The organism is Streptomyces sp. NPDC051243 (assembly GCF_044455405.1).
Lineage (GTDB): Bacteria > Actinomycetota > Actinomycetes > Streptomycetales > Streptomycetaceae > Streptomyces.
Map to the genome: position 1 here is coordinate 465,452 of NZ_JBITES010000004.1, position 114,194 is coordinate 579,645.

Annotated in this window: 99 protein-coding genes, 1 tRNA gene and 1 pseudogene (2 of these 101 running past the window's edge); 60 read left to right on the forward strand and 41 right to left on the reverse strand. The window is 70.6% G+C overall.

Going from position 1 to position 114,194, the window contains the following annotated elements; genetic code table 11:
• On the forward strand, positions 1-1,312 hold the 3' portion of the coding sequence (locus tag ACIBAG_RS12735; protein ID WP_399104089.1) for a ricin-type beta-trefoil lectin domain protein. 107 nt of this gene lie to the left of the window's left edge; 1,312 of the gene's 1,419 nt are visible here — the last part of the coding sequence; its start codon lies off the left edge, out of view; it ends in the stop codon at positions 1,310-1,312.
• A gap of 26 nt (positions 1,313-1,338) precedes the next feature.
• On the opposite strand, the gene ACIBAG_RS12740 is transcribed toward ACIBAG_RS12735, so the two are convergent.
• Positions 1,339-2,391, reverse strand: coding sequence for a GAF domain-containing protein (locus tag ACIBAG_RS12740; RefSeq protein WP_399104517.1), 1,053 nt, complete (start codon positions 2,389-2,391; stop codon positions 1,339-1,341).
• Positions 2,373-2,446, reverse strand: a tRNA-Gly gene (locus ACIBAG_RS12745). Before ACIBAG_RS12745 ends, ACIBAG_RS12740 begins: the two co-directional genes overlap by 19 nt.
• A gap of 572 nt (positions 2,447-3,018) precedes the next feature.
• Between ACIBAG_RS12745 and dcd the strand changes: the two genes are divergently transcribed.
• Together dcd and ACIBAG_RS12755 are read left to right on the forward strand one after the other, a co-directional pair.
• On the forward strand, positions 3,019-3,594 hold the full coding sequence (dcd, locus tag ACIBAG_RS12750) for a dCTP deaminase (protein ID WP_399104091.1): 576 nt from the start codon (positions 3,019-3,021) through the stop codon (positions 3,592-3,594).
• Positions 3,595-3,602: 8 nt separating this feature from the next.
• Positions 3,603-4,112, forward strand: a complete 510-nt coding sequence (locus ACIBAG_RS12755) for a phosphoribosyltransferase (RefSeq protein WP_399104093.1) — start codon at positions 3,603-3,605, stop codon at positions 4,110-4,112.
• Positions 4,113-4,303: 191 nt separating this feature from the next.
• On the opposite strand, the gene ACIBAG_RS12760 is transcribed toward ACIBAG_RS12755, so the two are convergent.
• The 7 genes from ACIBAG_RS12760 to ACIBAG_RS12790 all read right to left on the reverse strand — a co-directional run bounded on the left by ACIBAG_RS12760 (position 4,304) and on the right by ACIBAG_RS12790 (position 14,361).
• Positions 4,304-5,341: a Yip1 family protein gene (locus tag ACIBAG_RS12760; RefSeq protein ID WP_399104095.1), complete on the reverse strand. Its 1,038-nt coding sequence runs from the start codon at positions 5,339-5,341 to the stop codon at positions 4,304-4,306.
• Between the two features lie 59 nt (positions 5,342-5,400).
• On the reverse strand, positions 5,401-6,837 hold the full coding sequence (locus tag ACIBAG_RS12765) for an FG-GAP-like repeat-containing protein (protein WP_399104097.1): 1,437 nt from the start codon (positions 6,835-6,837) through the stop codon (positions 5,401-5,403).
• Positions 6,838-6,910: 73 nt separating this feature from the next.
• Positions 6,911-8,344: an FG-GAP-like repeat-containing protein gene (locus tag ACIBAG_RS12770; protein ID WP_399104099.1), complete on the reverse strand. Its 1,434-nt coding sequence runs from the start codon at positions 8,342-8,344 to the stop codon at positions 6,911-6,913.
• Between the two features lie 199 nt (positions 8,345-8,543).
• Entirely contained in the window at positions 8,544-10,028 is a 1,485-nt protein-coding gene (locus ACIBAG_RS12775) for an FG-GAP and VCBS repeat-containing protein (protein ID WP_399104101.1), read from the reverse strand.
• Positions 10,029-10,329: 301 nt separating this feature from the next.
• Positions 10,330-11,670, reverse strand: coding sequence for an FG-GAP and VCBS repeat-containing protein (locus ACIBAG_RS12780; RefSeq protein ID WP_399104103.1), 1,341 nt, complete (start codon positions 11,668-11,670; stop codon positions 10,330-10,332).
• Positions 11,671-11,692: 22 nt separating this feature from the next.
• Positions 11,693-13,081 (reverse strand): FG-GAP repeat protein, encoded by a 1,389-nt coding sequence (locus tag ACIBAG_RS12785; protein ID WP_399104105.1) that lies wholly within the window; start codon positions 13,079-13,081, stop codon positions 11,693-11,695.
• 212 nt (positions 13,082-13,293) lie between these two features.
• On the reverse strand, positions 13,294-14,361 hold the full coding sequence (locus ACIBAG_RS12790; protein WP_399104106.1) for a hypothetical protein: 1,068 nt from the start codon (positions 14,359-14,361) through the stop codon (positions 13,294-13,296).
• 178 nt (positions 14,362-14,539) lie between these two features.
• Between ACIBAG_RS12790 and ACIBAG_RS12795 the strand changes: the two genes are divergently transcribed.
• Complete coding sequence (locus ACIBAG_RS12795) at positions 14,540-15,334, forward strand: SAM-dependent methyltransferase (protein ID WP_399104108.1); 795 nt, start codon at positions 14,540-14,542, stop codon at positions 15,332-15,334.
• A gap of 39 nt (positions 15,335-15,373) precedes the next feature.
• Here the strand turns inward: ACIBAG_RS12795 and ACIBAG_RS12800 are convergent, their stop codons facing one another.
• The gene (locus ACIBAG_RS12800) at positions 15,374-15,817 is read right to left on the reverse strand and encodes a GNAT family N-acetyltransferase (RefSeq protein WP_399104110.1); all 444 of its coding nucleotides are present in this window, start codon (positions 15,815-15,817) and stop codon (positions 15,374-15,376) included.
• Positions 15,818-15,864: 47 nt separating this feature from the next.
• On the opposite strand from ACIBAG_RS12800, the gene ACIBAG_RS12805 reads away from it, so the two are divergent.
• The 3 genes from ACIBAG_RS12805 (at position 15,865) to ACIBAG_RS12815 (ending at position 18,774) form a co-directional block, all read left to right on the forward strand.
• Entirely contained in the window at positions 15,865-16,413 is a 549-nt protein-coding gene (locus ACIBAG_RS12805; RefSeq protein ID WP_399104112.1) for a YciI family protein, read from the forward strand.
• Between the two features lie 76 nt (positions 16,414-16,489).
• Entirely contained in the window at positions 16,490-17,680 is a 1,191-nt protein-coding gene (locus tag ACIBAG_RS12810) for an MFS transporter (protein WP_399104114.1), read from the forward strand.
• A 377-nt stretch (positions 17,681-18,057) separates the two neighbouring features.
• Positions 18,058-18,774 (forward strand): DUF2637 domain-containing protein, encoded by a 717-nt coding sequence (locus ACIBAG_RS12815; RefSeq protein WP_399104116.1) that lies wholly within the window; start codon positions 18,058-18,060, stop codon positions 18,772-18,774.
• Positions 18,775-18,790: 16 nt separating this feature from the next.
• Here ACIBAG_RS12815 and ACIBAG_RS12820 read toward each other — a convergent pair whose 3' ends face one another.
• Together ACIBAG_RS12820 and ACIBAG_RS12825 are read right to left on the reverse strand one after the other, a co-directional pair.
• Positions 18,791-19,081: a zinc-ribbon domain-containing protein gene (locus tag ACIBAG_RS12820; protein WP_399104118.1), complete on the reverse strand. Its 291-nt coding sequence runs from the start codon at positions 19,079-19,081 to the stop codon at positions 18,791-18,793.
• 116 nt (positions 19,082-19,197) lie between these two features.
• A complete protein-coding gene (locus ACIBAG_RS12825) occupies positions 19,198-21,480 on the reverse strand; it encodes a (Fe-S)-binding protein (protein ID WP_399104120.1) in 2,283 nt (760 codons plus the stop codon).
• A 217-nt stretch (positions 21,481-21,697) separates the two neighbouring features.
• On the opposite strand from ACIBAG_RS12825, the gene ACIBAG_RS12830 reads away from it, so the two are divergent.
• From ACIBAG_RS12830 to ACIBAG_RS12850, 5 genes are all read left to right on the forward strand, one after another.
• Positions 21,698-22,765: an MraY family glycosyltransferase gene (locus tag ACIBAG_RS12830; RefSeq protein ID WP_399104122.1), complete on the forward strand. Its 1,068-nt coding sequence runs from the start codon at positions 21,698-21,700 to the stop codon at positions 22,763-22,765.
• Positions 22,766-22,859: 94 nt separating this feature from the next.
• A complete protein-coding gene (dnaK, locus tag ACIBAG_RS12835) occupies positions 22,860-24,707 on the forward strand; it encodes a molecular chaperone DnaK (protein WP_399104124.1) in 1,848 nt (615 codons plus the stop codon).
• Positions 24,704-25,360: a nucleotide exchange factor GrpE gene (grpE, locus tag ACIBAG_RS12840; protein ID WP_399104126.1), complete on the forward strand. Its 657-nt coding sequence runs from the start codon at positions 24,704-24,706 to the stop codon at positions 25,358-25,360. Before dnaK ends, grpE begins: the two co-directional genes overlap by 4 nt.
• Before the next feature lie 36 nt (positions 25,361-25,396).
• The gene (gene dnaJ, locus ACIBAG_RS12845) at positions 25,397-26,575 is read left to right on the forward strand and encodes a molecular chaperone DnaJ (RefSeq protein ID WP_399104128.1); all 1,179 of its coding nucleotides are present in this window, start codon (positions 25,397-25,399) and stop codon (positions 26,573-26,575) included.
• Positions 26,576-26,580: 5 nt separating this feature from the next.
• Entirely contained in the window at positions 26,581-27,027 is a 447-nt protein-coding gene (locus ACIBAG_RS12850) for a heat shock protein transcriptional repressor HspR (RefSeq protein WP_399104130.1), read from the forward strand.
• 81 nt (positions 27,028-27,108) lie between these two features.
• Here the strand turns inward: ACIBAG_RS12850 and ACIBAG_RS12855 are convergent, their stop codons facing one another.
• Positions 27,109-29,109, reverse strand: a complete 2,001-nt coding sequence (locus ACIBAG_RS12855) for a PA14 domain-containing protein (protein WP_399104132.1) — start codon at positions 29,107-29,109, stop codon at positions 27,109-27,111.
• 129 nt (positions 29,110-29,238) lie between these two features.
• Positions 29,239-30,906: a fibronectin type III domain-containing protein gene (locus ACIBAG_RS12860; protein WP_399104134.1), complete on the reverse strand. Its 1,668-nt coding sequence runs from the start codon at positions 30,904-30,906 to the stop codon at positions 29,239-29,241.
• Positions 30,907-31,201: 295 nt separating this feature from the next.
• Here ACIBAG_RS12860 and ACIBAG_RS12865 point away from each other — a divergent pair, with 295 nt between their 5' ends.
• Positions 31,202-32,329, forward strand: coding sequence for a sugar ABC transporter substrate-binding protein (locus ACIBAG_RS12865; protein ID WP_399104136.1), 1,128 nt, complete (start codon positions 31,202-31,204; stop codon positions 32,327-32,329).
• Between the two features lie 121 nt (positions 32,330-32,450).
• On the opposite strand, the gene ACIBAG_RS12870 is transcribed toward ACIBAG_RS12865, so the two are convergent.
• The 3 genes from ACIBAG_RS12870 to ACIBAG_RS12880 are packed head-to-tail and all read right to left on the reverse strand — an operon-like array spanning position 32,451 to position 35,780.
• Positions 32,451-33,305: a transglutaminase N-terminal domain-containing protein gene (locus tag ACIBAG_RS12870; RefSeq protein WP_399104138.1), complete on the reverse strand. Its 855-nt coding sequence runs from the start codon at positions 33,303-33,305 to the stop codon at positions 32,451-32,453.
• 1 nt (position 33,306) lies between these two features.
• Positions 33,307-34,239 (reverse strand): alpha-E domain-containing protein, encoded by a 933-nt coding sequence (locus ACIBAG_RS12875; protein ID WP_399104139.1) that lies wholly within the window; start codon positions 34,237-34,239, stop codon positions 33,307-33,309.
• Positions 34,236-35,780 (reverse strand): circularly permuted type 2 ATP-grasp protein, encoded by a 1,545-nt coding sequence (locus ACIBAG_RS12880; protein WP_399104141.1) that lies wholly within the window; start codon positions 35,778-35,780, stop codon positions 34,236-34,238. Before ACIBAG_RS12880 ends, ACIBAG_RS12875 begins: the two co-directional genes overlap by 4 nt.
• 437 nt (positions 35,781-36,217) lie before the next feature.
• Here ACIBAG_RS12880 and ACIBAG_RS12885 point away from each other — a divergent pair, with 437 nt between their 5' ends.
• Positions 36,218-37,288 carry a LuxR C-terminal-related transcriptional regulator gene (locus tag ACIBAG_RS12885; RefSeq protein ID WP_399104143.1) on the forward strand — a complete coding sequence of 357 codons (1,071 nt, stop codon included), beginning with the start codon at positions 36,218-36,220 and terminating at the stop codon, positions 37,286-37,288.
• Here ACIBAG_RS12885 and ACIBAG_RS12890 read toward each other — a convergent pair.
• Both ACIBAG_RS12890 and ACIBAG_RS12895 read right to left on the reverse strand, forming a co-directional pair.
• Positions 37,224-38,155: pseudogene (locus ACIBAG_RS12890) on the reverse strand (LuxR C-terminal-related transcriptional regulator). The gene ACIBAG_RS12885 and the pseudogene ACIBAG_RS12890 overlap by 65 nt on opposite strands.
• 9 nt (positions 38,156-38,164) lie before the next feature.
• Positions 38,165-39,175, reverse strand: a complete 1,011-nt coding sequence (locus ACIBAG_RS12895) for a helix-turn-helix transcriptional regulator (RefSeq protein WP_399104519.1) — start codon at positions 39,173-39,175, stop codon at positions 38,165-38,167.
• A 318-nt stretch (positions 39,176-39,493) separates the two neighbouring features.
• Between ACIBAG_RS12895 and ACIBAG_RS12900 the strand changes: the two genes are divergently transcribed.
• Positions 39,494-39,829, forward strand: coding sequence for a hypothetical protein (locus ACIBAG_RS12900; protein ID WP_250088631.1), 336 nt, complete (start codon positions 39,494-39,496; stop codon positions 39,827-39,829).
• A gap of 175 nt (positions 39,830-40,004) precedes the next feature.
• Here the strand turns inward: ACIBAG_RS12900 and ACIBAG_RS12905 are convergent, their stop codons facing one another.
• Complete coding sequence (locus ACIBAG_RS12905; protein ID WP_399104145.1) at positions 40,005-40,418, reverse strand: pyridoxamine 5'-phosphate oxidase family protein; 414 nt, start codon at positions 40,416-40,418, stop codon at positions 40,005-40,007.
• A gap of 119 nt (positions 40,419-40,537) precedes the next feature.
• Between ACIBAG_RS12905 and clpB the strand changes: the two genes are divergently transcribed.
• Entirely contained in the window at positions 40,538-43,135 is a 2,598-nt protein-coding gene (gene clpB, locus ACIBAG_RS12910; RefSeq protein WP_399104147.1) for an ATP-dependent chaperone ClpB, read from the forward strand.
• A gap of 102 nt (positions 43,136-43,237) precedes the next feature.
• Here clpB and ACIBAG_RS12915 read toward each other — a convergent pair whose 3' ends face one another.
• Positions 43,238-43,681, reverse strand: a complete 444-nt coding sequence (locus ACIBAG_RS12915) for a hypothetical protein (RefSeq protein WP_399104149.1) — start codon at positions 43,679-43,681, stop codon at positions 43,238-43,240.
• Between the two features lie 193 nt (positions 43,682-43,874).
• On the opposite strand from ACIBAG_RS12915, the gene ACIBAG_RS12920 reads away from it, so the two are divergent.
• Complete coding sequence (locus ACIBAG_RS12920; protein WP_399104151.1) at positions 43,875-44,402, forward strand: YbjN domain-containing protein; 528 nt, start codon at positions 43,875-43,877, stop codon at positions 44,400-44,402.
• A 119-nt stretch (positions 44,403-44,521) separates the two neighbouring features.
• On the opposite strand, the gene ACIBAG_RS12925 is transcribed toward ACIBAG_RS12920, so the two are convergent.
• Positions 44,522-45,751 carry a pyridoxal phosphate-dependent aminotransferase gene (locus ACIBAG_RS12925; protein ID WP_399104153.1) on the reverse strand — a complete coding sequence of 410 codons (1,230 nt, stop codon included), beginning with the start codon at positions 45,749-45,751 and terminating at the stop codon, positions 44,522-44,524.
• 777 nt (positions 45,752-46,528) lie between these two features.
• Between ACIBAG_RS12925 and ACIBAG_RS12930 the strand changes: the two genes are divergently transcribed.
• The 10 genes from ACIBAG_RS12930 to kynU all read left to right on the forward strand — a co-directional run bounded on the left by ACIBAG_RS12930 (position 46,529) and on the right by kynU (position 56,757).
• Positions 46,529-47,104 (forward strand): DUF2617 family protein, encoded by a 576-nt coding sequence (locus ACIBAG_RS12930; protein WP_399104155.1) that lies wholly within the window; start codon positions 46,529-46,531, stop codon positions 47,102-47,104.
• A gap of 81 nt (positions 47,105-47,185) precedes the next feature.
• Positions 47,186-48,829, forward strand: a complete 1,644-nt coding sequence (locus ACIBAG_RS12935) for a polyamine aminopropyltransferase (RefSeq protein WP_399104157.1) — start codon at positions 47,186-47,188, stop codon at positions 48,827-48,829.
• A 121-nt stretch (positions 48,830-48,950) separates the two neighbouring features.
• Positions 48,951-49,922 (forward strand): SRPBCC domain-containing protein, encoded by a 972-nt coding sequence (locus ACIBAG_RS12940; protein ID WP_399104159.1) that lies wholly within the window; start codon positions 48,951-48,953, stop codon positions 49,920-49,922.
• A 42-nt stretch (positions 49,923-49,964) separates the two neighbouring features.
• The gene (locus ACIBAG_RS12945) at positions 49,965-50,762 is read left to right on the forward strand and encodes an aldose 1-epimerase (protein WP_399104161.1); all 798 of its coding nucleotides are present in this window, start codon (positions 49,965-49,967) and stop codon (positions 50,760-50,762) included.
• A gap of 10 nt (positions 50,763-50,772) precedes the next feature.
• A complete protein-coding gene (gene pyrE, locus ACIBAG_RS12950; protein ID WP_399104163.1) occupies positions 50,773-51,321 on the forward strand; it encodes an orotate phosphoribosyltransferase in 549 nt (182 codons plus the stop codon).
• A 150-nt stretch (positions 51,322-51,471) separates the two neighbouring features.
• Positions 51,472-52,494: a class II fructose-bisphosphate aldolase gene (gene fbaA, locus ACIBAG_RS12955; protein WP_399104165.1), complete on the forward strand. Its 1,023-nt coding sequence runs from the start codon at positions 51,472-51,474 to the stop codon at positions 52,492-52,494.
• 61 nt (positions 52,495-52,555) lie between these two features.
• Positions 52,556-54,019 carry an MFS transporter gene (locus tag ACIBAG_RS12960; RefSeq protein ID WP_399104167.1) on the forward strand — a complete coding sequence of 488 codons (1,464 nt, stop codon included), beginning with the start codon at positions 52,556-52,558 and terminating at the stop codon, positions 54,017-54,019.
• Positions 54,020-54,135: 116 nt separating this feature from the next.
• Entirely contained in the window at positions 54,136-54,549 is a 414-nt protein-coding gene (locus ACIBAG_RS12965) for a DUF3151 domain-containing protein (protein ID WP_399104169.1), read from the forward strand.
• Positions 54,550-54,701: 152 nt separating this feature from the next.
• A complete protein-coding gene (locus tag ACIBAG_RS12970; RefSeq protein ID WP_399104171.1) occupies positions 54,702-55,562 on the forward strand; it encodes a tryptophan 2,3-dioxygenase family protein in 861 nt (286 codons plus the stop codon).
• Between the two features lie 10 nt (positions 55,563-55,572).
• On the forward strand, positions 55,573-56,757 hold the full coding sequence (gene kynU, locus ACIBAG_RS12975) for a kynureninase (RefSeq protein WP_399104521.1): 1,185 nt from the start codon (positions 55,573-55,575) through the stop codon (positions 56,755-56,757).
• Positions 56,758-56,836: 79 nt separating this feature from the next.
• Here kynU and ACIBAG_RS12980 read toward each other — a convergent pair whose 3' ends face one another.
• Positions 56,837-57,439 carry a TetR/AcrR family transcriptional regulator gene (locus ACIBAG_RS12980; RefSeq protein ID WP_399104173.1) on the reverse strand — a complete coding sequence of 201 codons (603 nt, stop codon included), beginning with the start codon at positions 57,437-57,439 and terminating at the stop codon, positions 56,837-56,839.
• A gap of 211 nt (positions 57,440-57,650) precedes the next feature.
• On the opposite strand from ACIBAG_RS12980, the gene ACIBAG_RS12985 reads away from it, so the two are divergent.
• The 8 genes from ACIBAG_RS12985 (at position 57,651) to ACIBAG_RS13020 (ending at position 65,838) form a co-directional block, all read left to right on the forward strand.
• Entirely contained in the window at positions 57,651-58,643 is a 993-nt protein-coding gene (locus tag ACIBAG_RS12985) for an alpha/beta hydrolase (protein ID WP_399104175.1), read from the forward strand.
• 151 nt (positions 58,644-58,794) lie between these two features.
• A complete protein-coding gene (locus tag ACIBAG_RS12990) occupies positions 58,795-59,886 on the forward strand; it encodes an alpha/beta hydrolase (protein ID WP_399104177.1) in 1,092 nt (363 codons plus the stop codon).
• Positions 59,879-61,141, forward strand: a complete 1,263-nt coding sequence (locus ACIBAG_RS12995) for an acyltransferase (protein WP_399104179.1) — start codon at positions 59,879-59,881, stop codon at positions 61,139-61,141. The genes ACIBAG_RS12990 and ACIBAG_RS12995 overlap by 8 nt, the downstream gene beginning before the upstream one ends.
• Positions 61,134-62,516 carry a sensor histidine kinase gene (locus ACIBAG_RS13000; RefSeq protein WP_399104181.1) on the forward strand — a complete coding sequence of 461 codons (1,383 nt, stop codon included), beginning with the start codon at positions 61,134-61,136 and terminating at the stop codon, positions 62,514-62,516. The genes ACIBAG_RS12995 and ACIBAG_RS13000 overlap by 8 nt, the downstream gene beginning before the upstream one ends.
• Before the next feature lie 16 nt (positions 62,517-62,532).
• Positions 62,533-63,207 (forward strand): response regulator, encoded by a 675-nt coding sequence (locus tag ACIBAG_RS13005; RefSeq protein WP_399104183.1) that lies wholly within the window; start codon positions 62,533-62,535, stop codon positions 63,205-63,207.
• A 161-nt stretch (positions 63,208-63,368) separates the two neighbouring features.
• Positions 63,369-64,706 (forward strand): sensor histidine kinase, encoded by a 1,338-nt coding sequence (locus ACIBAG_RS13010; protein WP_399104185.1) that lies wholly within the window; start codon positions 63,369-63,371, stop codon positions 64,704-64,706.
• Entirely contained in the window at positions 64,703-65,368 is a 666-nt protein-coding gene (locus tag ACIBAG_RS13015; RefSeq protein WP_399104187.1) for a response regulator, read from the forward strand. The genes ACIBAG_RS13010 and ACIBAG_RS13015 overlap by 4 nt, the downstream gene beginning before the upstream one ends.
• 29 nt (positions 65,369-65,397) lie before the next feature.
• Entirely contained in the window at positions 65,398-65,838 is a 441-nt protein-coding gene (locus ACIBAG_RS13020; protein ID WP_399104189.1) for a VOC family protein, read from the forward strand.
• 73 nt (positions 65,839-65,911) lie between these two features.
• Here the strand turns inward: ACIBAG_RS13020 and ACIBAG_RS13025 are convergent, their stop codons facing one another.
• Positions 65,912-66,478, reverse strand: a complete 567-nt coding sequence (locus ACIBAG_RS13025) for a TetR/AcrR family transcriptional regulator (RefSeq protein ID WP_399104191.1) — start codon at positions 66,476-66,478, stop codon at positions 65,912-65,914.
• A 162-nt stretch (positions 66,479-66,640) separates the two neighbouring features.
• Here ACIBAG_RS13025 and ACIBAG_RS13030 point away from each other — a divergent pair, with 162 nt between their 5' ends.
• The 3 genes from ACIBAG_RS13030 (at position 66,641) to ACIBAG_RS13040 (ending at position 70,594) form a co-directional block, all read left to right on the forward strand.
• Complete coding sequence (locus ACIBAG_RS13030; RefSeq protein WP_399104193.1) at positions 66,641-68,032, forward strand: MFS transporter; 1,392 nt, start codon at positions 66,641-66,643, stop codon at positions 68,030-68,032.
• A gap of 91 nt (positions 68,033-68,123) precedes the next feature.
• Positions 68,124-69,332 (forward strand): FAD-dependent monooxygenase, encoded by a 1,209-nt coding sequence (locus ACIBAG_RS13035; RefSeq protein WP_399104195.1) that lies wholly within the window; start codon positions 68,124-68,126, stop codon positions 69,330-69,332.
• Positions 69,333-69,373: 41 nt separating this feature from the next.
• Positions 69,374-70,594 (forward strand): cytochrome P450, encoded by a 1,221-nt coding sequence (locus ACIBAG_RS13040; RefSeq protein ID WP_399104197.1) that lies wholly within the window; start codon positions 69,374-69,376, stop codon positions 70,592-70,594.
• Positions 70,595-70,616: 22 nt separating this feature from the next.
• Here the strand turns inward: ACIBAG_RS13040 and ACIBAG_RS13045 are convergent, their stop codons facing one another.
• The 4 genes from ACIBAG_RS13045 to ACIBAG_RS13060 form a co-directional block, all read right to left on the reverse strand.
• Complete coding sequence (locus tag ACIBAG_RS13045) at positions 70,617-71,216, reverse strand: hypothetical protein (RefSeq protein WP_399104199.1); 600 nt, start codon at positions 71,214-71,216, stop codon at positions 70,617-70,619.
• A 30-nt stretch (positions 71,217-71,246) separates the two neighbouring features.
• On the reverse strand, positions 71,247-71,831 hold the full coding sequence (locus ACIBAG_RS13050) for a hypothetical protein (RefSeq protein ID WP_399104201.1): 585 nt from the start codon (positions 71,829-71,831) through the stop codon (positions 71,247-71,249).
• Between the two features lie 224 nt (positions 71,832-72,055).
• A complete protein-coding gene (locus ACIBAG_RS13055) occupies positions 72,056-73,660 on the reverse strand; it encodes an ABC transporter permease (protein ID WP_399104203.1) in 1,605 nt (534 codons plus the stop codon).
• Entirely contained in the window at positions 73,657-74,565 is a 909-nt protein-coding gene (locus ACIBAG_RS13060) for an ATP-binding cassette domain-containing protein (protein WP_399104205.1), read from the reverse strand. Before ACIBAG_RS13060 ends, ACIBAG_RS13055 begins: the two co-directional genes overlap by 4 nt.
• Positions 74,566-74,639: 74 nt before the next feature.
• Here ACIBAG_RS13060 and ACIBAG_RS13065 point away from each other — a divergent pair, with 74 nt between their 5' ends.
• A complete protein-coding gene (locus ACIBAG_RS13065; protein ID WP_399104207.1) occupies positions 74,640-75,146 on the forward strand; it encodes a GbsR/MarR family transcriptional regulator in 507 nt (168 codons plus the stop codon).
• 101 nt (positions 75,147-75,247) lie between these two features.
• Positions 75,248-75,844 carry a Uma2 family endonuclease gene (locus ACIBAG_RS13070; protein WP_399104209.1) on the forward strand — a complete coding sequence of 199 codons (597 nt, stop codon included), beginning with the start codon at positions 75,248-75,250 and terminating at the stop codon, positions 75,842-75,844.
• A 1-nt stretch (position 75,845) separates the two neighbouring features.
• Here the strand turns inward: ACIBAG_RS13070 and ACIBAG_RS13075 are convergent, their stop codons facing one another.
• Positions 75,846-76,706, reverse strand: a complete 861-nt coding sequence (locus tag ACIBAG_RS13075) for a diacylglycerol kinase (protein WP_399104211.1) — start codon at positions 76,704-76,706, stop codon at positions 75,846-75,848.
• A gap of 198 nt (positions 76,707-76,904) precedes the next feature.
• Between ACIBAG_RS13075 and ACIBAG_RS13080 the strand changes: the two genes are divergently transcribed.
• Positions 76,905-78,188, forward strand: a complete 1,284-nt coding sequence (locus tag ACIBAG_RS13080; protein WP_399104213.1) for an adenylosuccinate synthase — start codon at positions 76,905-76,907, stop codon at positions 78,186-78,188.
• 44 nt (positions 78,189-78,232) lie between these two features.
• On the opposite strand, the gene ACIBAG_RS13085 is transcribed toward ACIBAG_RS13080, so the two are convergent.
• Both ACIBAG_RS13085 and ACIBAG_RS13090 read right to left on the reverse strand, forming a co-directional pair.
• Positions 78,233-80,092 (reverse strand): protein kinase, encoded by a 1,860-nt coding sequence (locus ACIBAG_RS13085; RefSeq protein WP_399104215.1) that lies wholly within the window; start codon positions 80,090-80,092, stop codon positions 78,233-78,235.
• A gap of 26 nt (positions 80,093-80,118) precedes the next feature.
• Positions 80,119-80,685 (reverse strand): hypothetical protein, encoded by a 567-nt coding sequence (locus tag ACIBAG_RS13090; RefSeq protein ID WP_399104217.1) that lies wholly within the window; start codon positions 80,683-80,685, stop codon positions 80,119-80,121.
• Positions 80,686-80,916: 231 nt separating this feature from the next.
• Here ACIBAG_RS13090 and ACIBAG_RS13095 point away from each other — a divergent pair, with 231 nt between their 5' ends.
• The 4 genes from ACIBAG_RS13095 to ACIBAG_RS13110 all read left to right on the forward strand — a co-directional run bounded on the left by ACIBAG_RS13095 (position 80,917) and on the right by ACIBAG_RS13110 (position 85,601).
• Positions 80,917-81,111, forward strand: a complete 195-nt coding sequence (locus ACIBAG_RS13095; RefSeq protein WP_399104219.1) for a hypothetical protein — start codon at positions 80,917-80,919, stop codon at positions 81,109-81,111.
• On the forward strand, positions 81,108-81,548 hold the full coding sequence (locus ACIBAG_RS13100; protein WP_399104221.1) for a hypothetical protein: 441 nt from the start codon (positions 81,108-81,110) through the stop codon (positions 81,546-81,548). The genes ACIBAG_RS13095 and ACIBAG_RS13100 overlap by 4 nt, the downstream gene beginning before the upstream one ends.
• A gap of 155 nt (positions 81,549-81,703) precedes the next feature.
• Positions 81,704-85,186 carry an NACHT domain-containing protein gene (locus ACIBAG_RS13105; protein WP_399104223.1) on the forward strand — a complete coding sequence of 1,161 codons (3,483 nt, stop codon included), beginning with the start codon at positions 81,704-81,706 and terminating at the stop codon, positions 85,184-85,186.
• A gap of 28 nt (positions 85,187-85,214) precedes the next feature.
• On the forward strand, positions 85,215-85,601 hold the full coding sequence (locus ACIBAG_RS13110) for a hypothetical protein (RefSeq protein ID WP_399104225.1): 387 nt from the start codon (positions 85,215-85,217) through the stop codon (positions 85,599-85,601).
• A 34-nt stretch (positions 85,602-85,635) separates the two neighbouring features.
• On the opposite strand, the gene ACIBAG_RS13115 is transcribed toward ACIBAG_RS13110, so the two are convergent.
• The 4 genes from ACIBAG_RS13115 to ACIBAG_RS13130 all read right to left on the reverse strand — a co-directional run bounded on the left by ACIBAG_RS13115 (position 85,636) and on the right by ACIBAG_RS13130 (position 91,165).
• Positions 85,636-86,286: a hypothetical protein gene (locus tag ACIBAG_RS13115; protein WP_399104227.1), complete on the reverse strand. Its 651-nt coding sequence runs from the start codon at positions 86,284-86,286 to the stop codon at positions 85,636-85,638.
• Between the two features lie 27 nt (positions 86,287-86,313).
• Positions 86,314-88,965 carry a glycosyltransferase gene (locus ACIBAG_RS13120; protein WP_399104229.1) on the reverse strand — a complete coding sequence of 884 codons (2,652 nt, stop codon included), beginning with the start codon at positions 88,963-88,965 and terminating at the stop codon, positions 86,314-86,316.
• A complete protein-coding gene (locus ACIBAG_RS13125) occupies positions 88,962-89,663 on the reverse strand; it encodes a GntR family transcriptional regulator (RefSeq protein ID WP_399104231.1) in 702 nt (233 codons plus the stop codon). Before ACIBAG_RS13125 ends, ACIBAG_RS13120 begins: the two co-directional genes overlap by 4 nt.
• A gap of 146 nt (positions 89,664-89,809) precedes the next feature.
• The gene (locus tag ACIBAG_RS13130) at positions 89,810-91,165 is read right to left on the reverse strand and encodes an aspartate aminotransferase family protein (RefSeq protein WP_399104233.1); all 1,356 of its coding nucleotides are present in this window, start codon (positions 91,163-91,165) and stop codon (positions 89,810-89,812) included.
• 176 nt (positions 91,166-91,341) lie between these two features.
• On the opposite strand from ACIBAG_RS13130, the gene ACIBAG_RS13135 reads away from it, so the two are divergent.
• The 6 genes from ACIBAG_RS13135 to ACIBAG_RS13160 all read left to right on the forward strand — a co-directional run bounded on the left by ACIBAG_RS13135 (position 91,342) and on the right by ACIBAG_RS13160 (position 98,227).
• Positions 91,342-91,944 (forward strand): type 1 glutamine amidotransferase family protein, encoded by a 603-nt coding sequence (locus tag ACIBAG_RS13135; RefSeq protein WP_399104235.1) that lies wholly within the window; start codon positions 91,342-91,344, stop codon positions 91,942-91,944.
• On the forward strand, positions 91,941-92,399 hold the full coding sequence (locus tag ACIBAG_RS13140; RefSeq protein WP_399104237.1) for a MarR family winged helix-turn-helix transcriptional regulator: 459 nt from the start codon (positions 91,941-91,943) through the stop codon (positions 92,397-92,399). Before ACIBAG_RS13135 ends, ACIBAG_RS13140 begins: the two co-directional genes overlap by 4 nt.
• Positions 92,400-92,478: 79 nt before the next feature.
• Positions 92,479-94,392, forward strand: a complete 1,914-nt coding sequence (locus ACIBAG_RS13145) for a serine/threonine-protein kinase (protein WP_399104239.1) — start codon at positions 92,479-92,481, stop codon at positions 94,390-94,392.
• A 56-nt stretch (positions 94,393-94,448) separates the two neighbouring features.
• Complete coding sequence (locus tag ACIBAG_RS13150) at positions 94,449-95,999, forward strand: PstS family phosphate ABC transporter substrate-binding protein (protein ID WP_399104241.1); 1,551 nt, start codon at positions 94,449-94,451, stop codon at positions 95,997-95,999.
• A 137-nt stretch (positions 96,000-96,136) separates the two neighbouring features.
• Positions 96,137-97,507 (forward strand): M28 family metallopeptidase, encoded by a 1,371-nt coding sequence (locus ACIBAG_RS13155; RefSeq protein ID WP_399104243.1) that lies wholly within the window; start codon positions 96,137-96,139, stop codon positions 97,505-97,507.
• 291 nt (positions 97,508-97,798) lie between these two features.
• Positions 97,799-98,227, forward strand: coding sequence for a VOC family protein (locus ACIBAG_RS13160; protein ID WP_399104523.1), 429 nt, complete (start codon positions 97,799-97,801; stop codon positions 98,225-98,227).
• A gap of 75 nt (positions 98,228-98,302) precedes the next feature.
• Here the strand turns inward: ACIBAG_RS13160 and ACIBAG_RS13165 are convergent, their stop codons facing one another.
• Positions 98,303-99,055, reverse strand: coding sequence for an SLATT domain-containing protein (locus ACIBAG_RS13165; protein ID WP_399104245.1), 753 nt, complete (start codon positions 99,053-99,055; stop codon positions 98,303-98,305).
• A gap of 293 nt (positions 99,056-99,348) precedes the next feature.
• Here ACIBAG_RS13165 and ACIBAG_RS13170 point away from each other — a divergent pair, with 293 nt between their 5' ends.
• From ACIBAG_RS13170 to ACIBAG_RS13180, 3 genes are all read left to right on the forward strand, one after another.
• Positions 99,349-99,690 (forward strand): YbaB/EbfC family nucleoid-associated protein, encoded by a 342-nt coding sequence (locus ACIBAG_RS13170; protein WP_399104525.1) that lies wholly within the window; start codon positions 99,349-99,351, stop codon positions 99,688-99,690.
• A gap of 93 nt (positions 99,691-99,783) precedes the next feature.
• Positions 99,784-100,383, forward strand: coding sequence for a recombination mediator RecR (gene recR / locus ACIBAG_RS13175; RefSeq protein ID WP_030053254.1), 600 nt, complete (start codon positions 99,784-99,786; stop codon positions 100,381-100,383).
• Positions 100,376-101,038 (forward strand): DUF5063 domain-containing protein, encoded by a 663-nt coding sequence (locus tag ACIBAG_RS13180; RefSeq protein WP_399104248.1) that lies wholly within the window; start codon positions 100,376-100,378, stop codon positions 101,036-101,038. Before recR ends, ACIBAG_RS13180 begins: the two co-directional genes overlap by 8 nt.
• Here ACIBAG_RS13180 and ACIBAG_RS13185 read toward each other — a convergent pair.
• Positions 100,989-105,596 (reverse strand): hypothetical protein, encoded by a 4,608-nt coding sequence (locus tag ACIBAG_RS13185; RefSeq protein WP_399104250.1) that lies wholly within the window; start codon positions 105,594-105,596, stop codon positions 100,989-100,991. The genes ACIBAG_RS13180 and ACIBAG_RS13185 overlap by 50 nt on opposite strands.
• 518 nt (positions 105,597-106,114) lie before the next feature.
• Here ACIBAG_RS13185 and ACIBAG_RS13190 point away from each other — a divergent pair.
• The 6 genes from ACIBAG_RS13190 to ACIBAG_RS13215 all read left to right on the forward strand — a co-directional run bounded on the left by ACIBAG_RS13190 (position 106,115) and on the right by ACIBAG_RS13215 (position 110,228).
• Positions 106,115-106,870, forward strand: coding sequence for a helix-turn-helix transcriptional regulator (locus ACIBAG_RS13190; protein WP_399104527.1), 756 nt, complete (start codon positions 106,115-106,117; stop codon positions 106,868-106,870).
• On the forward strand, positions 106,863-107,045 hold the full coding sequence (locus ACIBAG_RS13195) for a DUF397 domain-containing protein (protein ID WP_399104252.1): 183 nt from the start codon (positions 106,863-106,865) through the stop codon (positions 107,043-107,045). The genes ACIBAG_RS13190 and ACIBAG_RS13195 overlap by 8 nt, the downstream gene beginning before the upstream one ends.
• 286 nt (positions 107,046-107,331) lie before the next feature.
• Positions 107,332-108,330, forward strand: coding sequence for a hypothetical protein (locus ACIBAG_RS13200; protein WP_399104254.1), 999 nt, complete (start codon positions 107,332-107,334; stop codon positions 108,328-108,330).
• Between the two features lie 50 nt (positions 108,331-108,380).
• Positions 108,381-108,959, forward strand: a complete 579-nt coding sequence (locus tag ACIBAG_RS13205; protein ID WP_399104256.1) for a Uma2 family endonuclease — start codon at positions 108,381-108,383, stop codon at positions 108,957-108,959.
• A 135-nt stretch (positions 108,960-109,094) separates the two neighbouring features.
• Positions 109,095-109,511: an SsgA family sporulation/cell division regulator gene (locus ACIBAG_RS13210; protein ID WP_399104258.1), complete on the forward strand. Its 417-nt coding sequence runs from the start codon at positions 109,095-109,097 to the stop codon at positions 109,509-109,511.
• Between the two features lie 210 nt (positions 109,512-109,721).
• Positions 109,722-110,228 carry an SgcJ/EcaC family oxidoreductase gene (locus tag ACIBAG_RS13215; RefSeq protein WP_399104260.1) on the forward strand — a complete coding sequence of 169 codons (507 nt, stop codon included), beginning with the start codon at positions 109,722-109,724 and terminating at the stop codon, positions 110,226-110,228.
• Here ACIBAG_RS13215 and ACIBAG_RS13220 read toward each other — a convergent pair.
• The 4 genes from ACIBAG_RS13220 to ACIBAG_RS13235 all read right to left on the reverse strand — a co-directional run.
• On the reverse strand, positions 110,194-111,579 hold the full coding sequence (locus tag ACIBAG_RS13220) for a sensor histidine kinase (RefSeq protein WP_399104262.1): 1,386 nt from the start codon (positions 111,577-111,579) through the stop codon (positions 110,194-110,196). The genes ACIBAG_RS13215 and ACIBAG_RS13220 overlap by 35 nt on opposite strands.
• Positions 111,576-112,277, reverse strand: coding sequence for a response regulator transcription factor (locus ACIBAG_RS13225; RefSeq protein WP_399104264.1), 702 nt, complete (start codon positions 112,275-112,277; stop codon positions 111,576-111,578). The genes ACIBAG_RS13220 and ACIBAG_RS13225 overlap by 4 nt, the downstream gene beginning before the upstream one ends.
• Before the next feature lie 91 nt (positions 112,278-112,368).
• The gene (locus ACIBAG_RS13230) at positions 112,369-113,556 is read right to left on the reverse strand and encodes a cytochrome P450 (RefSeq protein WP_399104266.1); all 1,188 of its coding nucleotides are present in this window, start codon (positions 113,554-113,556) and stop codon (positions 112,369-112,371) included.
• Positions 113,546-114,194, reverse strand: the 3' portion of a protein-coding gene (locus tag ACIBAG_RS13235) for a tRNA-dependent cyclodipeptide synthase (protein ID WP_399104268.1). 116 nt of this gene lie beyond the right edge of the window; only the last 649 of its 765 coding nucleotides appear in the window; its start codon lies beyond the right edge, outside the window; it ends in the stop codon at positions 113,546-113,548. Before ACIBAG_RS13235 ends, ACIBAG_RS13230 begins: the two co-directional genes overlap by 11 nt.

Genomic DNA, 114,194 nt, shown 5'->3' on the forward strand with positions numbered 1-114,194 from the left:
GCAGCTCGACAGCGCGGCCGGGCCGACCTTCCCGTGGCGCTGCCATCTGCTCGGCGCCGTCATCGAGACCGCTGAGGAGTGGGACGCCGACGAACGGCGCTTCGACTTGCGGGAGGGCCTGCGCACCGAGGCGGACGGGCAGGAGCCGTCCGCGATGGTCCTGCGGCGCGAGCGGCATCTGCTCCTCCACGGCTTCCAGCAGCTTCCGGAACAACTGCGGTCGTTGCTGTGGCACACCGAAGTCGAGGCGGAGGACCTTGCGGAGGCCGCCTCCCATGCCGGACTGGACCTGGCCACGGCCCGCGCCAAACTTCGCGGTACCCGCGCCCGGTTACGTGCCGTGTGCCGTCAGGCCCACCTCGACTTCGCGCCCGAGGAGGACTGCCGCCGCTACAACCGCCTCATCGACGTCGCCACCGACCGCAGTCAGGTCACGGAGGCCGTGCCGGACCTGCACCACCATCTGACGGAATGCGCGTACTGCCGAGCCGCCACGAACCAGCTCGACCAGACACCGGAGCGCCTGCCCTTGCTGCTCGCCGAAGCGGTGCTGGGCTTCGGCGCGGAGGACTACCTCACCCTCTGCCGAGCCCGACGCTCGTATGCGTCCACGGCGGTGCCCGCATCCCATGCGCCGCCACAAGCCCGGCCCTTGTACACGCCAGTGGCCCGCGCCAGGATGCGCAGGGCTCGACGGGCGGCTCGTCGCCGAGCGGGCTTCCTCTTCGGCGGGATCGTCATCACCTCGGGGGTCCTCATAGGAGCAGTCACCGGAATCCTCCTCAGCGGCTCCCCGACCGGCCCCGGGGCCGATGCCGGGACGGCGGAATCCACCCCCACGCAGGCCACGTCCCCCCAAGCCACCCCCGCCGGCAACCGGCCGACCCCGGTCCTGAACGCCCGCTTGCACAACGTGGCGACCGGTCTGTGCCTCGACATCGGGAACCGTGACGCGGTCGCGGGCGCCACCGCGGTGACCTCCACGTGCGCGCCCGTGGCCACCCAGTTGTGGGACTTGGGCCCGGACGGGCTGCTGCGCAGCCATGCCGACCCGGGCCTGTGCCTGGACTCGGCAAAAGTGTTCGAGCTCGAAATGCGTCCGTGCACCGAGGCCGCCGATGACTGGGCCGCGGACTTCCAGTTCGTCCTGTCGGACGGTGGACAGCTCATCCCGGGCCGGAACAGTCGACTTGCGGTGACGCCGGCCGGCACTCGCCAGGTGGTGGGTGTTCCTGTCGTACTCAGGGAACCGGACGCGTCATTCCCGAGTGGGTTCGAGCGCTGGCTGACTGAAGCGGGCCCCAGGCCGTGAATGAATCAGGCCCATCCCCTCCGTGCTCATACGGGAACCCACGCCTGGACGGTGACTCCGCCGTCCTCATTGCGGCCCGTGCTCAGCCGTCCGCCCACCCGTGCCAGACGCTCGGACATGGCGGCCACGCCCAGCCCCTCACGTGTCCGTCCGGCAGGAGGGAGGCCCACACCGTCGTCGGCAATCTGCACGGTGACCCCCTTGGAGGCGGCGAACACACTGACCACGACGGATCGAGCCCGGGCGTGTTTCTCCACGTTCAACAGTGCTTCCTTCGCCGTGTCGGTGAGCGCTCTGGCATGCGCTGACGGCAGTGGCGGCAGCTCGGTGACGGTGATGAGCCGGGCGACGATGCCGGTACGTTCCTGGAAGGCCCGGCAGTCGCCGCGCAGGGCCACCCCCAGCGCGACCCGGTCCGGCGGAGCATTCAGCGCGTGCAGCGACCCGCGCAGTGCGGCTGCGGCTTCGGCCGCCTGTTGTTCGAGGTCGCTCAGTCGACCGTGGAGCGTGTCCCCCGGGGGCAGTTCGGCGAGGAGACCGCGGATGCCGGCGCCGATGGTGAAGAGCATGGCCCCGACGGTGTCGTGGAGATCGAGGGCCACCCGCCGTCGCTCCTCGTGCACCGCCACCTCGGCAGCATGCCGGGTTCGCTCGGCGACGACCGCCGCGGCCGCCGCTCGTGCACCGGCCTGCTCGAAGAGCTGTGTCGCCCGGTCGTCGTACGACGCCGCGAACCGGTTGGCGCCGTACAACACGCCCAGCAGCCGGTCCCCGTGGACCATGGGTACGGCGATCATGGCGCCGACGTCCTCGGCCTGCACCACGGGGTTGAAATGGTGGGTGATGGTCGCCGCCCGCGTGTAGTCCCTCACCCACAGCGGGCGGCGTTCGACGAGAACCTGCCCGCCCAGTCCACGGCCCGCCGGAATGACAAGTCCATTGACCTTGGGCGAGCGGATGTTGTTCGAGACTCGCCGGGGGTCTCGGTCGTGAAATGACGCCGCCCCAAAATGGACTGGACGACAAACAAACCCCAGGCCGCTGACCTGGGGTTTTTCTCTGGAGCGGGTGACGAGAATCGAACTCGCGCTCTCAGCTTGGGAAGCTGATGTTCTACCATTAAACTACACCCGCGTAAGACACCCGCTTCGGGAAGATCCGGAGGCGGTGTCCGATCGCCTCGTCACTGTACCTCATCTCCGGCCCCGGGCGCTGACGCCTTGGGGCCTGAGTGCGTTTCAGGGGTGCGGTCCGGGTGGGATACGGGTGCGGGGGGCGGGAGTTGGGGCGTACGGTGGAGGGGTGGGAGAGGGTCCGGGCGGGGGCGGAGTGCCGTCTGGAGGGCCGTCCCTTTGATCCCGTAATGTGGCCTCTCGTCGTCAGGCAGGCAGCAGCCTGGCGCGGCTCTTGGGGAAGGGACTCAAAGGACTTGATGGAGCGCACCGTCGTCCGTTGTGCCGATGGGCACGTGTTCAGCACCGCTTCGTTCCCGATGCAGCAGGCCGAGCGCCTCGGCCCCGGCCGGCTCGTCCGGTGTCCCCGGTGTGCCCGGCTCCGCAGTGTGGTGCCGGTGCAGCTGGAGAAGCGGTAGCGGGAGCGACAGCAGTAGCGGCAGTAGTAGCGAGAGCAGTAGCGACAGCAGTAGCAGCGGGCGCGCGGGCGGTCACGATTGTGGTCGTTCCGCGCGCCTTGCGTATCCTCGGGGCGTGCTTCTCTCAGACAAGGACATCCGGGCCGAGATCGACGCCGGGCGGGTACGGATCGATCCCTTTGACGAATCCATGGTGCAGCCGTCGAGCGTCGATGTACGGCTGGACCGGTACTTCCGGGTGTTCGAGAACCACCGGTACCCGCACATCGACCCCTCCATCGAGCAGGCGGATCTCACGCGGCTCGTCGAGCCCGAGGGCGATGAGCCGTTCATCCTGCATCCCGGGGAGTTCGTGCTCGCCTCGACGTACGAGGTCATCACGCTGCCCGATGATCTCGCGTCGCGGCTCGAGGGGAAGTCCTCCCTCGGGCGGCTCGGGCTCGTCACCCACTCCACCGCCGGGTTCATCGACCCGGGGTTCAGCGGGCACGTCACCCTTGAGCTGTCCAACCTCGCCACCCTGCCCATCAAGCTCTGGCCCGGCATGAAGATCGGCCAGCTGTGCTTGTTCCGGCTCTCCTCGCCCGCCGAGTTCCCGTACGGCAGCGAGCGGTACGGATCCCGGTACCAGGGGCAGCGCGGGCCCACCGCCTCCCGGTCCTTCCAGAACTTCCACCGGACCCAGGTGTGAGTGGCGGGATGGCTGACCAGGACACGCAGGTGCGCGAGAACCTCACCTACGAGCGGTTCGGCGCCGCCGTCCGCGAGCTCGCGCAGACCATCGCCGACGACGGCTACGAGCCGGACATCGTGCTCAGCATCGCCCGTGGCGGCGTCTTCGTCGCCGGCGGGCTCGCCTACGCCCTCGACTGCAAAAACCTTCATCTGGTGAACGTCGAGTTCTACACGGGTGTGGGGACGACGCTTGAAATGCCCGTCATGCTCGCCCCCGTCCCCAACGCGATCGACTTCACCGACAAGAAGGTGCTGATCGCCGACGACGTCGCCGACACCGGCAAGACGCTGAAGCTCGTCCACGACTTCTGCCTCGATCATGTCGCCGAGGTGCGGTCCGCCGTGATCTACGAGAAGTCCCACTCCCTCGTGAAGTGCGAGTACGTGTGGAAGCGCACCGATGACTGGATCAACTTCCCGTGGAGTGTCGAACCGCCCGTCGTGAAGCGGGCCGGTCAGGTGCTCGACGCCTGAGAGGCGCAGAGAGGCGCAGAGAGGCGCAGAGACGCGCAGAGAGGCGCAGAGACGCGGACAGAGGTGCACTGAGTCCACTGAGTCCACTGAGTCCACTGAGGTCCACTGCGGTGCGCAGAGGCGGACATACGTGAGAGAGGGCCCCCGGCCGTTGGTGCCGGGGGCCCTCTCATGTTGCGGTTCGGCCGGGATCAGAACGTGCCCAGCTTCACGATCGACAGCAGCGCGACCAGCTGGATCGCGCTCGCGCCCAGCGCCTTCGGCCACGGCAGGTCGTGGGACTTCGAGACCATCAGGGTCAGCAGGGCGCCTGCCGCCACCCACGTCGCCCAGCCCAGCGCCTGGACGAACGTCGCGTCGCCGCCGGCGAACATCGCGAAGATCAGGCGGGGGGCGTCCGTGAGGGACATGATCAGCATGGAGAGGCCGACCGTGGGCTGCCAGGCGCCGTCGCCGCCCAGCTGGCGGGCCAGGGTGTGGGTGACCACGCCCAGGACGAAGGACGACAGGACGATGGCCACGGCCGTGGTCAGGACGATCGGGACCGCGTTGGAGAGGGTCGCGCTGATCGCGTCCTCGCGGGCGGTGTCGAAGCCGAACACGGCCAGGAGACCGTAGAGGAACGTCACGATCAGGGCGGGGCCCCACATCGTGTAGTCCCGCATCTGGAGGAAGGTCTGCGAGGGGGAGAGGACGATTCCCCGGAGCAGCGCCTTCCAGTGCAGGCGGGGGCCGATCGGGCCGGCGGGGGCCGCTCCGGCCTGGTAGGTCTGGCCCTGGCTGTAGGGGTCCTCGCCGACCGAGAACGCCTGGGTGTGGCCCGGGTTGTTCGCCGCGTACGGGTCGGGGGCGCCGCCGCCCGGGCCGTGCGGGTAGTCGCCGTCGCCGAAGTACTCCGGCTCGCCGTGCCCACCGTGGCCGCCCTGCCCGCCGTGCCCTCCGGCGCCGTAACCGGCGTAGCCGCCACCGCCGTTGGGCTGCGGCCAGCCGCCACCGCCGCCGCCCGAGCCGCCGTACGGCTGCTGCGGCGGCGGGGGATAGCCGCCCGACGGTCCCTGGGGCACCTGCTGCCCGTACGGAGGTTGTTGGGGGCGCGTCTGCGGGGTGCCGTTGTTCCGGCTGCCCCGTCCGATCCTGAATCCAGCCACGTCTTCGAACGTACCTGGTCCCGGAGATCCGCGTGCCGGGCCCAGCGGTTCGGGCCCGGCTTTGCGGCCGAGCTGTGACATCCCTTAGGGGGAGGGGCGGGGCCGTTCTCCGTGGTACATCAGGGTCGTGAGGGATGGCGTCAGCGCAGCATGACCTGCCCCAGCCGCAGGTAGCCCGAGGGCAGGCCCACCGCGGCCGGGCCGAAGCTGACCGCCTTCGTGGTGGTCACGCCCGACGCCGCGCCGCGCAGGCTGTAGATCGCGCCCGCCGGGTGGTTCTCGCCGTCGGCGGCGGCGGACAGGTCCGCCCTGCCGTCGCCGTTGAGGTCGGACAGGCGCACCGAGGCGCCGAAGCGGTCGGCGGACTCGGCGGTGCCGGGGACGCCGGCCGTGTTCTGGGTGAAGGACTGGGCGCCGGTGGTGGTCAGGCCGGTGGCCGAGCCGCGCAGCACGGTGACGGCGCCGGCGATCTTGGCGGTGCCGACGTCCTCGTGGAGCGCGCCGACGGCCAGGTCCGCATAGCCGTCGCCGTTGATGTCGGCGATGGACAGGGCGTTGCCGAAGTAGTCGCCTTCCTCGTCCGAGCCGGGGACGCCCGGGGTGTCCTGGGTGATCGTGGCCTGCGGCCGGGTGCGGACGCCGTCCGCGCTGCCGAGGTAGGCGTTGACGGAGCCGCCGATGCTGGTCACGCCGTCGTCGCCGTACGTCGACGTGACCACGTCGGCGTAGCCGTCGCCGTTGAGGTCGCCGACCGCCGCCAGCTCCCAGGCGCCGTTCCGCAGGAACGTCTGGCGGGTGGGGCCCGTGGCGGAGCCCAGGTAGACGAAGGTGCCGTCCTCGTATGTCTCCGCCTCGTTGCCGCTGATGACCAGGTCGTCGATGCCGTCGCCGTTCACGTCGCCGGCGGCGAGGCTCTGGGCGCCGTAGAGGCTGTTGCCGGGCTGGAGGTCGGTGGCGAGCTCGGAGCGCGATGCGGCGCCGGAGGCCTTGGTGAAGCCGCCCTTGTGGATCCAGACGTCGCTGCCGGTGCTGCCGACGGCGAGGTCGGCCCGGCCGTCCCCGCCGAAGTCGCCGACGGCGAGGGACATGCCGTACTCGTCGTGGGCCGAGGGGGCGGGGTCGGGCACGACCTGGCCGCCGGCCAGGCCGCTGCTGCCGCCCCAGACGATCACGACGGCGCCGGCCTCGGCGTTCTCGCCCTTGGCGCCGATCACCAGGTCGGCGTATCCGTCGCGGTTCAGGTCGCCGGAGGTGAGGGAGGTGCCGAAACGGTCGCCCTGCTCGGCTGCGCCGGGGATGCCGGCCGTGTTCTGGGTGATCACGGTGCGGCGGGTGGCGCTGATGCCGTTCGCGGAGCCGTAGTTGACGACGACCGCGCCCGCGTCCGTCTTGCCACCGACCGGTGTGTACGGCGCGGCGCTCGCGAGGTCGCGGTAGCCGTCGCCGTTGAAGTCGTCGGCGTACTTCGCGGGCGCTGCGGCGGCCGGGGCCGCGGTGAGCAGCGGGGCGGCCGTGAGGGCGGCGGCGACGGTGGCCGTGGCGAGCGCCAGGGAGTGGAGGCGGTTGCGCCGGAGCATGTGGGTTCTCCTGGTGGGGGGGGCCGGTGTGTGGGGGTGCGTGGTGTATGGCGCGCGGGGTGGAGCGGGGGTGTCAGCCGGTCAGTACGTCGCCGAAGTACGCGAGGCCCGACGGGCCGCCCAGCGTCGTGCTGCTGAAGGACTTCGCGCCCGTGGCCGTGATGCCGGTGGAGGTGGCGCGCAGGACCCAGACGGAGCCCGCGCCGTCGTTCTCGCCCCGGGCGCCGGAGATCAGCTCCGCGCGGCCGTCCTTATTGGAGTCGGTCAGGAAGACCGAGTGGCCGAAGTAGTCGTACGACTCGGCGGTGCCGGGCACCCCGCTGGTGTCCTGGGAGAACGACTTGGCGCCGCTGCCGGTCAGGCCCGTGGCCGAGCCGCGCAGGACCACGACCGAACCGGCGTCCGTCTTCCCGCTCAGGTCCTCGTTCGCGACGCCGACCGCGATGTCGGCGTAGCCGTCGCCGTTGGTGTCACCGGCCGCGAGGCTCCAGCCGAAGGCGTCGTTCTTCTCCGACGCGCCCGGTACACCCGCCGTGTCCTGGGTGATCCGGACCGGGGTGCGGGTGCTGAGACCGCCCGCGGCGCCGTACGTCACGGTGATCGCGCCGCCGAGGCCGCCGTTCGGCTCGTCCGTGGACTTCTCCATGAAGTTGCCGGTGACGATGTCGCCGTAGCCGTCCTTGTCGACGTCGGCGATGACCGCGTCGTAGCCGCCCGCGACCTTGCTGCCGGCCGTCAGACCGGAGGCCGAGCCCTTGTAGAGGACGCTGCGGGTCCGGTAGCCGTCGGTGATCTCTTCCTGGCCCATGACGAGCAGGTCGCTCCTGCCGTCGCCCGTGACGTCGCCCGCGACGAGCTTGTCGGCGTTGATGCCGGTCTGCTCCATCGTGTCGATGCCGACGAGCTCCGTCGCGGCGCCGGTGCGGGTGAACGGGCCCTTGAAGAGGTTCAGTTCGGGGAACGCGAGGTTCACCGCGGCCAGGTCGGTGTCGCCGTCGCCGTCGAAGTCGCCGGCGGCGACGGACCAGCCGAGCGCGTTGCGGTTCTCGGGGAGCGGCGAGGAGATGTCGGTGGCGGTCTTCAGGCCGGTCGAGCCGCCCCAGATCACCGTCAGCGCGCCGGAGTCGTCGGTCGAGCCGATCTGCTCGCCGGGCACGCCCACGATCAGATCCGTGTAGCCGTCGCCGTCGAGGTCGCCGGTGGTCAGGCGTTCGCCGAAGTGGTCGGACGACTCCGGGACGCCGGGGATGCCGCTGGTGTCCTGGCTGATGATCTGCCGCTTGCTGGTGTCCAGGCCGCTCGCGGTGCCGTAGACGACGCCGACGTAGCCGGCGTTGCTCTTCCCCGCGACCTTGGCGAGGGGCGCGGCGATGGCGACGTCGCGGTAGCCGTCGCCGTTGAAGTCGCCGGCCAGGCCCGAGGGGGCGGCGGAGGCGGTGGTGGCGGGCAGGGCGGACAGCAGGCCCGTGGTGAGGGCGGCGGCGAGGAGGAGGGTGCGCTTGCGCAAGGTCGGTCTCTCCCGGGAGGCGTAGGGGGAGCCGGGCCCGTGGGGACGGGCGGGCCCGGCGGGGTGGGGCGGGCGGCGGTCGGCCGTACGACGACGTCAGTGCCGTACGACGGCATCAGCGGCGTACGACGACATCAGCGCGGTACGACCACGTCAGCGTCGTACGGCCAACCGACCCGCCCGCTGTCTGTCCGTTCGCTCAGTCCGCGAAGACCGCGCCGAACTGCGGGGATCCGGTCGTCGAGACGCCCGAGTCGCTGGGGGCGACGGAGCGGGAGCCGGACGTGGTGATGTTCGTGCCGTTGGAGGGCAGGTAGGTCAGGCCGCCGTTGCCGGCGTTCTCGTACGAGCCGATGACGAGGTCGGCCTTGCCGTCGCCGGTGACGTCGTCGAGCTTGACGTCGGCGCCGAAGAAGTCGCTCTTCTCGTCGTTGCCGGGGACGCCCGGGGTGCTCTGGGCGAAGCCCTGCATGCCGGAGGCGGTGTCGATACCGCTCGCGGAGCCGTACAGGACGGTGACCTGGCCGGTGTCGGTGACGCCGCCGATGTCCTCGGTCGGGGAGGAGACGACCAGGTCCTGGTAGCCGTCGCCGTTGATGTCACCGAGGTCCAGGTCCCAGCCGAAGCCGTCGCCCTTCTCCGAGGTGCCGGGGACGTTGCCGGTGTTCTGGGTGATGCCGGCCGTGGTGGCGGGTCCGGAGGCGGAGCCGTAGGTGATGTTCACCTTGCCGCCGTTGGCGGCGTCCGGGACGGGCGTGCCGTCGCTGGTGGTGCTGTCCCAGCCGGCGCCGCTGACGATGTCGCCGTAGCCGTCGCCGTTGATGTCGCCGACGGCGGTGATGATGCCGGGCTTGAGGGCCTGGGCGGAGGAGCCGCTGAGGCCGCTCGCGGTGCCGGGCACGTAGTAGTTGGTGTTCCAGCCGTAGTCGGTCTGGGTCTCGTACCCGTCGACGATGAGGTCGGTGCGCTTGTCGCCGTTGACGTCGCCGGCGGTGAGGCTCAGCGGGCCGTAGGGGAAGTCGTTGGAGCCGTTGTAGATGGGCGGCTTGATGGTGTATCGGCCGCCGGCGGTGCCCGAGGCGTTGAAGCCGCCCTTGAAGACGTGGATGGTGCTGGAGGAGTTGCCGACGGCCAGGTCGGCCTTGCCGTCGCCGTCGAAGTCGCCGGCGGCGAGGTCCTTGCCCCAGTAGTCGTGCGCGGAGGGCGCCGGGTCCGCGACGGTGACGCCGCTGCCGGTGAGGCCGCTCGCCGAGCCCCACAGGATGGCGACGCCGCCGCCGTTGGTGTCGGTGCCGACCTTCTCCCACGGGGCGGAGACGGCGAGGTCGTCGTATCCGTCGCCGTTGAAGTCGGCGTACGCGGTCTCGGCGCCGAAGCCGTCGCCGGTCTCGGCGGTGCCCGGGGTGCCGGTGGTGTTCTGGCTGATCGTCTTGCGCTTGGCGGACGACACGCCGGTTGCGGTGCCGTACAGGACCACGACCTGACCGGCGCTGTCGCGTCCGCTCACATAGGCGCCGTACGCCGAGGCGGCGATGTCACCGATGCCGTCGCCGTTGAAGTCGGCGACCGGGACGTGCGCGGAGTCGGCGGCGGTCGCGGTCGAGACGGCGACGCTGAGCAGACCGCCCGTCAGCGCGGCCGCGGTGGCCGTCGCGAGGGCGAGTCGCAGGTGGTGCTTGTGCATGCGGGTTCTCCTGCTGCATGCGGGATGCCTGGCGGGGCATCGCAGTCATTGGGGGTGCCGTGGGCCGTCCGTGTTGGCCGGGAGTTGTCCTCGGGTTCACGTGCGGTTGGCGGCGATCAGGAGACTCGCGGTGGGGCGTGAGGGTTGTACGTGAGTTCGGGGAATTCCTGAGGTGCCAGGGGCTATGCGGGCTTGGTGCCCGATTTCGCACCGTACGTACTTGCCGTGGCCGCCTCTGGGGCCGAGCCCGGCACGATGATCACCACCACCGCCACCGGACTCGCCGATTTCATACGTCACCTCAGTCGCTGAACGGCCCGCCCATCTCCGGCAGTTCGGTCAGCACACTGCTCGTGCCGCGCAGCAGCACGCCGACCTCCGCCGCGCCGACGCCCAGGTCGGCCTTGCCGTCGCCCGTCACGTCACGCAGGCGGAGGTCGTTGCCGAAGGACACGTGCGAGTCGGCCGCGCCCATGACCGTCTGCGGGATCCACGAGGACCGCGCACCGCTGAGGCCGCCGGAGCCGCCCCGGAACACGTGGATGCCGCCCTGGTCCTCCATGCCGTTCACGTCCTCGTGCGGCACCCCGACCACCAGGTCCGCGTACCCGTCGCCGTCGGTGTCGCCGGCCGAGACGGCGTAGCCGAAGTCGTCGTTCGCCTCGGGGCTGCCGGAGACGCCGGAGCTGGCCTGGTTGTACGTCATCGAGCCGCTCGGCCCGGAGGACGTGCCGCGCCACACGCTGACGATGCCCTTGCCGCCGTTGTTGTCGGGCAGGCCGACGGCGATGTCGCCGTAGCCGTCCTTGTTGAAGTCGCCGATCGCCGCGGTCCGGGGATCGCTGATGTACGTCTTGGAGGCGCCCGACGTCAGGCCGCCCGAGGCGCCCTTGAGGAACCAGATGCGAGGGGTCGGCTTGTTGTCGATGAACTGCGTGCCGAGCACCACCAGGTCGGTCTTGCCGTCGCCGTTGACCTTGCCTGCCGCGAGGCCGGACGAGTACCAGCCCTGGCCCGCTTTGTCGATCTTGCTGACGCTGCCGGTGGTGCCGGACTTGGTGAACGGGCCGCGGTACAGCCAGGCCTCCTCGCCGCCGATGACCGCGAGGTCGGGTGAGCCGTCGCCGTTGAAGTCGCCGGTGGCCAGGTCGCGGCCGAAGTGGCCCGCGGCGCCGCCCTGCGGGGTGAGGTTGGTGCCGCCGGACAGGCCGGAGCGGGAGCCCCAGACGATGGTGACCGAGCCGCGGTACTCGACGCTGCCGACATGCTCGAAGGGGTTGCCGACGATGAGGTCCGCGTAGCCGTCCTTGTTGAGGTCGGCACTGCTGATCGACTCGCCGAACATGTCGTCCTCTTCACCGGTGCCGGGCACGCCCGGGCTGTCCTGGTGGACCACCTGGGTGCGGGAGGTGTCGAGGCCGCCGGCCTTGCCGTAGACGACGTTGACGGCGCCGCCCTGCCAGCCGTCGGCGCCGGAGATGCCTTGGTAGTAGTGGCCGTACGCCAGGTCCCGGTTGCCGTCGCCGTTGAAGTCGTCGTAGTGCTTGGCGACCGCCGCCGAGGCCGGCGTGCTCAGGGCGAGCGGGGTCAGGCCCGCGGTCAGGAGGGCGGCGGCCAGGACCGCCGAGGTGTGTCTGCGCATGGGGGCTCTTGGGCTCCTTGGGTCAGCCGGCCATGATCATGCCGAGTCGGGGGTCGTCGCCGGTGGAGATGCCGAAGGCGGTCGGGCCGTATGTCGTCGCGCCGGACGTCGTGATGCCCGAGGCCGAGCCCTTCAGGACGGTGACGAGGCCGTCGAAGTCGTTCTCGCCGTTCGCGGCGGTCACAAGGTCGGCCCTGCCGTCCTTGTTCAGGTCGGTGAGCAGGGTGCTCTCACCGAAGAAGTCGTTCATCTCGGCGGAGCCCGGTACACCGGCCGAGTTCTGGGTGAGGGTCACGGCGTCCGCGGTCAGGCCCGTGGCGGTGCCGTAGTGCAGGTGGACGGCTCCGCTGACCGGGGCGTCGGTGGAGTCGTCGGGGTCACCGAGCGACAGGTCCCGGTGGCCGTCGCCGTTGATGTCGCCGACGGACGGGATGCCGGGCCACGGCAGCTGGAGCGTGGAGGTGACGCCGGAGGAGGAGAGGTACGACACCACCGCCGGGCCGTTGCCCGCCAGCGTGCCGCCGGTCGCGGTCTGGGTCCAGCCGGTGACGACGTCGCCGTATGCGTCCTTGTTCAGGTCGGCGATGGCCAGCTGGGTGCCGTACGGGAGGCGCCGCTGCTTGGTCGGGGCCGACGTCGTGCCGAAGTAGAGGTAATTGTGGTCGAGGTCGTTCTCGGCGGAGAGCTTGGTGCGGCCGCCGACGATCAGATCGGCCTTGGCGTCGGTGTCGACCTTGCCGGACACGAGCCGGCGCACGCCCCCGCCGCCGGTCCAGGTCGTCGTGTAGGTGATCTTCGTGCCCGTCGTGCCGGACTTGCTGAAGCCGCCCTTGATGATCCACTGGGTGGTGCCGGTGGCGCCCACCGCGAGGTCGGGCCGTCCGTCGCCGGTGAAGTCGCCGACGGCCAGGGCCTGTCCCCAGCGGTCGTGCTTGGTGGGCGCCGGGTCCTTGACGGTGGTCGCCCCCTTCAGACCGGTCGACGAGCCCCAGACGATCACCACGGCGCCGGCCTGCTCGTCGTCGCCGACCGTCTCGTACGGGGCGCCGACCACCAGGTCGCCGTAGCCGTCCTTGTTGAGGTCGCCCACCGCCACGGCCTCGCCGAAGCCGTCGTAGTCCTCGGCCGTGCCGGGCACACCGGTGGTGTTCTGGCTGACGGACGCGGTACGGCCGACGCCGCTCGACGAGCCGTACACGATGCCGACGGCACCCGCCCACCACATCCCGCCGACCCGGGCCTGGGTGGCCGCGGCGACGGCGTCCTTGTAGCCGTCCCCGTTGAAGTCGGCCGCGTACTGTCCCGTCGCGGCCGTCGCCGGCGTGGCCGCCGTGAAGGTGAGCAGACCGCCCGTCAGCGCGGCGGTGGCCGCCGTCGCGAGGGCGAGGCGCACAGGGTGGTGCTTGTGCATGCGGGGTCTCCTGCTGCATGCGGGGATGCCCGGCGGGCAACCGCAGTCGGTGGGGTGCCGGGCCGCCCGTGTTCGCCGGGAGTTGTCCACGGCTTCACCGGGCGGTCGGCGATCAGGAGACGCTTGGTGGGGCGTAAGGGTTGTACGTGAGTTCGGGACATTCTTGGGGCGCAGCGGCAGGCTGCTTCGGTGCCGGCGCGAGGTCGGCTCAGTCAGTCGCCGCCACCACCTCCACCGCCGCCGTCTCCGCCCCCACCCCCGCTGTCACTTCCCCCGCTGTCGCCGCCGCTCCCGCCCCAGCCGTCTCCGCCGCCACCGGGCTCGTTGTCGGCGCTGCTGTTCCCGAGGTTGCTGAACCAGGGGCGGTCCCACCAGTCGTCGTCGACGGCGAACGGCTCACCCCCGTTGACCGGGCGCCGCTCCGACCGGAACCGCGCCCAGCCGGTCGTGTCCCCGAGCGCGAAGGCGACGGCGAAGGTCTGCGCCATGACGGCATCCAGCGGGTCGGGGCTCTCGTACCGCACCGGGGACAGCGGCAGCAGTACCGCGCCCGGCTCGAGCACCGGCCGGCGCGGGGGCCGCCCCAGCAGGGCGACGGGCCATCCGTTGCGCAGCAGCCGAGAGCTCACCGCGTTCTCCCGCCGCAACACCCAGTGCTGCCCCGGGAGCCGTACCTCGACGCAGCTCGTCGACCTGCGCAGCCTCTTCCAGAGCGCGAGCTCCGCGGTGGCGTCGCCGACCGTCAGCCACAGGCCCTTGGAAGGGTCGGGGGCGTCCCGGCGGAAGCCGTACGGCGCCCGGATCCTTACGACCGGAGCCTGCGGCCCCCAGACGTCCACACGCACCAGGCGCCGGTCCACCGCGACGGCGATCGGCCCGGCGGGTCCCGGCGCGAGCCGCCGGGCGATCCACAGCGGTACGCCCTCGGCCCGGGCCAGCGCTGCCAGGGCCGCCACCTGGTCCGGCCCGCCGCACCGCCATACGGCCAGTTCGCCCAGCCGGTGGGCGAACTCGGCCGCGTGCCGCACCCGCACCAGAGTGGTGGTGCCGGTGACGCGGGTCACCGGAACGACCCCGGTCCCCTGCGCCAGCCAGTGCAGCGGGCGCTCCGACCCGCCGCCTCCCAGCCAGCACCCGCGCTGGAAGGCCTCGGCCATGGCCCCGAGGTTCAGCTCACTCAACGGCATGATCCTGCCGCCGTTGCGCAGCCGGTCCGCGGTCAACTCCACGGTCCGGGCCAGCGGATTCCTCGACCGCTCGCTGTAGAGCACCTGGTTCACGACACCCCCCGCGTTGATGGACCTACAAGGCAGATCGTGCCCGGCCCCCGCGTGGTTCCACGTGAAACGCGTCCCGAACGGATCCCCTACCTCGGACAGACCGCCACGAGCCCCTCCTTCACCGCCGGACACACGGTCTAGGTTATGCGGTGACATCCGGCCAACTCGGGGAGCTTCCATGTCAGTTGAACGCCCGCTGATCAACAGCAACGTGCCGCATTCCGCCCGGATCTGGAACTACTGGCTCGGCGGCAAGGACTGCTACGAGATAGACCGGCAGGTCGGCGACCAGATCGCGGCCGGCAACCCGGCGATCCTCGACATCGCCCTGGCCCAGCGGGCGTTCCTCGTGCGGACGGTCGAGTACCTCGTCCGCGAGGCCGGCATCCGTCAGTTCCTGGACGTCGGAACCGGGCTGCCGACCGCGAACAACACCCACGAGGTCGCCCAGCGCCTCGTCCCCGAGACCCGGATCGTCTACGTCGACCACGACCCGGTCGTCCTCGCCCACGCCGAGGCGCTGCTCACCAGCACCCCCGAAGGCGCCACCGACTACATCGACGCCGACCTGCGCGAGCCCGAGGCCATCCTCGAACAGGCCGCCAAGACCCTGGACTTCACCCAGCCGGTCGCGCTGATCCTGCTGGGCATCACCGCGCACATCACCGACGACACCGTCTACGCCATCGTCGGCCGCCTGATGGACGCCCTGCCCTCCGGCAGCCACCTCGTGCTCTGCGACGACACCGAGGTGCTCAACCCGCGGCAGATGCGGGAGATGATCGAGCAGTGGAACGAGGCGAGCGACAACCCGCGGATCAACCGCAGCCCGGAGGAACTCGCCCGGTTCTTCGAGGGGCTGGAGCTGCTGGAGCCGGGCGTCGTGTCCGTCACTCGGTGGCGCCCCAGCGAGCCGGGTGACGAGGCGCCGGCGGAGGTCGACGACTTCGGGGGCGTGGCGCGCAAGCCGTAAGCAACAGCCGTAAGCAACAGCCGTAAGCAACTGTGGGGCTCAGCCGCGAGGCGCACGCACCATGAACACGTCCACCCGGTCCTCGGCCTCGACGGTGAACCCGTGCCGCTCGTACAGCCGTCGGGCCGGGCTGCCCTGAAGCACGTTCAACCGGACGAGGAGGCCGGCGCGGTCGCACCGCTCCAGCAGCTCGCGCAGCACGCCCGAACCGATACCGCCGCCCTGCAGCCGCGGGGCCAGGTAGAAGTGCTCCAGCCAGTGGGCGTCCCCGTCCGGCCGCAGCGCCACACAGCCGGCGAACGCGCCGCCCACCTCGATCAGCCAGGTGTGCGCCGGCTCGAATCCGTCGCGCAGCCGCTGCCGCACCCGCCGTTCGTCGTACCGTCCGAGCCGTTCCAGATCCGCCCGCAGGACGACCGCGCGCAGCTCGGCCACCGCCTCGACGTCCGACGCCGAGGCGGGCCGTATCTCCCAGTCCGCCATGATCGGCACGCTAGCGGTCCGGGCCGCGCCCGGCTTCACTGAGGGGCATGGAGTTCTTCTGCTACCACCGCGACCGGCCCGGCTCCCTCCCGCTGCGCGAGGAGCTGACGGAGGCGCACTGGTCCTACATGGACGGGTACGCGAAGGAGCTGATCGCCCGCGGCCCGACCTTCGCCGCCGACGGCGAGACGCCCACCGGCAGTGTGCACATCGTCGATCTGCCGGATCCGGCGGCGGCCCGCGCGTTCGCCTTCGACGAGCCCAACTACCAGGCGGGCGCGTACCGGGACGTGCTGCTGCGCCGGTGGCGCAATCTGCTCGGGCGCACCATGTGGGACTTCCCCGGCGGCCGGACCGGCGGCAACCGCTACCTGGTCCTCGGTCTCGGCGCGGGACCGGCCGCCGACCTCGACGTACCGCCCGACCGGGATGAACTGATCGCGTACGGGCCGCTGTTGTCCGACGACGGCGCGACCTGGCTGGGTACGGCGGTGCTGCTCCGGGCCGCCGACGCGGACGTGGCACGGGCCGTGCTGGCCGCGGACCGGTATGCCGACGTCGAGGTCCATGAATGGGAGTTCGGCGGCCGGCGCTGAGGCCTGACCGGCGCCCTCTTCCTGCTGGACGCACCGGGCGGATACATTTTCGGAAACCCGACGAGGAAGGCGCCGTATGACCGCGACGTCGGCACAGCGGGCGGCACCCGCCGCCCGGATGTGGCCTCTGTACGCCGCCGGTTTCACCACCGCCTTCGGGGCCCACGGCATCGCCGCCAACCTCGGTGGGTACTCCGAGGACGCCGTCACCTCACTGCTCGTCCTGGGCGGCCTGCTCGCCCTGTACGACGGGGCCGAGGTGCTGCTCAAGCCGCTGTTCGGGGCGCTCGCCGACCGGATCGGTGCCCGGCCGGTGCTGCTCGGCGGACTTGTCGCGTTCGCGGCCGCGTCCGCCGCCTACGTCGTCGCGGACAGCCCGGGCTGGCTGTGGGCGGCCCGCCTCGGCCAGGGCGCCGCGGCCTCGGCCTTCTCGCCGTCCGCGTCCGCGCTGGTCGCCCGGCTGAACCCGGCCGCGCGTCACGGGCGGGCGTTCGGCAGTTACGGCTTCTGCAAATCCATCGGATACACCCTCGGCCCGCTGCTCGGCGGCGTCCTGGTGTGGGCCGGCGGTCTGCGGCTGCTGTTCACCGTCCTGACGGTGCTCGGCGCGGCCGTAGCGCTCTGGGCCGCCGTCGCCGTCCCGCGCGTACCGCCGCTGCCCAAGCGACGGCAGACGGTCCTCGACCTCGCCCGGCGGCTGGCCGACCCCGCCTTCCTGCGGCCCACGGCGGCCCTGGCCGGCGCGACCGCCGCCCTCTCCGTCGGCGTCGGTTTCCTGCCGGTGTCCGGTGCCGCCGCCGGGCTGGGCACGGTGGCGACCGGCGCCGCGGTGTCGGTGCTGGCGGCCTGTGCGGCCGTCGTCCAGCCGAGGGCCGGGCGGGCGTTGGACGAGGGCCGCCTCACCGTCCGCGGCGGCCTCACCGCCGGGCTGCTGATCGCGGCGGCGGGACTGGCCTGCGCGATGCTGCCCGGCCTGACCGGGGTCCTGCTCGCCGCCGCCCTGATCGGCATCGGCACCGGCCTGATCACCCCGCTCGGCTTCGCCGCGCTGGCCGCCGCCACCCCCGCGGAACGGCTCGGCCGGACGATGGGCTCCGCCGAACTCGGCCGGGAACTCGGCGACGCGGGCGGCCCGCTGCTGGTCGCCGCGGTCGCCTCCGCCGCCACGCTCACCTACGGCTACGCCGCCCTCGCCCTCCTCCTCGCCGTCGGCCCCGTACTCGCCCTCGCGGCCCGGGGGCGGCACACCGCACCCGACAAGATTTAGTCATACATCCGCGATGTCTGCAGAATGCGGCAGCTCGCCGGACATGCATTGTCATTGTTATTCCAGATAATCGCCGCTGACGGATAATCACCGTTGACGGATATTCCCCCGAATGCCAGATGTCCTGGGCTGTCCGGCGCTCGTTAGGTGGGCGTGACTTGGCAGGAGAGACATGCAGGTGAGGGTGGTCCGTTCCGCTCGCGGCAGGCAGCTGATCAGACCACTGGGGAAAGCGTCACGCACTGCTCTGATCTGCTCGAGGACTTCCTGAGAGCCATCAGTCGGATGGAGAGTGAATATCTCCGGGCGTCGATGGAAGGGGAAAGGTTCTAGAAATGAGGACCGACTATGACGCGCTAGACGATCACCCTCATTACATGCAGCAGGTCGACACGCAGCAATTCTGGCAGGTTCCCGATCCGACGATCTCGTCGGAGGCGTGGGACCCGGACGCCGAGCTGGCCCAGATGCTGAACACCACGCACGGCGTGCCGCTGGATCCCGTCGCGCCCCTGCTGGACGACGGCACCCGTCTGCTGGACAGGGACGCCCGTCCGCTCGACCGGGACATTCGGCCGGACCGGGACAGGGACACCCGCCCGCGCCGCCCGGTCAATCGGCGGCGGCCTCAGGCAGGCGCGCACATCCTCGGCGGAAATCCGAGGATCATCACCGTCGCGGTTCTTGTCGCGGCCATCACGGTGTGTGCGGTGACGATGCTGACCTGGTCCATTTCGTATTCGTACGATCAGCTCCGCAGTATCGCGCTCCTCGTCGTCTCGCCGAAACTCGCGGAATGGTGGCCGCTGACGGTGTACGGGCCCTGGCTGTTAGCGGGACTGTCCATCCTGCGGGCCTCCGTTCAGCGCAGAACCGCACGGCGGTCCTGGGCGGTCATGCTGGTCTCCTCCGGCGTGGCCGTGGCCCTGTGCATCGGCCAGTCACCGCATTCCCTGCTCGCGATGGTGGTCGTGGGAATTCCGCCGATCACCGCCCTGATCTGCTTTCGCGAGCTTGTCGGCCAGTTCTCGTCGCGGCCCGGCCCCAAGCACGCGGCCGACCCGGTGAACGGCTCGAAGCAGTCGAAGTCCTGACGGGTCGGCCGGCCGGTCAGGACCGGTAGGGCTGCTGCGGCTGCCCGTGGGACTGCTGACCGCCCTGACCGCCGGCGGCCTGCGCCTGCAACTGCTCCGCCTGCTCCGCGGTGACCTTCTGCTCGGCGCCGCAGAAGGTGCACTGCGTCGCGTACTTCGTGGAGAACGGGAACAGCGGCACGAAGAACAGCGTGAACTTCGTGACGCGCTTCCTGAGCGTGTGTGCGGACGGGTTGCCGCACTGGCCGCACACCAGCGTCAGTATCGCGAGCTGGTAGAGGTAGCCCTTGGTGCCGAAAATGATCACGCCGTAGCTCCTTTCCGATCGGTTCCTGCCTATAGCTGTGGATCGTACGGCTGTGCTCACGTACGACGACGCCCCCTGCCCGACGAGGACAGGGGGCGTCGGCCGTGAAACGGCTGCTACTTCACCGGCTCGGGCTCCGGCTCGCTCTCCGTCTGAGCCGGGTCCTCGGGGTCGACCGGTGTCTTGACCGACTCCAGCAGCAGCTGGGCGACGTCGACGACCTGGATGGACTCCTTGGCCTTGCCGTCGTTCTTCTTGCCGTTCACGGAGTCCGTGAGCATGACCAGGCAGAACGGGCAGGCGGTCGAGATGATGTCGGGGTTGGTCGAGAGGGCCTCGTCGACGCGCTCGTTGTTGATGCGCTTGCCGATCCGCTCCTCCATCCACATCCGCGCACCACCGGCGCCACAGCAGAAGCCGCGCTCCTTGTGGCGGTGCATCTCCTCGTTGCGCAGGCCCGGGACGCCCGCGATGATCTCGCGCGGGGGCGTGTAGATCTTGTTGTGGCGGCCCAGGTAGCACGGGTCGTGGTAGGTGATGATGCCCTCGACCGGCGTCACCGGGATCAGCTTGCCCTCGTCGACGAGGTGCTGCAGCAGCTGGGTGTGGTGGATGACCTCGTAGTCGCCGCCGATCTGCGGGTACTCGTTGCCGAGCGTGTTGAGGCAGTGCGGGCAGGTGGCGACGATCTTCTTGGCCGACTTCGGCTTGCGGGACTCCTCCGTCACCTTGCCGTCGTCGTCCATCTCCTCGCCGAACGCCGTGTTCAGCGCCATGACGTTCTCCATGCCGAGCTCCTGGAACAGGGGCTCGTTGCCGAGGCGGCGGGCGGAGTCGCCGGTGCACTTCTCGTCGCCGCCCATGATCGCGAACTTGACGCCCGCGATGTGCAGCAGCTCGGCGAAGGCCTTCGTGGTCTTCTTGGCGCGGTCCTCCAGGGCGCCCGCGCAGCCGACCCAGTACAGGTACTCGACCTCGGTGAGGTCCTCGATGTCCTTGCCGACGACCGGGACCTCGAAGTCGACCTCCTTGAGCCACTCCAGGCGCTGCTTCTTGGCCAGGCCCCAGGGGTTGCCCTTCTTCTCCAGGTTCTTGAGCATCGTGCCCGCCTCGGACGGGAACGCGGACTCGATCATCACCTGGTAGCGGCGCATGTCGACGATGTGGTCGATGTGCTCGATGTCCACCGGGCACTGCTCGACGCAGGCGCCGCAGGTGGTGCAGGACCACAGCACGTCCGGGTCGATGACGCCGTTCTCCTCGACGGTCCCGATCAGCGGACGCTCGGCCTCCGCGAGAGCCGCGGCCGGGACGTCCTTGAGCTGCTCCTCGGACGCCTTCTCCTCGCCCTCCATCGTCTTGCCGCCGCCGGCCAGCAGGTACGGCGCCTTGGCGTGCGCGTGGTCCCGCAGCGACATGATCAGCAGCTTCGGGGAGAGCGGCTTGCCGGTGTTCCAGGCGGGGCACTGCGACTGGCAGCGGCCGCACTCGGTGCAGGTGGAGAAGTCCAGCAGGCCCTTCCAGGAGAACTGCTCGACCTGGGAGACACCGAAGACGTCGTCGTCACCGGGGTCGGTGAAGTCGATCGGCTTGCCGCCGGAGGTCATCGGCTGGAGGGCGCCGAGAGCCGTCTCACCCGTGGCGTTGCGCTTGAACCAGATGTTCGGGAAGCCGAGGAAGCGGTGCCAGGCCACACCCATGTTGGTGTTGAGCGAGACCGTGATCATCCAGATCATGGTCGTGCTCAGCTTGATCATCGCGAAGAGGTAGACGAGGTTCTGCAGCGTCGCCACGCTCAGGCCCTTGAAGGCCAGGACCAGCGGGTACGACGCGAAGTACGCCGCCTCGAAGTGGTCCACGTGGTGCAGCGCGCCCTCTAGGCCGCGCAGGACGTAGATGGCCAGGCCGATGGTGAAGATGACGTACTCGACGAAGTACGCCTGGCCCATCTTCGAGCCCGCGAACCGCGACTTGCGGCCGGCCCGCGAGGGCAGGCTCAGCAGGCGGATGACCATCAGCGTGACGATGCCGAGGGTGGTCATCGCGGCGATGAACTCGATGTACAGCTCGTACGGCAGGAAGCCGCCGATGACCGGCAGCGTCCAGTCGGCCTGGAAGAGCTGGCCGTACGCGGTGATGATCGTCGGCGGCAGCGTCAGGAAGCCGATGGCCACGAACCAGTGGGCGAAGCCCACGATGCCCCACCGGTTCATCCGGGTGTGGCCGAGGAACTCCCGCACCAGCGTCACACTGCGCGCGTAGGGGTTGTCGGTCCGGCTGCCGGCCGGTACCGGCTGGCCGAGTTTGAAGTACCGGACGAACTGACCGATGGCGCGTGCGAGCAGCGCAACGCCGACCACGGTCAGGACCAGCGACACGATGATCGCGGCGAGTTGCATTTCGGGGCTCCTCGGGCCTGCGAGGGGTTCTTCGAGGGGATCCGTACCGCGAACCCTCGACATTACTAAGCGGTAACTTATGCAGTCCGTCTGAGACTACCCCCATCTTCCGTCGCACTGTAGCCAGGTGCGGGGTGATCTGAGTCGCTGAGGGTTGCCTTAAGATCCGATCGTGTTATTCGTCTCAAAAGGGGTTATACGGCACTAACCTAGCTGCGTGCTGTACGGGATCGCCGCCGCCACCACCGCCCTCCTCCTCGCCGCCTTCCTCTCGGCGCTGTTCCGGCTGCCCGCGCTGCGCCTCGGCATCATCGACCGTCGGCGGCAGCGGCCCCTGCCGCTGCTCGGTGGCACGGCCGTCGTCCTCGCGACCTGCCTGGTCGTGGCCGGCTGGGAGTGGGCGGGGGTCGCCCCGCTGGGTCCCGAGATCAGGCGGTTGCTGATCGCCGCGGGCGCCGTCGCGCTGCTCGGGCTGCTCGCCGACCTGCGCCGGGTGAAAGCGCGGTTCCTGGCGGGCGGCACGGCGGTGGCGGCGGCCTTCGTGGTGCCGTACGGCGAGACGGGGTTCCTGCTGGGGGTGCCGGCCATCGGTCTGATCGTCCTCGTCGCCGTCGGTTTCAAGTCGCTCGACCACGCGGACGGACTGGCCGGGACCGTCGGGGTCGTCACCGCCTTCGGGGTCGGGGTGCTCGCGGCGGCCGAGGTGATGGACGCGCTCGCCGTGCTGCTGAGCGTGCTGGCGGCCGCGCTGACCGGGTTCCTGATGCACAACTGGCCTCCCGCGCGGATCGGGTTCGGGGCGTGCGGGTCCCTGTTCACCGGGTTCGTGCTGGCGGCGTCGGCCGTGATGACCCGGGCCGGACGGGATCCGGTGTCGAGCCTGGGCATCCTCTATTCGCTCACCGCCCTCGCCACCGCCGACGTGCTCCTGGTGGCGCTGTCCCGCCGGCTGGCCGGGCGGCCGCTGCTGCGCGGCGGGGCTCCCGACCATCTCGCCCACCGGCTGCGCCGCCTCGGCCTCACCCCGCAGGGCGTGACGATCCTCCTCGGGGTCGCCGCCTTCGCCGGGGTGCTCGTCGGCGTTCTCGTGCACATGGGATGGCTGGCGGTTTCCGGGCTGTACTGGGTGGCGGCGACCGCCCTCATCGCCGTACTCGGACTTCTGCGGATCAAGGTCTACGGGCCTCGCCGTCAACCCTATTTTCCCGTGGGGGAACCCTTTCGAACGTCCACGCACGCCACGTCTACGCAGGTCAGAGCCCAGTTGCGTGTAAGGAACGGATAAGAGTTGAGTGGGGTCGACTCAGCTCTGTTGACCGGGTGGCAGGCGTCATGCACACTTGAGTCCGTTCCACTCAAGTCAGCTGGAGGAATCAACCATGGCACGTGCGGTCGGCATCGACCTGGGCACGACTAACTCCGTCGTCAGCGTTCTGGAGGGCGGCGAGCCCACCGTCATCACCAACGCCGAGGGCGCCAGGACCACGCCGTCCGTCGTCGCCTTCGCCAAGAACGGCGAGGTGCTGGTCGGCGAGGTGGCCAAGCGCCAGGCGGTCACCAACGTGGACCGGACCATCCGCTCCGTGAAGCGCCACATGGGCACGGACTGGAAGATCGAGCTCGACGGGAAGCCCTTCAACCCGCAGCAGATCTCCGCGTTCATCCTCCAGAAGCTGAAGCGGGACGCCGAGGCCTACCTGGGCGAGAAGGTGACCGACGCGGTCATCACCGTCCCGGCCTATTTCAACGACTCCGAGCGCCAGGCGACGAAGGAGGCCGGCGAGATCGCCGGTCTGAACGTCCTTCGCATCGTCAACGAGCCCACCGCGGCGGCGCTCGCCTACGGCCTCGACAAGGACGACCAGACGATCCTCGTCTTCGACCTCGGTGGCGGCACCTTCGACGTCTCGCTGCTGGAGATCGGCGACGGCGTCGTCGAGGTGAAGGCCACCAACGGTGACAACCACCTCGGTGGTGACGACTGGGACCAGCGCATCGTCGACTACCTGGTCAAGCAGTTCCAGTCCGGTCACGGCGTGGACCTGTCCAAGGACAAGATGGCTCTGCAGCGTCTGCGTGAGGCTGCCGAGAAGGCGAAGATCGAGCTGTCCTCGTCCACCGAGACCTCGATCAACCTGCCCTACATCACCGCCTCCGCCGAGGGCCCGCTGCACCTGGACGAGAAGCTCACCCGGGCTCAGTTCCAGCAGCTGACGGCCGACCTGCTGGAGCGCTGCAAGACTCCGTTCTTCAATGTCATGAAGGACGCCGGCGTCTCCATCAACGAGATCGACCACGTCGTCCTCGTCGGTGGCTCGACCCGTATGCCCGCCGTCGCCGAGCTCGTCAAGGAGCTGACCGGCGGCAAGGAGGCCAACAAGGGTGTGAACCCGGACGAGGTCGTCGCCATCGGCGCCTCGCTCCAGGCCGGTGTCCTCAAGGGTGAGGTCAAGGACGTCCTGCTCCTCGACGTGACCCCGCTGTCCCTCGGCATCGAGACCAAGGGCGGCATCATGACCAAGCTCATCGAGCGCAACACCACGATCCCGACCAAGCGGTCCGAGATCTTCACCACGGCCGAGGACAACCAGCCGTCCGTGCAGATCCAGGTCTACCAGGGCGAGCGCGAGATCGCGGCGTACAACAAGAAGCTCGGCATGTTCGAGCTGACCGGTCTGCCGCCGGCCCCGCGTGGCGTCCCGCAGATCGAGGTGTCCTTCGACATCGACGCCAACGGCATCATGCACGTGACCGCCAAGGACCTGGGCACGGGCAAGGAGCAGAAGATGACCGTCACCGGCGGCTCCTCGCTGCCGAAGGACGAGGTCGACCGGATGCGCCAGGAGGCCGAGCAGTACGCGGAGGAGGACCACCGCCGCCGCGAGGCCGCCGAGACCCGCAACCAGGGCGAGCAGCTCGTCTACCAGACGGAGAAGTTCCTCAAGGACAACGAGGACAAGGTCCCCGGCGAGGTCAAGACCGAGGTCGAGGCCGCCGTCGAGGAGCTGAAGACCGCGCTCAAGGGCGAGGACACCGCCGAGATCCGGACCGCCACCGAGAAGGTCGCCGCGGTCTCCCAGAAGGTCGGCCAGGCCATGTACGCCGACGCCCAGGGCGCGCAGGCCGCGGGCGGTCCCGAGGGCGCCACCGCCGGTGGCAAGGCCCCTGAGGACGATGTCGTCGACGCCGAGATCGTGGACGACGAGCGCAAGGACGGTGCCGCGTGACGGAGGAGACCCCGGGCTTCGAGGAGAAGCCCGACGTCCCCTCCGGCGCGACCCCCGACGACGCCGAGCCGAAGGCCGCACCCTCTTCGAACACGGAGGGGGCGGCCCCGGCCGGGGACGTATCAGCAGCGGACGCCGGTCTGGTGGCCCAGCTGGACCAGGTGCGCACCGCGCTCGGCGAGCGCACGGCGGACCTCCAGCGGCTCCAGGCCGAGTACCAGAACTACCGCCGCCGCGTGGAGCGGGACCGGATCACGGTCAAGGAGATCGCCATCGCGAACCTCCTGACCGAGCTCCTGCCCGTGCTCGACGACATCGGCCGCGCGCGGGAGCACGGCGAACTGGTCGGCGGATTCAAGTCCGTCGCGGAGTCGCTGGAGACCGTCGCGGCGAAGATGGGTCTGCAGCAGTTCGGCAAGGAGGGCGAGCCCTTCGACCCGACGATCCACGAGGCCCTGATGCACTCGTACGCGCCGGACGTCACCGAGACGACCTGCGTCGCGATCCTCCAGCCGGGGTATCGCATCGGCGAGCGCACCATCCGCCCCGCGCGGGTGGCCGTGGCCGAGCCCCAGCCGGGCGCGCAGACCGTCAAGGAGGAGTCTGCCGAGGCGGCCGACGACAAGGAGAGCGGTGGCCCGGACGAGGGCTGACGTTGAACTGACGACGAGAGAGGAGGGACGTCGAGGATGAGCACCAAGGACTTCATCGAGAAGGACTTCTACAAGGTCCTCGGCGTCCCCAAGGACGCCACCGAGGCCGAGATCAAGAAGGCGTACCGGAAGCTCGCCCGCGAGTACCACCCGGACGCCAACAAGGGCAACGCCAAGGCGGAGGAGCGCTTCAAGGAGATCTCCGAGGCGAACGACGTCCTCGGTGACCCCAAGAAGCGCAAGGAGTACGACGAGGCACGCGCCCTGTTCGGCAACGGCGGCTTCCGCCCTGGGCCGGGCGGCGCGGGCGGCTCCTTCAACTTCGACCTGGGCGACCTCTTCGGAGGCGGCGCCCAGGGCCAGGGGGGAGCCGGCGGCTTCGGCGGCGGACTCGGTGACGTCTTCGGGGGCCTGTTCAACCGCGGCGGCACGGGCGCCACCCGTACCCAGCCCCGGCGCGGCCAGGACATCGACACCGAGGTCACCCTCAGCTTCACCGAGGCGATCGAGGGCGCGACCGTCCCGCTGCGGATGTCCTCGCAGTCACCGTGCAAGGCCTGCGCGGGCACCGGCGACAAGAACGGCACGCCCAGGGTGTGCCCGACCTGCGTCGGCACCGGCCAGGTGGCCCGGGGTTCGGGCGGGGGCTTCTCCCTCACCGACCCGTGCCCGGACTGCAAGGGGCGCGGCCTGATCGCCGAGCACCCGTGCCTTGAGTGCAAGGGCAGCGGCCGCGCGAAGTCGTCCCGGACCATGCAGGTCCGCATCCCCGCCGGGGTGTCGGACGGCCAGCGCATCCGCCTGCGCGGCAAGGGGGCGCCCGGCGAACGCGGCGGCCCGTCGGGCGACCTGTACGTCACCGTGCACGTCGACGCGCACCCCGTGTTCGGCCGCAAGGACGACAACCTCACGGTGACCGTCCCCGTGACCTTCACGGAGGCGGCCCTCGGCGGCGAGGTCAGGGTCCCCACCCTGGGCGGACCGCCGGTCACCCTGAAACTGCCGCCCGGCACGCCCAACGGCCGCACCATGCGGGCGCGGGGCAAGGGCGCGGTCCGCAAGGACGGCACCCGCGGAGACCTGCTGGTCACCGTCGAGGTGAGTGTCCCGAAGGACCTGACGGGGAAGGCTCGTGACGCACTCGAGGCGTATCGCGAGGCGACCGCGGACGAGGATCCGCGGGCGGAGCTGTTCCAGGCCGCGAAGGGAGCTTGATCGAGATGGACGGCCGTCGACGCAACCCGTATGAACTGACCGAGGAAACCCCGGTCTACGTCATCTCGGTGGCGGCCCAGCTCTCCGGCCTGCACCCGCAGACACTGCGCCAGTACGACCGCCTCGGCCTGGTGTCCCCGGACCGCACGGCCGGCCGGGGCCGGCGCTACTCGGCCCGCGACATCGAACTGCTCCGCCAGGTGCAGGCGTTGTCGCAGGACGAGGGCATCAACCTGGCCGGCATCAAGCGCATCATCGAACTGGAGAACCAGGTCGCGGCGCTGCAGTCCAGGATCGCGGAGATGCAGGCGGCCCTGGACGGCGCGGCGGCGGCGATGCAGCAGCGCGAGGCGGCGGTGCACGCGTCGTACCGCCGGGACCTGGTCCCGTACCAGGAGGTGCAGCAGACCAGCGCGCTGGTGGTGTGGCGGCCGAAGAAGGCCAAGGACTAGGCCGACGCAGGCACGCAGGCACGCAGTCATGCGAAGGGGCCCGGAGGTTCGCATCGAACCTCCGGGCCCCTTGCCGTTCCGTCAGGAAGCCGGCGGTACGGCGACGCTCACCAGCACCGGCTGTGACGTGGTGCCGTCCTCGCGGACGCCGACGACCTGGTACCACAGGGACGTTCCGGTCGGGACGTTCGCGTCGTAGAGCGGCTCGTAGTCCGAGTCCGGCAGGGCGTCGAAGGTGGCGGTCTGCGGGTTCCAGCGGGCGGCCCGGAACCTCACGTACTCCTCGGTGCCCGCGGGCGACGAGCCGTACACCTGCACATTGCCGGCCGCGGAGAGCGACGCGTAGGCCACGTGCGTGGCCCCGGCCGGCGTCTCCACCGTGGGCCGCAGATCGTGCTCGGTGACATGGACCGTGGTGCCCGCGCCGAGGTTCCCGGCGAAGTCCTGGGGCCGGACGACGTAGCAGAGGTGCTCGCCGTCGGCGACATTGACGTCCCGCCACGACGTCACGGCCACGCCGGTCTCGCCGAGCTTCGCGGTGTCCGTGCAGACGCCGTCGACGGTTGTGCCCCGCCACACGGTGTACCGGTGGAGATCGGCGTCGGCCACCTGCGACCAGGTCAGGGTCGTGCCCCAGTCCTCGCCGGTCGCGGTGACGGACGCCGGAGCGGCGGGCGCCTGCCGGTCGGTGCCGGTGGTGGCCGCCACCTCTCCGCTGCGCAGGCCCTCCTTGTCGTTGCTGTCGTAGCCGCTGACCGCGTAGCGGTAGGCGGTGTTGGTGCCCGCCGACCAGTCGGTGCACAGCAACTGCTCGGAGCCGTCCGGGAGGTCGCGCTCGCGCCAGCCGCAGCGATCGGTCACCTCGACCCAGTCGGTGCTCGTGCCCGTGGCGCGGTAGACCCGGAAGCCCATGTAGGAGCCGCCGGAGTCCCAGTCGGCGTTCCAGGTCACGGTGACCGCGCTGGAGTGCGGGAAGGCCTGGCCGATGGTGGGCGCGGCCACCAGACGGCGGGCGGCCTTGGCGGTGCTGTAGGCGGTGACCCGGCCGCTCGCGTCGATCGCCGCGACCCGGTACTCGTGCCGGGCGGAGCGCGTCACGCGGGTGTCGGTGAACGAGGTGCCGGTGGGCTCGAAGGTGGTGGCGGCCCCGTCGACGGAGTTCCACGAGCGGAGCACCCGGTACTTGACCGCCCCGGGCACCGCGTCCCAGTTCAGGGCGATCCCGGTGTCGGTGCCGGTGGCGGTGAAGCCGGTCGGCGTGGTGACGGCGAGGCTGGTCACGGAGGCGGTCGAGGTGGTGGCCGAGGAGTTGCCGGCCTTGTCGTACGCCCGGACCAGGTAGTCGTACGTCTCCCCGGTGGCGGGGGGAGTGTCGGTGTACGAGGTGGCGGTGGCGGCCAGCTGGCGCAGGGTCTGCCAGCTGGTGGTGCCTGCCACGCGCCGGTACACCCGGTAACCGGCCAGGTCCATCTCGGCGTTCTTCCGCCAGCCCAGCTTGGTCTGCTGGGTGGCGTTGGAGTAGGCGGCGGTGAAGCCGGCCGGGGCGAGGGGCTTGACCGTGTCGACGGTGGCGTCGGTGCGGGGGGCGTAGGCGAACTTGACCCTGGCGCTGCCGGTCCAGTTGACGTAGTCGACGCGGATGGTGTGCTTGCCGGACGGGATCGTCACGTTGACGGTCTTCGAGACGGTCGTGGAGGTGTTCTTCCACAGGTCGATCTTGCGCGCGCCGGTCGTGCCCGGGTCCAGGTAGACCCGGATGCCGTCCAGACCGGAGGCCGCGAAGGAGAACGGCCCTCCCGAGCCGAAGTCCCTCGTCACCGTCCAGCGGACGCCGAAGTTGTCGCTCGGCAGTCCGGAGGCGGGGGCGCCCGTGCCCCAGTTCTGGTCGATGGCGCTGTCGCAGTCGGTCTTCTTCGGGGTACCCGAGAAGGTGGTGTTCGCGAAGAACTGCCGCTTGAAGACCGGCGAGGTGCAGGTCGTCTCGGCGGAGGCGGGTGAAGCGACCGCGGTGAGCAGACCGCCGGCGGTCGCGAGCACGACAGCGGCGGCGGCCGCGGTGGTCGTGCGTCTGGCTGGGTTCATGGATCCTCGGTCGTGATCGTCGATGGCCGGGGAAGGGGTGGCGACGATCACGACTCGCGGAACGGCCCTGGGGTTGTACGGATTCGCCGGTGACTTCCGGCGGATCCGCCGTGCGCCCCTGATCCGCTGTCAGCGGTTGACCATGAACTCCAGTGACGAACTCTGCGCACTCGTGCGCCCGTAGGGGTCCACCGCGAACACCGTCGCCATGCAGGGGCCGTTGAACGGCGGCGTCCACTCGATGGCGCCGGTCGTGGACAGCCGGGTGCCGCTGTCGCCGCAGGCGCCGGAGATCTCCCAGGAGTACCCCTTCAGCAGGCGTCCCTCGTCGCCGGCTCCCGGTTCGGCCTTGATCTGGATGGGGAACCGCGTGCCGCCCGCGGAGACCAGCGTCAGCCGCGGCGCGGCCGGGCCGAACTGGGTGGCTCGGGTGAGCCGGTCGACGGTGACCTCGGCGGAGGGCGCCGACTCGGCACCGGTACCGCTCTCCACGGCGACGACGTAGTAGGACGCCTTGCCCGCGGGAGCGACGATGTCGTCCCACCGGTTGCCCCGTCCCAGGTCGCCGATGGCAATCCAGCCGCCGTCGGTGCGGCGGTAGACGCGGAACTGGCCCGAGTTCTCGGGCAGGTCCCAGCCGATCACGGTCTTGTCGTCGTGGACGGCGCCGGTGAGCCCGGTCGGGGCGGGCGTGGCGGAGGGCGCGGGGCGCGTGGCCGTCACCGGGGCGGAGACCGGGGAGGCGTTCATGGCGCCGTCGACCGCCTGCACCTTGTACGTGTAGGCCGCGCCCGTCTCGGCGCGGACGTCCGTGTAGGACGTGCCGAGCACGATGTCGGGCCCGTCGGGATCCTGCTGCCCCTCGGGCGCGCCCCACACCTCGTAGTGGTGGACGTCCGCCGACGCGGACGGCTCCCACCTGACCGTGTTGCCCGCCGTGGTGCCCTTCGCCGTGAGACCGGTGACCTGCTGCGGGGCCGTGCGGTCGGCGGTGGTGACGGGCACTCCGGCCGACCCCGCGGACACGTTGCCGGCCTTGTCGTAGGCGCGCACCGAGTAGTAGTACACCGCGCCGTTCAGCGGGAGGGTGCTGTCGGTGAACGTGGTGGAGGTCGTGGTCGCCAGCGGGGTGGCGGGGTAGGAGGTGTCGCTCTTCAGCCGCCGGTACACCCGGTAGCCCGCGAGGTCCATCTCCTTGTTCTTGGCCCAGGTGAGCCGGGCCTTGCCGGTCGCCTGGTCGTAGGTGGCGGTGAAGCCGGCCGGGGCGAGGGGCTTGACCGTGTCGACGGTGGCGGAGGTGCGGGGCGCGTAGGTGAACTTGACCCTGGCGGAGCCGGTCCAGTTGACGTAGTCGACGCGGATGGTGTGCTTGCCGGACGGGATCGTCACGTTGACGGTCTTCGAGACGGTCGTGGAGGTGTTCTTCCACAGGTCGATCTTGCGCGCGCCGGGCGTGCCGGGGTCCAGGTAGACCCGGATGCCGTCCAGACCGGAGGCCGCGAGGGAGAAGGGCCCACCGGAGCCGAAGTCGCGTGTCACTGTCCAGCGGACGCCGAAGTCGTTCGACGGCAGTCCGGAGGCGGGGGCACCCGTGCCCCAGTTCTGGTCGATGGCGCTGTCGCAGTCCGTCTTCTTCGGGGTGCCCGAAAAAGTGGTGTTCGCGAAGAACTGCCGCTTGAAGACCGGCGAGGTGCAGGTCACAGCGGCGGACGCGGAGGCCGTCGTGAGCAGGGTGCCCGCGGTGGCGAGCACGACCGTCGCCGCGGTCGCGGCGGTCGTGCGTCTGGCTGGCTTCATTCGATCCTCTGGTCGAGTACGGGACAGCGGAGCGGAGGCTGTCGTGATCACGACTCGCGAGGTATGGCGTTGGTTGTACAGATCTTGGTCGACTCTTCGGCCAGGGTTCGATGGAGGGGGTGTAATGGGCGTTTGGAGGCACTCCGTCATGTCTTCACATGTGCAGCGGAGCGTGGTGTTGCGCACTCGTTAAGTAGTTCCGCTTGACGCTGGGGGCGGACGACGCGTTGGCTTTTCAGACATCCGGGCGCCATGGTGCGCCCGTGTCCCGAAGGCACCAGAAGTGAGCTCCTCTATGCGTCCCTTGCGCCCCCTGCGCCGCACCGCCACCGCCGTGGCCGCCGCGTCCACGATGACCCTCTCGCTGGCCGCGTGCGGGGCACTGGGCGTCACCGGGGACAGCACCGAGGCGAGCCCGACCAAGGGCAACGACATCACCGTGGGGCTGCTGCTGCCGGAGACGGCGAACACGCGCTACGACAAGTTCGACTACCCCATCATCCGGAACAAGGTTCTCGAGCTCACCAACAAGCAGGGCAAGGTCGAGTACCTGAACGCCGACGCGGACGCGTCGAAGCAGGCCGAGCAGCTGCAGCAGCTGATCGACAACCAGGTCGACGTGATCCTGCTGGACGCCGTCGACGCGCACGCCATCGCGGACGGCGTGCAGAAGGCCAAGGACGCCGGAATCCCGGTCATCGCCTACGACCGCCTGGCCGAGGGGCCGATCGACGCGTACGTCTCCTTCGACAACGAACTGGTCGGCGAGGTCCAGGGCCGCTCGCTGCTGGAGGCCATGGGGGACATCGACTCCTCCGACAAGATCGTCATGATGAACGGCTCGCCCACCGACCCGAACGCCAAGCAGTTCAAGGCGGGCGCCCTCTCCGAGCTCAACGGCACGGTGGACATCGCCAAGTCGTACGACACCAAGGACTGGAAGCCGGAGAACGCCCAGGCCAACATGGCCGAGGCGATCAAGGCGATCGGCGTGAACAACATCAAGGGCGTCTACGCCGCCAACGACGGCATGGCCGGCGGCGTCATCAAGGCCCTGGAGGCGGTGGGCGTGAGCGAACTGCCGCCGATCACCGGGCAGGACGCCGAACTGGACGCCGTGCACCGCATCATGACCGGCGAGCAGTACATGAGCGTGTACAAGTCGTACCCGCAGGAGGCCGAGAGCGCCGCGCAGATGGCCGTGGCCAAGGTCCAGGGCAAGGACATCCAGTTCGACTCCCTCGCCCAGGACCAGGTCGACAGCCCCACCGACAAGGACATCCCCGCCCTGCTGGTCCCCGTGGTCGCCCTGACCAAGGGGAACATCAAGGAGACGGTCCTCGCCGACGGCATCTACGACGTCTCCGAAATCTGCACGGCCGAGTACAAGGCGGCCTGCTCGCGGCTCGGGCTCAGCAAGTAGGCATCGGCAGGCAGGGCCCGTCGGTCTCACGACGGGCCCGCGGCATTCAAGCCACCTGCGTTCATGCCACCTGCGTTCATGCCACCCGCGTTCATGCCATCCGAGTTCACGCCACCCGAGTTCACGCCACCCGCGTGAACTCCACCGTCACCTCCGGCGGCCCACCCGGCACCCCCCGGTAGATCCCCTTGTGCGGGGTGACGTCGTCGTAGTCGCGCCCGCGCCCGACCACCACGTGGGACTCGTCGGCCCGCGTCCGGTTGGTGGGGTCGTAGCCGCACCAGTCGCCCGCCCAGTACTCGATCCAGGCGTGGCTCTGCCCGGCGACCGGACGATGCAGTTCCGCCTCCCGCTCGGGGTGCAGGTAGCCGGAGACATAGCGGGCCGGCAGTCCCACTCCCCGCAGCAGCGCGATCGTGAGGTGGGTGATGTCCTGGCAGACGCCCGCGCACTGTTCCCAGGCCTCGGCGGCGGAGGTGTTCACGCTCGTGGCGCCGGGAAGGTACGACACCCGGTCGGCGACCAGCGCGGACACCGCGAGGGCCGTCTCGTGCGGATCGAGGCCGGCCGCCGCCTCCCGCGCCTTCTCGACGAGCCGGTCGGGCACGGTCGTGCGCGAGGTCGGGCCCGCGAACTCCAGCAGCCGGGAGGACGCCACCTCGTCGGCGAGCGCCTGCCATGTGGGCGCTTCGGGGAGCGGGCCCGGCGGATGGGTCTCCACCAGGCTGGAGGCCGTGATGGTGAGGTCGGCGTGCGGGTCCATCAGGTCGAAGCCGGTGACCTGGGTGCCCCAGTAGTCCCAGTACGCCCAGGTGGTCGCGGCCGGGCTGATGGTGACCCGGGCGTCCAGGGTGGTCTGGCCGGCCAGCGTCAGCGGGGTCATGCGGACCTCGTTGTGCGAGGACGCGGCGGGCTGGGCGTACGAGACGCGGGTGATGTGCTTGATACGGAGCCGGCGAGTTCCCTGGGTGGTCATCTCACGCTCCTTCCTGGGCCCACTCGACGGGCCCCTGGTAGGGGAAGAACCGGTCGGCCACCGAGTCCGCCGAGGCCATGCACGCCTGCTGCAGGTCCCTCAGCAGCAGGGGGAGTTGTTCCTCCAGGGCGTGGGTGTCCAGGTACTCGAGCCGGGTGCGCATCCGGCCGATCGGGCGGCGCGCGGGGTCCTGGCGGGGGCGGCCCAGCGCGGTGAGGCACTCCTCCGCCGTGGTCAGCGCGTGCAGCGCCGAGCGCGGGAAGTCGCGGTCCAGCAGCAGGAACTCCGCCACCCGCGGGGTGTCGCCGAAACCGCCGTACACGCGCGCGTACGCCTCGTCCGCGCCGGACGCGCTCAGCAGGGTCGGCCAGTCCGGCGCGTGCGCGGCGTCCAGCACCCGCACCGACAGCAGCCGTACGGTCATGTCCACCCGCTCCAGACTCCGGCCCAGGACGACGAAGCGCCAGCTGTCGTCCCGGCTCATGGTCGAGTCGGCGAGGCCGAAGAAGAGCGCGGCGCGGCGGCGCACCAGCTCCAGGTACGCGTACGGGCCGGTGCGCCGAGCCGCCAGCCGCTGGTCGGCGAGCGCGTGCCACGTCGAGTTCAGGCACTCCCACATCTCGGACGAGACGGCCTCACGGGCACTGCGCGCGTTCAGGCGTGCCGCACCCAGCGCCCCCTCGATCGACCCCGTGGAACGGGCGTCGAAGGCCAGCTGGTCCAGCACCTGCTGCATGTCGACCGGCGCGCCGCCCGCGTCCATCCCGAGGATCGCGTACAGCGACCGGCAGGCCACGTCCTCGTCGCGCCACGGGTCCTCCAGCATGCGGTGCAGGTAGGCGTCGAGGATCCGGCCCGTGGCGTCGGCCCGCTCGACATACCGGCCGGTCCAGGTCAGCGCCTCGGCTATCCGGGAGAGGATCACGTCGTTCACTGCTGCTGTGCCCCTTCCTGTACGACGGTGGGGTTGCCGTCGGGTCCGAGCTGACGCGGTGCGACGTCCAGGGGCTCGGTGGCGCTCAGCGGCGCCGGGGACTCCGCGGGCCCCTCGGCCAGCACCCAGGTGTCCTTGGAGCCGCCGCCCTGGCTGGAGTTGACGATCAGGTTGCCCTCCTGGAGGGCGACCCGGGTGAGGCCGCCGGGCAGTACCCAGACATCGTTGCCGTCGTTGACGGCGAAGGGTCGCAGGTCGATGTGGCGCGGTGCCATGCGCTCGCCCGCGAGGGTGGGGGAGGTGGACAGGGCGACCGGCCGCTGGGCGATGAAGCCGCGCGGATCGGCGATGACGGCTTTGCGAGTGCGTTCGATCGTCTCGCGGTCGGCCTTCGGACCGATGACGATGCCCTGCCCGCCGGCGCCGTCGACGGGCTTGATGACGAGCTGCTCGATCTGGTCGAGGACCGCCTCCAACTGGCCCGGCTCGTCGGGGCGGTAGGACTCGACATTCGGAAGGATCGGTTCCTCGCCCAGGTAGTACCGGATGAGGTCCGGGACGTAGGTGTAGAGGAGCTTGTCGTCGGCGATGCCGTTGCCCACCGCGTTCGCGAGTGTGACGTTGCCGGCCATGGCCGCGCTGAGGATGCCCGGGCAGCCGATCACCGAGTCGGGGCGGAAGTGGAGCGGGTCGAGGAAGTCGTCGTCCAGCCGCCGGTATACGACATGGACGGGCACCTCGCCGCGCGTCGTACGCATCCAGACGCGGTTGTTGCGGCACACGAGATCGTGCCCCTCGACGAGCTGCACGCCCATCAGCCGGGCCAGCAGGGCGTGTTCGAAGTAGGCGGCGTTGTTGGGCCCGGGGGTCAGCACGACGACGCGCGGATCGCCGGTCCCGTCGGGCGCGGCGGCGCGCAGGGCGGCGAGCAGCCGCTGGGTGTATCCGTCGACGGGCAGGACGTGCTGCTCGGCGAAGAGGGAGGGGAAGATCCGGGTCATGGCCCGGCGGTTCTCGATGACGTACGAAACCCCGCTGGGCACGCGGACGTTGTCCTCCAGCACCCGGAAGTCCCCGGCCTCGTCGCGTACGAGGTCGATCCCGGCGACATGGATCCGCACCCCGCCCGGTGGCTCCAGACCGTGGGCCGCCCTGTGGAAGTGGGGCGAGTTGAGCAGCAGCCGCCAGGGCACGACACCGTCCTCGAAGGCACGCGCTTGCCCGTAGGCGTCGGCGAGGTAGGCCTCCAGGGCCCTGACCCGCTGGCTCACCCCGCGTTGTATGAGATCCCACTCCAGGGCGTCGAGGATCCTGGGCACGAGGTCCAGCGGCCAGGGCCGCTCCTCGCCCGCGAAGGCGTACGTCACGCCCCTGTCGGTGAACGCCCGGGCCATCTGGTCGGCCCGGAACCGCAGTTCACTCGGTTCGATCGGCTGCAGCGCCGCCAGCACCGGCTCATAGGCGGTCCTGACTTCACCCGGCCGCTCGAACATCTCGTCCCACGCGTCGGCCAACGCGTACGCGTCAAATATGTCCGCCATGGCCTGACGTTAAGTGGGGCGTGTAACACGGTGATCTCCGGGTGATTTCCGGGAGGTGATCGCGGAAGGGTGGCGTCCGGCCGGCCGGGTGGCCGGACCACTCCACCGGGACCGAACCGGGGGCGGCTTTGCTGCGCACACGGCAAAGGCCGGATGGGGACCATCAGCTTGTTGCAACTCGGCAGGCGGAGGCCCGGAGATAGTAGGTCGAAACGGTGGTTTACGGCGCCCGGCGCGGCGGGAGCCGTGTTGCGGAGCACGGCCCGTCCGCGCATAGTTGCGCTGCGGAAGCGCGAGCGAACCGTAGGCCCCACGGGCTGTGCACGGTGGGCCCCTCGACCAGGGTCACGCCCTGCCGGGGTGCCCCGACAGGGGCGGCACCGTGCTCCGGAAGCGGGCGAGCCGGCGAGAGAGGCAAGAACCGGGGGTGGATGGCGATGGCCGGGCACGGGGCGGAGGAGCATCCACACGGTGCCGACCGACTGTGCGAGGCCGGGGACCGCGTGTACTCCCGGGCCGTACGCCGCGGCCGGGTGTCGCGCCGGGACGCGGAGCCGGTGCCCTGCCTGCTGGAGCTGGCGCTGCTGCATCCCGACCCCGACGACATGGACTGGCTGGTGCCGACGTCTCCGCAGGAGGTCATGACGCGGCTGCTGCGCGGGGTCTACGACGAGGTCAGCGCGAGCCAGCGGCGGGTGGGCTCGGCGGTGGCGGCGTTCGAGTGGTACGCCGGCCTCGGTCCCCAGTCGCCGCAGGCGTCCGGTGCCTCGGGTGCCGCGATCCGTGTGCTGGACGGCGCTTCCCGCATCCAGGCGGCCCTGGACGCGGCGACGGAGGCGTGCACGAGGGAGGTGCTGACCGTGCAGCCCGGCGGCATCCGGCCCGAGCACGAGCTGACGGAAGGCCTGCACCGGGCGCTGGCCCTGCGCGGGCGCGGCGTGCGGATGCGCGACCTGTACACGCATGTGGCCCGGCACGGCCAGGGCCTGCTCAACTACCTTGAACTGATGGGCGATTCGGTCGAGGCCCGCACCTTGGACGAGGTCATCGACCGGCTGATCCTCTTCGACCGCACGGTGGCCTTCATTCCGGCGAACACGGACCGCACGGTGGCGTTGGAGCTGCGGCATCCGGGGCTGGTGGACTACCTGCTGACGGTGTTCGAGCGCCTGTGGCGCCTGGCGATCCCCCTGACGGCGCCCCTCCCCGACACCGGCATCGAGGGCATCTCCCACCGCGAGCAGTCCATCGCCGCGCTGCTCGCCGAGGGCCACCAGGACGCGGTGATCGCGGAGCGGCTGGGGATAAGCGTGCGTACCTGCCGGGCGCACATCGCACGGCTGTCGGAGACGCTGGGGGCGGCGAGCCGGACGCAGCTCGGGGTGCGGATCGCGCAGGTGGGGCTGGACCGTCCGCGGGCGCCGTCGTCCGAGGCGGCGGTGATCAGGGTCGCCGGAGTGCCGGGGATTCCCGGGGTTCCTGGTCAAGAATCCCCGACTGGCCGATGAGATAGCCGAGTTGGGCACGGCTCTCGCTGCCCAGGGTCGCGGCGAGTTTGGCGCTGTGGACGCGGGCGGTGCGGACGTTCAGGCCGAGGCGGCCGGCAATGGCGGCGTCGGTGTGGCCTTCGACGAGGAGCTCGGCGATGGCGCGTTGGCGAGAGGGTGACACCGTCCAGGGAAGGTTGCTGGACAGCCTCGGGGTACATCGGTGCGGCCAGGCGCCATAGCCGCTCGAACGTGGTCACGAAAAAGGAGATCAGGGCCGGGTGGCGGACCTCCAGTGCGACCGTAGGTGTGTTGCTGACCGGGATGAAGGCGACGGACCTGTCAATGATGATGAGTCGGTCGGTGACTTCGTCGAGGGTGCGGGCCTCGACGTCCCCATCGAGTTGTTCGTAGCGCGCGATGACGTACGGCACGTGGCGTTGCATGTGTTGGTAGATGGCGCGGATGCGGCCACCCCGGTCGAGCAGGGCCTGATCGCGATCCAGCGCGACGGGCTGCGCCGCCGCATGTATCCGGCTCTTGTGGGTGCTGCACGGAGAGGATCTCTTGCGCTTCGGCCATGGCTCGGGAGATGGCCCGGTTGATCTGCTCGCCACCGCTGAGCGTTTTGTGTGCCGAGGTGTCGGCAGTCGTGGGGCGCCCCATGCCGATCCGCATCAGCGGTGCGAACGAATCCGTCAACCGCTCTTTCCGTCGCCATTCGCTCGCGATCCGTTCCTCCGACGCGCGCAGCAGCTCCTGCGGCAGCCCGAGATCGATGAGGCACGGCGCGCTGTCAACATCTTTCACACGCACGCGGCCTTCACGCAGAACACGGGCGTACAGGTTCGTACCTGCCTCACACAGCTGTTCCCGGGCCGTGTGTATGCGCTTCGGTCACGGGTGGCTGTCTCCCCCTGATGGTGAGTGGTCCTTGTCCAGGATCCCCGACTGCGCTATGAGATAGCCGAGCTGAGCACGGCTGCCGCTGCCCAGCGCCTGGGCCAGTTTGGCTATGTGGGCGCGGCACGTACGGACGTTCATGCCCAGACGGCGCGCTATGGCCTCATCGACGTGGCCCTCAACCAGGAGCTTGGCGATGGAGTGCTGGATATCCGTAATGCCGTCGGGAGCGGTTTCGTAGGGGGCGCCGGCGTTCAAGGGGACGGCGCGGCTCCACATGAACTCGAACACCTTGATCAAGTAGCGGACGAGCCCGGGGTGACGCAGTTCGAGGGCGACCTGTCGGTCGTCGCGGGTGGGGATGAACGCGACGGTCTCGTCACAGATGATGAGGCGCTCGACCAGTTCGTCGATGGTCCGGTACTCCGCCTTCCCATCGGGGAAGTTGTCGACCCAGGCGAGCCTTTCGGGGCTGTACCTGGCAGTGTGCTGGTACAGGGTGCGGATCCGCACTCCCCGTTCGATCAGCGGCCTGTCGCGCTCCAGGGCCTCGATAAGCCTGCGCTCCGGGTGGCGGTGGCTCGGCTGGACCGTGAGCATCTCGTTCTGGCACTGGGCCGTCGCCAGGTCGAGCGCCTCGTTGATGCGGTCGAGCCCTTCCAAAACGGTGATCGAATGCGTGGAAGCCGTTGCCTGGGCACTGAGTGCCATGAACGGCTCGAAAGCATTAGTCAGCTCGATCGACAGCTGCCTGCGCTCCGTGATCTCGCGCTCTATGGGGTTGAGCCGCTGGGCCAAGGCGACCGATGGAGGAACCGGGCGCAGCAGGTTCGCGTCATCGGGATCGGGATGGAGCAGGGCGAACTCCATGAGGCAGGGGGCGGGCTCCACATCCGCGCGGGTGATATGTCCCGTGCGGAGCGCGTTGGCGTAAAGACGGCGCCCTTCCTCACACAGCTCCGTAGCGGTGTGGGGATGCGTCGCTTTAGTCCGATTCGTTGCCAAATCTCCACCCCCCAGGGTCCTGAACATGCAGGAACATGATGCATCGATTGTGTGGCCATGACGTGCCTGAATGAGCCATCGTCTTATCCGACGGGGGAAGAGGGGACCTTCAAGTGAGGACGAAGCCGACTATGCGTAAGAGAATGCTTCGCTCGGTGCTTGTCGCCGCCTTCTCCGCCGTTGTGGCCTTCGGAACTCTGGGTGGCTTCTCCGGCGCGAAGGGTGACGTTCGGGCGGACAGTGCCTGGTCGTTGACGGCGGACAGCGCGGCTACAGGCAATGATGTCTCGGTCAACGATGACAGTGCATGGAGCTGACGTGACCACCCCACCCGACGACCGCTCCTTCCGCCGCGAAATGGCCACCGCCTACCGCTCCGGCTGGCACTTCATCGACCTTGTCACCGCGATCCCCCACCCCGGTGACTCGTTGATGGTGACCGTCTTCGGTGAGCCGGTCGTCGTCACGCGGGACGAGGAGGAGGACGTACGGGCTTACCGGTGTCTGCGGCGGCCTCGGGGGGCGCCGCAGCCTGTGCGGTGTGCCATCCGGTACGGAATGATCTTCGTCAACCTCGATCAGCGCGACCACCGCCTGGTGGAGCCGGAGGCCCCGGCGCCAAGGACCATCTCAGCCACCCCCCGCAGTGCCTGACGCGATTCCCCCGTCGTAACAGATCGCTCAGGTGCTTCCCCCCGCAGCGGCGTCACCGTGACCTGAACACGGTGACGCCGCTGCAGTTTTCCGGGACATTTCCCCGTATCCGCCGGTTCGCGCGGTGGCCGAAACCGGGCGCCCGGTATTCAGCCACCCGCAGCGACCCGCCCGGTCAGCCTCGCCCCATCGCCCGGGTCAGCTCGATCTCGATCACCACGCGGTCGGGATTGGGCGTCGGCGTCCGCCCGTACCGCACGGCGTACCGCTGCTCGGCGTCCCTGACCCGCTCCGGCTCCGTCCGGACGTGCGCCCGCCCCTCCAGCGTCGCCCACCGCCCGCCGTCCACCTGGCAGACCGCGACGCGTGCCCCGTCCGGGCCGGCGGCCAGCACGTGGCGTACCTTCGCGCTCGACTTGAGCGTGATCACCCGAGCCAGCCGCGCCTCCGGCTCGTATGTCACCCCGACGGCCACGACATGCGGGGAGCCGTCCGGGCGCAGGGTCGTCAGGGTGCACAGGTGCCTCTCCTGCCAGAAGGTGAGGTACGGCGCGTCCGGCGCGCCCGGGTTCTGGGTGTATGCCGCCATGGCCCGGAACCTAGTCGCAGCAACCCTCCCGCGACTACCTTGAGCGGAATAGACTCAACTTTGTGTACGCTGACTCAGTCAGTACTGGGAGAAGCTGACGCCAGGAGGAGAACGGACACGTGGACGCCGAGCTGACCAACAGGAGCCGGGACGCGATCAACGCGGCCAGTAACCGGGCCCTCACCGAGGGGCACGCGGACCTCACCCCTGCCCACCTGCTCCTCGCTCTGCTCCAGGGGCAGGACAACGAGAACATCATCGACCTGCTGGCGGCCGTGGACGCCGACCAGGCCTCCGTGCGGGCCGGCGCCGAGAAGGCGCTCGCCTCACTGCCCAGCGTGACCGGGTCCACCGTCGCCCCGCCCCAGCCCAACCGCGAGCTGCTTGCGGTCATCGCCGACGCGCAGGCACGCGCCAAGGAACTCGGCGACGAGTACCTCTCCACCGAGCACCTCCTCATCGGTATCGCCGCCAAGGGCGGACAGGCCGGTGAGGTGCTGAACCAGCAGGGGGCCAGTGCGAAGAAGCTGCTGGACGCCTTCCAGAAGGCGCGCGGCGGGCGCCGGGTCACCACCGCCGACCCCGAGGGGCAGTACAAGGCGCTGGAGAAGTTCGGGACCGACTTCACCGCCGCCGCCCGGGAGGGCAAGCTCGACCCCGTCATCGGGCGCGACCAGGAGATCCGGCGGGTCGTGCAGGTCCTCTCCCGCCGTACCAAGAACAACCCCGTCCTCATCGGTGAGCCCGGCGTCGGCAAGACCGCCGTCGTCGAGGGGCTCGCCCAGCGGATCGTGAAGGGGGACGTCCCCGAGTCCCTCAAGGACAAGCGGCTCGTCGCGCTCGACATCAGCGCCATGGTCGCCGGGGCCAAGTACCGGGGTGAGTTCGAGGAGCGGCTGAAGACCGTGCTCGCGGAGATCAAGGACTCCGACGGGCAGATCATCACCTTCATCGACGAGTTGCACACCGTCGTGGGCGCCGGGGCCGGTGGGGATTCCGCCATGGACGCCGGCAACATGCTCAAGCCCATGCTCGCGCGCGGCGAGCTGCGCATGGTGGGTGCCACGACCCTCGACGAGTACCGGGAGCGGATCGAGAAGGACCCCGCGCTGGAGCGGCGCTTCCAGCAGGTGCTGGTGGCCGAGCCGACCGTCGAGGACACCATCGCGATCCTGCGTGGACTCAAGGGGCGCTACGAGGCCCACCACAAGGTGCAGATCGCGGACAGCGCGCTGGTGGCCGCGGCCACCCTCTCCGACCGGTACATCACTTCCCGGTTCCTGCCCGACAAGGCCATCGACCTCGTCGACGAGGCCGCCTCCCGGCTGCGCATGGAGATCGACTCGTCCCCCGTCGAGATCGACGAACTCCAGCGCGCCGTGGACCGGTTGAAGATGGAGGAGCTCGCGCTGGAGAAGGAGACCGACCCGGCCTCGCGCGAGCGCCTGGAGCGGCTGCGTCGTGACCTCGCCGACAAGGAGGAGGAGCTGCGGGGCCTGACCGCCCGCTGGGAGAAGGAGAAGCAGTCCCTCAACCGCGTCGGTGAGCTGAAGGAACGGCTCGACGAGGCGCGCGGGCAGGCCGAACGCGCCCAGCGCGACGGCGACTTCGACACCGCCAGCAAGCTGCTCTACGGCGAGATCCCGGCCCTGGAGCGGGACCTGGAGGCCGCCTCGCAGGCCGAGGAGGAGGCCGCCAAGGACACGATGGTCAAGGAGGAGGTCGGTTCGGACGACATCGCCGACACCGTCGCCGCCTGGACCGGGATTCCGGCGGGGCGGCTTCTGGAGGGCGAGACGCAGAAGCTGCTGCGCATGGAGGACGAGCTGGGCAAGCGGCTCATCGGCCAGACCGAGGCCGTGCGCGCGGTGTCGGACGCCGTACGCCGCACCCGTGCCGGCATCGCCGACCCCGACCGCCCGACCGGCTCCTTCCTCTTCCTCGGCCCGACCGGCGTCGGAAAGACCGAATTGGCCAAGGCCCTCGCGGACTTCCTCTTCGACGACGAGCGGGCCATGGTCCGCATCGACATGTCGGAGTACAGCGAGAAGCACAGCGTGGCCCGGCTGGTCGGCGCGCCCCCCGGGTACGTCGGCTACGAGGAGGGCGGCCAGCTGACCGAGGCGGTGCGCAGGCGGCCGTACAGCGTCGTCCTGCTCGACGAGGTCGAGAAGGCGCATCCCGAGGTCTTCGACATCCTCCTGCAGGTGCTGGACGACGGGCGGCTGACGGACGGTCAGGGCCGTACGGTCGACTTCCGCAACGCGATCCTGGTGCTGACGTCGAACCTGGGCAGCCAGTTCCTGGTCGACCCGATCACGAGTGAGGCGGAGAAGAAGGAGCAGGTGCTGGAGGTGGTCCGGGCCTCCTTCAAGCCCGAGTTCCTCAACCGCCTGGACGACCTGGTCGTCTTCTCGGCGCTGACGAAGGACGAGCTGGCCCGGATCGCCCGGCTCCAGATCGACCGCCTCGCCAAGCGACTGGCCGAGCGCCGCCTCACCCTGGAGATCAGCGACGAGGCCCTGGCCTGGCTCGCCGACGAGGGCAACGATCCGGCCTACGGCGCCCGCCCCCTGCGCCGCCTCGTCCAGACCGCCATCGGCGACCGCCTGGCCAAGGAGATCCTGTCCGGCGAGGTCAAGGACGGCGACACGGTCCGGGTGGACGCGTTCGGGGACGGCCTGATCGTGGGGCCCGCGACGGGCAAGACGCTGTAACCGTCGTGGCTGGTGGGACGGCCCCCGGGTGGGGCCGTCATCCCACGCCCGTGCGGCCATCACGCGCTCGTACGGCCATCGGGCGGTCAACCGGTCCCCTGCTCACAAGGTGAACGTGGAGAAGCGCACCAGCGCGGTGCCGGCACTCTCGTACTCCACGCTGACCTGCACGGCGTGTGCGCCCGCGTCCGGGTGGCCGCCCGGGTCGGCCACATCGAGACAGAGATCCGCGTCCCAGAGGCCGCAGGACTCCGTCTCGGGCGCCGGGGCGTCCGGATAGGTCCGCGCGAGCCAGTCGCCGACGTCCGCGCGCGGCATCCGGAAGGCCGCGCTGTAGTGGATGTCCTGGAAGCCCTGCACCTCGCAGGTCCCGACGACCTGGGCGCCGTCCGGCAGCTCGGCCCCGCCGAAGTGCAGGGCGTCGGCGCAGGCGACCGGCTCGGGACCGGAGGGGCCGAACAGGTCGCCGGAGGCCGCCCAGTGCACCACCAGGGCGACGAAGCCCGCCACGACCAGTCCCGGCAACGCCACAACGGCGGCCGGCAATCCCCATCTGGTCCGGCCTCGAGGAGCCTTCTCCCCGCCCTGTGTCCCCGACATGGCACCCGTCCCTCCGTACCCCTGCCCGTTCCGACCGGCCAGATCATGTCAGCCGACGGCCGACAGGCCCCGTCAGGGCTTGCCACCCCCCTCCCCGCATGGGGGAGGATGGCGGAATCCGTACGAAGGGAAAATCACGGTGAGCATCGACCCGTCCTCGATTCCGAACTTCGGGGGCCAGCAGCCGCAGCCCGGGCCACCGCCCGGCCCCGTTGTCCCGGATCAGGACCTCGTGAAGCAGCTCCTGGACCAGATGGAGCTGAAGTACGTCGTCGACGACGAGGGTGACCTCGCGGCGCCGTGGGAGCAGTTCCGTACGTACTTCATGTTCCGCGGCGAGGGTGACCAGCAGGTCTTCTCGGTGCGGACGTTCTACGACCGGCCCCACAAGATCGACGAGAAGCCCCAGCTCCTGGAGTCGATCGACGACTGGAACCGCCGGACGCTGTGGCCCAAGGTCTACAGCCACACGCACGACGACGGCACCGTCCGCCTGATCGGCGAAGCGCAGATGCTGATCGGCACCGGCGTGAGCCTGGAACACTTCGTCTCGTCGACGGTCAGCTGGGTGCGGGCCGCCATCGAGTTCGACAAGTGGCTCGTCGAGCAGCTCGGCCTGGAGCAGGAGATCAACGACGCGGAGAACCCCGAGGACGACGAGGAGTAGTCCTCGGCACAGATCGGGCAGAGCCCGGCCAGGGCACCGGCCACCACGGCCGCGTGTCGGGGTCGGGCTCGCGCTGTTTCGGGCGGGTGTTCGTCCACAGGCTGTGGACGAACACCCGCTCAGCCCGCCAGGGACTTCAGCCGCCGCACCGCCTCCTCCAGCACGTCCGTCCGCTTGCAGAACGCGAACCGCACGAACGGCGCCCCCGCCGCCCGGTCGTCGTAGAAGACCGCGTTGGGAATGGCCACCACGCCGGCCCGCTCCGGCAGGGCGCGGCAGAAGGCGAAGCCGTCGCCCTCCTCGGACAGCGCGGCGCCGAGGGGACGGATGTCGGTGGTGATGAAATACGTGCCCGCCGGCTTGAACACCTCGAACCCCGCCTCCGCCAGCCCCGCCGCCAGCAGGTCCCGCTTGGCCAGCATGTCCTCGCGGAAGGCCGCGAAGTAGTCGTCGGGCAGGGCGAGCGCCTCGGCGACCGCGTACTGGAACGGCCCCGACGACACGTACGTCAGAAACTGCTTCGCCGACCGCACCGCCGTGACCAGGGCGGACGGCGCGGTCACCCAGCCGACCTTCCAGCCGGTGAAGGAGAACGTCTTGCCGGCCGACCCGATCGTCACCGTCCGCTCCCGCATGCCCGGGAAGGTCGCGAGCGGCAGGTGCTCGGCGTCGTCGAAGACGAGGTGCTCGTACACCTCGTCGGTGACCACGAGCAGGTCGCGCTCCACCGCCAGCTCGGCGATCGCGGTCAGCTCGGCGCGGGTGAGGACCGTGCCGGTGGGGTTGTGCGGGGTGTTGATCAGCAGCAGGCGGGTGCGGTCGGTGACGGCGGCGCGCAGCTCGTCGAGGTCGAGCCGGAAGCGCCGGTGCACGGCTCCCTCGCGCGGTTCCCCGCCCGGCCGCAGGGTGACCGGCACCCGGGTCCCGCCCGCCATCGCGATGCAGGCCGCGTACGAGTCGTAGTACGGCTCGAAGGCGATCACCTCGTCGCCGGGCTCCAGGAGGGCGAGCAGGGCGGCGGCGATGGCCTCCGTGGCGCCCGCGGTGACCAGGACCTCCGTGTCCGGGTCGTACGACAGCCCGTAGCGCCGCTCCTGGTGCGCGGCGACGGCGGTGCGCAGCTCGGGGATGCCGGGGCCCGGCGGGTACTGGTTGCCGCGCCCGTCGCGCAGCGCCCGCACCGCCGCCTCCCGGACCGCCTCGGGCCCGTCGGTGTCCGGGAAGCCCTGGCCCAGGTTGATGGCGCCGGTCCGCAGGGCCAGCGCGGACATCTCGGCGAAGATCGTCGTCCCGAACTCGGCGAGCCGGCGGTTCAGCAGGGGGCGGGAGGTGGAGGTCATGGCGGTCATCCTGCGCTCAAGCTCTGGACTTCCTCAACTCTGCTTTGGGCCGTGAGACGGCCGGGCATCTCACTCGCACGCACCGAGCGGGAGGCGCCCACGGGGGGACGCCGGGGCCCGTTTCGGGGGAACGGAAGGAGGCTGACGCCATGACCACAGTATTCGTGGGGGCGCTGGTCGCAGTCGTGTTCGTGGTGCTCGTCGTGTCCATCGCGCGGGCCGGCGCACGTCCGGCCCACCGCTCGCACGGGCGCCGGGGGAGCTCGTACGACGGCGGAGGCGGCGGCTGGTGGGCCGGCGGGGGAGACAGCGGCTCGGGGGGTTCGTCCTGCGGGAGCGGCGGCTCGTCATGCGGAGGCGGGTCGTCGTCCTGCGGAGGAGGGGGCGGGGGCGGATGCGGTGGCGGAGGCAGCTGACACGGGGCAGCTGAGCTCCCCGGGAAGGGGGAACCGCATCCGTACGGAGCGGGGCCGGTACTGGGACCGGCCCCGCTCTGGTGTTTCCCCACGGCTCGCGGTCCGAGCGGCCGCGCCCCGGCGTACGCCGGAGTTGAACAGTTGAGCTGATAAGCCCTCTGAGGGATGGAAAGCCCACGAACTTGGGTAAAAACGCTGTGGCGGCGCCACAGTTCATGATTCAGTAATTTTCACCAACGCAGCCCCTCGGACGTCCCCCGGGCACCCCTTCTGACCGGCCGACTGGACTGACCGGGCCGGCTTCCCGGTGTCGGCCGGGGTGCGCCGGAGACCGACACCTCCCTTTCCTGCGTGCTTGCGGAGCCGACCCATGCTCACGACCCTGAACACCGCCTACACCGACACGCGCGCGGCCGACCTCGCCTGGGCCCTGGGGCGGGAGCCGCTGCCCGCGCTGGCCACGCTGGACCTCGAACTGACCGGCGCGAAGCTTCAGTTGAGACTGCTCGGCGCGTCCCACCAGGTGCTCGTGGAGGAGGAGCGTGGCGTCTGCTCGGAGACGGTGGCCTGTATGCCCGGCAGCAGCACCCCGCTTCCGCTCGGGGTGGCCAAGCGGGCCGGTGACTGGGAGTACGAGTTCGCGGCCCGGGTGGAGATCCTGTCGCCAGGTCAGTTCGCGGGCCGCGCCCAGGAGTTGCTGGCCCTGGTCGCCGACCACCCGCACGGCCTGGCAGGTGTGTTCCCCGGCAGCCCGCACGCTTTCACCGCGATGCTCGCCCAGCACCACGAGGGGCAGGTGCACTGGCGGACGTGGCACGCGTATCCGCAGGACGGGCAGTTGGTGGCGACACGGACGCGGGTCGGCGTCCGGATGCCGGGGGCAGGGACAGGCCCGCCGGACCCGCCCGGCCTGCCTGGCCCGAGCGAGAGCGGCGGTCCCCACTGACGGCGACGCAAACGTGCCGCGCCTCAACAACACACGTGTGGGTGACGCTGCGTGCCGCAGGCGTAACGTACCGTCGGCAGCGTGATCGAGCCGCACGCCCCCGCCCCACCCGGCACGACGCCGCCCTGGGGCGGCAACGCGCGGCTGCCGGTGCGGCAGGGCACCGGACGGTTCCTGGTTCTCGCGTGCGTGTTCGTCTGCGCCGCGTGCGGACTCGTGTATGAACTCGAACTCGTCGCCCTCGCCTCGTACTTGATCGGCGACTCGGTCACCCAGGCCTCCGTCGTGCTCTCCGTCATGGTCTTCGCGATGGGTATCGGCTCCCTCGTCGCCAAGCGCCTGCGCCCGCTCGCCGCCGCCGGCTTCGGCGCCATCGAGGCCGTCCTCGCCCTCGTCGGCGGCTGCAGCGCGCTCGCCCTGTACGCCGTCTTCGCCTGGACCGGCGACTGGGGCGGCATGTGGGCCGACGGACCCCGCTACCTCCTCGTCGCCTTCTCCCTCACCATCGGCCTGCTCATCGGCGCCGAAGTGCCGCTGCTGATGGAGCTGATCCAGCGCATCCGGCGCCAGGACGCGGGCGGCGCGGTGGCCGACCTGTTCGCGGCGGACTACGTCGGCGCACTCGTCGGCGGCCTCGCGTTCCCCTTCCTTCTGCTGCCCCTGCTGGGCCAGTTGACCTCGGCCCTGATCACCGGCGCGGTCAACGCGGTGGCGGGCGGTGCGCTGGTCCTCGGGTTGTTCGGGGGCGACCTCACCCGCCGGGCCCGCTGGCTCCTGCTGATCGCCAACGTCACCGTGCTCGGCGTGCTCGCCGCCGCCGCCGTACTCGTCGACGACTTCGAACGGGCGGCACGGCACGAGGTGTACGGGCGGGACGTACGGGTGGCGCTCCAGACGGACGTCCAGGAGGTCGTCATCACCGGCGGCACGCACGGCCGCCCGCTCGACCTGTTCCTCGACGGCCGCCTCAGGGTCAGCGGCCGCGACGCTAGCCGCTACCACGAGGCGCTGGTCCACCCCGCGATGAACGGCGAGCACTCCCGCGTGCTGATCCTCGGCGGCGGGGACGGGCTGGCGGCGCGCGAAGTGCTGCGCCATCCCGGGGTGCACCGGGTCGATGTGGTCGAAGTCGACGCGGGGGTGGTTCGGTTGGCGCGGCACGATCCGCCCCTCTCCCGGCTCAACGGGCACGCGTACGACGACACGCGCGTCCACGTCATGACCGGCGACGCCTTCCGCTGGCTGCGGGCGGCGCCGCCGGCGACGTACGACGTCGTGATCTCGGACCTGCCGGACCCCGGCATCACGGCCAGCACCAAGCTGTACTCGCAGGAGTTCTACGGCCTCGCCCGCCGCGTCCTGACCCCGCGCGGCCGCCTAGCGGTGCACGCCGGGCCGGTCGCCTCCCGCCCCCGTGTCTTCTGGACGGTCGACACGACCCTGCGCGCCGCGGGCCTGCGCACCGCCCCGTACCGCGTCCCCGGCCACGCCTCCGGCTTCGCCTCGGGCCCGGACCGCACAGCGGGCCCGACACGCGCACCGCACGACTGGGGATTCCTCCTGGCGGGCCAGGGCAGCCGGCCGGCGCTGCGGCTCGGGGAGGGGGCGGCGGCGCCGCGGCTGGGGACGTTGACACAGAAGGGGCTGGCGGCGGCCGCGCGGGCGGCGGAGGGGACGCGGGTCGGCGGGGTGGGGGCTTCGACGTTGGTGCATCCGCGGTACTGACGGGGCGGGGAGGGGGGAGCCGTGGAGGGGCCGGTGAGGATACGCCCGGTGGGCGGCCGGGTGGGGCGAATCCCGGGACGCAGGGGTGCGTTTCGCGCCTTGCTGGGTAGGCTCGGTGACCATGGAGCATGAGGTGTTCGTTCCGGTTGTGGCCGAGCGGCTCAAGGAGGTCCTGGCCGACCCCGCCCGGGTCGCCCGGGCGGTTCCCGGGCTCCAGCAGGACGCCGGTGCCGAGCCGGTGACCGGGCGGCTGAAGGTGCGGATCGGCGGGCACACCATCACGTACCGGGGGTTCGTACGGCTCTCCGAGCGCGAGGACGGTTCGTACGCCGTCGAGGGCGACGCGACGGAGGCGCGCGGGACCGGCTCGGTGAAGCTCGCGCTCACGCTGCGGCCGATGGATGCGGAGGGCGGCTGCACGGTGCGGTTCGAGGGGACGGCCTCGGCGGACGGGCGGATCTCGGAGTTGCCGGAGGACGCGGTCGGGGCGGCTGTGACGCGGCTGCTGAGCCGGTTCGCGGAGAACCTGGGCAGTGCGGCGGCGGAGGAGCGGGCGGAGCCTGAACCGGAGCCGGCGTCGGAGTCGGCGCGGGATTCGGGGCGGGGCGGGGGCAGTGACGGCGGCGAGGACGAAGTCGCGGTGGATGCCGTCGAGGAGGCCCTCGCGCCCGGGGAGTTCGAGCCGCGGGTGACCAGCGAGTTCGAGACGACGCCGGATGCGGATGACGCGCCTGCGCCCGCGCCGGAGTCCGCGTCCGCTTTCGATGCCGAGGTGCCGCCGCCTTCGCTGGAGCCTGTTGCCGATGAGGGCGAGGGGGACGGCGAGGGCCGGGGGCAGGCCCAGGGTGAGAGCCGGGGCGAGGGCGCGGGTGGGGGCGAGCCGCCCGTTGCCGAGGCGGCGCATGCCCGGCGGACGATGATCGGGCGTAGCGCGGAGGAAGTGGATCATGCGCCGCCGCGGGGGCGGTATGCGCCGGTTCCCGCGCCGCAGACGGTCGCGCCGAACACCGCGTTGCGGTGGGCGGCTCCGGCGGCGGCGGTGGTGTTGGCGTCGGCGATCGTGGTGGGGCGGATGCTGCGGCGGCGTCGGTGAGGGCCCCTTCTGGCCCCTTGATCACCCCAGTAGGGTCGTCCCGTGAGTAACGAACACATCACGCTGACCGCGGGTGACGCGGAGGTGGACGTGCTGCCGGGGAACGGCGGGCGGGTCGGAGGGCTGCGCGTCGGGGGGACCGAGTTGTTGCGGCAGGGCGAGCGGTTCGGGTGTTTCCCGATGGTTCCCTGGTGCGGGCGGATCCGGGACGGGCGGTTCCTCGACGGGGCCGTCGTGCGGCAGATGCCGCTCAACGCCCCGCCGAACGCCATCCACGGCACCGCACGCGACGGCGTCTGGCGCGTCGCCCGCGTCGCCGAGGGCGAGGCCGTCATCACGTACGACCTGGTCGAGCCGTGGCCCTACCCGGGTCGCGTCACCCAGGTCGTCGCGCTCACCCCGGACAGCCTCAGCCTCACCATGTCCGTCGAGACGTACGAGGCCTCCTTCCCGGCGCAGATCGGCTGGCACCCCTGGTTCAACCGCAACCTCGGCGGCGAGGGCGCCCAGGACGTCCGGCTCGACTTCAGCCCCGCCTGGCAGGAGGAGCGCGGGGACGATCACCTGCCCACCGGGAACCGCGTCGAGCCGAAGCCCGGCCCCTGGGACGACTGCTTCGGCATGCCCGGAGGCGTCGACGTCACCCTCACCTGGCCGGGGCAGCTGGAGCTGACAGTGAGCAGCCGGGAGGAGTGGGTCGTCGTGTACGACGAGCAGGAGGCCGCCGTGTGCGTCGAGCCGCAGACCGGGCCGCCCAACGGGCTGAACACTCTGCCCCGGCTGGTCACGCCCCTGGAGCCGCTGGAGGCCACCACCGTCTGGAGCTGGCGACGCCTCTAAGCTGGGCTGCATGACTGATGTGCGCGGTGAGCTGCTGGAACAGATCAAGAACAAGGCCGTGGTGCACGGCAAGGTGACCCTGTCGTCGGGTCTGGAAGCCGACTACTACGTCGACCTTCGGCGGATCACCCTCGACGGGGAGGCCGCCCCGCTGGTCGGGCAGGTGCTGCTCGACCTGACCGCCGAGCTGGAGTTCGACGCGGTGGGCGGGCTGACCATGGGCGCCGACCCCGTCGCCGGCGCCATGCTGCACGCCGCCGCCGCGCGCGGCAAGCGGCTGGACGCCTTCGTCGTACGCAAGTCCGCCAAGGCGCACGGGCTGCAGCGCCGGGTCGAGGGGCCGGACATCAACGGGCGGCGCGTGCTCGTCGTCGAGGACACCTCCACCACCGGTGGCTCCCCGCTCACCGCCGTCGAGGCCGTACGCGAGGCGGGCGCCGAGGTCGTCGCCGTCGCGACCATCGTCGACCGGGCCACCGGCGCGGCCGAGAAGATCCAGGAGGGCGCGGGCGTGCCGTACCTCTTCGCGTACTCCAAGGACGAGCTCGGACTCGACTGAAACAGCCGGGCCGACAGGCGCTCGGAGCATCCCGGTTCGTCTGGAAAGATGGGGCCGACGACGACGTCACACCCCCCAAGGTCTAGGTCAGGGCCGTAAGAAGAACGCCGTACGCAGTACGTCAACCCGCACACTCCAAGGAGCGGACAGATGCCCATCGCAACCCCCGAGGTCTACAACGAGATGCTCGACCGGGCGAAGGCAGGCAAGTTCGCCTACCCGGCCATCAACGTGACCTCCTCCCAGACCCTGCACGCGGCCCTGCGCGGCTTCGCGGAGGCGGAGAGCGACGGGATCATCCAGATCTCCACGGGTGGCGCCGAGTTCCTGGGCGGTCAGCACAGCAAGGACATGGTCACCGGCGCCGTCGCCCTGGCCGAGTTCGCGCACATCGTCGCCAAGAAGTACGACATCACCGTCGCCCTGCACACGGACCACTGCCCGAAGGACAAGCTCGACGGGTACGTACGTCCGCTGCTCGCCGTCTCCGAGGAGCGCGTCGCGCGCGGCGAGAACCCGCTGTTCCAGTCCCACATGTGGGACGGGTCGGCCGAGACCCTCGCCGACAACCTGTCCATCGCGCAGGAGCTGCTGGAGCGCGCCCGCGCCGCCAAGATCATCCTTGAGGTCGAGATCACCCCGACCGGCGGCGAGGAGGACGGCGTCTCGCACGAGATCAACGACTCGCTGTACACGACCGTCGACGACGCGATTCGTACGGCTGAGGCGCTGGGGCTGGGTGAGAAGGGGCGCTACCTGCTCGCCGCCTCCTTCGGCAACGTCCACGGCGTGTACAAGCCGGGCAACGTCGTGCTCCGCCCCGAGCTGCTGAAGGAGCTCAACGAGGGCGTCGCCGCCAAGTTCGGCAAGGCGTCCCCGTTCGACTTCGTCTTCCACGGCGGCTCCGGCTCCACCGCCGAGGAGATCGCGACCGCCCTGGACAACGGCGTGGTCAAGATGAACATCGACACCGACACCCAGTACGCCTTCACCCGTCCGGTGGCGGCCCACATGTTCCAGAACTACGACGGCGTCCTGAAGGTCGACGGCGAGGTCGGCAACAAGAAGACCTACGACCCGCGCACCTGGGGCAAGCTCGCCGAGGCGAGCATGGCCGCCCGCGTGACGGAGGCCTGCGCCAACCTGCGTTCCACGGGTACGAAGCTGAAGTAGGCGACCCGTTGTTCGTGGTGAGCCCGGTGCTTCGGCGCCGGGCTCACTGTTTACTGGGGTCATGCCCGACGTCCGGCTGGCCTCACCGCAGGGCAGGTGGATCCTGCTCACCACCATCCTCGGCTCCAGCATGGCCATGCTGGACTCGACCGTCGTCAACGTCGCCCTCCCACGCATCGGTGAGGACCTCGACACCGACCTCGCCGCGCTCCAGTGGACGGTCAACGCGTACATGCTCACGCTGGCCGGCCTGATCCTGCTGGGCGGTTCGCTGGGGGACCGGTACGGGCGGCGCCGGATCTTCGTCATCGGGGTCGTGTGGTTCGCCGTCGCCTCGCTGCTGTGCGGGCTCGCCCCGAACGCCGGGGTGCTCATCGCGGCACGGGCCCTGCAGGGCATCGGGGGGGCGCTCCTCACGCCGGGCTCGCTGGCCCTCATCCAGGCGTCCTTCCATCCCGACGACCGGGGGCGGGCGGTCGGCCTGTGGTCCGGGTTCGGGGGCATCGGCGCGGCGGTCGGCCCGTTCCTGGGCGGCTGGCTGGTGGACGGGCCGGGCTGGCGCTGGGTGTTCCTTCTCAACGTCCCGCTGGCGCTGCTGTGCGCGCCGATCGCCGTACGGCATGTCCCCGAGTCGGGGGACGGCACCAAGCACGGCCGCTTCGACGTCCTCGGCGCGGCCCTCGGTGCCCTGTCCCTCGCCCTGGTGACGTACGCGCTGATCGAGGCCGGGGAAGGCTCGCCGGTCGTGGTCCTCACGGCGGTCGCGGGTGTGGTGGCCGGGGTCGCCTTCGTGGTGGTCGAGAAGCGGCGCCCCGACCCGATGATGCCGCTCGACATCTTCGCGTCCCGCCAGTTCACGGCGGTCAATCTCGTCACGCTGTGCGTGTACGCGGCCCTCGGCGGCTTCTTCTTCCTCGCCGTGATCCAGCTCCAGGTCGTCTCCGGCTACTCGGCCCTCGGCGCCGGTACGGCACTGCTGCCGACGACCCTCCTGATGCTGCTGCTCTCCGCCCGCTCCGGCGCCCTGGCCGACCGGATCGGTCCGCGCATCCCGCTCACCGTCGGGCCCCTGCTGTGCACGGCCGGCATGCTGCTGATGCTGCGCGTCGGGCCGGACGCCTCCTATGTCGCCGACGTACTGCCCGCCGTGCTGGTCCTCGGCCTCGGCCTGGTCACCCTGGTGGCCCCGCTCACCGCCACCGTCCTCGCCTCGGTGGACGTCTCGCGGGCGGGCCTGGCCAGCGGCATCAACAACGCGGCGGCCCGCGCGGCCGGCCTGGTCGCGGTGGCCGCGCTGCCGGTGCTGACCGGGATGGGCCAGGAGGCGTACCGCTCCCCGGACGCCTTCGACGAGGCCTTCGACCAGGCGATGGCCCTGTGCGCGGCCGTGCTGGCGGCGGGGGCGGTCCTCGCCTTCGCGACGGTACGGCGCCTGCCACCCGACTGCACCCGGCCCGAGTGCCGCACCCATGGCGGGGTGGTGGCACCGCCGCTGGAAGGGTCGCGCAGCAGGCGGCGGCTGTAGACGACGGCTGTAGGCGGACGGTGCCGGAGAGCCCGTCGGGCGTTCGGGGGTGCGGTCGCCGTCTCCGCCCCCCCACCCCGGCCTGCCCGACCCACCCCATGGGCCAGACTGAACCCATGGCCATTCACGAAAACCTCCTCGGGGGCCCGCCCCCGACCCACCTCCCCGACGACCCCGGCCCGCGCGAGCTGCTCGCCGCCGGCACCGCCCCCGCGGACGTCGCCGCGAAGTACCCGACCTCCTCGCTGGCCTGGGCCCAGCTGGCCGACGAGGCGTTCGAGCGGGGCAGCGTCGTGGAGTCGTACGCCTATGCCCGTACGGGCTACCACCGCGGCCTGGACGCCCTGCGCCGCAACGGCTGGAAGGGCCACGGCCCGGTCCCGTGGGAGCACGAGCCGAACCGCGGCTTCCTGCGCGCCCTGCACGCTCTCGCCCGCGCCGCCGGACAGATCGGCGAGCAGGAGGAGTACGAGCGCTGCACGCAGTTCCTGAAGGACTCCTCGCCGACGGCGGCCCAGACCCTGGGCTAGCCCTGGCCTCCGCTCCCGTGAGGCCCGCCGGTGTGACCGGGCGGGCCTTGCGGTGTCCCGGGGCGATGGCTGAGTATGCCGGGTGGGGACCGGGGCCCCTTTGCCGATAACGGCAGGGCGGACCGCTACCCGGAGTTACACAGGAGACAGCAATGTCCCAGCAGGCTCACAGGTCCGTGGACCCGTCCGCGGAGACTTCGGAGCCCGAGACCCCGCATCTCGACTTCGCCGGCACGACGCCCTACGAGGACTACGTCAAGGCGGACGTGCTCACCCACCTCCAGCACACCCTCTCCGACGATCCCGGAGAGATGGTCTTCCTGGTCACGACCCAGGTGATGGAGCTGTGGTTCACCGTCATCGTCCATGAGTGGGAGACCGCGGCGCGCGCCCTGCGCGAGGACGACCCGCGCGTGGCGATCGACGCCCTGAAGCGTTCCGTACGGGAACTGGAGGCCCTCAACGCCTCCTGGAAGCCGCTCGGCCAGCTCACGCCGGCCCAGTTCAACGCCTACCGCAGCGCCCTCGGCGAGGGCTCCGGCTTCCAGTCGGCGATGTACCGCCGGATGGAGTTCCTGCTCGCCGAGAAGTCCGCGTCCATGCTGGTCCCGCACCGCGGCGCACCCCGCGTCCACGCGGAACTGGAGAAGGCGCTGCACGAGCCGAGCCTGTACGACGAGGTGCTGCGGTTCCTCGCCCGGCGCGGGTGCGACGTCCCCGAGGCCGTCCTGCGGCGGGACGTCTCGCAGCGGTACGTGCCGTCCGACGAGGTCGAGGCCGTCTGGACCGCGATCTACGCGGGCGACCAGAACTCCGAACTCACCCGGCTCGGCGAGGCGTTGACCGACGTCGCGGAACTCGTCTGGCGCTGGCGCAACGACCATCTGGTCGCCACCCGGCGCGCGATGGGCGCCAAGCCCGGCACGGGCGGCTCGGCCGGGGTGGCCTGGCTGGAGAAGCGCGCACAGAAGAACGTGTTCCCGGAGCTGTGGACGGCGAGGTCCCATGTCTGAGCCGACCGCCATGTCCGAGCTGGTGGCGAGGGCGGGCACGCTGGACGCCGCCGACGAACTGGCCGGCACCCGCAAGCAGTTCGTTCTCGACGACGTTGTCTACCTGGACGGCAACTCCCTGGGCGCGCTGCCCGCGAACGTCCCCGGCCGCGTCGAGGACGTCGTACGGCGGCAGTGGGGCGAGCTGCGCATCCGGTCCTGGGACGAGAGCGGCTGGTGGACCGCGCCCGAGCGGATCGGCGACCGGATCGCCCCGCTGGTCGGGGCCGCGCCCGGCCAGATCGTGGTCGGCGACTCTACAAGTGTCAACGTCTTCAAGGCACTTGTGGCGGCCGTACGGATGGCCGGGGACGACCGCGACGAGATCCTCGTCGACGCGACCACCTTCCCCACCGACGGGTACATCGCCGAGTCGGCGGCCCGGATGACCGGCCGTGCGCTGCGCCCCGTGACGCCCGCCGAGGTGCCCGCGGCGCTGTCCGGCCGTACCGCCGCCGTCCTCCTCAACCACGTCGACTACCGCACCGGCCGGCTGCACGACCTGCCGTCCCTGACCGCAGCCGTGCACGCGGCGGGGGCGCTCGCCGTGTGGGACCTGTGCCACAGCGCGGGCGCGCTGCCGGTCGGACTGGACGAGCACGGGGTGGACCTGGCCGTCGGCTGCACCTACAAGTACCTGAACGGCGGCCCCGGTTCACCGGCGTACCTGTATGTGCGCCGGGAGCTCCAGGACCGCTTCGACTCCCCGCTGCCCGGCTGGAACTCGCACGCCGAGCCCTTCGGGATGCGCGCCGACTTCGAACCGGCGGCGGGCGCGCTGCGCGGTCGCGTCGGAACGCCGGACATCCTCTCCATGCTCGCCCTGGAGGCGGCGCTGGAGGTCTGGGACGGCGTGTCGATCGAGGCGGTACGGGCGAAGTCGCTCGCGCTGACGGACTTCTTCCTGGAATGCGTCGGGGCGTACACGGGCGAGGGGCGCGTGGAGTCGGTGACGCCGGTGGCGCATGCGGAGCGCGGCAGCCAGGTGGCGTTGCGGTGCCCGGACGCCGGGGACGTGATGAAGCGGCTCATCGAGCGAGGCGTCGTCGGCGACTTCCGGCATCCGGATGTGCTGCGGTTCGGCTTCACGCCGCTGTACGTGGGGTTCGCGGACGTGGAGCGGGCGGCGCGGGTGCTGGCCGAGGTGCTGCGCTGACCCCGGCCGCCGGTCCTAGGCCGTGTCAGCAAAGTCCCGCCTGCCCTCCGGGCGGACGACGGGACTTTGCGGACACGACCTAGGTGACATACACCCCCGCCGCGGCGGCGGCGTGCGCGGCCCGTGCGGCGCGCTCCGCGGCGGGGGCGTCCGGGATCGTCCCGGTCGTCAGCAGCTGGTAGTAGAGGGGCGCCGACACCGCCCGTACGACCGCCTCCGCGTCCGTGCCGGCAGGCAACTCGCCCCTGGCGACGCCCTGTTCCACGCACGGCGCCCACTCCGCCACCCGCAGCTCGTAGAACCGCCGCAGCGCCTGCGCCGTACGTTCGTCGCAGGTCGCCGCGGCGATGACGGCGCGGAAGAGCGCGCCCTGCCGGGGATCGGCCAACGTCCGCCGCACCAGCTCCGCGTTGGCCCGCAGATCCCCGAGCACGGACCCGGTCTCCTCGCGGGGCAGCGACTGCTCGGCCATCTCGGCGAGCAGGTCGGCCACCAGTCCCGTCACCGAGCCCCACCGCCGGTACACCGTCGTCTTGCCGACCTCCGCGCGCCGGGCGACGTCGGCGAGGTCGAGGCCGTCGAAACCCTGCTCCGCCAGAACGTCCCCGGCCGCCCGCAGCACGGCCGCACGGACACGCGCGGTGCGCCCTCCGGGACGTACGGTGCCGGGTTCGGCGGACATATCGGCCTCCTTGGTGCGCATACGATGCGCGACGCGATCTTCGATGCCAGCGTAACGAAACAGCAGAACCGTTTAACCCTCACCGAGCGTGACATCCCCGTGTCGACGCACGTCACCGGCCTGGTACCGTCCCCGCCAACGGCCGAATCCCCACCCTGGTCCGCCACCCCCGCCACCGTGCAAATCCTTTATGTCGCTGAGAGGTTGGAGCATGCCGGACGACGTCGCAGCAGCCCGGGCCGCCGCAGAGGAGGAGTCGGCCTTCTCGCACCCGCCCGTCGACCCCGACGCCATCGCCTCGTACGGCGGCCACCCCGACCAGGTGATCGACTTCTACGCGCCACGCGGCGAGGCCGGCCCGGGCGGCCCGGCCCCGCTGGTCGTCCTGCTGCACGGCGGGGCGTGGCGGGCGCCGTACGACCGACGGCATGTCACTCCGTTCGCGGGCTTTCTGGCGCGACGGGGGTTCGCCGTGGCCAATGTGGAGTACCGGCGGGGGGCGGAGATCGCGGGGGTGACCGGGGTGACCGGCGTGACGGGGGCTGCCGGCGCTGCGGGGGGCGTCGAGGGTGCGAGGGTCACGCAGGGTACCGGTGGCCCGGCTGGTTCGGGGGGCGCGGGGGATGCGGGCGGTGGTCCGGTCGCCGGGCGCTGGCCGGAGACCTTCGACGACGTCGCCGCCGCGCTGGACGCGCTGCCCGCGCTGGTACGGGAGGCGCTCCCGCAGGCCGACCCGCGCCGGATCGTGCTCACCGGCCACTCGGCCGGCGGCCACCTGGCCCTCTGGGCGGCGGCCCGCCACTGCCTGCCCGCGGACGCCCCCTGGCGCACCGACCGGCCCGCGCCGCTGCGGGGTGTGGTCGCCCTGGCCCCGATCGCGGACTTCACGGTCGCCGACAAGCTGGACGTCTGCGGGGGCGCGGCGCGGCAACTCCTGGGCGGCGCGGAGGAGTTCGCCGAACGCCGGCCGTACGCCGACCCCGCGCTCCTGCTCCCGACCGGCATCGCCACGACCCTCGTCCAGGGCCGCACGGACGATGTCGTTCCGCAGGCCGTCGCCGAGTCGTACGCGGACGCGGCGGCGAAGGCCGGGGAGGTCGTCGGGCTGACGCTGCTGGAGGACGTCGGGCACTTCCCGCTGATCGATCCGGCGGCGGACGCGTGTGCGGTGGTGGTTGAGGAGATCGCGCAGTTGGCGTGGTGAGCCCTGTCGTGGGGCTGCCCCCTCATACCCGTAGTACCTGAGAGCTACCTCGCAGGTGAGCTCCCTGGCGTGACGCGGACGACGAGTCCGGATCCGTAATTTCCCCACCAGACAAGCCCGATGGCCGGGCGGACTGGAAGGGAAGACGACCATGGGGCGTACGACGGGGGCAGCCGAGGCGAGCGCGCCGACCGATGCGCGGGATCCGCGTACGGGTCCGGAGCCGCATACGGCACAGGAGACGAGCGAGCCGACACGGCCGACCCGCATCCATGGCGCTCACCGCACCGCCCGTTGGCGCCGGGTCCTCCTCGCCTCCCTGATCACGGGCGCCGTCGTCGTCCCGCTGTCCGGCGCCGCGCGCCCCGAGATCCCCGCCCCGGCCCCGGCCGCCCTCGCCGCTCCGGTGACGGCGGCGACGCTGGACGAGGCGTACGCGGCCAACCGTGCCAACGCCGCCGAGGCGTCCCGTATGGCCGAGGCCCACGGCAACCGTGAACGGGCCGCCGCGGACCGCGCGATGGCCGACCCGTCCCGCCGCTTCCTCGCCTTCGACGGCCGCGGCCCCGGCCTCGCGACGGAGGTCTTCGGCGACCTGGCCCACGCCGACCGCGTCGCGGTCCTGGTCCCGGGCTCCGACACGTCCATCGACACCTACGACCGCTTCCGCGACGCCGCGAGGGCCCTGCACGAACGGCTCACCCGACAGGCCCCGCAGGGCACCCGCACGGCCGTCGTGGCCTGGCTCGGCTACGAGACACCGGCCACGGTCAGCACCACGGTCGCGACGGCGGGCAGAGCGGAGGAAGCGGCCCCGAAACTGCGGGAGTTCATACGGCGGCTGCGTGCCGTCACCGGCCAGGAGACCCACGTCTTCCTCCTGTGCCACTCCTACGGCTCGGTGGTCTGCGGCCGCGCCGCCTCCCACCTGGACGTGGACGACATCGCGCTGCTCGGCAGCCCCGGCACCGGCGCCGACACCGCCGCGGCGCTGCACACCCCGGCCCACGTCTGGGCGGCCCGCGGCGGTGACGACTGGGTCGCGGAGGTCCCGCACATCGAGGTCGACCTGCTCGGCACCACCGTGGGCTTCGGCGCCGACCCGGTGTCCCCGTCCTTCGGAGCCCGGGTCTTCGCGGCGGGCGACGGCGGCCACAGCGACTACTTCAGGCCGGGCTCCACGTCCCTGGCCAACCTGACCCGCATCGTCCTGGGCGAGACCTCGGAGGTGTCCCATGGCTGACTCCCCGACCGCGAGGGAGGTACCCCCGCTCGGACGAAGCCGGGAGCGGGGGAGGATTCGCGGCGCGTGGACGGGCATACGGCGAGGGGCCGCCCGTGTCGACGCCGCCACGCCCGCCGAGAGGGACCGGGCGGTCGACGCCCTGCGCGCCTTCGCCATCCTCGGCGTGGTCCTCGGCCACTGGCTGGTCACGGCCCTGGTGGCGGACGGCGAGGGCCTGCACACCGCGAGCCCGCTCCAGCACATGCCCTGGCTGGCCCCGATCTCCTGGGTCTTCCAGACCCTCGCCGTGTTCTTCCTGGTCGGCGGCCATGTGGCGACGCGCGGCTACACGTCGGCCCGGGCCCGGGGCGCGACGTACGGACAGTGGCTGCGGTCGCGGCTGGCCCGCCTGTTCAAACCGGTGGCGGCCGTCCTCACCCTGTGGACGGTGGCGTCACTCCTGCTGCTCGTCTCGGGCACGGACCCGGCCACGATCCACGCGCTGCTCAAACTGGCCCTGTCCCCGCTGTGGTTCCTGCTGGTCTTCGCGGCGCTGACGGCGGCGACACCCCTCCTGCTGCGTCTCAACCCGCTCTGGCCGCTGGCCGTCGTCCTCCACGTGGACCTCCTTCGCTTCGGATTCGGCGCCCCCGCCTGGCTCGGCTGGGTGAACGTGGCGGCCGGCTGGCTGGTGCCGTACACCCTGGGCGCGGCCTGGACCCGGGGCGAGCTGGAGCGCCGCCGCGCGGGGTGGATCCTGCTGACGGCCGGCGCGGTCGGGACGGCCGCGCTGGTCGCCGGGGCCGGCTACCCGGCGTCGATGGTCGGCGTCCCGGGCGCCGGGATCTCCAACCTCAACCCGCCGACGCTGGCCGCGGTCGGCTTCGGCCTGGCCCAGTGCGGCCTGGCCCTGCTCCTGCGTGAGCCACTGCGCCGTGCGATGCGCCGCCCCCTGGCCTGGGCGGCGGTGGCCCTCGTCAACCTCTCCGCGATGACGATCTTCCTCTGGCACCAGACGGCCCTGATGGCGACCACGGCCGCGCTGCTGCAGACCGGCCGCCTGCCCGGCCTGCACACGCTCCCCGACGACCTCGTATGGGTGGCGGCCCGTTTGGCCTGGCTCCCGCTGTTCGCCCTGGCGCTGGCAGCCTGCTGGACGGCCTTTCGCACCTACGAGCAGGGCCCGCGCCGGCCGACCGGCCGCCGCTCCCGGGTCATCCGGGCCCAGCGGGTCTCTCACGGCAGTGAAACGGAGGTACGCCACCATGCCTAGGGTTGGCGATGTGTCGGAGACGGGGGCGGGGATGGGGGCGGAGCCCGGGACCCGGCGCGCGTTCGTGAGCCGATCGCGGCGCCGGCTGCGGGTGCTGCGCGACGACCTGTGGACGGTCAGGGTGGACCCGCTGCCCCCCTCGGTGTGGTTGCGCTGGCTGCCGCACGGGGTGCTGTGCCTGGTGGCGACGCTCGGCATCACGCTCGGCGGCACGGCACAACTCCAGGACGACGGAGCGCTGGCCTTCGGGATCGCCTTCCCGGTCGCGATCGCGCAGGGTGGCGCGCTGGTGCTCGCCATGTGGCGGCCGATCCCGGCGTGGTGGCTGTCGATGGCGGCCACCGTGGTCGGGGCCCTCGCGGTGCGTCAGCGGCTGCTGTCCGGTGACGCGCACGATTTCACCTGGCCGTGGACGTCGGCCGGGCTCATCGCGCACCTGCTCGTGCTGCTGCTGCTCGCCCTTCGGGTGCCCACCCGGGTGTCCGTCGAGGTGCTGGCCCTGTCCGCGCTGGTCACCTACGTCCTTCAGGGCCTGCTGGGCGCGCCGGGCTACCAGAGCACCGGGGCGGTCGCCGTCTCTCTGTTCGTCGTCGCCGTGGTGCTCGGCATGGCGCTGCGCGGCCGCCGGGAAGCCCGTGCCGAACTCGGCCGGCAGACCACCATCACCGCCGAGGAGCGGGCCCGGCGCACCCTCCTGGAGGAGCGCAGCCGTATCGCCCGCGAACTGCACGACGTGGTCGCCCACCACATGTCGGTCATCTCCATCCAGGCCCAGGTGGCGCCGCACCTGGCGGAGAACCCCTCCGAGGAGCTGCGGGCGAACCTCGCGGGCATCCGGCAGAACGCCCTGGACGCGCTCACCGAACTGCGCCGGGTCCTCGGGGTCCTGCGCTCCGAGGACCCCGACAACCCGGAGGACCCCTACGGCCTCGGCGGGCCGGGCACCGGAGCCGCCCCCGACGCGCCACAGCCCGGGCTCGACCGGCTCGACGCCCTCATCGCGAACACCCGTGCCGCCGGACTGGACGTCGTCACCGACATAAGGGGCGAGGCCCACTCGTACCCCACGGGAGTCGAGCTGTCCGCGTACCGGATCATCCAGGAGGCACTCAGCAACGCCCTGCGGCACGCGCCCGGCTCGGAGGTGCGCGTCGAGATCTCGCACGACTACCACGGCCTGCATCTGGGCGTCGTCAACTCCCGCCCCCAGCGACCGGTTCCGCCTTCCTCGGGCGCGGGACACGGCCTGCTCGGCATGCGGGAGCGCGCGGCGATGCTCGGCGGCCACCTCACCGCGGCCCCGACCCAGCACGGCGGCTTCGCGGTCTCGGCCTTCCTCCCACGGGGCGACGCCCCGTCCGCTCCCCACCCCTGACAGGAGAACCGCCCCCATGACGAGCAGCCCCATCCGTGTACTCATCGCCGACGACCAGCAGATGGTCCGGCAGGGTTTCTCCGTGCTGCTCAACACCAAGCCCGACATCGATGTGATCGGGCAGGCGGTCGACGGCCTGGACGCGGTGGCGAAGGTCGCCGAACTCGCCCCCGACGTCGTGCTGATGGACATCCGCATGCCCGAGCTCGGCGGCATCGAGGCCACCCGCCGGATCACCGACGCGACACCGCACATCAAGGTGCTGGTGCTGACCACCTTCGACCTCGACGAGTACGTGTACGAGGCGCTGCGCGCCGGTGCCTCGGGCTTCCTCCTCAAGGACGCCTCAGCCGACCAACTGGCCGAGGCGGTGAGGATCGTGGCCGCCGGGGACGCGCTCCTCGCGCCCGGCATCACCCGCCGCCTGCTCGCCCAGTTCTCCCGCCTGGACAAACGGCCCCGCAGCCCGCTCAAGGACCGCGTCGCCGGCCTGACCGAACGCGAGACGGAGGTTCTCGCCCTGATCGCGCAGGGCCTGTCGAACGCGGAGATCGCCGAGCGGCTGGTCGTGGCCGAGCAGACCGTGAAGACCCATGTGGGCCGGATCCTGGTGAAGCTGGGGCTGCGGGACCGGACGCAGGCGGCGGTGTTCGCGTACGAGTCGGGGCTGGTGCGGCCCTCCGGGTACTGAGCCGGCACGCAGGGCGGGCAGCTCGCGCACGACCTGCGGGGCAGCAGGGCGGGCACCAAGCCCACGACCTGCGGGGACACCCGTAGTACCTGAGACGGACCCGCGGGAACCCCTCTCACTGGGGACGACCGCGACACGGCTGTGCGCCTACCTTTCTGTACGTGACCGAGACGACTCAGACGCCGACCCCGCCGGGGGACGCGGCCAAGCAGCGCAGCCCGGAGTTCCGGCTGGCCGCGGACGCCCTGCAGGGGCTGCGGCAGGACCTGTTCCACGACGCCTTCGCCTACCGCCCGCTGCCGCGGATGAGTGTCGACGGCCCGCTGACCCGCCGGCTCCCGGGCCGCCTGCGGGAGTACGTGGCCTGGACACCGCACGCCCTGATCTCCGCGGTCGCCCTGCTCGCCCTGCTCATGGCCTCCGTCGACAACGAGGGTGCGGCCGTGGTGCTCGGTCCGCTCGCCGCGCTTCCGATCCTGCTGACCATGATCCGGCCGGTCGGAGCGTTCTGGCTGTCCATGGCGGCCACCCCGCTCAGCCAGCTCTTCGCCGACTCCGTGGACGGCTACCCCTGGCAGCCCGCCAACTTCGCCTGTCATCTGACCGTGCTGACGGTCGTGGCCATACGCACCAGGCCGCGCACGGCCGGCTACATGTGGGCCGTCACCGCGGCGTACGGCTTCGTGGCGGACGTGATATTCGGCCCGAGTTACTACTACGGCGACGACACCGCCCCGTTTCTGGTCTTCTCGGCGCTGATCCTGCTCGTCGTCGCCATCTGGCACACCCGCAGGCAGGCCCGCCAGGAGGTGACCGCCCAGCAGACGGTGACCGAGCACGAGCGCTCCCGGCGGACCCTGCTGGAGGAGCGCACGAACATCGCCCGCGAGCTGCACGACGTGGTCGCCCACCACATGTCGGTCGTCGCCATCCAGGCCGAGGCCGCGCCCTACCGGGTGGAGAACCCGCCGCCCGAGCTGGAGCGGGCCTTCGCCACCATCCGGGAGAACGCGGTGGCGGCCCTCACCGAACTGCGCCGCGTCCTGGGCGTCGTCCGCGCCGAGGACTACGAGGCCCCGGACGCCCCGCAGCCCACCCTCGCCGACCTGGACGCCCTGCTGGCGAACGTGCGGGACGCGGGACTGACCGTCGAGAAGGCGGTGACCGGCGCGGTGCGTGAACTACCGCCCGGCGTGGAGCTGTCGGCGTACCGGATCGTGCAGGAGGCCCTGAGCAACACCCTGCGGCACGCGCCCGGCGCGAGCGCCCGCGTGGAGATCGGGTACGTCCTCGGCGGCCTCGGTCTGCGCATAGTCAACGGCCCGCCGCCCGCGCCCGCCCTGGTCAAGCCTTCGCCGGGCGCCGGGCACGGCATCACCGGCATGCGGGAGCGGGTCACCATGCTGAACGGCGAGATGACGGCGGCCCGCACCGACGACGGCGGCTATGAGGTGGCGGTGTTCCTGCCGGTCACCATGACCACTGAGGACGGCTCATGACCATCCGCGTGCTGATCGCGGACGACCAGATGATGGTGCGCGAGGGCTTCTCGGTCCTGCTGAACGCGATGCCGGACATCGAGGTCGTCGGCGAGGCGGTGAACGGCCGCGAGGCGGTGGAGCGGGTCCGTGAACTCGCCCCGGACGTCGTGTTGATGGACATTCGCATGCCCGAGCTGAACGGCATCGAGGCGACCCGGGAGATCGTGGCGGCCGACGGCTCCGCGAAGGTCCTGGTGCTCACCACCTTCGACCTCGACGAGTACGTGTACCAGGCGCTGCGCGCGGGAGCCTCCGGGTTCCTGCTGAAGGACGCCTCGGCACGCCAGCTCGCCGACGGTGTGCGGGTCGTGGCGGGCGGCGAGGCCCTCCTCGCCCCCTCCGTCACCCGGCGGCTGATCACGGAGTTCTCCAAGCTGTCCGACTCCCCGCGCCTGATGTCCTCCGCGCACGCCGCGTACGGGGAGCTGACCGAGCGGGAGACCGAGGTGCTGGTCCTGATCGCGCAGGGCCTGTCGAACGCGGAGATCGCCGAGCGGCTGGTGGTCGCCGAGTCGACGATCAAGACCCACGTCAGCCGCATCCTGGTGAAGCTGGGGCTGCGGGACCGGACGCAGGCGGCGGTGTTCGCGTACGAGGCGCGGCTGGTCACGCCGGGCTGAGCGCGCCGCACGAGTCGTACGGTGGGGGAATGGAACAGCGCATCACTCTGATCACGCTGGGAGTCTCCGATCTGGCCCGCTCCAAGGCCTTCTACGAGGCCCTGGGCTGGCGGGGCCAGGAGGTGCAGGAGACCGTCTTCTTCCAGGCGGGCGGCCTGGGGCTGGTGCTGTGGGGCCGGGACAAGCTGGCGCGGGACTGCGGTCTGGAGCCCGGGCAGGCGGGCGGTTTCGGCGGTATCGTCCTCGCGCACAACGTGCGGTCCGAGGCGGAGGTCGACGCGCTCCTCGCGGCGGTGGAACGGGCCGGCGGGACGATCACCAAGCCCGCAGCCGTCAATGAGATCGGCTTCTACTCCAGCGCCTTCACCGACCCCGACGGCCACGCGTGGGAGATCGCCCACAACCCCGCCTTCCCTCTGGCCGAGGATGGCTCGGTCACCCTGCCGGACTTCGGCACGGCAACGTCCTGAAGGGGCGCGGGGCGGTATCGATAAACGGCTCCGCCGCGGGGGCGCGGCTCGTCCCGGCACCCCCAGCGGAGCGCTACCGCACCAGCGGGAGGAAGATCGTGTCGACGATCTCCTCGATCGCCTCGGGCGGCACCGGCCGTAGCGTCATCATCGTCTCGCCTCGAAGCAGGTCGAAGGGGAGTGAGGCGATCCGCGGCGTGAGCTTGGCCGGATCGATCTCGCCGCGCTCGATGGCGCGCTCCATGATCTCGTCGCGTCCGGAGCGGCGCCCGGCGACGAACATCTCGCGCAGCTCGGCGAAGCTGCTGTCGGTCTCGGCGAAGTAGCCGGTGAGCAGCAGGCTGAGTTGGACGAGGAACGGCCCCTGTTTCTCGCTCAACTCGGTGAGACTGGCGATCAGGTCGCCGCGCAGGGACCCGGTGTCGGCCGGGGTGATCCGTTGGAGCGCATTGCGGCGGACGACCGCCGCCTCGACCAGCTTCTGCTTGTCCGCCCAGCGCCGGTAGAGCACCGGTTTGCTGGTGCCGGCCCGCCGGGCGACGGAGTCGACGGTCAGGTTGGTGTACCCCCGCTCGCTCAACTCGTCCCAGGCCGCTTCGAGGATCGCCGCCTCGAGCGCATCGCCGCGCCGTCGTCCCACAACTCTCCTTAGAAACTTTGACGTTTCTTATCGGCGTACTCTACTCTTTCGAATAAGAAACCGATGCGTATCTTAAGGGGGATGCGTGTGACCACGCCAAGTACAGATGCCAGTACAGACGCCGGACTGCACAGGAGGTGGAACGGGAGGCTCATCGGCCTGGTGGCAGTCCTGGCCATGGTGAACTTCGTGGTCGACTCGGCCATCACCGCGCCCCTGCTCGTCCTCCCGGAGGTGCTCGACCACTTCGACACCGACCAGGCGGCGTGGCTCAACGCCACCGCGATGCTGGCGGGAGTGCTGTGGGCGCCCCTGCTCGGGAAGAGCGCCGACATCCACGGCAAGCGCAAGGTGCTCGTGCTGACGTTATTCCTGAGCTGTGCGGGCGCCGTGCTGTGCGCGGTGGCCCCCGGCATCTGGTTGTTCGTGCCGGGGCGCATGCTGCAGGGAGCGGCTCTGGCCACCGTGTTTCTCTCCGTCGCCATCGTTCGAGAGGTCTGCGCACCCCGGATCGCGATGATCATCGTGGGCATCGTGACCTCCGGCTCCGCGGTGCTCAACATCGCGTCCCGTTTCCTCATCGAGAAGCTGGCCGCGGAGTTCGGCTTCCAGATCCTGTTCCTGCTGTCGGCCTTCGTCGCGGCCGTGATGGCGATCTGTGCCCACCACGTCCTTCCCGAATCCTCGATCAGGACACCGGGCAGGATCGACGCCGGTGGTGCCCTCCTCCTCGGTGGAGGTCTGGCCGGGGTGCTCGGCTACGTCAGTCTGGGCTCGGACCTCGGCTGGTTCGCCGTCGGCCCGTCGGCTCTCCTCGTCGGTGGCGTCGCCGCACTGGCCAGGTGGTTCCTGGTCGCCGGGCGGAAGCCCGACCCTCTGATCGATGTCAGGGACCTCGGCGGGCCGTTGGTGCTCACGCTCCTCGTCGTCTTCCTCGCGGCCGGTTCGTACCAGAGCATGCTTCAGCTCATCCCGTTCCTCGGTGAGGTCTCCGCGGATCAGCGACTCGGGTACGGACTGGCCGACCAGGGATCCGTGGCACTGCTGCTCGCGGCGCCGGGAGTCGGCGTCACGCTCGGAGGTCCGGGGGCCGGATGGCTTGCCGCACGCATCGGACCGGCTCTGACCCTGGCCGGGGCGATCATGCTCGGAACGGTGGTGACCATCGGGATGTTCCTCGGGGCTTCCCGGCTTGCCGCCGCGCTCTGTTGCGGATTCCTGCTGGGCGTCACGGTGGGAGCGCTCGGGACATCCGGCTTCAACATGGCGGGGAGCCTGGCGCCCGCCGAACGGCAGGGCATCGTGTCCAGCCTGGTCATGGTCATGGTCTCGACCGGATCCGTGGTGCTGGACTTCGTGGGCGCGGCCGTGCTCAAGTCGACCGCAGTGGTCGTCGACGGCGAAACGACCTACTCGGCCACAGGCGTGTACGGCTACATAGCGATCGCCTCCGGCGCGTTCGCGATCGCCGCCGTGCTGGTCGTCATCCTCGTGCGAAGCACACGCCTCAGCCGCGACTCGCCGTCGTCGACGGTTTCCTCGCCCACAAGGTGATCCGAGCGATCCGAGTCGGATTTCGCATGTCACATGACGAACTTATGTCTCATGACCGACTTATGTCTCATGAGGACTGAGGAGTTGGCGAATGAACGCAAGCACTGCGCCGAAAGGCACGGTACTGGTGTCCGGTGCGAGCATCGCGGGTCCCGCCGTGGCGTTCTGGCTGCGCCGGTTCGGCTTCGCGGTGACGGTGGTGGAGAAGTCCGCCGGACCGCGGGGTGGCGGGTACCCGATCGACGTGCGTGGCACCGCGGTGGAGGTGGCTCGCCGGATGGGAATCCTGACGCGGCTCCAGGAAGCGCATATCGAGTCGCGCCGGTTGACCTTTCTCCATGCCGATGGCAGTGAGGCGGCGGTGGTTCATCCACAGGCGGTGGGCGGCGGGCTCGAGGGACGTGACGTCGAGGTGCCTCGCGGGGTGTTGACGGAAGTCCTGTACGGGGCCGTCCGGGACGAGGTGGAGTTCGTGTTCGAGGACTCCATCGATGTGCTCACGGAACACGAGCACGGTGTCGACGTCACCTTCCGCAGCGGCGTCCAGCGCGGCTTCGACCTGGTCCTGGGCGCGGACGGCCTGCACTCGCACACCCGGAAGCTCGTATTCGGCCCCGAGCGGCAATTCCACCGCTATCTGGGGTACTGCTTCGCCATCTTCGCCATGCCCAACACCTTCGGGCTCTCCCATGAAGCGCTCATCTGGAACACTCCCGGAAGGGCCGCGGCGCTCTACGCCGTCAAAGACAGCGAAGAGCTGCACGCGTTCCTCAACTTCGCCGGCCCGGAACCACCCCACGAGGTCCTCCGCGACCCCGAGGCACAACGTGACCTCATCGCCACCACCTTCGGCGAGGACGGTTGGGAAGTCCCGGCCATGGTCGCCGCGATGCACCACGCGAGGGATCCGTTCTTCGACACCGTGAGCCAAGTCCACATGCCGCGCTGGTCCAGCGGCCGGGTCGCGCTCGTCGGCGATGCCGCCTACGCCCCGTCGTTCCTGACCGGGCAGGGTTCCAGCCTGGCCCTCGTCGGAGCCTATGTGCTCGCCTGCTCGCTGGCCGCCCATCGCGACCACGCCGCGGCCTTCGCCGCCTACGAACGCGGCATCCGCGGATTCGTCGAACTGAACCAGGCACAGGTCGGTGAAGGCGACGCGGCGCTCTTCCCCACCACCGCCGAGGCCCTTGAAAGGCGCAACAACAGGCTTCGCGGCCTCACCACCCTGCCACCGGCAACCGGCCGCCCGGCCCACACGGCACTCACCCTGCCCGCGGAGTCGGCGTCACCGGCCTTCTAGACCCCTGGTCAGAGAGGGGCACGGCGTTCTAACGTCCGTGCATGGCAGCTCCTTCCGACCTCGCTTTCGACCCGTGGGACCAGGCGTTCCTGGCCGACCCGTACCCCGCCTACGCCGAACTGCGTGCCCGGGGCCGGGTGCACTGGTTCGAGCCCACCAACCAGTGGCTGGTGCCGCATCACGCGGACGTCTCCGCGCTGCTGCGCGACCGCAGGCTGGGCCGGACGTACCAGCACCGTTTCACGCACGAGGACTTCGGCCGGACCCCGCCCCCGCCGGAGCACGAGCCGTTCCATGTCCTCAACGACCACGGGATGCTCGACCTGGAGCCGCCGGACCACACCCGGATCCGCCGGCTGGTGTCGAAGGCGTTCACGCCGCGCACGGTGGAGCGGCTGAAGCCGTATGTGCGCGATCTGGCCGGGGACCTGGTCTCGGCGCTGGTCGAGAAGGGCGGCGGTGACCTGCTGACGGACGTCGCCGAGCCGCTCCCCGTCGCGGTGATCGCCGAGATGCTGGGCATCCCCGAGGCGGACCGGGCGCAGCTGCGGCCCTGGTCGGCGGACATCTGCGGGATGTACGAGCTGAACCCGTCGCAGGAGACGGCGGCGAAGGCGGTGCGTGCGTCGGTGGAGTTCTCGGACTACCTCACGGAGCTGATCGCGGCCCGGCGCGCGGAGCCGGGGGACGACCTGATGTCCGGCCTGATCGCGGCGTACGACGAGGGCGACCGGCTCACCGAGCAGGAGATGATCTCGACGGCCGTCCTGCTCCTCAACGCCGGCCACGAGGCCACGGTGAACGCCACGGTCAACGGCTGGTGGGCGCTGTTCCGCAACCCCGGCCAGCTGGCCGCCCTGCGCGCCGACCACTCCCTGATCCCGTCCGCGATCGAGGAGCTGATGCGCTACGACACCCCGCTCCAGCTCTTCGAACGCTGGGTCCTGGACGACATCGAGATCGCCGGCACGACGATCCCGCGCGGCGCGGAGATCGCCATGCTCTTCGGCTCTGCCAACCATGACCCCGAGGTCTTCCAGAACCCCGACCGCCTGGACCTCACCCGCGAGGAGAACCCGCACATCTCCTTCAGCGCGGGCATCCACTACTGCATCGGGGCTCCGCTGGCCCGTATCGAGCTGGCGGCGTCGATGGCGGCGTTGCTGGAGCGGGCCCCGACGCTGCGGTTGGCGGCTGAGCCGGAGCGGAAGCCGAACTTCGTGATCCGGGGTCTGGAGGGGCTGAGCGTCGAGGTGGGGTGATCAACCGGAGAAGTTCTCCGGGTCACGAGGAGGTGACTGCGGAAAGGATCTTATTTCTTTGCTCTTCCTTGCCCACGACGACAGAAATGGACTTTCCATCGGCGGAACGGGACAGCGAGACCGATCCTGCACGCCGTATCTCCTTGCCGTCGTCAACAGGTGAATAGTTGACGACGGCAGCCTTCTTGCTGCACGAGAGTTCCGCCCAGGCCGGGGTGTCCCCCGACCCGTATCCGGACGTCTTCATGTAAGGGCCGAACGGCAGGCGTGAACTTCCCTCGTCGGCCTTCTTCGGCCACGAAGTGAGGAGTTGCAGTGAAGGTTTCTGATGTGTTCCCGAAGGGGTGGCGAGGAGTCCGCACTTTTCCCCCTCGGTATACACGATCAGCCGTTCGCTGCCCACGCCCACTTCGCCGATCACTCTCCGGTCGGCCTCGTGGGGAGTGACATCCAATTCGGCGAAGGGGTCACCGGCCACGTCGACCGTGGGGAGTTTCGGTAGTTCGGCGATGACCGGTGCACCGGATGGTCTGGCGGTCCCCGTATCCGTTGCCGTACAAGCCGAGCAGGCAAGTCCCACTGTGACGCCGGCGATGAGACGACGAATCGTCCGCGTCATCATCGGTGCTCTCCCTGGTCTCGGGAAATGTGGCTACTCGGTCCACTGGTTGAAGCACACGCCGACCGGCCGCATTGCCCAGCTGGACCCCTTGTTCTGGCCGCCATAGTAGACGTTGAAGGTGTACATGTCGTAAAGGGGGTATGCCTCGATGTAGCCGAACTTCCCCCTGGGTACTTCGTACCGAGTCTGGTCCTCGACCGTCGTGGTGCCCGTCACCTTGAAGCCGAGCTTTCCGGAGACCACCTCGGCGTCGACCGCGACCTCGCTGCTCAGTTCCGCGGAAACGGACTTGGAAACCGTCATGACGAGGGTCGTCTTACCGGCCCCGCTCGTCTTCTGAAGCTTGGTGGTGCCACAGACCTCGTTCGGGCCGTTGATGTTCTTGAGCGAGTAGCTCGCCCTGGTGGAGGCGCCGGAAGACGCCGGGGCCGGCGCGGCGGGTGCGGTTCGCTTCACGACGGTGTTGGTGCCCGGCTTGAAGAAGCCGTCAGGAACGGACGTCGAAGCGGTCGCAGTTTCCTGCGTGGAAGCCTGTGCGGCCGAAGCGGTCCCGGCCCCGGTCATGGGCAGAATCGCAACGCCGGCGAGCAGGGCAATCTTCGATATGCGGTTCATGTTTCCCCGTTTCATCTTCACCCGGTGGTCAATTGGGTGATTGGTGATCGGCGATCGGTGATTGCGAAGTTAGGGGCCGCAGACATTCGCGGTCAAGGAATGGTTGTACGGATTGAGCTTCATTTGAGGAAACGGATGGCGGATACACCTACTTCCCGTGCTTCAGCTCCTATGTCTGCGTTTGTCTTCTGTGTGTGCCATATGCGGATTTCCGGATGCGGCGGTCACGTCGTCATGTCCCGCCGCCGCAGCCCCGCCAGCCCCCCAGCCACCAACACCACCGCGAGACCGGTCAGGGCCAGCACCGGCCCCCACTCCATCCCCCCGCCCGGCAACTTCGGCAGCTGCCCGAAGGGCGACAGATCGAGCACCGCCTGCGGAACATCCAGCGCAGGGCCGACCCAGCCGATCAGCAGCACCGCCCCGGCCACGCCCCACGCCCCCAGCGCCACCCGCGGCAGCACCCCGTACAGCAGCACCGCCAGCCCGCCGACGACCCACACCGCCGGAAGCTGCACCAGGCAGGCGCCCAGGATCGGCCCGGCCTCCTTGCCGTAGCCGACGGCGAAGCCCAGCCCCGCCAGCACCATGATCAGGGCGGACCCGGCGAAGGCGATCACCAGGTGGCCGGACGCCCAGCGCAGTCGGCCCACCGCGGTGGCCAGGATCGGCTCGGCCCGCATCGACGTCTCCTCGCCGTGCAGCCGCAGGACCGAACCCACCACGTACAACGCGGCGATCAGGCCCAGCATCCCCACCATCGACGCCAGGAACGCGTCCGTCAGCCCCGACTGACCGCCCATCCGCTCGAAGATCTCCCGCGCGTTGTCGTTGTCGCCGACCAGGTCGGCCACCCCGTCGGTCAGCCCGCCGTACACGACCCCGGCGAGGAAGAAGCCGATGCTCCAGCCGAGCACGCTCCCGCGCTGCAGCCGCCAGGCCAGCGCGCCCGCTGTGCCGAGGCGCCCGACGGCGGGACCCGGCCGCGCGGGCAGGAAGCTCATCCCCACATCCCGGCGCCCGGCGAGTCCGTACGCCACCACGCCCTGCGCCACGGCCGCCGCCGCGAACAGCGGCAGCACCCACCACCGCTCGTCCGCGAAGGCCCGCAGGTTCTCCAGCCAGCCGAGCGGCGACACCCACGTCAGCGCCGAAGAGCCGTCGTCGCTCGCCGCGTCGCCCGCCGCCCGCAGTACGAACGCGGCCCCCAGCAACCCGGCCGTCAGCCCGCGCGCCAACCGGGCGCTCTCCGTGACCTGGGCGATGATCGCCGCCAGGGTGGCGAACACCATGCCGACCCCGGCGAGGCCGAGCCCGAAGGCCAGTGCCCCGGCTGCGCCCTGTCCGGCCAGTCCGACCGTCACCAGCAGAGCGAGCACCGCGTTCGCGACCGCCGCCGTCAGCAGTGCCGCCGTCAGGGAGGCCCGGCGGCCCACCATGCCGGACGCCACCAGCTCCTGGCGGCCGCTCTCCTCCTCGTCCCGGGTGTGCCGTACGACGAGGAGCAGGCTCACCACGGCCGCGAGGGCGCCCGCGTAGACGCCGACGCGCCAGGCCGTCAGGGCGCCGATCGAGTCGTCGAAGACGGGACCGATCAGCGCGCGGAAGGAGGCGTTGGCCGCCGTGTCCCGCACGAGGTTCGCGCGGTCGGCCGGGGAGCCGTACAGGTTCTCCAGCGTGTTCGGCATGGAGAGGATCATGAGCGCGTTCACGCCCACCCAGGCCGGGATCATCAGCCGGTCGCGGCGCAGCGCGAAGCGCAACAGCGTTCCGGTGCCCGCCAGTTGGCGCGTTCCGCCCGGCCGTACCTCGAAAGCCGCGGCGGTCATCGCGCGGTCGCCCCCTCGCGTACGTCGTCCTGGTAGTGCCGCAGGAACAGCTCCTCCAGCGTCGGCGGCGTCGAGGTCAGGGACCGCACGCCGGACTCGCTCAGCGAGCGCAGTACGGCGTCCAGCTTGTCGGTGTCGACCTGGAGGCGGACGCGACGGCCCCGTACGTCGAGGTCGTGGACGCCCGGCAGGCGGGACAGCCCGTTGGGCGGGCCCGCCAGCTCGGCCGTGACGCTGGTCCGGGTCAGATGGCGCAGGTCGGCGAGCGAACCGCTCTCGACGGTACGGCCCCTGCGGATGATGCTGACCCGGTCGCAGAGCTCCTCCACCTCGCTGAGGATGTGGGACGACAGCAGGATCGTCCTGCCCCTGTCCCGCTCCTCCTCGACGCACCGCTGGAAGACCTCCTCCATCAGCGGGTCCAGGCCGGACGTCGGCTCGTCGAGGATCAGCAGGTCCACGTCCGAGGCGAACGCGGCGACCAGGGCGACCTTCTGCCGGTTGCCCTTGGAGTAGGTACGGCCCTTCTTCGTCGGGTCCAGCTCGAACCGCTCGACCAGCTCGGCGCGGCGCCGGGTGTCGAGGCCGCCGCGCAACCGGCCGTAGAGGTCGATGACCTCACCGCCGGACAGGTTCCGCCACAGCGTCACGTCACCGGGCACGTACGCGATCCGCCGATGCACCTCGACCGCGTCCGCCCAGGGGTCGCGGCCGAGGACCTGCGCGCCGCCCGAGTCGGCGCGCAGCAGACCGAGCAGGACGCGGATGGTGGTGGACTTGCCGGCGCCGTTGGGGCCGAGGAAGCCGTGGACCTCGCCGGTCTCGACGTCCAGGTCGAGCCCGTCGAGCGCGTGCGTCTTGCCGAACGACTTGTGGAGTCCGGAGACGGTGATGGCCTTCGTCATGCTTCAGAACGTACGCTTTTTTCAGAAATTTGTGAAGTTAAGGAAGCGTATGAAGTGCGGAATAGGATGGGCGCATGACGGAAGCAGTAGGTGAAGCAGCAGGTGGCGGGCGGGACGCCGAGGCCGTGTCGAAGTTCGTCGAGTCCTTCGCGGCGCAGCTCGTCGAGGCCGGGATGCAGCGCATGGCCGCCCGGGTCTTCGCCGCGCTGCTCTCCTCCGACAAGGGCGTGATGACCTCCGCGGAACTGAGCGAACAGCTGCGGATCAGTCCCGCGGCGGTCTCCGGAGCGGTGCGCTACCTGGCCCAGACGCACATGGTCTCCCGGGAACGGGAGCCCGGCTCCCGTCGCGAGCGCTACCGGGTGCACGGCGACCAGTGGTACGAGGCCCTGACCAACCGCGAGGCCGTCCTCAAGCGATGGGAGACGGCACTGCGCGAGGGCGTCAGCAGCCTCGGCGCGGACACCCCGGCGGGGCGCCGCATGGCCGAGACGCTGGCCTTCTTCGAGTTCATCGAGGGGGAGGTGGCGGCGATGATGGAGCGGTGGCGGGTGCGCCGCGAGGAGACGTTCGGTATGTGACGCCCGGCGCTGTCTGCGGAGATCGACTACGTAGCTGTATGCGAGTCGCTACTCTGAGTTGTGGCTAGCCCGTATTGAGGGGAGGGCGCATCATGACGTTGATGACTGAGCGACCGGCGATAAGCGGCATCGAGCCCTACAGCTTCGAGGACATGCTGGACATCCTCGACGAGTTGGACGTGCCTGGCTACAAGGCCGAGATCGTCAGAGGGGGCTTCGTCTTGTCGCCGTGGTCGAAGGGGTACTACCACCGCGTGATGGAGCAGGTGTGTGAACAGCTGAAACCCTACCTTCCCGAAGGCCACCACATCAGCTGCGGTCCGTTCCTCTACGTGTTCCCAGGAGACGCGTGTGCGTATGGGCCGGACGTTCATGCGGCGCATGAGCAGGTCTTTGAAACGGAGAGCAACCGCTTGGACGGCGAGGCCCTGTCCTTCGTCGCGGAGCTGACTTCTCCCTCCACTCGGAACGACGACCTGACCGGGAAGGTGGAGGTCTATGCCGGGGCAGGTGTCCCCGTGTACCTGATCCTCGACATGCAGCAGCAAGAGGCCACCGTCTACGGGTCCCCGTCGGCAAAGGAGTACCAGATCCGCATCAAGAAGCCGTTCGGTGAAAGGCTCCCCATCCCCGATCCCTTCGGCTGCATCCTCGACACCAGCCAGTTCCACCGACCCAAGAAGAACACTCAGTCCTGACTCACCCCGCTGCCGGCACCGTCAACCCCCAAGCCCCCTCCCGCACCACCCACGTCCGCGTCCGCACCGGCCCCGACACCTCCGCATCCGCCCGGTACCGGAAATGCGCCCCCGACACGGTCACCGTCCGCCCCTCACCCCGCAGCGGTGACGCCTCCGCGCCCAAAGAAGCCCGCCGCACCTCCACCGCGGCCACCCCGGCCGCCCCCGGCGTCACCGACACCGCCTCCACCGGCTGGTCGAGGTCCACCAGCGTCGCCCCGTCGACCTCGACCCGCAACCGCGACGGCCCGGACCCGGCGGCGGAGGGAGCCCGCGCCGGCACCAGGGTCCGTACGAGCGACTGGCACGTCCGCAGCCACGGCCGCCCGGCGCCCGGTCCCACCGCGGTGGCACCGTTCGGCGCGGCAGGGTCCCGTACCGGCGGGATCCGCAACTCGCCCAGGACCACCCCGTCACTGTCGTCCACGAGAAGGTCCAGCCGCCGCTCCACCCCCTCCAGCACGGCCCGGGCCGCCGCCACCGCCCCCGTCGGCACGCCGAGGGATCCGGCCAGCGACAGCGCGCCCCCGACCGGCACCACCGACAGCGCACATTCGGCCAGCTCCCGCTGCCGGTGCAGCAGGGTCACCGCACGCGTCAGTGCGCGGTCGTCGCCGACCACCACCGGCCGCCGCGACCCGCGCCGCGCCAGTGCCCGGGCGAACTCGTCGGGATCGTCCGGCAGGCACACTTTCGTCGCCGCACCCGCGCTGAGCACGTCTTTCGCGATCCTGACCGACTCTCCGTCCGTCATCCGAGCGACCGGATCGATCACCACCAGCAGCTGGTCGGACATCGCGAAAGTCGCCACCTCGGCCATGCCTCGCTTCCTCGGGTAGCATCTTTGTGCAAGAGCCCCTTGCGCTATTGCGCCAGGGGCTTCGTCTATTCCGGGGCCATCCGGTCCGACGGTGCGCGGCCAACGACGGTCGCGGTGCCGGTCGTGGTGCACGCGGCGGAAACCCTACGCGTGCGCCCCTGACCTTGGACATGCCCCGCCCGGAAGGGGTGTACGCGCGTGCCCGCACTTGTGCTGCTCGGTGCTCAGTGGGGTGACGAAGGCAAGGGAAAGGCGACGGACCTGCTAGGCGGATCCGTCGACTACGTGGTGCGCTACCAGGGCGGCAACAACGCCGGCCACACGGTAGTCGTGGGTGATCAGAAGTACGCCCTCCACCTGCTCCCTTCCGGAATCCTGTCCCCGGGGTGCACCCCGGTCATCGGCAACGGTGTCGTCGTCGACCCGTCGGTCCTGCTCTCCGAGCTGAGCGGTCTGAACGAGCGCGGCGTCGACACGTCCAAGCTCCTCATCAGCGGAAACGCGCACATCATCACGCCGTACAACGTGACGGTGGACAAGGTGACGGAACGCTTCCTCGGAAAGCGGAAGATCGGGACCACCGGGCGCGGCATCGGCCCGACCTACGCCGACAAGATCAACCGCGTCGGTATCCGCGTCCAAGACCTCTACGACGAGTCGATCCTGGAGCAGAAGGTCGAGGCGGCCCTCGACGTCAAGAACCAGATCCTCACCAAGCTCTACAACCGCCGCGCGATCGCCGTCGAGCAGGTCGTCGAGGAGCTGCTGGGCTACGCCGAGAAGATCAAGCCGTACGTCGCCGACACGGTCCTGATCCTCAACCAGGCGCTGGAGGACGACAAGGTGGTCCTCTTCGAGGGCGGCCAGGGCACGCTCCTCGACATCGACCACGGCACGTACCCGTTCGTCACGTCCTCGAACCCGACCGCGGGCGGCGCCTGCACGGGCGCGGGCGTGGGCCCGACCAAGATCAGCCGTGTGATCGGCATCCTCAAGGCGTACACCACCCGCGTCGGTGCCGGCCCGTTCCCCACCGAGCTCTTCGACGCGGACGGCGAGGCGCTGCGCCGCATCGGCGGCGAGCGGGGCGTGACGACGGGTCGCGACCGGCGCTGCGGCTGGTTCGACGCCGTCATCGCCCGCTACGCCACCCGCGTCAACGGCCTGACCGACTTCTTCCTCACCAAGCTGGACGTCCTGACCGGCTGGGAGGAGATCCCGGTCTGTGTGGCGTACGAGATCGACGGCAAGCGCGTCGAGGAGCTCCCGTACTCCCAGTCCGACTTCCACCACGCCAAGCCGGTCTACGAGACCCTGCCCGGCTGGTCCGAGGACATCACGTCGGCCAAGTCCTTCTCGGACCTGCCGAAGAACGCGCAGAACTACGTCAAGGCGCTGGAGGAGATGTCCGGCGCGCCGATCTCCGCGATCGGCGTGGGCCCCGGCCGGGACGAGACGATCGAGATCAACTCGTTCCTTTAGGAGACGGTGGGGCGCCCCGGCGGTTGTGGAGCCGCCGGGGCGCCTCAGTTCACGTGCCGTAGGCGCTCGACGGTGCGTGGAATGCCCTTGTCGCGGGTGTCCTGCGGCCAAGCCAGGCGGGTGATGGCTGTGCCGTCCGGGGACATCGCCAGCCCGTAGGCGTCCCAGTAGTGGCAGGCCTGGTCGGACACATCGCGGTCCACCTCGACGGGGCCGTAGACCAACTGGGACGCGCCGGACAGTTCGTGGATCCTGGCGGACCAGACGCAGTACCGTCCGCCGTGGACGTCGAGCCCGCTGATCCTCGACGTATCGGAGTTCCCGTCCTGGATGGTCAGGTGGTGGCCCTTCCCGGAGTCCCAGGTGCCCGTATAGGCGGCCGGGATGTGGGGGTTGCCGTACATGGCGCCGGTCAGGGTGAACTCGGCGTCGGGCCACGTCCAGGACAGGCTCTCCCCGTCGGTCAGCGACAGCGTCTGTCGGCCAAGGGGCAGGCAGCGGTCCTGGTCGCCTTGAGCAGGCAGGACGACGTCCACATGGGCCCTGGCGAGTACGAGGGTGTCGGCCTGGCGGGACAGCACCTTGCTCCAGCCCCAGCACGTCAGTCGGCCGTGATGCACGACGAAGCCGACGTTGCTGCCCCGGGAGGGCCTGCCGGACACGGCGAGCTCGGCGTAGGCTTGGCCGTCGGGGATGGAACCCTGGCCCTCCCACCGCCCGACAAGCGGATCCTCCTCGTCGTAGGCCCCGCCCATACCGAGCAGTGACGGCACGAGGAGCAGCGCGCCCGCCACCGCCAGGGCCGCCGACGCCACCGTGATCCGCAGCCACGTCCGCCGTCGGGGCTCTTCCACCCTGCGCACGCTAGGCGGCCTGATCCCCGCCTCCGGCAGGTCCAGCACATCGCGCGCCGCGCCCGAGCCGTCCGCGTCGAAGCCCCGTACGTCCGGAAACGTCGGCGCATGCGGCGGCACCGACACCGCCGGTACCGGATCCGACTCGGCGAGCTGCACCTCCGCGTCCAGGAGCCGTGCCGCGTCCCGCCCCAGCCGGGCGAGGAGTTCGCCGGGGAGCCAGGAACGCGCCACGGCGTGCCGGGTACGGTCGATCAACTCCCGTACGGAGGGGCGCTGTTCGGGCTCCTTGGCGAGGCACTGCCGAATCAGGTCCGCCAGTCCGTCGGGTACGCCGTCCAGGTCCGGCTCCTCGTACGCGATGTGGAACATCACGCTGTGCACCCCGGCGCCTTCGCCCGGGAAGGGCAGTCTGCCGGTCGCCGCGTACGTCAGCACGGACCCCAGGGAGAACACGTCGCTTGCCTGGCCCAGCGTCTCGCCCCGCACCTGTTCGGGCGACATGAACGCCGGCGTCCCCAGCACGGCACCCGGCTCGGTCAGGCTGCCGCCGAGGCTCGCCGTGTAACCGCGCGCGAGGCCGAAGTCGATGACCCGGGGACCGTCGACGGTGAGCAGGATGTTCGCCGGTTTGAGATCCCGGTGCACGAGTCCGGCCTCATGGATCGCCTGCAGCGCGAGAGCGAGGCGATGGGCGAGGACGTGCACGGAGGTCGACGGCAACGGCCCGAAGTTCCCGTCCACCACCGTGTTGAGCGACGGCCCGGCCACGTACCCGGTGGCCACCCAGGGCGTCTTGGCCTCGGTGTCCGCATCCAGCACGGGCGCGGTCCACTCGCCCCCGACCTTGCGCGCGGCGGCGACCTCTCGGGCGAACCGCCGCCGGAACTCCGGGTGCAGGGCGAAGTCCGTGTGCACCAGCTTCAGGGCGACCGTACGACCGCCCTCGGAGCGTGCCAGATAGACGCGGCCCATGCCCCCGGCCCCGAGCCGGGCGATCAGGCGGTACGAGCCGATGTACGACGGATCGCCTGCGACCAGGGGCTGCATGGCCGGGATCATTCCATATGGCGCAACTACCGTGTGCTGGAACAGATTTGCTGCGCGGCCCACGGCGTCGGGACTGCGAGGCACAGGTGTACGGCTGTGCTCAACCGGGCGTCGATCGCCGAGGGGTTCGTGGACGGCGTGAGGGCGTAGGGCAGTGCTGTGGTGAGGACGGCCAGGGTGGCGCTGTCGCGTTCGGCCGGTGCCGTGATGTGGCCCGTCACATGCTCGCGCAGCCAGAGCCGTGCCGTCGTGTGCCAGTCCGTGACCGGCCGCAGGATCGCGGCGTGCACCAGCTCCGGGTCGGTGCGGGCCATCGCCCCGACGACGGGGTGTTCCCGCAGAAGGCGCGCGGCGCGCACCACGAAACGCACCTGCCGGCAACGTGGCGGCAGGGTGTCCGGCACCTCGCGGGCCACGAACAGCAGACGCCTCGGCTCAAGCCGTGTGGCCTCCCGGATCAGGGCATCGCGACCCGCCCAGTTCCGGCAGAGAAAGGGCCGGTTCGTGTCGGCCAGGCGCGCGATCTGCGCCATCCCGGCACGCCGGGGCCCGTGCATTCGGCGTCCGCGCATGTCGAGGCGTGTCTGGTGCATGCGCGTCAATGGGTGCCAACTTCCCTTCCTGCCAAGGTTGTTGAGGTGGTACGGGCAGCCGGGTGTCCCTGGCTGGCGGAATGTCCTGCGGTGGGGCGGCGGGCTGGTTCGGGGGCTGCTGAAGGGGCGGGTCGCGCCCGCGTAGGGGCCAGGAAGACTCCCGGTCGCACGTCCGTGGGCCGGGTCAACTCAATCGAAAGGGATGCGACGACCCTGACGCTGACATTACGGATGAGCATGCGGGACTTCGTGGCGGAGCTGGCCGGGGCCACGCCCACCAAGGAGGAGCTGCGGAAGCGGTACGAGGAGACCAAGGCGTACGTCGAGGAGCACTTTCTGGGCAGGCCGTACACCGAGGAGGACGAGAAGGCCGGCGAGAAGCTGTGGGCCGACCTTGAAGCCGGGCGGATCGGGCAAGTCCGGTGACGAACGAGGAGCGGTACCCGCTGCCCCGCGCCGTCATCTTCGACGACACGGCCGCGCTCGCCCTCGGGGCGGGAAACAGCATGGCCTCGCGGCTCGTGGTCGAGGCCGAGAAGGATCCCGCCCTGCGCGTCTGCATCCCGGCGCTCAGCCTCTCTGCCGCCGAGCGCGAGCGGGCCGGAGTCGCCGAGCACCTGGGCGCGCTGCCGTCCGTCAACGTCGAGGGGCTCGACTTCGCGGCCGCCGCCGTGGGCAAACGCCTGCGGACGGCCGGTGTCGACGACGAGGGCAAGGACGAGCCGGACTGGAGCGGCGCACCTGTGCAGAACCTCGCGCTGCCCACCGTTGAGTGGCCGCGTGGACGCCCTGTCCTGACCACGACGCCGACCCGCTATCGAGGTACGGGCATCCGCACCATCCGCATCGTCGAGCAGAACTGACCCGCCCCCTCTCCAGGGCGGCAGCCCGACGCCCCGGTCCGCTCGCGCCGGCCGGGGCCGTCGTGTTGGTGGGGAACGGCTGAGCGGGTAAAGGGAGTTGAGCAGAGGGGTGTGACGGAGGGGACGGGGACGGGAGCGTGCGGAGCGACGGGGGCGTGGACAGCGATGACGGCGGCGGCACGTCGGTGCGGAACCGGATCGGCTCGGGGACGTTCCACGGGCCGGTCGTCATGGCCGGCCGGGTCGACCGCCTGATCCTCCAGGTCGGGGCGCCGATCCGGGGCGTCGGCTGCGGCGCGCTCGCCCTGCTCGGGCTGGTCTGCCTGCTGAACGCGCCCGAGCTGCCGTACCTGCGTCGGCTCGGTGCCGGGTCCACGGTCGCGGGCCTGACGCTGGTGGGGCTGGCCGGCGTGCTGTACGTCGTACTGAGTGCCCGGGAGGCCGCCGTACGGCGCCGCGAGGCCGTCTGGCTGTCGGAGGAGAACCTCGCCCGGGCCGCCGACTCGCTCGCCCGGGACCTTTCCCTGCGGTACGCCCAGGACGAGCGGCTCACGCAGGTCAACGACCCGTATCCGCTCGACGTGGACTGGACGACGGTCCATGGCAGCGGGCCTGATGCCGAAAACGACGCCGGCTCCGGCTCCGGCGCCCGGCTCTCCATCGCCGCCTATTTCGCCCGCCTGCCCACCCGCCGCCTCGTCGTCCTCGGCGGTGCGGGCGCAGGGAAGTCCATCCTGGCCCTGCGGCTCGCCGAGGAACTGGTGCGTACCCGCACGCCCGATTCGGCGGAGCCGGTCGCGGTCGTCGTTCCGTTGGCATCCTGGAGTCCGAGCGAGGGGCTGATCGGATGGGTGGCGGCGCAGATCGCGGCGGCCCACCCGCGCGCGTGCACGCCGGTACGCGGGGCGCCTGCCGCCGACGTGGCCCGGGGGCTGATCGAGACGCGGCGGGTACTGCCGGTGCTCGACGGCTTCGACGAACTCCCGGACGAACTGCGGGCCGACGCCCTGGAGCAGCTCCGGGCGAGTACGTCGGGCCGCCGCCCGTTCGTGCTGACCAGCCGGGAGCCGGAGTACCGGCGGCACGTCAGGGACGGCAGCGTTTTCGAGCGCACCGAGATCGAACTGCGGCCGCTGAGCACCCTCGCCCTGGACCGCTATCTGAACCCTGAGGGCGCCGCCGACTCCAAGTGGGCCCCCGTCCTGCGGCGGCTCACGAGTGACTCCGACGACGCGCGGGAGGTGCGTCGGCTGCGCAAGGTGCTGGGCGCGCCGCTGATGGCGGGACTGGCCCGGGAGGCGTACGGCGAACCCGGCACCGACCCCGGGGAACTGCTCGTACCCGGCGCGTTCCGTACCCGGCGGGACGTCGAGCGGCATCTCCTGGACGCCTTCCTGAGCGTCGCCTACAGCGCCTCGCACGACGTACGGGACCGGCCCGGCCACTGGGACCCGGAGCGCGCGAGGGCCTGGCTCGCGTTCCTCGCGGCGCGGATGAAGGCGGGCGGTGAGCACGAGTTCGCCTGGTGGCGGCTGGCGGAGGACGTACCGCGGCTGCTGCGGACGGCGACACTGCTGCCGGCGTTCGCGCTGTGCTGCCTCGCCGTGTCCTTCGGGGAGTACGGGACGCCCTGGTGGGACCGGTGGGTGGGGCTGTCGTTCGTCGGCGGGTATGCGGTGCTGGCGCTGGTGCTGCTCGGTTGCGTGCACGTCCTTCGGAGGCGGCCGCACAACGGGCCGCGGCAACTGCGTCGGCCGACGCGGCAGGAGGTGTGGGCGGGGGTGCGGCGACGCACGAACCAGATTTCCGCCGCAGTCTCGGTGGGCGCGCTCGCGTTCTTCTGGTGGATCGCCCTGATCTCCGAGGAGACCGGAATGGTCCAGTTCTTGGGACTGCTGACCGTCGTGGCCCTCTGGCGGCAGTGCCGGAGGCTGCTGAAGCCGCTGTGGAATCCAGCCGACCCGTCCGTCTCCCAGTCCCCGCGTGCCCTGCTGCGGGCCGACCGGCACGCTGCGATCCGCTTCGGCTGGCTGGCTTACGCCAGGGACGGCAAGGATCCTCTGCCCGTCGGGATGCTCGGTTTCTCGGCGGCCCTCCTGCTCCTCTTCTGGATGGTGAACGGCGGGCGGCACACCGTCTCGGTCGATGACTGGGTCTGGACTGTGGGATCCGCGTATCTCGGCTGCGTCCTCGCCTCGTTGGTGGAGTCCGCGTGGTTCGGATTCGCCCTGGCCCGCGGCTACGTGGCCCTCAGAGGCGACCTGCCCCGGCGGCTGATGGCCTTCCTCGACGACGCCCACCGGCGGGGCGTCCTGCGTCAGAGCGGCGGTGTGTACCGGTTCCGCCACGTCGAGCTGCGGGACCGGCTCGCCGCGTACGCCACCGGCACACAGCCGCCGACGGTCACCCCGGGAGCCCTGCCGGTGCACCGGACGGCCGCCGTGCTCGTCGTCCTGATGCTGCTTGCCGTCGGCGGTGCCGTGGCCCGCGGGCCCTTCGGGATGGCCGCCATCCCAGGGCCGAGGACCCAACTGCCCGCCGCCTGCGACCTGCTGGCCGCGGACCTGCCATGGATCACCGTGGACGGCAGGAAGTTCGCGGGCGGCCGACAGCACTGCCAGGCCGGCGAACAGTCGCCGTTCGCGCCGGACGTGCAGGTGGCCGTGTCGGCCGTGCTGTACACGAGCAAGGGGAACAGCAGCGGGCCGTACCGTGCGCTCGAAGGCGCCAACCTCGAGATCGGACAGATCGAACAGACCCTGGCCGCGGGGTCGGAGCCTGCCACGGACGCCGGATTGGGAGACCAGTCCGTCCGCATGGTGGGGCGCGCCGCCTGGCTGCGCCGTAGCGACCTGGCCACGGCCTCGTACCAAGCCTCCTTCGTGGTCCGCGTGGACAACATCCTTCTTGCCGTCACCTACATCGAGGAGTTCGCGACCGAGGACCGGGTCGCGGAGGTGGCGCGGATCCTCACCCGCAACGCCCTGCTGCGGGCCGGACTCGCCGACGCCGTGCCGTCATCGGAGAACGACGGCCGCTCCCTGGCGGACGTACCGCGCACCCGGGTCCCCGAGACCGACAACCGCATCGCCTCCTACGAGCGCGGCCTGGCGCGGCCGCTGCACGGCGCGGTCTGGCAGGACGGGGAACGCTCCTACCTCTGGTACCTGCCGGACACCTACTTCGTCTTTCGCGCCCCGAAGCACCTCAACTGCCCGCCTCCTTTTGTGGCCACGGGGGATACCAAGGACTACATATGCCGGAGCGACCCCGACTTCGAGAAGCTGGGGTGGGTGCCGAAGACGAGCGTGGAGATCAGGTCCCAGTACTGCGGCCCCTCGTGCGACAGCTACGAGACCGGCGCCTTCCTGAGCCTCCTCCCCGACCACGACCGGACCGAATGGCGGCGGGACGAGAAGGAGCGCACGTACTACGCCATCGGCTCCGCCGCCGACGGGACCCGATACCGGATGTCGATGAAACGGAGATGGGGATTCAGGGAGTTGGACAAGGGCAAGGACCATGCGTTCCTGTTGTGGGTGCGAGTCGAGGTGCCCGACGACGACGCGGCACTGGCACAGAAGATCGTGAACGACATCCATGCCCAGATCACCCGCTTCGAGACCACACCGCAGTGATGCGAGAGAGTGATGGGAGAGCCCCTTCGTGGACCAGATCGCACCCGAACTGCTCATGGCCCTCGCCGCAGGCACCGCGGGTGCCGCCGGTCAGCAGATCTGGACCTCGCTGCGGGACCTGGTCAGACGCCGTCCGTCCGGACAGGGTCCGAGCGGCGCGGACGAGCTGACCGCCCTCGCCGCGGCGGCGGACGACGCGGCACGGGCCAGGGAGCTCGCCGGGGTGCTGGCGGAACGGGCCCGGCAGGACCCGGCCTTCGCCCAGGCCCTCGAAACCTGGCGCGGGAGGGCCGAGGCGTGGGACGCCGAGCGCACCGGCGCGGGCGACGTGCACAACGAGATCTCCGGCGGGACGTTCCAGGGTCCGGTCGTCCAGGCCCGGGACATCAACGGGCCCCTCACCTTCGGCGGATAGCCGTCCCCCCGTCGGAGCCTGGAACGGGCCCGCATCAGCTGAACACGATCATCGACCCCTGCGCCAGACTCCGCGTCGCCGCCGCGTGCAGCCCCAGCCACACATGCCGTTCGCGGGCGAAGGGGCTCGGGTCGTAGGGGGCGGGGACCGCCGGTTCCTCCAGGGCCGTGGGTGCGAGCGGGGGCTGGGGAGCCGCCGGAGGGTTGGCCGGGTCGATGCCGATCACCGGGGCCACGTACTCCAGCTCGCGCAGGAGGGACTGGGAGGAACCCAAGGGGCCGCCGCCCGCGAGGAGTTCCTCGCTGGAGAGCGGGGCCGGGAAGTCGACGGGGACGTAGGCGCCCGCGTGGTCGTAGTGCCAGACCAGGTGCGACTGCTTGGCCGTCGACTCGAACATCTCCAGGAGCTGCTCGTAGTCGCCGCCCAGCTCGTCGACCGGGGTCACCGGGAGCTGGCAGACCTGGAGCAGGTACGCGCGGCGCAGGAAGTGCAGCGCGTCGTAGTCGAAGCCGGCGACCGGGGCGACGTCGCCGGACAGGCCCGGCATGTACTGGTACACCGGCACCGGCGGCAGTCCGGCCTCGGCGAGCACGCTGTTGTATTGCGCGAGTTCCTCGGCGAACGGGTTGTCGGGGGTGTGGCACAACACATCGACGAGCGGCACCAGCCACAGGTCACAGGCCAAAAGAGGGCTCCTCACATAGCACAGTGGTCAGGGAAGGGTAATTGGTGCGGGACGGAGGCGGACCCCCTGTGCGCGCTCATCGTCTTCGTACGAGGTCGGTCGCGGCTCGTGCAGGTCCCATACCCACACTCCGCCGACCCACTTACCCGGCCCGCCCACCAGCTTCTCCACGGTCTCACGCAGGGCCTTGTCGTTCGGCTGCGGAGCCAGCACCAGCACCCCCGCCCTCCAGTACGCCAGATCCGCCCGGGCCTGCGCCCGCCAGGACTCGACGACCGGCGGAACCTCGCCCGAGTTGCGCACATCACGCAGCAGGTTGGAGGTGAAACGGGGCTCGGCGCCGTAGATGCCGATCCGCTCGTCGCCGTAGGGGCCGTTGAAGTAGCCGCCCGCCAGCTTGAAGCCGAGGCCGGCCTCGGTCTGCCAGTGCAGTGCCTCCGCGTCGGACGGGTCGGGCAACGGCACCGGCACGAGCGACTCGCCCTCACGGACGTACGACTTCCAGGTCCCGTCGGCGATGAACGCGGGCACGTCGACGCGGTCGACCGCTCTCAGCGGGGCCGGGATGAGAGGGAGCAGGGCGAGGCCGACGCCGAGCAGGCCGACGTAGCGGGTGGGCAGGGGGCGGGTCGTCAGCAGCCGGTCCACGGCGAGCGCCAGCAGCATGCCGAGCGCGGGGGCGCAGATCATCGCGACCCGGCTCTCGATGACCGCTTCGAAGAGAGGCAGGTCGGCGAGGAGTCTCCAGGGCCCGGGGAGGGTCGTGTCGGTGAGCGGGATGCGGAACTCCCGGCCCAGGGACAGGAATGCCGCGGCCACCGCCGTGAACGCCAGCGCCTTCACCAGGGCCTCGCGCCACAGCCGTACCAGGATCGCGAAGGCGAGGAGGACCAGGGGCCAGCCGTAGAAGGCGTTCTGTTCGGTGGTGTTGAAGGACAGGGCGTTCGCCGTGTCCGCGTCGCCCGCGAGCCAGGAGCGTTCGGCGAAGGCGAGCAGGGCGAGGGGGCTGTTGAAGGAGCGGGGGTTGTGCTCGATGTCGGTATAGCTCTGCGGGCCGGAGAACTGCCAGACCAGTGGGTGGACGACGAGGGGGAGGCAGACGGAGGCGCCGAGGAGGAGGCCTCTGAGGAGCGGGCGCCAGGACGCGCGTGCGGTGTCCGGGCGTACGGCGGCACAGGCGGCGGCGAAGAGCAGCATCCCCAGCGCCGCCAGCAGCAACGGCTCCTCGCCGAGGAAGACCTGGTACGCCGCCATCAGGCCCAGCACCACCCCGTCCCGGACGACCCGGGTGCCCGCGCACAGGCGCAGGGCGCGGTCGATGATCAGCGGGATCATGAAGAGGACCACGAAGTTCGGGTGGGCGTGGGCGTGGCTGACCATGGGTGGGGCGAAGGCGGCCAGGGACGCGCCCAGGAAGGCCGCGATCCGGCCGCGCACGACGTACTTGACGATCAGCCGGTACCAGGCGGCCGCGGTGGCGGCGAGGCCCAGCGTCATGACCAGGCTGAGGGTGACCGCGGGGCCGGCGGCCAGGGTGAGGGGCGTGAGGGGGACGGACAGGCCCAGCATGACCGTGTTGGCCATGAGATTGACGCCGTCGGGGAAGCCCTGGAGGTCGGTGAAGAGCGGGTTGCGGAAGTGGGCGACGTTGTCGGCGGTGACCGCGAAGAACCACTCCCACTGGTTCTGGTCGCGGAGGGAGTCGGGGAGGTAGCGGTGGGCCGGGTCGAAGAAGCGGGCGGAGTACAGGGCCACCGACATCAGGAGGAAGAGGAAGGCGGCGAAGACGTCGGCGGGGCGCAGGGAGCGGGCGCTGATGCGGGTGATCTCGATGAGGGTGCGGGCGTAGTCCAGCGGGCCGATCTTCGAGCCGGGTCGGTGGGACCAGCGGACGGGGACCTCGGCGATGGGGAGTCCGGCGCGGTGCAGGTGCCGCAGCACCTCCACGTCGATGGCCCAGCCGTTGACGCGGGAGGCGGCGTAGGCCTCGCGGGCGCGGTCGCCGTCGTAGAGCTTGAAACCGCACTGGGTGTCGCGGATGCCGGGGACGGCGGTACGGCGTATGAGCAGGTTCCCCGCGCGGCCCAGGAGTTCGCGCAGCCGGTGCTGGCGGTCGCCGATCGTGGCGCCGGGGACCGAACGGGAGCCGATCGCTACGCAGTTGCCCTCTGTGAGCGCCTTGTCGAGCCGTTCCAGCTCCTCGATCGGCGTCGCGAGATCGGCATCCGTCACGAGCACACGGCGGCCGCGGGTGGCTGCCACACCGAGGCGGAGGGCGTGGCCCTTGCCGCGGTTGCGGGGGGTGGTGACGAGGCGGATACGCGGGTTGTGGCGCCGGCGCTCGGTGACGAGGGCGCGGGTGGCGTCGGTGGAGCCGTCGTCGGCCACGACGATCTCCCAGTCGGGCCAGCGGGTGCTGTCGGTGGTGAGGTGGTCGGTGAGGGCATCGAGGGTGTGGGCGAGGCGGTGTTCCTCGTTGTAGGCGGGGATGACGATGGAGAGGTCGGGGATGTCCTGGAGGCCCGGGACCTCGGGGACATCCTGGAGGTCGGGGACCTTCTGGAGGTCGGGGTCGGGCGGCCCTGGCTGGCCGGGGACGCCGGGGAGGGCGGGAAGTTCTGGGAGGCCGGATAAGCCGGTGAGGTCGGGGGTGTCCGGCAGTTCCCGCTCGTGGGTCATCCCGAGGCCAGCCGCTCGATCAGGGCGAGCGAGTCCGCGTCGTGGGCGGCGATGATCGAGCGGGCCGTGGGCAGGTCGCGGCGCATCAGGGCGTCGACCAGGTCGGTGTGCCGGGACCACAGGTGGCCGCGCAGATCGTCGACGCGGCGCAGGTGCTGGACCGCGCAGACCCAGGACTGCACGCGCAGCCGGTGCAGGAAGTCGGCGAGATAGGGGTTGCCGAACAGGGCGCCGAGTTCCCGCCAGAAGCGCAGGTCGTAGCCGATCAGCACGGTGAGGTCGCCGGCGGTGGCGGCGCGCTGGGCCTCCTCGGCGCGGCGGCGTACGCCGACGACGGCGGCGTGGACGCGGGGGTCGTCGGGGTCCCGGTGGCCCGAGCGGTCGGTGGCGAGGACCTGGAACATGCCGCTGGTGACCAGGCCGCGCGCCTCGATGATGCCGCGGTAGTCCGCCACGGAGTACTCGTGGACGCGGAAGCCGCGGTGCTGGTCGGCCTCCAGCAGGCCCTGTGCGGACAGATCGACGAGGGCCTCGCGCACGGGGGTCGCGGAGACGCCGTACTGCTCGGCGATCTCCTTGACGGTGAACTCTCTGCCCGCCTGCAGCCGTCCGGCCAGCACCTCGTCCCGCAGGGCGTCCGCGAGCTGCTGCCGCAGGGTGCTCCGGGTCACGAGGCCGTTGCCGCCGGTGCCGGACATGGTCAGAGCGTCTCCCGTCGTCGCGATGAGGTGGCGTGCGCGTCGTATATGTCTACGAGCACGCCACCTTACGCGTTCGGGGTCGGCGGGACGTTTCCGCGATCGCCGGGATCTTTGGGGGATCTTTCTCGCCCCCGGGCCGGTTCCTACTCCGTGTACTCGTCCGCCACAGTCAGCGCGGCGTCCAGCACCGCCAGCCCCTCCTTCAGCTCCGCCTCGCTCACGTTGCACGGCGGCACGACATGGGTGCGGTTCATGTTCACGAACGGCCAGATGCCCCCGGCCTTCGCGGCGGCGCCGAACGCCGCCATCGCCGCGTTCGCCTCGCCGGCCGCGTTGTACGGCACGAGCGGCTCACGCGTCTGCCGGTTCTTCACCAGCTCCAGCGCCCAGAACATCCCGACACCGCGCACCTCGCCGACGCACGGATGCCGCTCCGCCAGCTCCCGCAGCCCCGGCCCGACCACCTCCGCGCCCAGCCGGGCGGCGTTCTCGACGACGCCCTCCTCGGCCATGACCTCGATCGTCGCGACGGCGGCCGCGCAGGCCAGTGGGTGCCCGGAGTAGGTCAGACCGCCCGGGTACGGGCGCTTGGCGAACGTCTCCGCGATGGCCCCGGAGATCGCGACACCGCCCAGCGGCACATATCCGGAGTTCACGCCCTTGGCGAAGGTCATCAGGTCGGGCGTGACGTCGAAGAGGTCCGCCGCGAACCACTCGCCGGTCCGCCCGAACCCCGCCATGACCTCGTCGAGGACGAAGACGATCCCGTACTTGTCGCAGATCTCCCGCACCCCGGCCAGGTAACCGGCCGGCGGCACCATGATCCCGGCGGTCCCGGGCACCGTCTCCAGGATGATCGCGGCGACGGTCGACGGCCCCTCGAAGGCGATCGTCGTCTCCAGGTGCTCCAGCGCCCGCGCGCACTCCTGCTCCTCGGTCTCCGCGTAGAACCGGGACCGGTAGAGGAAGGGCGCCCAGAAGTGCACGACACCGGCCGCCGCGCTGTCGGAGGCCCAGCGGCGCGGGTCGCCGGTGATGTTCACGGCCTGCTGGGTGCCGCCGTGGTACGAGCGGTACGCCGACAGCACCTTCGGCCGCCCCGTGTGCAGCCGCGCCATCCGCACCGCGTGCTCCACCGCGTCCGCGCCGCCGTTGGTGAAGAAGATCCTGTCCAGGTCACCCGGCGTCCGCTCGGCGATCAGCCGTGCCGCCTCCGACCGCGCCTCGACGGCGAACGCGGGCGCGAAGGTCGTCATCCGCGCGGCCTGCTCCTGGATCGCGGCGACGACCCTCGGGTGCTGGTAGCCGATGTTGGTGAAGACGAGCCCACTGGTGAAGTCCAGGTAGCGCCTGCCGTCGTAGTCCCAGAAGTACGACCCCTCCGCACCTGCGACGGCGAGCGGGTCGATGAGCTCCTGCGCGGACCAGGAGTGGAACACATGCGCACGGTCCGCGGCCTTCACGGCGGCGCCGACCTCGGGATTTGGCTGAGGGGTCATGCGGGGGAGCGTAGGCAGCGGGGACGCGGGCGCGATATCGGCGTCATGTCTGTGGTCGTGCGGTTTCCGCGACAGGTTGTCGACGGTGGGGCGCGTGCAAGGGGGGCACAGTTCCATTGACAGCATGCTGTCTAACTGACAGGATATTGTCATCTTCGAGGTCTCCAGGAGGAGCCATGAGCAAGCCCGTGTACCTCGCCGTCTACAACACCCTCGCCGACTGGGAGCCCGGCCACGCCACGGCCCAGCTCGCTCGCGCCGGCTACGAGATCCGCACCGTCGGGCCGACCCGCGAGCCCGTCACCACCGTCGGCGGACTGCGCATCCAGCCCGACCTGGCCCTGGACGACGTACGGCCGTCCGACGCGTCCCTGCTGATCCTCACCGGCGCCGACCTCTGGGACGCAGGTGACGAACTCGCCCCCTTCGCCCGCACGGCCCGCGCCTTCCTGGACGCCGGCACGCCGGTGGCCGCGATCTGCGGGGCCACGGCCGGGCTGGCGCGCGAAGGCCTGCTCGACGACCGGGACCACACCAGCGCGGTCTCCTTCTATCTGGCCGCGACCGGGTACGGCGGCGGCGAGCGGTACGTCGAGGCCGACGCCGTCACCGACCGAGGGCTCGTCACCGCCGGCCCCACCGAACCCGTCGCCTTCGCGCGGGAGATCCTGCGGCTGCTGAAGGTGTACGACGACGAGGCCGTCGACGCCTGGTACCGCCTGTTCCACGACTCCGACGCCGAGGCGTACGCCGTACTCGAGAAGGCCGGCGTTCTGTGAGCCGGGAACGCCAGGACCTGCTCAGTCGCGGCGCGCTCGGGGTCTTCCGGCTCAACGGCCAGTTCCTCGCGGTCGCCGAGGAACTGGCCCGGCCGGCCGGGCTGACGGCGGCCTGGTGGCAGGTCCTGGGCGCGGTGCTCGGCGAGCCCCTGCCCGTCGCGGGCGTCGCCCGCGCCATGGGCATCACCCGGCAGAGCGTGCAGCGCATCGCCGACCTGCTGGTGGAGAAGGGACTGGCGGAGTACCGGCCCAACCCCGCCCACCGCCGCGCCAAGCTCCTCGCCCCGACCGAGGAGGGGCGCGCGGCGATCTCCCGGATCGACCCGGGCCACGCGGCCTTCGCGGACCGGCTGGCGGAGGCTTTCGGGGAGGCGGAACTCGCCGACGCCGTAAGGGTTCTGGAACGGTTGTCGAGGGTGCTCGACGACCTCGGCGTTCCTGTTACGGAACCGTAGACGCCGACCCGCTCACCTCCCGATATGCAGCACTATCGTGGGGCCGACGCATTGGCGGGGGCTGGTTGGGGGGCGTGCGATGGACAAGCCGGGGGCGGGAGATCCGCTGGGGGTCCCACCGGGGGCTCAGCACTGGGGGAGCATCGGGGCGTACCGGTTGCTGGCGCGGCTGGGCGCGGGCGGCATGGGGGATGTCTATCTCGCCCGGTCGGACCGCGGCCGTACCGTCGCCGTGAAACTCGTACGGCGTGAGCTGGCCGCCCAGGAGGAGTTCCGGGCCCGCTTCCGGCAGGAGGTGGAGGCCGCGCGGCGGGTCGGCGGGTTCTGGACCGCGCCGGTGCTCGACGCGGACACCGAGGCCGAGGTGCCCTGGGTCGCGACCGGGTATGTCGCCGGGCCCAGCCTCCAGCAGGTCGTCGGGCACGACCACGGGGCGTTGCCCGAGCGTTCGGTACGGATTCTGGCGGCGGGGCTGGCGCATGCGCTCAAGGACATCCACGCCGCCGGGATCGTGCACCGGGACCTGAAACCGTCCAACGTCCTGGTCACCATCGACGGGCCCCGCGTCATCGACTTCGGGATCGCCCGGGCGCTGGAGACGGTCGACGAGAGCGGGCTCACCCGCACGGGCGCGCTCGTCGGGTCGCCGGGGTTCATGGCGCCCGAGCAGGTGCGCGGCGACCGGATCACGCCCGCCTGCGATGTGTTCTGCCTGGGCTCGGTGCTCGCGTACGCCGCGACCGGCAGGCTCCCCTTCGGCTCCGTCGACAGCGGCGCCCACGCCGTGATGTTCCGGATCGCCCAGGAGGAACCCGATCTGGAGGGGGTGCCCGAGGGGATCGCCGAGCTGGTCCGGGAGTGTCTGCGCAAGGAGCCCGGCGCCCGGCCGACGCTGGACCGGATCCTGGAGCGTACCGGGGCCGAGGACACCGTCTCGGACGGGCGGTCCCGCGATCCCTGGCTGCCGAGTGCGCTGGTGGCGCAGTTGGGGCGGCATGCGGTGCGGCTGCTGGACGCGGAGGACCCGGCCCTGGAGCCGACCCCCGCCGCCTCCCCCGAGCACGCTCCCGCGGCCGGCGCGACACCGCCGGACCAGCTCCCCACCATCGCCGCCACGCGGAACGGGAACGGGCAGACCACCCCGCAGCAGCACCCACAGCAGCCGGCGTACGGCTACCCACCGTCCGGCCCGACCGCGCCGCCCCCCTCCGGCCCCACCCCGCCGCCCGCCGCGCCCTCGCCGTACGTTCCCCTCTTCGGCCCGAACCCGCCGTCCGGCCCGAACCCGCAGCCCGCTCCGCCTCCGTCGTTCGGCCCGAGTCCGTCATACGGCCCCACCACTCCGCCGTACGGCCCCACCGCTGCGCCCTACGACCCACCCCTGCCCTACCTCCCCACCGCCCCGCCCGAGCCGTCCCACCGCAGCGGCCGTTCCACGGTGGTGCTCGTCCTCATCGCGCTCGTCGTCGCGCTCGCGGCCGGCGGTTCGGTGTACGCCCTCATGAACGGCGGCGGTGAAGACGGGGCGGACGGTGATCCGACCGCCGCACCGACCGTCACGGCGACCACCACCACGGACCCCACGGCCGATCCGACCCGGTCCGGCCCCGCCCCGTCCCCGACCACCTCGGCCCCGGCGGACGGCGTGATCCCGGCCGACTACCTGGGCACCTGGACGGCCTCGATCGACAACGCGGACGGCGCGAACACCCGCCGCCTGACCATCCGGCAGGGCGAGGTGGGCGACACGGTCCTGTCCCTCGTCGCCGAGGGGCCCGCCGGCACCGGCACTTACCACTGCGAGTTCGAGGCGGCCCTCGCCGAAGCACCCGGCGACGACGGCCCGTTGGCGATCGGCCCGTCCACCGTGACGGCTGGCGAGCCGCCCACCTGCTCGCCGGGCGAGGCCACCGAGATCACGCTGCTGCCGGACGGCAGCCTGGAGCGCGTGAACACGAGCAGCGGGCAGAAGCTGACGTACACCAGGCAGTAATCCCAAATACCCGCGCGTGTAAGGCTGTTGAGATCACGCGAGCCTACTGTGACTCGATGGAGTGGCTGAGCGCGGAGAACATCGTGGCCGTCGGCACCGCGGTGCTCGGCGTCGTCGCGTCCGGTGTCATGGTCTGGTACGAGCGGCGGGTGCCGCGCAAGAAGCGCATCGGCTACCGCGTCCAGATGGACAACCCCATAGGCGACGACGTGCGTTCGGGCCGGGCCAACGTCCGGCTCGGCCTGTTCGACGCGGACATGGACGACGCGACCCTCGTGCTGCTGCGCGTGGAGAACGACGGCTCGCAGAGCATCGACCGCGACGACTACACCGGCCCCGAACCCCATGGCCTCACCGCGGTGTTCACCGACCGCACCATCCGGGGCGTCTCGGTCACGCAGCCGACCGACATCGACCATCTGATGGACCACTTCACCGCGCAACGGGGCTTCGGCTACGAGGACAACCGGCTGCGCATCCCGCGCGTCCCGCTCAACCCCGGCGACCACTTCAAGCTGCTGGTGATGCTGTCCGGCGGTGACGTGGGCTGCGACATCCGGGTGCGCGGCGGCATCCGGGGCGGCGAGGTGCACCCCAACCGCAGCGCGACGCCGGACGACAAGGCGCCGGTGTTCAGCCTTCCGGCCAGGATCTTCACCGCACTGCTCACCCTCTCCGTGCTGGCCCTCGCGGGCATCGTCGTCTTCCGTGACGGCAACCCCATCGAATGCGAGCAGGGCGAGCTGACGGTGATCGGCTCGACCGCCTTCGCGCCGGTGATCGAGACCCTGGAGAAGAGCTACGAGCGCAAGTGCGCGGGCGCCGAGATCGACGTCGAGACGCGCGGCAGCGAGGCCGGCGTCGCCGAACTCGCGGCTCTGGGCGACCGGTCGAGGTCGGGGGCGCGGTCGGTGATCGCCTTCTCCGACGGCCCGCTGGGCGACCGGCTGGGCCTGAAGGGCAAGAAGGTCGCGCTGTCCGTCTTCACCCTCGTCGTCAACGACGGCATCGACCTCGGGCCGCGGGGCCTGACGGTGCGGCAGGTGCGGGACCTCTACAAGGGCCGGTACAAGCGCTGGGGCGAGGCGATCCCCGGCGCGGACAAGGCGCTCGCCGACCTGCCCGTCGTCCTCGTCAGCCGGAGCGACAGCTCGGGGACGCGGCAGGTCTTCCAGGACCGGGTGCTCGGGCAGTGGGAGCAGGCGCAGAGCACGTCACTGGACTGCCGGCCGCCCGGCGGCGCGGCCACCGTGGTGACGCGGTGCGAACTCGCCGGCACGAGCGAGGTCCTGGACACGGTCGCCGGCCGGCCCGGCGCCATCGGGTACAGCGAGCTGGGTGTCGCCGCCCGGCACAAGGGTGTGCGGACGGTGGCGCTCGACGGCGACCGCGCGAACGTGGACGAGATCGAGCGCGGCGACAGCGCCTATCCGTACCGCGACATCGAGTACGCCTACACCTACGGCACGGCGCCCGACGACTCCCTCACGGCCGGGTTCCTCGCCTACCTCGACAAGGAGAGCAGCCGGCGGGTCATCCGCGCGCGGGGACATCTGCCGTGCGGGACGCCGGTGGGTCTGAAGTTGTGTGTGGGCGCTCCCAGTTGAGGCGAGGTCGGCGGTTGGCGTCCGACGGTCGACGCGCCCTTGCCGTTCGTTGCCATGTCCACAACCATTGCGGTGGTCGGCCGGCATCGGCAGCCCCGGGAGGGCACATGAGTCCCAGCCCCACCAGAAGAACGGTCTTGACGGCGACGGCGGGCGCGGCGGCGTTGACGACGGCCGGCCCGGCCGAGGCGGCACCCGCGTCGGCGAACCCCCCTCCGGCGACCGCCCAGCGACCCACCCGCGAACTGCGCGCCCTGCTCCGCGAGATCGACTCCGCCCGCATCGAGGCCACGGTCCGCGAACTGGTCTCCTTCGGCACCCGGCACACCCTCTCCGTCCAGGACGACCCGGCGCGAGGCATCGGTGCGGCCCGTGACTGGCTGGCGGCGGAGCTGAGGTCGTACGCGGCGGCCTCCGGCGGCCGGATGACGGTGGAACTGCAGTCGTACGTCCAGGAACCGGCCCCGCGCATCCCCGCGGCGACCCGCATCACCAACGTGATCGCGACCCTGCGCGGCGCGGTGACGCCCGACCGCGTCTACGTCGTCGCCGGCCACTACGACTCCCGCGTCACGGACGTCATGGACGCCACCTCCGACGCGCCGGGCGCGGACGACGACGCCTCCGGCGTGGCCGTCGTACTGGAGCTGGCCAGGGTGATGGCGACCCGCCGCCCGGCCTCGACGATCGTGTTCGCGGCGGTGGCGGGGGAGGAGCAGGGGCTGTACGGATCGGCGTACATGGCGCAGCGGCTGAAGGCGGCCGGCGCGGATGTGCAGGGCATGTTCACCAACGACATCGTCGGCAGCCCGACCGCGGACGACGGCACCCGCGACCCGTACACGATCCGCCTGTTCGCCGAGGGGGTCCCGTCGTCCGAGACCCCCGAACAGGCGGCGATCCGCCGCTCGGTGGGCGGCGAGAACGACTCGGCGACCCGCCAACTGGCCAGGTTCGTAAGGGATGTGGCCGAGAACGACGCGACGGCCATGCGCGTCCGCGTCATCTACCGCCGGGACCGCTACCGCCGGGGCGGCGACCACATCCCGTTCCTCGAACGCGGCTACCCGGCCGCCCGCTTCACCGAGCCGGCCGAGGACTTCGCCCACCAGCACCAGGACGTACGCGTCGACGAGACCGGCAAGCAGTACGGCGACCTGCCGGAGTTCTGCGACTTCGACTTCACGGCGAGGGTGGCGAAGGTCAACGCGGCGGCCCTGTGGACCCTCGCCCAGGCCCCCGGCACCCCGACCGGCGCCAGGATCGTCACCACCGACCTCACCAACTCCACCCGCCTGGTGTGGACGAGAGGAACGGAACCCGACCTCACCGGCTACGAGATCGTCTGGCGCGAGACCACCTCCCCGGACTGGACCCACGTCGTGCCGGTGGGCGACGTGACGACCCACGAGGTGGACCTGTCCAAGGACAACGTGTTCTTCGGGGTGCGGGCGGTGAACCGGGCGGGCCTGCGCAGCCCGGTGGCCTTTCCGGCTCCGCAGGCGTAGGCGATCCGGTCCGGTGGTCCTTTGGTCCTTCGGTCGCTCGGTCCGGTGGTGGTTCGGCGAGAAAACGGCGTTGCCCCCGGCCCGTGGTGGTCACTAGGGTCGGCCGGGTGACTGCCGGGTCGGCCATGGGCCATGCACGAGTGGGGCTCCCGGCCTCGGCGTGAGCGCGAGGCGGGCGAGAGGCCCGCCCCTTCTCCGTGTCTTCCCGTCCTGATGGAACCCAAGACCCGTCCCGCGATGGAACCCAAGACCCGTCCCGCGATGGAACCCAAGACCGGAGTCACCTCACTGATGTCCCAAGGCCAGCGACCCACGCACGAATCCAGCTCCCCGACGGCCACCGTCCAGCTGAACCACACCGCCGTCCTCGCGAGCGACCGGCAGCTGTCCGCCGAGTTCATAGCCGCGATCCTGGGCCTCGGGGTCGGCGCCCCGTTCGGGCCGTTCCTGCCCGTCGACCTCGGCAACGGCGTGACGCTCGACTACTACGAGAAGACGGACGAGCCGATCCAGTCCCAGCACTACGCCTTCCTCGTGCCCGACGAGCAGTTCGACGGCATGATCGCCCGCCTGGAGGCCGCCGGTGTCACCTACTACGCCGACCCGAGCCACACCGAACCCGGCAGCATCAACCGGCTGTTCGGCGGCCGTGGCGCCTACTTCGACGACCCGGACGGCCACAACATGGAGATCATGACCCGGCCGTACGTCCGGTCCTAGGCGGTACTTCCGACCCTAGGCGGTACTTTCCGACCCTAGGACCGGCCCGCCGGGTCTCCCGGCAGCGGCCGCCCCTCACCGCACCTCGGGCGGCCGCTGCCGGGGCATGTTCGGCCGTGTTCCGTTCGTCGGCGGCACTCCGAACCTCCCCAGTCCCGCCCCCGCGTCCGGCCGGCTCCCCCCGGTCACCGCCGACTGGATCCCCAGGGGCGCGGACCCGGTCCGGAACTCCACCATCCAGTCCGCCGTCTCGGCCCGCACCAGTTCGGTGACGTCCTCGCAGAACCGCCGCAGCACCCCCAGGCACCGCTCGGCCGCCTCACCGGCCGTCCCCTCCGCCGGACCCAGAACCTCCCGGACACACTCCGTCGCCCAGTCGAACTGCAACATCTGCAGCCGCCGCTGCACCGCCTGCGCCGTGGCCACGTCCCTTATCCACCCGGAGGTCACCCCGAAGAACCGGTCGGCCGCCAGACAGGCCACGCCCAGCAGCAGCGAGAGATACCCCCACGGCGCCGTCCCGCCCGCCACCCCCGTCAGATCCAGCAGGGGCAACCCCGCCCCCACGACCGCCCCCACCGCCGCTCCGCCCCGCAGCGCCTGGGCTCCGCGCCGCTTCCACACCCGGTCCGCGAGATACCACGCGGCCGTGTTCAGCGCCCCCCGCTCCACCCACCGGTACAACTCGTCCAGCCGCACCGCCGGCTCCCCCCAGTCACCGTGCGGAAAAGCCCGCCCCGTCAGATCACCCGGCCGCAGTCCGGCCGCCCCTTCGCCGCCCCGCCTGTCCTTCGGCGACCTGTCGGGCTGCATTTCCGGCTGACCCACCCGGCACTCCCTACTGTCACGGTGCGTGACATCACGTACGGCCTGCGACCTGGTTTCCGCCCCCGCAGCGCACGGAACGTCACGCAGCACCTGAGGCTGACGCGCCGGACCCTTCCTACCGCCCAATGGGTGGCGAAGAAATGCGTTTCGCCTCTTTTCCGCCCGGAAGGGGGTCTTGATCAGGTATAGGACTCCAGTTCCTCTCACTCGAAAGAGTGCTGGGGCGACGGCCGCGCCGACCACGTAGGCTCGTGCTGAACGGGAAAGCCGTACAGACGCACAAGGAGCTGATCGTGATCCCCGGTGGTGGCCAGCCCAACATGCAGCAGCTGCTCCAGCAGGCCCAGAAGATGCAGCAGGATCTGCAGCGGGCGCAGGAGGAACTGGCGCAGACCGAGGTCGACGGGCAGGCGGGCGGCGGGCTGGTGAGGGCCACCGTCACGGGCTCCGGCGAGCTCCGGGCGCTGAAGATCGACCCGAAGGCGGTGGACCCGGAGGACACCGAGACCCTCGCCGACCTGATCATCGCGGCCGTCCAGGCGGCCAACGAGAACGCGCAGACGCTGCAGCAGCAGAAGCTCGGCCCGCTCGCCCAGGGACTGGGCGGCAGCGGCATCCCGGGCCTGCCGTTCTGACGTTTCGGGCGTTGCCCAGCACGCCTTTCTAAGACGGGCCGCGGCCAACTACCGTACGTACCGTAAGGAACCCCGAGGAAGGACGGCAGTCCGTTGTACGAAGGCGTGGTCCAGGACCTCATCGACGAACTGGGGCGGCTGCCCGGCGTCGGTCCCAAGAGCGCGCAGCGGATCGCCTTCCACATCCTGCAGGCGGAACCGACGGACGTACGGCGCCTCGCGCAGGCCCTGATGGAGGTCAAGGCGAAGGTCCGCTTCTGCGCGACATGCGGGAACGTCGCGCAGGAGGAGCTGTGCAACATCTGCCGGGACACGCGTCGCGACCCGGCGGTGATCTGCGTCGTCGAGGAGCCGAAGGACGTCGTCGCGATCGAGCGGACCCGGGAGTTCCGCGGCCGCTACCACGTCCTCGGCGGGGCGATCAGCCCGATCGAGGGGGTCGGACCGGACGACCTGCGTATACGAGAACTTCTCGCGCGGTTGGCCGACGGTACGGTCACGGAGCTGATCCTGGCCACCGACCCGAATCTCGAGGGCGAGGCCACGGCCACGTATCTCGCACGCATGATCAAGCCCATGGGCCTGAAGGTCACCCGCCTGGCCAGCGGCCTCCCGGTGGGTGGCGACCTGGAATACGCGGACGAGGTCACCCTCGGCCGCGCCTTCGAGGGGAGACGACTCCTAGATGTCTGACGCCACGCTGCACGCGACCGAGCACAACCCGGACGACTTCGCGGTCCAGATCGCGGACCAGATCGAGAGTTTCCTGGTCGCCGTCACGGAGGTCGCGAAGGGCGACGAGCCGGGCTCGACGGTGCCCTTCCTCCTGCTGGAGGTCTCCCAGCTCCTGCTGGCCGGCGGCCGTCTCGGCGCCCACGAGGACATCGTCCCCGAGGAGCGCTACGAGCCCGACCTGGGCCCCGAGCCGGACGTCGACGAACTCCGCGAGAACCTGGCCCGCCTCCTGGACCCGGTCGACGTCTACTCCGAGGTCTTCGACCCCTACGAGCCCCGCAAGGCCCCGGTCCCGGCCCGCATCTCCGACGACCTGGCCGACGTCATCACCGACCTGCGCCACGGCATGGCCCACTACCGCGCCGGCCGCACCACGGAGGCCCTGTGGTGGTGGCAGTTCTCCTACTTCTCCAACTGGGGCTCGACGGCATCCGCGACCCTGCGCGCCCTGCACTCGGTCCTGGCCCATGTCCGCCTGGACCAGCCCCTGGAGGAACTGGACGGCCTCGACACGGACCAGGGCGTGATGGGCGACGAGACGCTGGAGTTCGAGGCCGGGAAGGTCATGGAGCAGGAGATCGGGGAGCAGTTGGGGCTGCGGTCGGCGAAGTAGCCTCCGGCTTGCTCGCCGCGGACTCGGGCTCGGGCTTCATGACGAGTCCGGGGACGTTGGGGAGGGCGGTCAGGACGGCTTCGCGGACGCGGTCGAGGTCCACGCCGAGGCGTTCCAGTCTTTGCGGGAGGCCGACGGCAGGTGCTTCTGACAAGACGATGCGCAGGAAGTCGGGGATCGGATCAGCCAGGGACAGGGACGGGGTCCTGCTGCCCGACGTGCACAGGAGGTGGTCCACCTCGTCCAGGTGGCTCCCACGGTCGCCGCGGATCTCGAAGCCGAGGGTCGCCAATCTCTCCGCAAGCTCGCCCAGGTCCATGTCGAGCTCCCATGACGCCGACACCAACCGGTGGAGTGGGACGGGGGCTTCGTCAGCAAGCTCCAGATGGCCCGCTACGAGGAGACGAAGGTCGAAGGCGTCGAGTTCCTCAGAGGGCACTTCGGGTCGTGTGGTCAGGCCGTATTGGGCCAAGCGGTCCAGGACTGCACGGGGCGAGTCGCCCAGGTGGACAGCTAGCTCAAGCACAAGGCCCACGGGTACCGGCAAGTCCGGTGACAGCGGTGAACGGCCGAGCCTCGTCCAGTCCAAGAGGATCACGTCATCCGGCTCGGCCACGGAGGGAAGCGCCGTGGCCGGTGGTACGAGGCCGTAGGCGCGGAGTCGGGAGGCCACCACGTTCGGTGGGAGCCCGCTCTCCAGGGATGCTCTCGCCACGTCAAGCAGGGAGATCGAGGAGTACGCCGGGAAGGTGCGGAGAATCACGCTGTCCGCGTCCTCCGCCTGTTTCGGCAGAGTGCTGGGAGGAGTGAGCGCCAGGTCTCTGATGCGCTCGGACATTTCGTGAAGGGAGACGCCCAGGCGGGACGCGGCCCGGACGAGCAGGCCGGGGGGAATCGCTTCTCCATCGCGGAGCATCCCCCAGTCATCGGGGCTCCAGCCCCATCCCGCACTTTCGGCGAGCGCATCCTCGGTCAGCCGTTCATGAACGGTGCCGGTGTCCACGCGGAAGCCGAGTTCCCTCAGTTCTCGCGCTACCTCCGACACCGATCGCCCCAACTCAGCAGCGACATCAAGTACATGGCTTGCCGAGACAGGTTCCTCAAGGCTCAGCCATCGCTTGTCGTCCACGCTGACCAGGCGAAGGGTCTCCTCTGTTCCGTTCACCAACCGTCCCTCGCCCACAACCGTGAAGCCGAACGCTTTCATCCACTGAACAGCCGTTCCGATGTCGACGCCGAGCCGGAAGTGGGCTCTGAGCAGGTGGCCCGGGTGAACAGGACTGCTGACATCGCACCACGGCTGCTTACCGTCCAGGTGACGGCTGAGCAGCCTGAGCGCCAACTCGTCCGCTTCATCCACCGCTGGAGTCAGTTCCGGAAGAGCGAAGCCGAACGCCTTCATTCTTCGAGCGGCCTCGCCGACGCTGATGCCGAACTCGAAGTGGGCTTTGAGCAGGTGTCCCGGAGGCACAGTCCTGTCACAAGGCCGGATCGAGTCGGGATCATCGAGCTGCACACCGTGCAGGTCATTGCTCATCAGCGCGAAGTTGATCTCGTCGACGACGGGATCGACGTCGGGTATCCGGACCTGCCCGACGCACAGTTCGGCCAGGCGGCTCGCGACCTCCCGGTATGGCAACCCGCAGACGCCTGCCACGAGGAGTGCGTGGCCGGGGACGGCCGGCTGAGGGTGCGGTCTGATGGGCGGGAAAGGTAGGCGATGTGGCGCGGGTCGAGTGAGAGCGTCCGAGGGGAGCGCCGGAAGTACACGCTCGACCCGATTCAGTTCCGGAACGATCTCGGCCAGGGCGGTCAGCATCGCGTTGGGGCCGTGGGCGAGCAGCCTCCAGAGGCGGGTGGAATGGTCCGGGGAGTTGTCCACGTTCAACTCTCGGAATGTCGCAACGAGGTCTTCTCCTCGCACGATGTCGACATCGTGCGGGAAGAAACCGGTGACCGCCATCGACGAGGAACAGCCGTACGACTCCAGCTCGTACTCCGCGGCCCCAGCCGCCTCCGTCACGATGTCCGCAAGCCTGGGACTCTCCTCCGCCACCTGCGAGAGCCACTCGTAGTCAAGGAACGGGGGATCGGCGGACAGGAGTGTCGGCAGGGCGTCTCGTACGAGCCTCTCGACGTCCGCGCACACGTCGTGGTCCAGGATCTCCGTACGGTCCACCGACAGCCGGCGGGGCCGAGTGGTCCCGGAGAGGTTCACCACCACGCCGCGCAGTCTGCGCAGGTCGCCCGGACCGCTGAGGATGCCGTGTCGTACGCGGGGCTCAGCGTGAATCCCATCGACCAGTAGCCCGCCGCCGTGCCGGCACCAGACCACCTGGCCGTCCCTCCCCGCAGGGTCGGCGCTCCAGGAGACAAGTCGCCCATGGGCTTCGAAACCGTTGGCATGCAGTCCAAGTGACTCTCGCGGGCGCAGAACTCCAGCCTCCCACTCCGCGCTCTGCGCCCCATGTTCAGCGGTCGTCCCGAACTCGGCGATCCCCAGGAACCTGCGCAACTCCCTGACACAGGAGGGCGCTTTGTCGCCCTCCCGCAGATACAGCCGGACCGTGGTGCCGATCGTCCCCGCCCGGCACGTGGGCCGCACACGGAAGTAGTGGCCGGGCCCGGTGATGAGGACGGTGATCTCCCGCAACCTGCCCTCGACGGGATCCATGTGGCAGGTCGTCACCCGCACCTCGTCCGCGAGCATGAAGTAACTGAGCACCCCGATGCCGAACCGGCTGTTCGGGTGCATGGTGACGCCGCGCCCCTGCCACTCCTGTCGTTCCTCCTGGTACCGGGGCAGATCCGTGAAGCGCACCCCGGCTTGGGAGAAGACCTCGGACAGCGTGAGCTCGTCCATGCCGACGCCGTTGTCCCGGCACTCCAGATAGTGCCGGCCTTCCTCCTCGTCGAAGCCCTGAGTGAACTTGATCCGGCCCTGGTACGAGCTGAAGCTGTCAGCCGCCTGGGATCGAGCCCGACGATAGCGGCAGGCGTCCAGGGCATTCTGGTAGAGCTCGCGGATGGCGAGTGAGCGGTCGCGGTAGAGGTTCTCGCCCATGAGGAGTTCCTGGACGCGTTCCTCGTCCAGCCGGAAGCGGATGACCCCGCCGATCGGAACAGGGCTTCCCTTGTCATCGACCTCGCGCACGTCGTCGGCACGCGTGTACAGGGGCAGTGCGTCGAGTTCGGGTGCGTCCACCTGCCGTACGGCCTGCAGCAGTGCCTCGACCCGTCGGCTGTGTTCGGTAAGCGCGGCGACGACGGCCGGGTGGTCGCAGCCGGCCTTGAGCCCGATGCTGCCCCGCCCGAACCGCCAGGACGCCTTGTCGACCGTGGTCAGGAGCGTGGCGGGAACCAGGGCCTCCGGGATCCCGACATGCCGCACGACCACCGAGGGCAGACTCGTGACCTCGATCGCCATGCCGTGGGCGATGGCGAACAACGACCCGACCAGCCGTTCCCGCACGTCCTGAAAGTCACGACCGTGGAAGTCGAGCGGGAAGGCCTCCTCGCGCAGATGCTCGGCGCGGGCGGGATCGAAGAGCTCGCCGGGGCCTGCCTGCGCACAGGCCAGCAGACGGGACAGGAGTTCCGGATCGAGTACGACGTGGAGGTCGCCGAGTCCCGCGCTGGGCGTGTCCACGGCAGACAGGAGTGTCGCGAGTTGTCCCGGCTGCTGGTCCGCCCACTGGTGGAACAGCCACCATCCGATCTCGGGCCGCCCGTCCCGGCGATCCTTCAGGCCGCCCAATTCCGCTCTCCTGACCAGCCGTTCGTGACCCCGCACCAGCACCTCGTACATCCGACGGTCCTCGTCCGGCGCCGTCCGTTGTCCGAGATCCGTCGGCTCGACGTGGGACAGCTCAGCCGCCGTACGCGACCGGTGCACCTGGTACAGGAAGGGCAGCAACGCGATCAGCGCCGCCTCGGCGGGAGTGAGGAAGCCCTCCCTGTCCTTCCGGAGCAGGTCGATGAGCCGGTTGGCGCGGTGGGAGGTCCGCCGCGCCAGGTGTACGTCGTGCCAGGGGTCGTCGGCGAGGGAGTGCCGTACCTCGTCGTACAGCTCCGACAGACGGTCGGCGATGTCTTCCGCCTGCTGCCGAAGGGCAGAGGTCTGATCCTCATACCCGGACTTGAGACACTGCCACGCCAAGGACTTCGCGACCTCCTTCCGCCAGTCCGGCCGGGAGTGGGCGGTGGGAGTCGGACTGGCGGCGGCAGGGCGGGCGTCCGTTCCGGTGTCTCCGTTGCGTCGGGCCTCTCGGGCCTGATTCGCCATTTCCTGCCACAGCCGGTTCGGAATTCGCCGAACCGGCTGGGAGCCTCTTGCCTGCGCGATGCGGTAGAGCGCGGACAGGAAGGTGTCCAGTTCTTTGTTCCGCCGGGGAATCCTGCCCTGTGCCAACCAGCCGGCGACGGTGCTGTCGGCCGGCGGTTCCTGGTCGCGTGCCAGATCCCTTCTCATCTCCGCGCGGACGGCGGCTGCTTCGGGATACCCGGCCCGCTCCAGCAGCGCGTTCAGTGCTGTCCAGTACTTCAGCGGCTCCGCCATGGCTCCCCGCACCCGTGCCGACCTCGGTCCAGTGCCCCGAGTCGGCCGACTCGGCCGACTCGTGAATTCCCAAACTACTGCTCTGACCTGCGAGACAACCTCCGATCGCGGATATCGGACCGCGCGGCCGTCAGGCAGGCCGCGGCACCGTCGGCGACGTCACCGTTCGACGTCACGAAGGAGCCGCAATGGATCCCGTTCTCGCCCTCGCCTTGTGCTGTGTTGTGTCCCTGCTCATCGTCGCCTGTGCCGCGGTGTTGATCGTCCGGCTGGCGCTCGACGAGGCCGAGTCGAAAGACCGGCCCGCGCATCCTGGTGGCCGTGGCCGAACTGGTCCGGGCGGTGCGGGGAAAGCGGTGAACAGTGCGAAGACGGTCACTCAGGGGTGCCTCGGGGGATACGCTCGGTAGCGAGCCGGAGGGGTGCACAGGGGAGTGTGCCGGTCGGAGGTGGTGACCGTGTCGGGTACGCACAACAACAGCCAACGGCCTGTCGCTTGGCGTTACAGCGGCGACCAGATGAAACGCTGGCGCACCAAGGCGGACGTCAGTCGCGAGCAGCTCGCCTCTGCCGCCAACTACTCGCCGGACACCATCGAGTCCATGGAGCGCGGGGTGCGCAGGCCGACGCCGCGTGTGCTCGATGTGGCGGACGAACTGTGCGGCGCCGAAGGCATGTTGAGCGCGGCCAAGGCGTTCCTGGATCGGGAGCGGTACTCGCCGCGGGCGCAGGACTTCATGGAGCGGGAGAAGGAAGCGACCAGCATCTGGTGGTACGACGTCTCGCTCGTGCCGGGGTTGTTGCAGACGAAGGCGTACGCCCGATCCCTCATCGACAACCGGATCCCGCCCCTGGACGAGGAGACGGTGGAGGAGCGCGTCTCGGGCCGCATGGAGCGGCAGGCCATCCTCACCGAACGGAAGCCGCCGGTGGGTTTGAGCTTCGTTCTCTACGAGGCCGTGCTGCGCGCTCCGCAGGTGGACGCCGAACAACTGCGCCACCTGCTGGAGGCGGGGCGGCTGCGGAATGTCGTGTTGCAGGTGCTCCCCTTCGAACGGGCCTTTAGCGACGCGCTCATGGGCCCCATGGTGCTGCTGGAGACCCGTGACCACGAGCGATTTGCCTTCACGGAGGGGCCGTTCGCCAGCGAACTTTCGGCTGATCCAGGGGTTGTCAGCCGTGTCACCGAGCGGCTTAGCATGATCCGGACGCAGGCTCTCGGTCCCGACGAGTCGGCCCGTTTCATCGAGCGGATGGTGGACAGCCGTGAGTGACCAGCTGAAGTGGTTCAAGTCCAGCTACAGCGACAACGAGGGCGGCGCCTGCGTCGAAGTGGCCTTCTCGGCAGCCGTCCACGTCCGCGACTCCAAGAACCCCGCGGGCCCCGAACTCCGCCTCACCGCCCCCACGTGGGCGGCGTTCATTTCCGCAGTTCAGCCCGGGGCTTGAGCCTCGGGCTTCGAGCCCTTCAATGGGTTTTTCTGGGTTTGGGTTGGGTGAAATCCAACCCAACCAACCAAGCACGTACGTGAGTTGAGGCCACGTACCCCAAATGGGTGACGATCCGTGATCGGCTTGCGGCGGAGAGTAAAACCACTCTAGGTTCGCGGCAACTAGATCGGCCCCGGTCGGTGCGCCAACACCGGCTCCGGGGCCTAGACCTACTCATCGAATCGAGACTTCGATGGTGGCTTCCGCCCACCCTAGCCCCGCCCTGCCGTCCCCGTCCCACCCCATGGCCAAAACGGGCTACGGCAAACGCTCCCCGGGTGACGAAGACCCGTACGCCGACCCGGACTTCGCACATCTGAGCCCTCGTGACCGCGAGATCGCCGTCTTCGTCGACCATCTCGACGAGGGCCACGCGATGGGCTACAAGGCGATCGCTGCGGAGCACCCCCGCTATGGCCAGCAGGCCGTGCGCACCTCGATGGGCCGCATCACCCTCGCCGGCCACCTGCGCTGGATCAAGGAGCACATCACCGTCGAGGACAGCTCGATGCGGTGGGTCACGCGGACGTACTGGTCGCGTACGCGCAGGTCGGAGGAGTGGTGGGCGGACTTCGCGCGGGAGCGCCACGGCAGGGACGTCACCGAGGACCACATGCCGGGCCTGGCTCGTGCCGAGCAGGAGCAAGAGCAGGAGCAAGAGCAGGAGCAGGAGCAGGCCGAGGAGCCGAACTCGCAGCCTGAGCCCGACGAGCAGCCCGGTGAGTCGTCTGCCGAGCAGCCCAGCACCGCCTACCGGACCCTCGCCGAACTCCGCGCCGCCGACGCCCGTATGCCGCTTTCCGAGCGGGACTGCCGTTCCCTCGAAGCCCTCGCCGGTGAGTGGCTGTCGCGTGGTGCGACACCCCACGACATCACCAAAGCCCTGACGGACGGGCTGCCGCCCGCCGTCACCAACCCGGGCGGACTCGCCCGCAACCGATTGGAGAGCAAGATGCCCCCGAAGAAGGCGAAGGTCCGGCGGCAGGCCGCGCGCCGTGCCCGGGTGACCCGTGTGCTCATGGCCTGCGGGCTGTGCGACGCGGACGAGCGGACGACGGAGATCGTCAGCGGCCTGTGCCGGGAATGCCTGGCGGAGATCGAGGCGGAGGGGCCGGTGAACGGCTACGTCCCGGCCACCTTCTTGCCCGGTCCGCGCGACGGCGGCGGGCTTCCGGGTGCGGATGAGGTCATCGACGTCACCGAACGCGTCGACGCTCTTCGGCGTGCGGCGGGACTGCTGTGAGCGTGCAAGAGGTGCCGGTCGGGGCACCATGGTGTCGAGGAGGCGACGCCATGACCCCCAGCACCGAGCACCAGCCGCTGATGACCGTCGAGGAGTTCGAGCAACTGGAACGCCATGCCCCGGAGACCGTGCGGCTGGAGTTCATCAAGGGAAAGGTCCAGGTCAAGCCTGTGCCGGACGGCAACCACAGCGAGATCTACATGTGGCTTCTGGAGCAGTGCATGCACCTGCGCTCCGACCTCCGGCTGCACCCAGAGCGAGGGCTGAAGACCGAGGCGTACCGCAAAGGCCGTGCCAGGGCGGACGCCGTCCTGGTGCCCAAAGGCAGCCTCAGAGGGAAGGGCGAGTGGTCGGAAGCCGACGGCGTGCTGATGGCCGTCGAGATCACTTCGTACGACTCGGACACGAACCGGCGTGACCGGGTCGAGAAGCCGGACGGCTACGCGGCAGCAGGCATCCCCGTCTACCTCCTCATCGACCGTGACAACTGCTCGGTCATTGTGTTCAACCAGCCCGAGCAGGGCCGCTACCGGCACGAGGAGAAACTGCCCTTCGGCGCAACCCTCAAGCTCCCCGAACCGGTCAACATCACCCTGGACACCGAGCCCCTCAAGGAGCTGGTGGACTGAGCGAACCTGGTGTGACGCGGGTTACAGGAAAAGGCTTCTGAAGTGGCGTAATGCTCCGACCCCTCGGGCGGTCTCTCAGGCACACCGGTCGGTCCCCGGCCCGTGCTGACCCCCCGCCCCGAACGGAGCCCGACCATGCACGTCACCCTGGAGCAGCCCACCGGCGCCCGCCTGATCACCGGCGTGGACCAGGACATCGCGATACCCGCGACCCTCCGCTACACCTCCGCCGACCCGCTGGCCGTGCACCTCGACTTCCCGCCCCACGTCACGCTCGACGGCGAGGTCACGACCTGGACGTTCGCCCGCACGCTGCTCGGCGAAGGACTGCACGCGCCCGCCGGTGTCGGCCATGTGCGGGTCCGGCCGTGCGGGGCGTCCCACACCTACGTGGAGTTCCACTCGCCGGCGGGCACGGCCATGCTCCGCTTCACCACCTCGGACCTGTACCGCTTCCTGGCCCGCACCTACACCGTGATCGCGCCGGGCGAGGAGACCGTGGGGGCGGAGCTGGACCACGGTCTCGTGACGTTGTTCGGAGGGCGGGTCTGACCAGCGGCCCGCCAGGGCCGGCAGCGTGCTGCCGCTGTGTGATCGGCCGGATGCACAGCGCGAATTGGAAGCGTGTTGTCCCGGGCCTGTACGTCCGCTGCACGGGCCCTAACCGGTGCACCGCGAATCTGGAGTCACTTCCACCGCAGAGGCAAGCGCCCGACAGGACGCGGAGGGAGGCCAACCGACCGGATCCGCACTGGAGATGCGATGACTCGTCGTTCCATACGTAAGCGCGTAGCCATTGTCACCGCCACCGCCGTGGTCGCCGTCGGCACTGTCGCCGCCGGTGCCGCCGTCGCCGGGCCCTCCTGGGGTGAGAGCAAGCGGCCCACCGAGAAGCAGGTGGCCGGGCTGTTCGACAACTGGAACGAGGCCCTGCGGACCGGTGACCCGGAGAAGGTGGCGGACCTGTACGCGAGCGACGCGGTCCTGCTGCCGACCGTGTCCAACAAGGTCCGCGCCGACCGCGCCGCCATCGTCGACTACTTCGAGCACTTCCTGGAGAACAAGCCGGTCGGCAAGAAGATCGAGACGCACGTCAACGTCCTCGACAGGAACTCCGCGCTCGACGCCGGCGTCTACCAGTTCACGCTCACCGACCCCGAGACCGGTGAGAAGAGCGTCGTCAAGGCCCGCTACACGTACGAGTACGAGAAGCGCGGCGGCGAGTGGCTCATCGTCAACCACCACTCCTCGAAGATGCCCGAAGGCTGATCGTCACCCTCAGCCCGCCCCCGGGAGCGTCCCCGAGCGTCACGGCACCGCCGTCGTCCGTCACCAACTGCTTGACGACGGCGAGCCCGAGGCCGGAACCGGCCTTCCCGGTCAGGCCCTGGCCGCGCCAGAACCGGTCGAAGGCCCGGGACTTCTCGGCGTCCGACATGCCGGGTCCCTCGTCGAGAACCGACAGTTCCACCACGTCGCCCTTCGGCTCCACCCGGACGGTGATCGTGCCGCCGTCCGGTGACACCTCCAGGGCGTTCGAGAGCACGTTGTCCAGCACCTGGTCGAGATGACCGGGGCTGGCCAGCACCAGCAGCCGGCCGTCGGCACTCCCCCTGAGCGCGATGGTGACTCCGCGCTCGTCGGCGGCCGGCCTCCACACGTCCAGCCTCTCCCGCACGATGTCCAGCAGGTGCAGTGGCTCCGCCGCCGACACCTTGGCCTCGGCCCGGGCCAGCACCAGCAGGCCGTTGACCAGGCGGCTCATCCGGACCACCTCCGCCGTCGCCTGCTCCACGTCCTCCTTGACGAACTCGTCGTCCACGCCGTCCGCGATGTTGTCCAGCGACAGCCGCAACGCGGTGAGAGGAGTGCGGAGTTGATGCGAGGCGTCCGCCACGAAGATGCGCTGCGAGGCGATCAGGGTGTCCAGGCGCTCGCCCGCCTGGTTGAGCGTGCGGGCGAGGGTCTGTGTCTCCTTCGGGCCCGTCACGGGAGAGCGGGCCGACAGGTCGCCGTCGCTGAACCTGCTCGCCGTGTCGTTGAGCTGGCGCAGCGGGCGGGTGAGCCGACGGGCCACCCCCGCGCCCACCACGGCGGCCACGGCGAGGACGGCCACCGCGAGGCCCGCGCGGAAGCCCCAGATCTTCCACAGCCGGCTGGTCAGATCGTCGGTCTCGTACACGATGCGTACGGCGCCGACGACCGGACCCTGGTTGCGGCCGTCGAGGTCCTCCTTGCTCGCGCGGGCGGCCACCGTGATCTTCAGCTCCGGCCCCCAGATGAAGGAGGAGCCCCAGTCGGTCGTGGACTTGCCCGTCTGAAGGGCCTTGGTGAGAGCCGCGTCCTGCTTGGGGCTCGGCAGACGTGTTTCGCAGCGTTTGGTCACCTCGACCTCGCCGGGTGTCTGGCCGGCGTAGGCCTCGGCCATCTCGTCCAGCGCCGCGCACGACGGGGTGTTCCCGTTGCCGAGCAGCAGGGCCATGGTGTCGGCCTCGCGCAGGACGGAAGCCGCGGTGTCTTCCCGCAGCTGGTCCGTGAGCGTGAAGGCCACGGGCACGGTGAACAGGGCGATGGCGCCCGCGACGAGCGCGACGTAGCTACGGGTGAGCTGGCGGATCATGACGCGTCGCGACCCGCGTTCACGATCTCCAGCCGGAAGCCGACTCCGCGCACCGCCTCGATGGTGACCGCCCCGGCCAGCTTCCGCCGCAACGCCGCCACATGCACGTCCAGCGTCTTCGTCGGCCCGAACCAGTTGGCGTCCCAGACCGCTTCCATGATCTGCTCGCGCGACATCAGCGCCCCGGGCTCCTCGGTGAGGAAGGCCAGCAGGTCGTACTCCTTGGGCGCGAGGGCCACCTCCTCGCCGTCCAGACGGACGCGGGCCGCCTTGCGGTCGATGCTGAGGCGGTCGCCGTAGCGGTCCGGGCCGGCCTCGGCGGTGGCAGCGGCCGCGGACGTACGGGGTTGCATACGGCGCATCACCGCCCGTATCCGCGCGATGACCTCCCGCACCCCGAACGGCTTGGACACGTAGTCGTCGGCACCGAGCTCCAGCCCGACGACCCGGTCGGTCTCATCACTGCGGGCGCTGATCACGATGATCGGCACGTCGCCGCGCTCGCGCAGCGCCTTGCAGACGTCGAGGCCGTCGGTGTCGGGCAGGCCGAGATCGAGGAGTACGACGTCGTAGGGCTCGGGATGGCTCAGCGCCGCGCCGCCCGTGCTGACCCAGGCCACCTCGAAGCCGTAGCGCAGCAGACCGCGCCGGAGCGACTCGGCGACCGGTTCGTCGTCTTCCACCAGAAGTACGCGCACAGGCGGAACCTTAGTGGTTGAACTTTAAAGCCGACTGGTCGCCGAGCCGCCGGATGATCGACGAGCGATCAGTGAGCGGACAAAGCGGTTGTTACCACATCACCGGCAGCCGCTCCGGGATCCGCTTCATGAACCCGGTCCGCCACACCAGTTGCTCGATCGGCACCGCGAGCCGCAGCCCCGGCATCCGCTCCAGCAGGACCTCCAGCGCGAGCTCGGCGTGCTTGCGGCCGAGCGCGGTGGCGGGGCAGTAGTGGCGGCCGCCGCCGAAGGAGAGGTGCGCGGTGGCGTTCTCGCGGCCGAGGTCGACGGTGAGCGGGTCGGGGAAGGCGTCCGGGTCGAAGTTCGCGCCCTCGACCAGGACCAGGACGAGCTCGCCGGCCCGGACCTCCACGTCTCCGAGTCGTACGTCCTGCGTCGCCAGCCTCGGCAGACCGTCGCCGATGGACAGGTTGATCCGCAGGAGCTCGTCGACGGCGGCCGGGATCCTGCCGGGGTGCGCGACCAGTTCGGCCCGGAGGTCCGGGTGCTGGATCAGGGACACCAGCGCCATGGTCAGGAAGCCCGAGGTGGAGATGACGCCCGCGCCGAACATGGTCACCCCGACCGTCGCGAGCATCTCGTCGCTGAGATGGCCGTAGTCGGGGTCGGTGCGCAGGGCCGCCAGCTCGGCCATCAGACCGGTCGTCGCCGGGTCGTCGAGCCGCTCCGCCATGTACGCGATGTCCCGGTCCCAGTTCAGCCGGGCACCCGCGACCGGGCAGGCCGAGTTCATGAACGCGATGTCCAGGCTCCGCATCAGCTTCGGCGCGTCGGCCTGCGGGATGCCGAGGATGCGGCAGTGCATGCCCGCCGAGTACGGATCGGCGAAGCCGCCGCGCAGCTCCGCGGGGGCGCCCTCGCCGATCAGCCCGTCGACGAGCTCGGCGGCGTACGAGCGCATCCACTCCACGAGCCCGGGGCTCTTCGGATTGAGCGCCTTGAGCACGGCCTTGCGCAGCCCGGCCCCGGTGATGTTCCCCATGTTGTTGACGACCTCGGGCGGGATCGTCAGCGCGTACTGGCGGGGCACTCCGGGGGCGGAGGTGTCCTTGAGGCTGAACCGCGGGTCCTCGAGCACCTGCTTGCAGAGCTCGTACGACGACACCAGCCAGGCCTCGTCGCCGGCGATGGTACGGACCCGCCGTACCGGCGTCTTGGTACGCAACTCCTCGACCTCCCCCGGGAGTTGGTCGCCGCGCCAGGAGAACGGGAAGTCGATGAGGTCGTCAGTGAGCATCGGTGGCGCCCTCCGTGTCGGTTCCCTCGGCCGGGGTGACGATGGCGTGGCCCTGGTTGCGGGAGGCGCGCAGGCCGGCGCCCCGGGAGTAGAGGAGCTCGGCCATCGGCAGGAGCTGGTGGTAGCAGTTGAGGGAGGAGGGGACGCCGAGGATGGCGGGGGTGTCCAGGAAGAGGGGGGCCTCGGCGCAGACGTAGGCCAGGCAGACCTCGCGCTGTGCCTCGGTCACCCGTCCCGCCTTGCCGGCCAGGAAGGAGTCGACGAGTTTCTCGCAGGTCGTGCGGAACTCGTCGTCGGTGGCGAGCCGCGCATGGAGGTGGTCGTGGATCTCGCGGTACGCCGGGTTGCCGCGGAAGTCGGACATGGCGTGGGCGCGCAGCCGGGTGCCGCCGGGGTCGACGGTCCGGGCGGCCTGTACGGCGCCGAGGACCTTGGCCCGTACGCCGCGCAGGTTCTTCACGGCTTTGCGGCGGGCGTCGTCGGGTGGATAGCCGGACGCCGCGTACATCTCGGCCACGTACAGGTCCGTGTAGACGAAGTCCACCCGCTCGAACAGGGCGAGGCCCCAGCGGGCGAGATCGTGCACACGTTGGGCGGAGAAGTAGCTGTTGCCCGGGGAGACACCGATGACGGCGTGG

What these genes read in the sequence shown, in the direction of transcription:
- ACIBAG_RS13160 (WP_399104523.1), top strand. Translation starts at nt 97,799, where the DNA reads ATGTCCCAAGGCCAGCGACCCACGCACGAATCCAGCTCCCCGACGGCC.
- ACIBAG_RS13150 (WP_399104241.1), top strand. Translation starts at nt 94,449, where the DNA reads ATGGAGTGGCTGAGCGCGGAGAACATCGTGGCCGTCGGCACCGCGGTG.
- ACIBAG_RS12860 (WP_399104134.1), bottom strand. Translation starts at nt 30,906, where the DNA reads ATGAAGCCAGCCAGACGCACGACCGCCGCGACCGCGGCGACGGTCGTG.
- ACIBAG_RS12765 (WP_399104097.1), bottom strand. Translation starts at nt 6,837, where the DNA reads ATGCTCCGGCGCAACCGCCTCCACTCCCTGGCGCTCGCCACGGCCACC.
- ACIBAG_RS12760 (WP_399104095.1), bottom strand. Translation starts at nt 5,341, where the DNA reads ATGTCACAGCTCGGCCGCAAAGCCGGGCCCGAACCGCTGGGCCCGGCA.
- ACIBAG_RS12930 (WP_399104155.1), top strand. Translation starts at nt 46,529, where the DNA reads ATGCTCACGACCCTGAACACCGCCTACACCGACACGCGCGCGGCCGAC.
- ACIBAG_RS12775 (WP_399104101.1), bottom strand. Translation starts at nt 10,028, where the DNA reads ATGCACAAGCACCACCTGCGACTCGCCCTCGCGACGGCCACCGCGGCC.
- ACIBAG_RS12780 (WP_399104103.1), bottom strand. Translation starts at nt 11,670, where the DNA reads ATGCGCAGACACACCTCGGCGGTCCTGGCCGCCGCCCTCCTGACCGCG.
- ACIBAG_RS12815 (WP_399104116.1), top strand. Translation starts at nt 18,058, where the DNA reads ATGCAGCAGGTCGACACGCAGCAATTCTGGCAGGTTCCCGATCCGACG.
- ACIBAG_RS13215 (WP_399104260.1), top strand. Translation starts at nt 109,722, where the DNA reads ATGACTCGTCGTTCCATACGTAAGCGCGTAGCCATTGTCACCGCCACC.
- ACIBAG_RS12885 (WP_399104143.1), top strand. Translation starts at nt 36,218, where the DNA reads ATGGCCGGGCACGGGGCGGAGGAGCATCCACACGGTGCCGACCGACTG.
- pyrE (WP_399104163.1), top strand. Translation starts at nt 50,773, where the DNA reads ATGACTGATGTGCGCGGTGAGCTGCTGGAACAGATCAAGAACAAGGCC.
- ACIBAG_RS12800 (WP_399104110.1), bottom strand. Translation starts at nt 15,817, where the DNA reads ATGGCGGACTGGGAGATACGGCCCGCCTCGGCGTCGGACGTCGAGGCG.
- ACIBAG_RS12865 (WP_399104136.1), top strand. Translation starts at nt 31,202, where the DNA reads ATGCGTCCCTTGCGCCCCCTGCGCCGCACCGCCACCGCCGTGGCCGCC.
- kynU (WP_399104521.1), top strand. Translation starts at nt 55,573, where the DNA reads ATGTCCGAGCTGGTGGCGAGGGCGGGCACGCTGGACGCCGCCGACGAA.
- ACIBAG_RS12755 (WP_399104093.1), top strand. Translation starts at nt 3,603, where the DNA reads ATGGCTGACCAGGACACGCAGGTGCGCGAGAACCTCACCTACGAGCGG.
- ACIBAG_RS13185 (WP_399104250.1), bottom strand. Translation starts at nt 105,596, where the DNA reads ATGGCGGAGCCGCTGAAGTACTGGACAGCACTGAACGCGCTGCTGGAG.
- ACIBAG_RS12960 (WP_399104167.1), top strand. Translation starts at nt 52,556, where the DNA reads ATGCCCGACGTCCGGCTGGCCTCACCGCAGGGCAGGTGGATCCTGCTC.
- ACIBAG_RS12805 (WP_399104112.1), top strand. Translation starts at nt 15,865, where the DNA reads ATGGAGTTCTTCTGCTACCACCGCGACCGGCCCGGCTCCCTCCCGCTG.
- ACIBAG_RS13035 (WP_399104195.1), top strand. Translation starts at nt 68,124, where the DNA reads ATGAACGCAAGCACTGCGCCGAAAGGCACGGTACTGGTGTCCGGTGCG.
- ACIBAG_RS13085 (WP_399104215.1), bottom strand. Translation starts at nt 80,092, where the DNA reads ATGCAGCCCCTGGTCGCAGGCGATCCGTCGTACATCGGCTCGTACCGC.
- ACIBAG_RS13210 (WP_399104258.1), top strand. Translation starts at nt 109,095, where the DNA reads ATGCACGTCACCCTGGAGCAGCCCACCGGCGCCCGCCTGATCACCGGC.
- ACIBAG_RS13135 (WP_399104235.1), top strand. Translation starts at nt 91,342, where the DNA reads ATGAGCAAGCCCGTGTACCTCGCCGTCTACAACACCCTCGCCGACTGG.
- ACIBAG_RS13045 (WP_399104199.1), bottom strand. Translation starts at nt 71,216, where the DNA reads ATGATGACGCGGACGATTCGTCGTCTCATCGCCGGCGTCACAGTGGGA.
- ACIBAG_RS12810 (WP_399104114.1), top strand. Translation starts at nt 16,490, where the DNA reads ATGACCGCGACGTCGGCACAGCGGGCGGCACCCGCCGCCCGGATGTGG.
- ACIBAG_RS13200 (WP_399104254.1), top strand. Translation starts at nt 107,332, where the DNA reads ATGGCCAAAACGGGCTACGGCAAACGCTCCCCGGGTGACGAAGACCCG.
- ACIBAG_RS12905 (WP_399104145.1), bottom strand. Translation starts at nt 40,418, where the DNA reads ATGGCGGCATACACCCAGAACCCGGGCGCGCCGGACGCGCCGTACCTC.
- ACIBAG_RS12785 (WP_399104105.1), bottom strand. Translation starts at nt 13,081, where the DNA reads ATGCACAAGCACCACCCTGTGCGCCTCGCCCTCGCGACGGCGGCCACC.
- ACIBAG_RS13205 (WP_399104256.1), top strand. Translation starts at nt 108,381, where the DNA reads ATGACCCCCAGCACCGAGCACCAGCCGCTGATGACCGTCGAGGAGTTC.
- ACIBAG_RS12995 (WP_399104179.1), top strand. Translation starts at nt 59,879, where the DNA reads ATGGCTGACTCCCCGACCGCGAGGGAGGTACCCCCGCTCGGACGAAGC.
- ACIBAG_RS13055 (WP_399104203.1), bottom strand. Translation starts at nt 73,660, where the DNA reads ATGACCGCCGCGGCTTTCGAGGTACGGCCGGGCGGAACGCGCCAACTG.
- ACIBAG_RS13180 (WP_399104248.1), top strand. Translation starts at nt 100,376, where the DNA reads ATGTCTGACGCCACGCTGCACGCGACCGAGCACAACCCGGACGACTTC.
- ACIBAG_RS13015 (WP_399104187.1), top strand. Translation starts at nt 64,703, where the DNA reads ATGACCATCCGCGTGCTGATCGCGGACGACCAGATGATGGTGCGCGAG.
- ACIBAG_RS13090 (WP_399104217.1), bottom strand. Translation starts at nt 80,685, where the DNA reads ATGCACCAGACACGCCTCGACATGCGCGGACGCCGAATGCACGGGCCC.
- dnaJ (WP_399104128.1), top strand. Translation starts at nt 25,397, where the DNA reads ATGAGCACCAAGGACTTCATCGAGAAGGACTTCTACAAGGTCCTCGGC.
- ACIBAG_RS13145 (WP_399104239.1), top strand. Translation starts at nt 92,479, where the DNA reads ATGGACAAGCCGGGGGCGGGAGATCCGCTGGGGGTCCCACCGGGGGCT.
- ACIBAG_RS12795 (WP_399104108.1), top strand. Translation starts at nt 14,540, where the DNA reads ATGTCAGTTGAACGCCCGCTGATCAACAGCAACGTGCCGCATTCCGCC.
- ACIBAG_RS12940 (WP_399104159.1), top strand. Translation starts at nt 48,951, where the DNA reads ATGGAGCATGAGGTGTTCGTTCCGGTTGTGGCCGAGCGGCTCAAGGAG.
- ACIBAG_RS13000 (WP_399104181.1), top strand. Translation starts at nt 61,134, where the DNA reads ATGCCTAGGGTTGGCGATGTGTCGGAGACGGGGGCGGGGATGGGGGCG.
- ACIBAG_RS12825 (WP_399104120.1), bottom strand. Translation starts at nt 21,480, where the DNA reads ATGCAACTCGCCGCGATCATCGTGTCGCTGGTCCTGACCGTGGTCGGC.
- ACIBAG_RS13125 (WP_399104231.1), bottom strand. Translation starts at nt 89,663, where the DNA reads ATGTCCGGCACCGGCGGCAACGGCCTCGTGACCCGGAGCACCCTGCGG.
- ACIBAG_RS13230 (WP_399104266.1), bottom strand. Translation starts at nt 113,556, where the DNA reads ATGCTCACTGACGACCTCATCGACTTCCCGTTCTCCTGGCGCGGCGAC.
- ACIBAG_RS13220 (WP_399104262.1), bottom strand. Translation starts at nt 111,579, where the DNA reads ATGATCCGCCAGCTCACCCGTAGCTACGTCGCGCTCGTCGCGGGCGCC.
- ACIBAG_RS12965 (WP_399104169.1), top strand. Translation starts at nt 54,136, where the DNA reads ATGGCCATTCACGAAAACCTCCTCGGGGGCCCGCCCCCGACCCACCTC.
- ACIBAG_RS13075 (WP_399104211.1), bottom strand. Translation starts at nt 76,706, where the DNA reads ATGGCCGAGGTGGCGACTTTCGCGATGTCCGACCAGCTGCTGGTGGTG.
- ACIBAG_RS13065 (WP_399104207.1), top strand. Translation starts at nt 74,640, where the DNA reads ATGACGGAAGCAGTAGGTGAAGCAGCAGGTGGCGGGCGGGACGCCGAG.
- ACIBAG_RS12850 (WP_399104130.1), top strand. Translation starts at nt 26,581, where the DNA reads ATGGACGGCCGTCGACGCAACCCGTATGAACTGACCGAGGAAACCCCG.
- ACIBAG_RS13120 (WP_399104229.1), bottom strand. Translation starts at nt 88,965, where the DNA reads ATGACCCACGAGCGGGAACTGCCGGACACCCCCGACCTCACCGGCTTA.
- fbaA (WP_399104165.1), top strand. Translation starts at nt 51,472, where the DNA reads ATGCCCATCGCAACCCCCGAGGTCTACAACGAGATGCTCGACCGGGCG.
- ACIBAG_RS12980 (WP_399104173.1), bottom strand. Translation starts at nt 57,439, where the DNA reads ATGTCCGCCGAACCCGGCACCGTACGTCCCGGAGGGCGCACCGCGCGT.
- dnaK (WP_399104124.1), top strand. Translation starts at nt 22,860, where the DNA reads ATGGCACGTGCGGTCGGCATCGACCTGGGCACGACTAACTCCGTCGTC.
- ACIBAG_RS13070 (WP_399104209.1), top strand. Translation starts at nt 75,248, where the DNA reads ATGACTGAGCGACCGGCGATAAGCGGCATCGAGCCCTACAGCTTCGAG.
- ACIBAG_RS12870 (WP_399104138.1), bottom strand. Translation starts at nt 33,305, where the DNA reads ATGACCACCCAGGGAACTCGCCGGCTCCGTATCAAGCACATCACCCGC.
- ACIBAG_RS13130 (WP_399104233.1), bottom strand. Translation starts at nt 91,165, where the DNA reads ATGACCCCTCAGCCAAATCCCGAGGTCGGCGCCGCCGTGAAGGCCGCG.
- ACIBAG_RS12880 (WP_399104141.1), bottom strand. Translation starts at nt 35,780, where the DNA reads ATGGCGGACATATTTGACGCGTACGCGTTGGCCGACGCGTGGGACGAG.
- ACIBAG_RS12855 (WP_399104132.1), bottom strand. Translation starts at nt 29,109, where the DNA reads ATGAACCCAGCCAGACGCACGACCACCGCGGCCGCCGCCGCTGTCGTG.
- ACIBAG_RS12990 (WP_399104177.1), top strand. Translation starts at nt 58,795, where the DNA reads ATGGGGCGTACGACGGGGGCAGCCGAGGCGAGCGCGCCGACCGATGCG.
- ACIBAG_RS13005 (WP_399104183.1), top strand. Translation starts at nt 62,533, where the DNA reads ATGACGAGCAGCCCCATCCGTGTACTCATCGCCGACGACCAGCAGATG.
- ACIBAG_RS12925 (WP_399104153.1), bottom strand. Translation starts at nt 45,751, where the DNA reads ATGACCGCCATGACCTCCACCTCCCGCCCCCTGCTGAACCGCCGGCTC.
- ACIBAG_RS13190 (WP_399104527.1), top strand. Translation starts at nt 106,115, where the DNA reads ATGAAACGCTGGCGCACCAAGGCGGACGTCAGTCGCGAGCAGCTCGCC.
- ACIBAG_RS12985 (WP_399104175.1), top strand. Translation starts at nt 57,651, where the DNA reads ATGCCGGACGACGTCGCAGCAGCCCGGGCCGCCGCAGAGGAGGAGTCG.
- ACIBAG_RS13040 (WP_399104197.1), top strand. Translation starts at nt 69,374, where the DNA reads ATGGCAGCTCCTTCCGACCTCGCTTTCGACCCGTGGGACCAGGCGTTC.
- ACIBAG_RS13020 (WP_399104189.1), top strand. Translation starts at nt 65,398, where the DNA reads ATGGAACAGCGCATCACTCTGATCACGCTGGGAGTCTCCGATCTGGCC.
- ACIBAG_RS13050 (WP_399104201.1), bottom strand. Translation starts at nt 71,831, where the DNA reads ATGAACCGCATATCGAAGATTGCCCTGCTCGCCGGCGTTGCGATTCTG.
- ACIBAG_RS13060 (WP_399104205.1), bottom strand. Translation starts at nt 74,565, where the DNA reads ATGACGAAGGCCATCACCGTCTCCGGACTCCACAAGTCGTTCGGCAAG.
- ACIBAG_RS13095 (WP_399104219.1), top strand. Translation starts at nt 80,917, where the DNA reads ATGAGCATGCGGGACTTCGTGGCGGAGCTGGCCGGGGCCACGCCCACC.
- ACIBAG_RS12970 (WP_399104171.1), top strand. Translation starts at nt 54,702, where the DNA reads ATGTCCCAGCAGGCTCACAGGTCCGTGGACCCGTCCGCGGAGACTTCG.